Origin of the sequence: Paenibacillus sp. FSL H7-0735, from assembly GCF_038008505.1 — a bacterium.
Lineage (GTDB): Bacteria > Bacillota > Bacilli > Paenibacillales > Paenibacillaceae > Paenibacillus_AQ > Paenibacillus_AQ odorifer.
In genome coordinates, this window is record NZ_JBBOZH010000001.1 from 57672 (window position 1) to 173014 (window position 115343).

General features: G+C 45.9%; 100 protein-coding genes, 1 tRNA gene, 9 rRNA genes and 3 riboswitches (2 of these 113 cut by a window edge). Of the genes, 96 read left to right on the forward strand and 14 right to left on the reverse strand.

Translation table 11 applies throughout. The features are described 5' to 3' along the window. The 4 genes in view from yaaA to gyrB are tightly spaced (at most 47 nt apart) and all read left to right on the forward strand, a layout consistent with a single transcriptional unit that may run on beyond the window. Positions 1-124, forward strand: partial view of a S4 domain-containing protein YaaA gene (gene yaaA, locus NSS82_RS00285; RefSeq protein WP_036677736.1) — the 3' portion only. The gene continues 104 nt to the left of window position 1, outside the view; only the last 124 of its 228 coding nucleotides appear in the window; the start codon falls outside the window, past its left edge; the stop codon is at positions 122-124. Positions 125-147: 23 nt separating this feature from the next. Beyond that, positions 148-1266 carry a DNA replication/repair protein RecF gene (recF, locus tag NSS82_RS00290; RefSeq protein WP_036677733.1) on the forward strand — a complete coding sequence of 373 codons (1119 nt, stop codon included), beginning with the start codon at positions 148-150 and terminating at the stop codon, positions 1264-1266. A 17-nt stretch (positions 1267-1283) separates the two neighbouring features. Further along, positions 1284-1532, forward strand: coding sequence for an extracellular matrix regulator RemB (gene remB / locus NSS82_RS00295; protein ID WP_036677731.1), 249 nt, complete (start codon positions 1284-1286; stop codon positions 1530-1532). Between the two features lie 47 nt (positions 1533-1579). Next, positions 1580-3490: a DNA topoisomerase (ATP-hydrolyzing) subunit B gene (gyrB, locus tag NSS82_RS00300; protein ID WP_036677726.1), complete on the forward strand. Its 1911-nt coding sequence runs from the start codon at positions 1580-1582 to the stop codon at positions 3488-3490. 80 nt (positions 3491-3570) lie between these two features. Here the strand turns inward: gyrB and NSS82_RS00305 are convergent, their stop codons facing one another. Continuing rightward, a complete protein-coding gene (locus tag NSS82_RS00305) occupies positions 3571-4446 on the reverse strand; it encodes a YheC/YheD family protein (RefSeq protein ID WP_076273001.1) in 876 nt (291 codons plus the stop codon). Between the two features lie 356 nt (positions 4447-4802). Between NSS82_RS00305 and gyrA the strand changes: the two genes are divergently transcribed. The 16 genes from gyrA (at position 4803) to NSS82_RS00385 (ending at position 27579) form a co-directional block, all read left to right on the forward strand. Then, complete coding sequence (gyrA, locus tag NSS82_RS00310; protein ID WP_036677722.1) at positions 4803-7367, forward strand: DNA gyrase subunit A; 2565 nt, start codon at positions 4803-4805, stop codon at positions 7365-7367. Positions 7368-7623: 256 nt separating this feature from the next. Continuing rightward, complete coding sequence (locus NSS82_RS00315; protein WP_038567989.1) at positions 7624-8721, forward strand: HD-GYP domain-containing protein; 1098 nt, start codon at positions 7624-7626, stop codon at positions 8719-8721. A 380-nt stretch (positions 8722-9101) separates the two neighbouring features. Then, positions 9102-10659: ribosomal RNA gene (locus NSS82_RS00320) — 16S ribosomal RNA — on the forward strand. A 263-nt stretch (positions 10660-10922) separates the two neighbouring features. Continuing rightward, positions 10923-13848: ribosomal RNA gene (locus NSS82_RS00325) — 23S ribosomal RNA — on the forward strand. A gap of 128 nt (positions 13849-13976) precedes the next feature. Next, positions 13977-14093, forward strand: a 5S ribosomal RNA gene (gene rrf / locus NSS82_RS00330). The 16S, 23S and 5S rRNA genes sit together here, the layout of an rRNA operon. A gap of 154 nt (positions 14094-14247) precedes the next feature. After that, on the forward strand, positions 14248-15864 hold the full coding sequence (locus NSS82_RS00335) for an ABC transporter substrate-binding protein (RefSeq protein WP_076273892.1): 1617 nt from the start codon (positions 14248-14250) through the stop codon (positions 15862-15864). Beyond that, a complete protein-coding gene (locus tag NSS82_RS00340) occupies positions 15861-16850 on the forward strand; it encodes an ABC transporter permease (RefSeq protein ID WP_076273893.1) in 990 nt (329 codons plus the stop codon). The genes NSS82_RS00335 and NSS82_RS00340 overlap by 4 nt, the downstream gene beginning before the upstream one ends. Further along, positions 16847-17713, forward strand: coding sequence for an ABC transporter permease (locus tag NSS82_RS00345; protein WP_143761395.1), 867 nt, complete (start codon positions 16847-16849; stop codon positions 17711-17713). Before NSS82_RS00340 ends, NSS82_RS00345 begins: the two co-directional genes overlap by 4 nt. After that, positions 17710-18477 (forward strand): ABC transporter ATP-binding protein, encoded by a 768-nt coding sequence (locus NSS82_RS00350; RefSeq protein WP_256717659.1) that lies wholly within the window; start codon positions 17710-17712, stop codon positions 18475-18477. Before NSS82_RS00345 ends, NSS82_RS00350 begins: the two co-directional genes overlap by 4 nt. After that, positions 18468-19217, forward strand: a complete 750-nt coding sequence (locus NSS82_RS00355; protein WP_076101048.1) for an ABC transporter ATP-binding protein — start codon at positions 18468-18470, stop codon at positions 19215-19217. Before NSS82_RS00350 ends, NSS82_RS00355 begins: the two co-directional genes overlap by 10 nt. 21 nt (positions 19218-19238) lie before the next feature. Then, positions 19239-20297, forward strand: a complete 1059-nt coding sequence (locus NSS82_RS00360; protein WP_076273896.1) for a pyridoxal-phosphate-dependent aminotransferase family protein — start codon at positions 19239-19241, stop codon at positions 20295-20297. A gap of 2 nt (positions 20298-20299) precedes the next feature. Beyond that, entirely contained in the window at positions 20300-21451 is a 1152-nt protein-coding gene (locus NSS82_RS00365) for an amidohydrolase family protein (RefSeq protein ID WP_076273897.1), read from the forward strand. Between the two features lie 425 nt (positions 21452-21876). Beyond that, positions 21877-23434: ribosomal RNA gene (locus NSS82_RS00370) — 16S ribosomal RNA — on the forward strand. 263 nt (positions 23435-23697) lie between these two features. Continuing rightward, positions 23698-26623: ribosomal RNA gene (locus NSS82_RS00375) — 23S ribosomal RNA — on the forward strand. 129 nt (positions 26624-26752) lie between these two features. Continuing rightward, positions 26753-26869 (forward strand): 5S ribosomal RNA (rrf, locus tag NSS82_RS00380). Positions 26870-27165: 296 nt separating this feature from the next. Further along, the gene (locus NSS82_RS00385) at positions 27166-27579 is read left to right on the forward strand and encodes a hypothetical protein (protein ID WP_036678856.1); all 414 of its coding nucleotides are present in this window, start codon (positions 27166-27168) and stop codon (positions 27577-27579) included. Positions 27580-27639: 60 nt separating this feature from the next. Here the strand turns inward: NSS82_RS00385 and NSS82_RS00390 are convergent, their stop codons facing one another. Beyond that, a complete protein-coding gene (locus NSS82_RS00390) occupies positions 27640-28164 on the reverse strand; it encodes a hypothetical protein (protein WP_036678854.1) in 525 nt (174 codons plus the stop codon). Between the two features lie 209 nt (positions 28165-28373). Here NSS82_RS00390 and NSS82_RS00395 point away from each other — a divergent pair, with 209 nt between their 5' ends. The 10 genes from NSS82_RS00395 (at position 28374) to rsmI (ending at position 36022) form a co-directional block, all read left to right on the forward strand. Further along, a complete protein-coding gene (locus NSS82_RS00395; RefSeq protein ID WP_036678851.1) occupies positions 28374-28559 on the forward strand; it encodes a sigma factor G inhibitor Gin in 186 nt (61 codons plus the stop codon). 212 nt (positions 28560-28771) lie between these two features. After that, positions 28772-30310 carry an aminotransferase class I/II-fold pyridoxal phosphate-dependent enzyme gene (locus tag NSS82_RS00400; RefSeq protein ID WP_076273193.1) on the forward strand — a complete coding sequence of 513 codons (1539 nt, stop codon included), beginning with the start codon at positions 28772-28774 and terminating at the stop codon, positions 30308-30310. Then, positions 30311-30952, forward strand: a complete 642-nt coding sequence (gene tmk / locus NSS82_RS00405; RefSeq protein WP_076273192.1) for a dTMP kinase — start codon at positions 30311-30313, stop codon at positions 30950-30952. Positions 30953-31078: 126 nt separating this feature from the next. Continuing rightward, on the forward strand, positions 31079-31408 hold the full coding sequence (locus NSS82_RS00410; protein WP_036678844.1) for a cyclic-di-AMP receptor: 330 nt from the start codon (positions 31079-31081) through the stop codon (positions 31406-31408). Between the two features lie 51 nt (positions 31409-31459). Beyond that, positions 31460-31903 (forward strand): YaaR family protein, encoded by a 444-nt coding sequence (locus tag NSS82_RS00415; protein WP_036678842.1) that lies wholly within the window; start codon positions 31460-31462, stop codon positions 31901-31903. Between the two features lie 17 nt (positions 31904-31920). Beyond that, positions 31921-32895: a DNA polymerase III subunit delta' gene (gene holB, locus NSS82_RS00420; protein ID WP_076099912.1), complete on the forward strand. Its 975-nt coding sequence runs from the start codon at positions 31921-31923 to the stop codon at positions 32893-32895. 139 nt (positions 32896-33034) lie between these two features. Continuing rightward, complete coding sequence (locus tag NSS82_RS00425; protein ID WP_036678838.1) at positions 33035-33835, forward strand: PSP1 domain-containing protein; 801 nt, start codon at positions 33035-33037, stop codon at positions 33833-33835. A gap of 30 nt (positions 33836-33865) precedes the next feature. Next, positions 33866-34231, forward strand: coding sequence for a DNA replication initiation control protein YabA (yabA, locus tag NSS82_RS00430; RefSeq protein WP_036678835.1), 366 nt, complete (start codon positions 33866-33868; stop codon positions 34229-34231). A gap of 109 nt (positions 34232-34340) precedes the next feature. Then, complete coding sequence (locus tag NSS82_RS00435; protein ID WP_036678833.1) at positions 34341-35114, forward strand: tRNA1(Val) (adenine(37)-N6)-methyltransferase; 774 nt, start codon at positions 34341-34343, stop codon at positions 35112-35114. Next, complete coding sequence (gene rsmI / locus NSS82_RS00440) at positions 35111-36022, forward strand: 16S rRNA (cytidine(1402)-2'-O)-methyltransferase (protein ID WP_038568004.1); 912 nt, start codon at positions 35111-35113, stop codon at positions 36020-36022. The genes NSS82_RS00435 and rsmI overlap by 4 nt, the downstream gene beginning before the upstream one ends. A gap of 405 nt (positions 36023-36427) precedes the next feature. On the opposite strand, the gene NSS82_RS00445 is transcribed toward rsmI, so the two are convergent. Then, positions 36428-36682: an AbrB/MazE/SpoVT family DNA-binding domain-containing protein gene (locus NSS82_RS00445; protein WP_036678829.1), complete on the reverse strand. Its 255-nt coding sequence runs from the start codon at positions 36680-36682 to the stop codon at positions 36428-36430. A 295-nt stretch (positions 36683-36977) separates the two neighbouring features. On the opposite strand from NSS82_RS00445, the gene NSS82_RS00450 reads away from it, so the two are divergent. From NSS82_RS00450 to NSS82_RS00510, 13 genes are all read left to right on the forward strand, one after another. Next, positions 36978-38261, forward strand: a complete 1284-nt coding sequence (locus NSS82_RS00450; RefSeq protein ID WP_038568006.1) for an HD domain-containing protein — start codon at positions 36978-36980, stop codon at positions 38259-38261. A gap of 51 nt (positions 38262-38312) precedes the next feature. Further along, positions 38313-39083 carry a TatD family hydrolase gene (locus NSS82_RS00455; RefSeq protein WP_036678823.1) on the forward strand — a complete coding sequence of 257 codons (771 nt, stop codon included), beginning with the start codon at positions 38313-38315 and terminating at the stop codon, positions 39081-39083. Positions 39084-39281: 198 nt separating this feature from the next. Then, positions 39282-39511: riboswitch (cyclic di-AMP (ydaO/yuaA leader) on the forward strand. 285 nt (positions 39512-39796) lie between these two features. Then, positions 39797-40963 (forward strand): 3D domain-containing protein, encoded by a 1167-nt coding sequence (locus NSS82_RS00460; protein ID WP_036678820.1) that lies wholly within the window; start codon positions 39797-39799, stop codon positions 40961-40963. A gap of 175 nt (positions 40964-41138) precedes the next feature. Next, the gene (gene rnmV, locus NSS82_RS00465; protein ID WP_036678817.1) at positions 41139-41690 is read left to right on the forward strand and encodes a ribonuclease M5; all 552 of its coding nucleotides are present in this window, start codon (positions 41139-41141) and stop codon (positions 41688-41690) included. Next, the gene (gene rsmA, locus NSS82_RS00470) at positions 41687-42571 is read left to right on the forward strand and encodes a 16S rRNA (adenine(1518)-N(6)/adenine(1519)-N(6))-dimethyltransferase RsmA (protein WP_036678815.1); all 885 of its coding nucleotides are present in this window, start codon (positions 41687-41689) and stop codon (positions 42569-42571) included. The genes rnmV and rsmA overlap by 4 nt, the downstream gene beginning before the upstream one ends. 165 nt (positions 42572-42736) lie before the next feature. Then, a complete protein-coding gene (gene yabG / locus NSS82_RS00475; RefSeq protein WP_036678813.1) occupies positions 42737-43639 on the forward strand; it encodes a sporulation peptidase YabG in 903 nt (300 codons plus the stop codon). A 276-nt stretch (positions 43640-43915) separates the two neighbouring features. After that, positions 43916-44191, forward strand: a complete 276-nt coding sequence (veg, locus tag NSS82_RS00480; protein ID WP_019914493.1) for a biofilm formation stimulator Veg — start codon at positions 43916-43918, stop codon at positions 44189-44191. 143 nt (positions 44192-44334) lie between these two features. After that, positions 44335-44511: a small, acid-soluble spore protein, alpha/beta type gene (locus NSS82_RS00485; RefSeq protein ID WP_036678812.1), complete on the forward strand. Its 177-nt coding sequence runs from the start codon at positions 44335-44337 to the stop codon at positions 44509-44511. 140 nt (positions 44512-44651) lie between these two features. Next, the gene (gene ispE / locus NSS82_RS00490; RefSeq protein WP_036678809.1) at positions 44652-45506 is read left to right on the forward strand and encodes a 4-(cytidine 5'-diphospho)-2-C-methyl-D-erythritol kinase; all 855 of its coding nucleotides are present in this window, start codon (positions 44652-44654) and stop codon (positions 45504-45506) included. Between the two features lie 75 nt (positions 45507-45581). Beyond that, entirely contained in the window at positions 45582-46409 is an 828-nt protein-coding gene (gene purR / locus NSS82_RS00495; RefSeq protein ID WP_036678807.1) for a pur operon repressor, read from the forward strand. A 209-nt stretch (positions 46410-46618) separates the two neighbouring features. Beyond that, a complete protein-coding gene (spoVG, locus tag NSS82_RS00500; protein ID WP_020425826.1) occupies positions 46619-46906 on the forward strand; it encodes a septation regulator SpoVG in 288 nt (95 codons plus the stop codon). A 272-nt stretch (positions 46907-47178) separates the two neighbouring features. Continuing rightward, positions 47179-48579 (forward strand): bifunctional UDP-N-acetylglucosamine diphosphorylase/glucosamine-1-phosphate N-acetyltransferase GlmU, encoded by a 1401-nt coding sequence (gene glmU, locus NSS82_RS00505; protein WP_076273191.1) that lies wholly within the window; start codon positions 47179-47181, stop codon positions 48577-48579. Positions 48580-48666: 87 nt separating this feature from the next. Further along, positions 48667-49620, forward strand: a complete 954-nt coding sequence (locus NSS82_RS00510) for a ribose-phosphate diphosphokinase (RefSeq protein WP_036678796.1) — start codon at positions 48667-48669, stop codon at positions 49618-49620. 88 nt (positions 49621-49708) lie between these two features. Here the strand turns inward: NSS82_RS00510 and NSS82_RS00515 are convergent, their stop codons facing one another. Next, positions 49709-49909: a hypothetical protein gene (locus NSS82_RS00515; protein ID WP_036678792.1), complete on the reverse strand. Its 201-nt coding sequence runs from the start codon at positions 49907-49909 to the stop codon at positions 49709-49711. A gap of 125 nt (positions 49910-50034) precedes the next feature. Between NSS82_RS00515 and pth the strand changes: the two genes are divergently transcribed. The 48 genes from pth (at position 50035) to NSS82_RS00755 (ending at position 101908) form a co-directional block, all read left to right on the forward strand. Beyond that, the gene (gene pth, locus NSS82_RS00520; RefSeq protein WP_036678864.1) at positions 50035-50595 is read left to right on the forward strand and encodes an aminoacyl-tRNA hydrolase; all 561 of its coding nucleotides are present in this window, start codon (positions 50035-50037) and stop codon (positions 50593-50595) included. Between the two features lie 84 nt (positions 50596-50679). Beyond that, entirely contained in the window at positions 50680-50910 is a 231-nt protein-coding gene (locus NSS82_RS00525; RefSeq protein WP_036678789.1) for an anti-sigma-F factor Fin family protein, read from the forward strand. Between the two features lie 131 nt (positions 50911-51041). Then, positions 51042-54566 carry a transcription-repair coupling factor gene (gene mfd, locus NSS82_RS00530; protein WP_038568019.1) on the forward strand — a complete coding sequence of 1175 codons (3525 nt, stop codon included), beginning with the start codon at positions 51042-51044 and terminating at the stop codon, positions 54564-54566. Next, complete coding sequence (locus NSS82_RS00535; RefSeq protein WP_036678785.1) at positions 54553-55593, forward strand: peptidylprolyl isomerase; 1041 nt, start codon at positions 54553-54555, stop codon at positions 55591-55593. The genes mfd and NSS82_RS00535 overlap by 14 nt, the downstream gene beginning before the upstream one ends. Positions 55594-55848: 255 nt before the next feature. Beyond that, a complete protein-coding gene (gene spoVT, locus NSS82_RS00540; RefSeq protein ID WP_036678783.1) occupies positions 55849-56391 on the forward strand; it encodes a stage V sporulation protein T in 543 nt (180 codons plus the stop codon). 148 nt (positions 56392-56539) lie between these two features. After that, positions 56540-58222, forward strand: a complete 1683-nt coding sequence (locus NSS82_RS00545; RefSeq protein WP_076186809.1) for a putative polysaccharide biosynthesis protein — start codon at positions 56540-56542, stop codon at positions 58220-58222. Between the two features lie 27 nt (positions 58223-58249). Continuing rightward, positions 58250-59749 (forward strand): nucleoside triphosphate pyrophosphohydrolase, encoded by a 1500-nt coding sequence (gene mazG / locus NSS82_RS00550; protein ID WP_076099916.1) that lies wholly within the window; start codon positions 58250-58252, stop codon positions 59747-59749. A 289-nt stretch (positions 59750-60038) separates the two neighbouring features. After that, positions 60039-60311, forward strand: a complete 273-nt coding sequence (locus NSS82_RS00555) for an HU family DNA-binding protein (RefSeq protein ID WP_036678778.1) — start codon at positions 60039-60041, stop codon at positions 60309-60311. Further along, positions 60311-60589: an RNA-binding S4 domain-containing protein gene (locus NSS82_RS00560; RefSeq protein WP_036678775.1), complete on the forward strand. Its 279-nt coding sequence runs from the start codon at positions 60311-60313 to the stop codon at positions 60587-60589. The genes NSS82_RS00555 and NSS82_RS00560 overlap by 1 nt, the downstream gene beginning before the upstream one ends. 158 nt (positions 60590-60747) lie before the next feature. Further along, positions 60748-61032: a sporulation protein YabP gene (yabP, locus tag NSS82_RS00565; protein ID WP_036678773.1), complete on the forward strand. Its 285-nt coding sequence runs from the start codon at positions 60748-60750 to the stop codon at positions 61030-61032. After that, on the forward strand, positions 61029-61592 hold the full coding sequence (yabQ, locus tag NSS82_RS00570) for a spore cortex biosynthesis protein YabQ (protein ID WP_036678771.1): 564 nt from the start codon (positions 61029-61031) through the stop codon (positions 61590-61592). Before yabP ends, yabQ begins: the two co-directional genes overlap by 4 nt. Positions 61593-61616: 24 nt before the next feature. Then, on the forward strand, positions 61617-61952 hold the full coding sequence (locus NSS82_RS00575) for an FtsB family cell division protein (RefSeq protein WP_036678769.1): 336 nt from the start codon (positions 61617-61619) through the stop codon (positions 61950-61952). Positions 61953-62076: 124 nt separating this feature from the next. Continuing rightward, a complete protein-coding gene (locus NSS82_RS00580; protein ID WP_036678766.1) occupies positions 62077-62577 on the forward strand; it encodes a S1 domain-containing RNA-binding protein in 501 nt (166 codons plus the stop codon). Positions 62578-62920: 343 nt separating this feature from the next. Next, positions 62921-65428 carry a stage II sporulation protein E gene (gene spoIIE / locus NSS82_RS00585; RefSeq protein ID WP_036678764.1) on the forward strand — a complete coding sequence of 836 codons (2508 nt, stop codon included), beginning with the start codon at positions 62921-62923 and terminating at the stop codon, positions 65426-65428. Positions 65429-65896: 468 nt separating this feature from the next. Further along, the gene (locus tag NSS82_RS00590; RefSeq protein ID WP_038568031.1) at positions 65897-66643 is read left to right on the forward strand and encodes a VWA domain-containing protein; all 747 of its coding nucleotides are present in this window, start codon (positions 65897-65899) and stop codon (positions 66641-66643) included. Beyond that, positions 66633-67571, forward strand: coding sequence for a serine/threonine protein kinase (locus tag NSS82_RS00595; RefSeq protein ID WP_036678862.1), 939 nt, complete (start codon positions 66633-66635; stop codon positions 67569-67571). The genes NSS82_RS00590 and NSS82_RS00595 overlap by 11 nt, the downstream gene beginning before the upstream one ends. A gap of 36 nt (positions 67572-67607) precedes the next feature. Beyond that, positions 67608-69050 (forward strand): tRNA lysidine(34) synthetase TilS, encoded by a 1443-nt coding sequence (gene tilS / locus NSS82_RS00600; RefSeq protein ID WP_038568032.1) that lies wholly within the window; start codon positions 67608-67610, stop codon positions 69048-69050. Between the two features lie 46 nt (positions 69051-69096). After that, positions 69097-69636 carry a hypoxanthine phosphoribosyltransferase gene (gene hpt, locus NSS82_RS00605; protein WP_036678757.1) on the forward strand — a complete coding sequence of 180 codons (540 nt, stop codon included), beginning with the start codon at positions 69097-69099 and terminating at the stop codon, positions 69634-69636. 109 nt (positions 69637-69745) lie between these two features. After that, entirely contained in the window at positions 69746-71800 is a 2055-nt protein-coding gene (gene ftsH / locus NSS82_RS00610) for an ATP-dependent zinc metalloprotease FtsH (protein WP_036678755.1), read from the forward strand. A 259-nt stretch (positions 71801-72059) separates the two neighbouring features. Then, positions 72060-72998 (forward strand): quinolinate synthase NadA, encoded by a 939-nt coding sequence (gene nadA, locus NSS82_RS00615; protein WP_036678753.1) that lies wholly within the window; start codon positions 72060-72062, stop codon positions 72996-72998. Positions 72999-73037: 39 nt separating this feature from the next. Beyond that, complete coding sequence (nadB, locus tag NSS82_RS00620) at positions 73038-74654, forward strand: L-aspartate oxidase (protein WP_076105842.1); 1617 nt, start codon at positions 73038-73040, stop codon at positions 74652-74654. Further along, complete coding sequence (gene nadC, locus NSS82_RS00625) at positions 74644-75519, forward strand: carboxylating nicotinate-nucleotide diphosphorylase (protein WP_076105844.1); 876 nt, start codon at positions 74644-74646, stop codon at positions 75517-75519. The genes nadB and nadC overlap by 11 nt, the downstream gene beginning before the upstream one ends. After that, the gene (locus NSS82_RS00630; RefSeq protein ID WP_036678745.1) at positions 75516-76283 is read left to right on the forward strand and encodes a type III pantothenate kinase; all 768 of its coding nucleotides are present in this window, start codon (positions 75516-75518) and stop codon (positions 76281-76283) included. Before nadC ends, NSS82_RS00630 begins: the two co-directional genes overlap by 4 nt. A gap of 48 nt (positions 76284-76331) precedes the next feature. After that, a complete protein-coding gene (hslO, locus tag NSS82_RS00635; protein WP_036678742.1) occupies positions 76332-77216 on the forward strand; it encodes an Hsp33 family molecular chaperone HslO in 885 nt (294 codons plus the stop codon). Positions 77217-77225: 9 nt separating this feature from the next. After that, positions 77226-78170 carry a peptidylprolyl isomerase gene (locus NSS82_RS00640; RefSeq protein WP_081383712.1) on the forward strand — a complete coding sequence of 315 codons (945 nt, stop codon included), beginning with the start codon at positions 77226-77228 and terminating at the stop codon, positions 78168-78170. Between the two features lie 141 nt (positions 78171-78311). Then, on the forward strand, positions 78312-79250 hold the full coding sequence (cysK, locus tag NSS82_RS00645) for a cysteine synthase A (RefSeq protein WP_036678737.1): 939 nt from the start codon (positions 78312-78314) through the stop codon (positions 79248-79250). 338 nt (positions 79251-79588) lie between these two features. After that, on the forward strand, positions 79589-81202 hold the full coding sequence (locus tag NSS82_RS00650; protein WP_076099924.1) for an anthranilate synthase component I family protein: 1614 nt from the start codon (positions 79589-79591) through the stop codon (positions 81200-81202). Continuing rightward, positions 81199-81780, forward strand: coding sequence for an aminodeoxychorismate/anthranilate synthase component II (gene pabA, locus NSS82_RS00655; RefSeq protein ID WP_036678733.1), 582 nt, complete (start codon positions 81199-81201; stop codon positions 81778-81780). The genes NSS82_RS00650 and pabA overlap by 4 nt, the downstream gene beginning before the upstream one ends. Further along, positions 81777-82658, forward strand: a complete 882-nt coding sequence (locus tag NSS82_RS00660; RefSeq protein WP_076273190.1) for an aminotransferase class IV — start codon at positions 81777-81779, stop codon at positions 82656-82658. The genes pabA and NSS82_RS00660 overlap by 4 nt, the downstream gene beginning before the upstream one ends. Next, positions 82655-83512, forward strand: a complete 858-nt coding sequence (gene folP / locus NSS82_RS00665) for a dihydropteroate synthase (protein WP_076099927.1) — start codon at positions 82655-82657, stop codon at positions 83510-83512. Before NSS82_RS00660 ends, folP begins: the two co-directional genes overlap by 4 nt. Positions 83513-83542: 30 nt before the next feature. Continuing rightward, complete coding sequence (gene folB, locus NSS82_RS00670; protein WP_036678726.1) at positions 83543-83905, forward strand: dihydroneopterin aldolase; 363 nt, start codon at positions 83543-83545, stop codon at positions 83903-83905. A gap of 11 nt (positions 83906-83916) precedes the next feature. Beyond that, positions 83917-84468 (forward strand): 2-amino-4-hydroxy-6-hydroxymethyldihydropteridine diphosphokinase, encoded by a 552-nt coding sequence (gene folK, locus NSS82_RS00675; protein WP_036678725.1) that lies wholly within the window; start codon positions 83917-83919, stop codon positions 84466-84468. Further along, positions 84420-84629 (forward strand): helix-turn-helix domain-containing protein, encoded by a 210-nt coding sequence (locus NSS82_RS00680; RefSeq protein WP_076099929.1) that lies wholly within the window; start codon positions 84420-84422, stop codon positions 84627-84629. Before folK ends, NSS82_RS00680 begins: the two co-directional genes overlap by 49 nt. Positions 84630-84662: 33 nt before the next feature. Further along, positions 84663-85679: a tRNA dihydrouridine synthase DusB gene (gene dusB, locus NSS82_RS00685; protein WP_036678722.1), complete on the forward strand. Its 1017-nt coding sequence runs from the start codon at positions 84663-84665 to the stop codon at positions 85677-85679. Between the two features lie 201 nt (positions 85680-85880). Beyond that, complete coding sequence (gene greA / locus NSS82_RS00690) at positions 85881-86360, forward strand: transcription elongation factor GreA (protein WP_036678719.1); 480 nt, start codon at positions 85881-85883, stop codon at positions 86358-86360. A 248-nt stretch (positions 86361-86608) separates the two neighbouring features. Further along, a complete protein-coding gene (gene lysS, locus NSS82_RS00695) occupies positions 86609-88126 on the forward strand; it encodes a lysine--tRNA ligase (RefSeq protein WP_038573979.1) in 1518 nt (505 codons plus the stop codon). 406 nt (positions 88127-88532) lie between these two features. After that, positions 88533-90090, forward strand: a 16S ribosomal RNA gene (locus NSS82_RS00700). A 262-nt stretch (positions 90091-90352) separates the two neighbouring features. Further along, positions 90353-93278: ribosomal RNA gene (locus NSS82_RS00705) — 23S ribosomal RNA — on the forward strand. Positions 93279-93407: 129 nt separating this feature from the next. Continuing rightward, positions 93408-93524 (forward strand): 5S ribosomal RNA (gene rrf / locus NSS82_RS00710). 431 nt (positions 93525-93955) lie between these two features. Further along, positions 93956-95413 (forward strand): IMP dehydrogenase, encoded by a 1458-nt coding sequence (gene guaB, locus NSS82_RS00715; protein ID WP_036679982.1) that lies wholly within the window; start codon positions 93956-93958, stop codon positions 95411-95413. A 125-nt stretch (positions 95414-95538) separates the two neighbouring features. After that, the gene (locus tag NSS82_RS00720; protein ID WP_036679981.1) at positions 95539-96933 is read left to right on the forward strand and encodes a D-alanyl-D-alanine carboxypeptidase family protein; all 1395 of its coding nucleotides are present in this window, start codon (positions 95539-95541) and stop codon (positions 96931-96933) included. Positions 96934-97045: 112 nt separating this feature from the next. After that, complete coding sequence (pdxS, locus tag NSS82_RS00725) at positions 97046-97927, forward strand: pyridoxal 5'-phosphate synthase lyase subunit PdxS (protein WP_076148021.1); 882 nt, start codon at positions 97046-97048, stop codon at positions 97925-97927. Positions 97928-97945: 18 nt separating this feature from the next. Continuing rightward, positions 97946-98542 (forward strand): pyridoxal 5'-phosphate synthase glutaminase subunit PdxT, encoded by a 597-nt coding sequence (gene pdxT / locus NSS82_RS00730; RefSeq protein ID WP_076273390.1) that lies wholly within the window; start codon positions 97946-97948, stop codon positions 98540-98542. A 74-nt stretch (positions 98543-98616) separates the two neighbouring features. Beyond that, positions 98617-99903, forward strand: a complete 1287-nt coding sequence (gene serS, locus NSS82_RS00735; protein ID WP_076100088.1) for a serine--tRNA ligase — start codon at positions 98617-98619, stop codon at positions 99901-99903. A gap of 67 nt (positions 99904-99970) precedes the next feature. Next, positions 99971-100059: transfer RNA gene (locus NSS82_RS00740), tRNA-Ser, on the forward strand. Between the two features lie 146 nt (positions 100060-100205). After that, a complete protein-coding gene (locus NSS82_RS00745) occupies positions 100206-100547 on the forward strand; it encodes a hypothetical protein (RefSeq protein ID WP_036679977.1) in 342 nt (113 codons plus the stop codon). Positions 100548-100558: 11 nt separating this feature from the next. Next, positions 100559-100711 carry a small acid-soluble spore protein P gene (locus tag NSS82_RS00750; RefSeq protein ID WP_036679976.1) on the forward strand — a complete coding sequence of 51 codons (153 nt, stop codon included), beginning with the start codon at positions 100559-100561 and terminating at the stop codon, positions 100709-100711. A gap of 105 nt (positions 100712-100816) precedes the next feature. After that, positions 100817-101908, forward strand: a complete 1092-nt coding sequence (locus tag NSS82_RS00755) for a hypothetical protein (protein ID WP_038568046.1) — start codon at positions 100817-100819, stop codon at positions 101906-101908. 105 nt (positions 101909-102013) lie between these two features. On the opposite strand, the gene NSS82_RS00760 is transcribed toward NSS82_RS00755, so the two are convergent. Next, positions 102014-102583, reverse strand: a complete 570-nt coding sequence (locus NSS82_RS00760; protein ID WP_036679973.1) for a GNAT family N-acetyltransferase — start codon at positions 102581-102583, stop codon at positions 102014-102016. Beyond that, complete coding sequence (tadA, locus tag NSS82_RS00765; protein ID WP_051491099.1) at positions 102584-103105, reverse strand: tRNA adenosine(34) deaminase TadA; 522 nt, start codon at positions 103103-103105, stop codon at positions 102584-102586. A 304-nt stretch (positions 103106-103409) separates the two neighbouring features. On the opposite strand from tadA, the gene NSS82_RS00770 reads away from it, so the two are divergent. Both NSS82_RS00770 and rluF read left to right on the forward strand, forming a co-directional pair. Next, positions 103410-105737: a sensor histidine kinase gene (locus NSS82_RS00770; RefSeq protein ID WP_076106040.1), complete on the forward strand. Its 2328-nt coding sequence runs from the start codon at positions 103410-103412 to the stop codon at positions 105735-105737. Further along, positions 105727-106428 carry a 23S rRNA pseudouridine(2604) synthase RluF gene (rluF, locus tag NSS82_RS00775; RefSeq protein ID WP_036679985.1) on the forward strand — a complete coding sequence of 234 codons (702 nt, stop codon included), beginning with the start codon at positions 105727-105729 and terminating at the stop codon, positions 106426-106428. The genes NSS82_RS00770 and rluF overlap by 11 nt, the downstream gene beginning before the upstream one ends. Before the next feature lie 112 nt (positions 106429-106540). Here rluF and motB read toward each other — a convergent pair whose 3' ends face one another. Further along, the gene (motB, locus tag NSS82_RS00780) at positions 106541-107356 is read right to left on the reverse strand and encodes a flagellar motor protein MotB (protein WP_036679969.1); all 816 of its coding nucleotides are present in this window, start codon (positions 107354-107356) and stop codon (positions 106541-106543) included. Continuing rightward, entirely contained in the window at positions 107340-108140 is an 801-nt protein-coding gene (gene motA, locus NSS82_RS00785; protein WP_036679967.1) for a flagellar motor stator protein MotA, read from the reverse strand. The genes motB and motA overlap by 17 nt, the downstream gene beginning before the upstream one ends. A gap of 206 nt (positions 108141-108346) precedes the next feature. On the opposite strand from motA, the gene NSS82_RS00790 reads away from it, so the two are divergent. Together NSS82_RS00790 and NSS82_RS00795 are read left to right on the forward strand one after the other, a co-directional pair. Then, positions 108347-108640 (forward strand): hypothetical protein, encoded by a 294-nt coding sequence (locus NSS82_RS00790; RefSeq protein ID WP_036679966.1) that lies wholly within the window; start codon positions 108347-108349, stop codon positions 108638-108640. Between the two features lie 228 nt (positions 108641-108868). Next, positions 108869-109156 carry a 4a-hydroxytetrahydrobiopterin dehydratase gene (locus tag NSS82_RS00795; RefSeq protein ID WP_036679964.1) on the forward strand — a complete coding sequence of 96 codons (288 nt, stop codon included), beginning with the start codon at positions 108869-108871 and terminating at the stop codon, positions 109154-109156. 81 nt (positions 109157-109237) lie between these two features. Here NSS82_RS00795 and NSS82_RS00800 read toward each other — a convergent pair whose 3' ends face one another. The 6 genes from NSS82_RS00800 to NSS82_RS00825 all read right to left on the reverse strand — a co-directional run bounded on the left by NSS82_RS00800 (position 109238) and on the right by NSS82_RS00825 (position 115089). Next, the gene (locus NSS82_RS00800) at positions 109238-109594 is read right to left on the reverse strand and encodes a c-type cytochrome (protein WP_036679962.1); all 357 of its coding nucleotides are present in this window, start codon (positions 109592-109594) and stop codon (positions 109238-109240) included. A gap of 127 nt (positions 109595-109721) precedes the next feature. After that, entirely contained in the window at positions 109722-110207 is a 486-nt protein-coding gene (locus NSS82_RS00805; RefSeq protein WP_036679960.1) for a GNAT family N-acetyltransferase, read from the reverse strand. 189 nt (positions 110208-110396) lie between these two features. Further along, positions 110397-110888 carry a C40 family peptidase gene (locus NSS82_RS00810; RefSeq protein ID WP_036679958.1) on the reverse strand — a complete coding sequence of 164 codons (492 nt, stop codon included), beginning with the start codon at positions 110886-110888 and terminating at the stop codon, positions 110397-110399. A 5-nt stretch (positions 110889-110893) separates the two neighbouring features. After that, a riboswitch (cyclic di-AMP (ydaO/yuaA leader) is annotated at positions 110894-111036 on the reverse strand. A gap of 362 nt (positions 111037-111398) precedes the next feature. Beyond that, a complete protein-coding gene (locus NSS82_RS00815) occupies positions 111399-111827 on the reverse strand; it encodes a C40 family peptidase (protein ID WP_052097401.1) in 429 nt (142 codons plus the stop codon). Between the two features lie 57 nt (positions 111828-111884). Further along, positions 111885-112023, reverse strand: a riboswitch (cyclic di-AMP (ydaO/yuaA leader). Between the two features lie 217 nt (positions 112024-112240). After that, positions 112241-113071 (reverse strand): hypothetical protein, encoded by an 831-nt coding sequence (locus NSS82_RS00820; RefSeq protein ID WP_036679984.1) that lies wholly within the window; start codon positions 113069-113071, stop codon positions 112241-112243. An 11-nt stretch (positions 113072-113082) separates the two neighbouring features. After that, positions 113083-115089, reverse strand: coding sequence for a M1 family metallopeptidase (locus NSS82_RS00825; protein ID WP_076273391.1), 2007 nt, complete (start codon positions 115087-115089; stop codon positions 113083-113085). 103 nt (positions 115090-115192) lie between these two features. Between NSS82_RS00825 and NSS82_RS00830 the strand changes: the two genes are divergently transcribed. Further along, positions 115193-115343 carry the 5' portion of a YwhD family protein gene (locus NSS82_RS00830; protein WP_036679953.1) on the forward strand. Its footprint extends 356 nt past the window's final position, so only the first 151 of its 507 coding nucleotides appear in the window; the start codon lies at positions 115193-115195; its stop codon lies off the right edge, out of view.

Genomic DNA, 115343 nt, shown 5'->3' on the forward strand with positions numbered 1-115343 from the left:
AGGTCACGTACTGGTCAACGGAGAGGTAGAGGAACGGCGCGGAAGAAAACTTTATCCGGGTGACAAAATCGAAGTGCAGGATAACGGGACCTTTGAGGTTGAAGGCGGAGGAGTAAAAGAGTAGTACGCTAGGGGAGGAACCATTTCGTGTTTGTTAAAAATATCGGTCTGCAGCATTATCGGAATTACGGGCTGCTGCGTCTGGAGAGCCTGGGCGATGTGAATCTGATTCTGGGTCAGAACGCCCAAGGCAAAACAAACCTCATGGAGGCATTGTTCGTCCTGGCGATGACCAAAAGCCACCGTACCTCTAAGGACCGCGAACTTATCTCCTTCGATGCCCCCGGAGATGCAGCTCAGATCGTTGCCGAGGTAGAACGAAAGTATGGCGATCTCAAGCTGGAGCTCACCCTGTCTGCCAAAGGTAAAAAAGCCAAGATCAATGGCTTGGAGCAGCGGCGCCTTAGTGAGTTTGTTGGATCTCTGAATGTGGTCATGTTTGCACCGGAAGATTTAGAGATTGTAAAAGGGACCCCTGGTATCAGACGACGTTTTCTTGATATGGAGATCGGCCAAGTCCAGCCTAGTTATCTATTTCACCTACAGCAGTATCAAAAAATTCTCTTGCAAAGAGGTAATCTCTTAAAGCAATTATGGGGAAAAGAGGCTGCAGGGAAAGAGCTTCTGGAAATCTGGGATGCTCAACTTGTAGAGCATGGTGTTAAAATCGTCAAAAAAAGGAAACAATTCATAAAGAAGCTGCAAATATGGGCTGAAAGCATTCACCGGGGGATTACGAACGGCGGAGAAGAACTGAAATTGCTCTATGTCCCCTCTTTCGGCGATCGGGATGAGGAAGATGAAGCTGTCTTATTAGACAATTTTATGTTAAAGTTATCACAAACGAGAGAACAAGAAATCAGGCGCGGCATGACGCTGACGGGTCCCCATCGGGATGACCTGTCCTTTTTTATCAACGGAAGGGAAGCTCAGGTCTACGGTTCTCAAGGACAGCAGCGTACCACGGCTTTATCGCTTAAGCTGGCGGAAATCGAGCTGATCCATGAAGAAATCGGAGAATATCCTGTGCTGCTTCTTGATGATGTTTTATCCGAGCTTGATCCTTACCGCCAGACCCAGCTTATTGAAACCTTTCAAAGCAAGGTACAGACATTCATTACCGCTACCGGAATTGAGGGTCTGAATGCCGATAAATTAAAGGGCGCCAGCCTATTTCATGTTCATGATGGAAAAGTTGAGTTATAAAAGAGCGGAGGACGATCATGTATATTCATTTGGGCGGGGAGAAGATCATTAGGTCTTCGGAGTTAATTGCTATATTTGATATTTCGATTGAGAAATCTTCCAAGGTATCTAAGCAATTCGTTATTCACTCTGAGCAGGATAAGAAGCTTGAGCGGATTGGCGAAGAGGAAGCAAAATCTATTGTCGTAACTAAAAATATCGTGTATTACTCCCCCATTTCCTCCTCCACTCTTAAAAAAAGAGCCAAAATTTTGCTCGAAATATAACTTGCATTTGGTAACAAAGAGATAATCAGAAAGAAGTAGGTGAAGGCATGTCAATGAATCAACCGACATATGATGAGAGCCAGATTCAGGTACTGGAAGGGCTGGAAGCGGTTCGGAAACGTCCGGGCATGTATATTGGTTCGACTAGTTCTAAAGGTCTCCATCACTTGGTATGGGAGGTCGTCGATAATAGTATCGATGAGGCACTCGCAGGTTATTGTGACCGGATTCAAGTGATTATACATGAGGATAACGCGATCACTGTTATCGATAATGGACGTGGCATACCTGTAGGTGAGAATGTAAAGCTTAAGAAGTCGACGCTTGAAGTCGTAATGACCGTGCTGCATGCAGGCGGTAAATTCGGCGGTGGCGGATATAAAGTTTCCGGTGGTTTGCATGGTGTGGGTATCTCTGTAGTAAATGCCTTGTCTGAAAAGGTCCTTGTTAAGGTCAAACGTGACGGTCATATCTACCAACAGGAATATAGACGCGGTGCACCGCAGTATGATATCAAAATTGTTGGCGATTCAGATGAGACAGGAACGACTACAACCTTTCATCCGGATCCTGAAATATTTACGGAAACCACAGTTTTTGAATATTCGACACTGCTTACTCGTATTCGGGAGCTAGCTTTTCTTAACAAAGGAATCGAGCTTTCGCTTCATGATGAGCGGACGGATGTCACCAACGTGTTCAAATACGAGGGTGGTATCGTTGAATATGTGAAATATTTGAATGAGAAAAAAGAAGCACTACATGAGGATCCGATCTACGTGGAAGGCTCACGCGATATGATCCAAGTTGAAGTGGCTCTCCAATATAACGATTCGTATACTGAGAACATCTACTCTTTTGCGAATAATATTAATACGCATGAGGGCGGAACGCATGAATCCGGCTTTAAAAGTGCGCTGACCCGTATCATCAACGATTATGCTCGTAAAGCGGGAGTACTGAAGGATAGCAATTCGAATCTGACTGGTGATGACGTGCGTGAAGGATTGACAGCCATTATTTCTGTCAAAATTCCAGATCCACAATTCGAAGGTCAAACGAAAACTAAGCTCGGAAATAGTGAAGTGCGGGGTATCGTAGAATCACTGTTCGGAGAAAAATTACAAGAGTTCCTGGAAGAAAACCCAGCAGTATCACGTCGCGTTCTTGAGAAATCACTTTCCGCTTCACGCGCACGAGAAGCTGCCCGTAAGGCACGTGAGTTAACCCGTCGGAAGAGTGCGCTTGAAGTCAGTGCTCTGCCTGGTAAACTCGCCGACTGTTCATCCAAGGATGCCTCGATCAGCGAACTATACATCGTCGAAGGTGACTCAGCGGGTGGATCGGCTAAGCAAGGCCGGGATCGCCATTTCCAAGCGATTCTACCGTTGCGTGGTAAGATCCTAAACGTTGAAAAAGCTCGGCTTGACCGTATTTTATCTAACGCCGAGATTCGCGCCATCATTACGGCTTTGGGCACAGGGATCAGCGATGACTTTGACTTATCGAAGGCTCGCTACCATAAAGTCGTTATTATGACCGATGCCGACGTCGATGGAGCCCATATTAGAACGCTATTACTAACGTTCTTCTATCGTTACATGCGGAAGCTAGTAGACGCGGGTTATATCTATATTGCACAGCCTCCTCTCTTTAAGATTGAGCGCAATAAGGTTATCCGCTACGCAGGCAGCGAGAAGGAACGCGATGATATTATCGCTTCTTTTGGAGAAAATGCTAAGGTTAACGTCCAACGTTACAAAGGTTTGGGAGAGATGAATGCAACCCAACTTTGGGACACAACGATGGACCCTGAGACCCGTATGATGCTCCAGGTTACGATTGAAGATGCGATGCTGGCAGATAGTATTTTTGATACACTTATGGGTGACAATGTTGAACCAAGACGTGACTTTATCCATGAGCATGCCAAGAACGTTAGATACCTTGATGTGTAAGAACAATATTTAATACAACCTCCGGCTTCTATTCCTAACGGAATGAGAACGCTGGAGGTTCTTTGATTTCAAGCTTCTTTTTAGGCTCTTGTAGATTGTTTATTGCGGGTCGAATAAGGGGATTTTCTTGCTTTTACACGTCCATAGGCTACGGCATAGCGATGTATTTTACGATAGATTGATTTATCAGGAAATAATTTGAATACAGCAATGGACGGAAGAGTGTTGACTTCCAGCAGCCACATATCCAGATGTTGATCCATGGCAATATCCAGACCAATCTCTTTGATTCCTGGATAGGCAGATTGAAGCTGTGTCGCGATTTGTATACCCAAAGCTTTTAGGTGATTGATCGTAACTAGGACTTCAGAGGGCGGCATATAATTTTTTAGTAGAGTACTTACGGAAAGGATACTGCCTCCACTGTGATAATTGGTGACGATTTTTTGAGGGGCAGCTACTCTTCCAAGCATTCCTGTTGTTTCCCATACTCCTGATGGAGTCTTTTGGGTAAGAACCCGAAGATCAAAAGGGCGGTCTTGATGACGCAGAAGGTCAATCCCTTTTTGAATCAAATAGGTTCGATTCTGAATTCGTTTCTGTAAGTTCTCATACAGCTCTTCTGGTGAGAAAAACACTTCCGCAGTCTTCCCATATCTTAAAATATACAAGATCTGTTCTTCGGGCTCTTCTTTATTAACGTTATCGATGTCGGTACCGTGTTCAGCTTTCTGTTTGCTAGTGCTAAGAGTTACAGTACGCTGCTCAGCTCTCATTACACCGATACCATAACTTCCCCGATCAGGCTTAATATAGACCATTGTATATAACGCAAGCATTTCCTTAAGAGCATTGACATCGAATTTACGGGTATCAGGCACATATTGCAATAGAGAGTGATTTTGAAGGATGACTTTCGTTTTAGCCCATTTGCTTGGGACGCGTTGAATCTTCATTATCTTCCTCCTTATGAGTTTTGTGCAGGAATAGGTCCTTTGGGTTCCTTGTTGTAAAAAATGCAGTGGCAGCATAATCTTTGACAGCTGAAAATCAGGACAAGCTACCTAAACAATGGTATAATATAAGGATATGGGGTTATGCCTTATCGAACGATATTAGGATAATAAAACCGTGTTTCTTGTCTTTACAGTCTATGTAGTAAAGATATTTGCGGAAAGGGCAAATACCCTGATAAGCGCAAAAAGAAATCAATATTAGAAGATAAAAGGCTATCATGTTTAATTGTGCTACTTTTGTGAAAGTAATATAATTAAGGGTAGCGGTTTTTTAACTGAAGGAGGTCCAGCAACTCATGGCTGAACAAAATAACCCACAAGTCAAAGATCGGGACATTGGCGTGGAAATGCGTGAATCCTTTATGGATTACGCAATGAGCATCATTGTTAGCCGGGCTTTGCCAGATGTGCGGGACGGACTCAAGCCGGTTCACCGACGCATTTTGTTTGCGATGTCGGAGCTTGGAATGTCTGCGGATAAGCCTCATAAGAAATCTGCAAGAATCGTTGGTGAGGTTATCGGTAAGTACCACCCTCACGGTGACTCAGCTGTCTATGAAACAATGGTACGGATGGCTCAGGATTTCTCGATGCGCTATATGCTTGTAGACGGTCACGGGAACTTTGGTTCGATTGATGGTGATATGGCCGCGGCGATGCGGTACACAGAAGCCCGTCTTTCCAAGATTGCAGGCGAAATGCTTCGTGATTTGAACAAAGAGACAGTTGACTTCGCACCCAACTATGATGGTGAAGAGAATGAGCCGGTTGTATTGCCAGCCCGTTATCCGAATCTGCTCGTAAATGGGGTATCTGGTATTGCTGTAGGTATGGCTACTAATATTCCACCGCATAACCTTGGTGAAGTTATCGATGGTGTGCAGGCGATGATTAAGAATCCTGATATCACGCCAATGGAATTGATGGAGTTTATCCAAGGTCCGGATTTCCCTACGGCTGGATATATTTTGGGTCGTGAGGGCATTCGTCAGGCTTATCGTACGGGGCGTGGTTCAGTAACCATGCGTGCGAAGGCAACGATCGAAGAGAACAACGGCAAGGCTCGCATCATTGTGCATGAGCTTCCATATCAGGTTAACAAAGCAAGATTGGTTGAGAAAATCGCAGAATTAGTACGTGAGAAACGGATCGAAGGTATAACGGATCTTCGAGATGAGTCTGACCGTAACGGTATGCGTGTAGTTGTTGAGATGAGACGCGATGTTAATCCAAATGTAGTATTAAACAATCTATATAAACATACTTCTATGCAATCCACATTTGGGATCAACATGCTTGCCATCGTAAATAACGAGCCGAAAATTCTTAATCTGCGTGATGTGCTTTATCATTATTTGCAGCACCAGATTGAAGTTATTCGTCGTCGTACTATATTTGATCTTAAAAAAGCTGAAGCACGCGCTCATATCTTAGAAGGTTTGCGCATTGCGCTTGATCATCTGGATGAAGTGATTGCGTTAATCCGTGCTTCGCGGACAACTGATATAGCCCGCGAAGGATTAATGAGCACCTTTAGCCTCAGTTTAGAGCAGGCTCAGGCTATCCTCGATATGCGGATGCAACGTCTGACCGGTCTGGAACGGGAAAAGATCGAGAATGAATATAACGAATTGATCGTTAAAATTGCAGAGTACCGTGAAATTCTGGCTAACGAGCATCTTGTACTGGAAATCATCAGCAACGAGCTGCAGGATATCCGTGATAGATATTCTGATGAACGCCGGACAGAGATTACGGTTGGTGAAGAAAGTATCCTGGATGAAGACCTTATTCCACGTGAAGAGGTTGTTATCACTATTACACATACAGGATATATCAAACGTCTACCTGTCAGCACCTACCGCAGTCAGAAGCGCGGAGGTCGCGGAGTCATGGGGATGGACACCAAGGACCAGGATTTTGTGGAGCATCTCTTCGTGAGTAACTCTCATAACTATCTGATGTTCTTTACCGATAAGGGTAAAGTTTACCGGATTAAAGCTTATGAGATCCCAGAATTGGGCCGTACAGCCCGGGGGACACCAATCATCAACCTGATTCAAATCGAACAAGGTGAGAAGATTAGTGCGGTAATCCAAGTGGAAGATGGCGATAGCGACAAATATTTATTCTTTGCTACCCGCGAGGGTATCGTGAAGAAGACGCCTCTTGGGGATTATAACAACATCCGTAAAGGCGGTCTTATTGCTATTAATCTTCGTGAAGAAGATTCCCTGATCGAGGTTAAGCTGACTGATGGACAGCAAAATCTCATTATCGGTACAGCTCGCGGAATGTCGATTACGTTCTCAGAGAATGATGTGCGTTCTATGGGACGTAGCGCGACTGGCGTTAAGGGCATTACGCTTGACGGTAATGACCATGTCATTGGTATGGACTGTGTCGATAAAGAGCTTGAGGTTCTGATTGTTACTACCAAGGGTTATGGTAAACGGACACCAGCCGGTGATTATCGTTCCCAGACTCGTGGTGGTAAAGGGATCAAGACCATTAATCTCACAGATAAGAATGGTCCTGTAGTGGGTCTTAAGGTCGTTAAGAAGGATGAAGACTTAATGATCATTACGACTAGCGGTACCCTGATTCGTACCAGCATGGATGGAATCTCTACTATGGGCCGTTATGCTCAAGGGGTTAAGCTGATTAACATCCGCGAGGATGACGCAGTAGCTACCCTGTGTAGAGCTGACAAGAACGAAGAGGATGAATCTGAGGAAGTGGAAGGTCTGGAAGGCTTGGAAGGGCAAGAAGGCCTGGATGGGCAAGATACAGTCGAGGAATCTGGCGATATTGATCAGCCTGAGATTCTGACTGAGGACGAAGACACTGACTTAGAATAGGTTGAATTCAAAAAAGAGCAAGGGCTTCTATTCCAGAAGTTCTTGCTCTTTTTGCTGCTTTTTGAATGACCGATGCTTCATAAAATAAAATAAATATTTTGAAAGAATAGTTTTCACTGCACTAGTGTCTTCCATTTTTCCGTACTATAATTAGCCAATAGAATCCTATAAAGTACTAATTTCTCAGAAATTATCTGTCTTATCAATGTGAGGTAATGCTGGGTGTACGGCTTATAGAAATTAAGGGGCTGAGTATATGCCAAATATATTGGTTGGAGAAGTTAAAGCAGGCTCAAAGATAATAAAGGATGTAATTACACCTTTAGGGGGGACTTTATTCACTAAGGGAAAAATATTGCTCCCTCGTGATCTAGATATTTTACAGGCTTTTTTGATTGGGCAAGTGGAAATCGAAGGTGACCAAGGTGAGGCGAGTTCGGATGGAGCCAAAACAACAGCTAAGCAAGCTTCCCCTAAAGCTGGAGCCATTATCAACGAATCGATGTTGGCCAAGACTAATTCTCCTCTACATGATGAATACGATAAACTGCTCACTCTTATTAAGAACAGCTATCGATCGGTAACGGCAGCTTCACTTCCTATTTTTGAGCTGCGCAGTCAGTTAGAGACACTAATAGGTTATTTAAAGGATTATCATGTCTTGAAGTTTACACCGCGTACTTTAAAATATGAGGATTACAACTATCACAATGCTGTGTTGTCCGCGTTGACCTCCTATAAAATCGCTCAGTGGTGTGGGTACCCACAAAAGGATTGGATGCAGATTGCTTTTGCGGGATTATTACATGATATCGGCAATGCTAAAGTAGACAGCTCACTTTTACAGAAACCGGAGTCGCTTAACAATAGTGAAATAGAAGAGGTTCGCCGACACACTACATATGGTTATCAATTATTACGCAATGTTACAGCGATTAATGAAGGGGTAAGACTTGCCGCCTTGCAGCATCATGAGAAGGTTGATGGCTCTGGTTATCCATTGAAGCTGGATGGCAGTCAGATTCATTTCTACGCTAAAGTAGTCGCAGTAGCAGATATATTCCATGCTATGACCTTAGAAAGAGCCTACAGAAGAGCACAGTCTCCTTATTTGGTACTAGAGCAGATTCTGACAGAAAGCTTCGGTAAGCTTGACCCAGTGATTGTGCAGACGTTTATACAGAAGAGCACTGATCTCTTTAATGGCACTAGAATCAAATTAAGTGATGGCCGTCATGGGGAGATTATCTTCACTGATCGCGCAAACCCTACACGTCCGATGGTTAAAATTGAAGATACGATAGTTAACTTGATGTTGGAACGTGAATTGTATATTCAAGAGATCATTGCTTAGGGGGTAGTTACAAGGGAATAAGGCTGTGCTAGCCATTATATATCGCAGTATTGAGGCTTATGGCAGCACAGTCTCTCATTTATCTATTATATTTCAAAAAAAGACTTGCAATGCTTCTCTATACATGATATATTCTAAGTCCGGCCAAGAAATACACATGCCGAGCTCGAAAAAGAAGTTGAAAAAAGAGCTTGACATTAAATAGCCGAACATGATATAGTATAAGAGTTGCTGCTGAGACATTAAACGGCGCCAACGAGAACTTGATCTTTGAAAACTGAACAACGAGTGAGTAGGAAATCACGCAAGTGATATCCAAAATTAGAGAATTAATTTTCTCGTCAGATGTTTCAAAATGAGCATATCGCTCTTTTCAATACTAATTGGAGAGTTTGATCCTGGCTCAGGACGAACGCTGGCGGCGTGCCTAATACATGCAAGTCGAGCGGAGTCATTTTGAAAGCTTGCTTTCAAAATGACTTAGCGGCGGACGGGTGAGTAACACGTAGGCAACCTGCCCTTCAGACTGGGATAACTACCGGAAACGGTAGCTAATACCGGATAATTTCTTTTTTCTCCTGAGAGAAGAATGAAAGACGGAGCAATCTGTCACTGAGGGATGGGCCTGCGGCGCATTAGCTAGTTGGTGGGGTAACGGCCCACCAAGGCGACGATGCGTAGCCGACCTGAGAGGGTGAACGGCCACACTGGGACTGAGACACGGCCCAGACTCCTACGGGAGGCAGCAGTAGGGAATCTTCCGCAATGGGCGAAAGCCTGACGGAGCAACGCCGCGTGAGTGATGAAGGTTTTCGGATCGTAAAGCTCTGTTGCCAGGGAAGAACGTCCGGTAGAGTAACTGTTACCGGAGTGACGGTACCTGAGAAGAAAGCCCCGGCTAACTACGTGCCAGCAGCCGCGGTAATACGTAGGGGGCAAGCGTTGTCCGGAATTATTGGGCGTAAAGCGCGCGCAGGCGGCTATTTAAGTCTGGTGTTTAAACCTTGGGCTCAACCTGAGGTCGCACTGGAAACTGGGTGGCTTGAGTACAGAAGAGGAAAGTGGAATTCCACGTGTAGCGGTGAAATGCGTAGATATGTGGAGGAACACCAGTGGCGAAGGCGACTTTCTGGGCTGTAACTGACGCTGAGGCGCGAAAGCGTGGGGAGCAAACAGGATTAGATACCCTGGTAGTCCACGCCGTAAACGATGAGTGCTAGGTGTTAGGGGTTTCGATACCCTTGGTGCCGAAGTTAACACAGTAAGCACTCCGCCTGGGGAGTACGGTCGCAAGACTGAAACTCAAAGGAATTGACGGGGACCCGCACAAGCAGTGGAGTATGTGGTTTAATTCGAAGCAACGCGAAGAACCTTACCAGGTCTTGACATCCCTCTGAATCTGCTAGAGATAGCAGCGGCCTTCGGGACAGAGGAGACAGGTGGTGCATGGTTGTCGTCAGCTCGTGTCGTGAGATGTTGGGTTAAGTCCCGCAACGAGCGCAACCCTTAACTTTAGTTGCCAGCAGGTAATGCTGGGCACTCTAGAGTGACTGCCGGTGACAAACCGGAGGAAGGTGGGGATGACGTCAAATCATCATGCCCCTTATGACCTGGGCTACACACGTACTACAATGGCCGGTACAACGGGAAGCGAAGCCGCGAGGTGGAGCCAATCCCATCAAAGCCGGTCTCAGTTCGGATTGCAGGCTGCAACTCGCCTGCATGAAGTCGGAATTGCTAGTAATCGCGGATCAGCATGCCGCGGTGAATACGTTCCCGGGTCTTGTACACACCGCCCGTCACACCACGAGAGTTTACAACACCCGAAGTCGGTGGGGTAACCCGCAAGGGAGCCAGCCGCCGAAGGTGGGGTAGATGATTGGGGTGAAGTCGTAACAAGGTAGCCGTATCGGAAGGTGCGGCTGGATCACCTCCTTTCTATGGAGAATCGTCTTCTGCAATGAAGACATTCAAATCGGAAGCTCAGCTTCCAAAACTCAGGTTTAGGCCTGTTACTCACTCGTTGCTCAGTTTTGAGAGTTTAAGCTCTCAAGTAAGACTTGATCCTTGAAAACTGGATACCGAAATGAATTTGCGTTTTAGAACATCTTTTAGCAACTTGTGCAAACAAGTAAATGTTATTAGTGAGATGATTCCAAAAGAGAATGTCATCGTATGATATTTTCCTGCGGAAAAATCAAGGTTAAGCTAATAAGAGCACACGGAGGATGCCTAGGCGCCAGGAGCCGACGAAGGACGTGGCGAACAACGAAACTGCCTCGGGGAGCTGTAAGCAAGCTTTGATCCGGGGGTGTCCGAATGGGGAAACCCAGCTGTGGTAATTCGCAGTTACTCATACCTGAATACATAGGGTGTGTAGAGGCAGACCAGGGGAACTGAAACATCTAAGTACCCTGAGGAAGAGAAAACAATAGTGATTCCGTCAGTAGCGGCGAGCGAACGCGGAACAGCCTAAACCTAAGAGCTTGCTCTTAGGGGTTGTGGGACGTCTCACATGGAGTTACAAAGGAATATGGTAGGTGAAGAGGTCTGGAAAGGCCCGCGATAGAGGTAAAAGCCCTGTAACCTAAACTGTGTTCTCTCCGAGACGGATCCCGAGTAGTGCGGGGCACGTGAAACCCCGTATGAATCCAGCAGGACCATCTGCTAAGGCTAAATACTACCTGGCGACCGATAGTGAAACAGTACCGTGAGGGAAAGGTGAAAAGCACCCCGGAAGGGGAGTGAAATAGAACCTGAAACCGTGTGCTTACAAAAAGTCAGAGCCCGATCTATGGGTGATGGCGTGCCTTTTGTAGAATGAACCGGCGAGTTACGTTTAACATGCAAGGTTAAGCCGAGAAGGTGGAGCCGCAGCGAAAGCGAGTCTGAATAGGGCGATTGAGTATGTGGACGTAGACCCGAAACCGTGTGATCTACCCCTGTCCAGGGTGAAGGTGCGGTAACACGCACTGGAGGCCCGAACCCACGTACGTTGAAAAGTGCGGGGATGAGGTGGGGGTAGCGGAGAAATTCCAATCGAACTCGGAGATAGCTGGTTCTCCCCGAAATAGCTTTAGGGCTAGCCTCGGTATAAGAGTAGTGGAGGTAGAGCACTGATTGGGTGCGGGGTCCGCAAGGATTACCAAGCTCAGTCAAACTCCGAATGCCATATACTTATTGCCGGGAGTCAGACAGTGAGTGCTAAGATCCATTGTCAAAAGGGAAACAGCCCAGACCATCAGCTAAGGTCCCCAAGTGTGTGTTAAGTGGGAAAGGATGTGGAGTTGCACAGACAACCAGGATGTTGGCTTAGAAGCAGCCACCATTGAAAGAGTGCGTAATAGCTCACTGGTCGAGTGACTCTGCGCCGAAAATGTAACGGGGCTAAACACACCACCGAAGCTATGGCTAGATACTATGTATCTGGGGTAGGGGAGCGTTGTGTAGGGGTTGAAGGTGTACTGAAAAGAGCGCTGGACACTACACAAGTGAGAATGCCGGTATGAGTAACGAAAAGATCAGTGAGAATCTGATCCGCCGAAAGCCCAAGGTTTCCTGAGGAAGGCTCGTCCGCTCAGGGTAAGTCGGGACCTAAGGCGAGGCCGAAAGGCGTAGTCGAAGGACAACAGTTTGAAATTACTGTACCACCGTAATCCGCTATGAGCGATGGGGTGACGCAGGAGGGTAGTGACGCGGACTGATGGATGTCCGTCTAAGCAGTGAGGCTGATGTGTAGGCAAATCCGCACATCATTAAGGCTAGGCTGTGATGGGGAGCGAAAATTATAGTAGCGAAGGTCATGATCTCACACTGCCAAGAAAAGCCTCTAGCCAGGAGAAGGTGCCCGTACCGCAAACCGACACAGGTAGGCGAGAAGAGAATTCTAAGGCGCGCGGAAGAACTCTCGTTAAGGAACTCGGCAAAATGACCCCGTAACTTCGGGAGAAGGGGTGCCCCGGTAGTGTGAATAGCACGAGGGGGCCGCAGTGAAAAGGCCCAAGCGACTGTTTAGCAAAAACACAGGTCTGTGCGAAGCCGCAAGGCGAAGTATACGGGCTGACGCCTGCCCGGTGCTGGAAGGTTAAGGGGAGTGGTTAGGGGTAACCCGAAGCTATGAACCGAAGCCCCAGTAAACGGCGGCCGTAACTATAACGGTCCTAAGGTAGCGAAATTCCTTGTCAGGTAAATTCTGACCCGCACGAATGGCGTAACGACTTGGGCGCTGTCTCAACGAGAGATCCGGTGAAATTTTAATACCTGTGAAGATGCAGGTTACCCGCGACAAGACGGAAAGACCCCATGGAGCTTTACTGCAGCTTGATATTGAATTTGGGTACGATCTGTACAGGATAGGTGGGAGCCGTAGAAATCGGAGCGCAAGCTTCGGTGGAGGCGCCGTTGGGATACCACCCTGATCGTATCTAGGTTCTAACCTAGTGCCCTAATCGGGTACGGGGACCGTGTCAGGCGGGCAGTTTGACTGGGGCGGTCGCCTCCTAAAGAGTAACGGAGGCGTTCCAAGGTTCCCTCAGAATGGTTGGAAATCATTCGCAGAGTGCAAAGGCATAAGGGAGCTTGACTGCGAGACCTACAAGTCGAGCAGGGACGAAAGTCGGACTTAGTGATCCGGTGGTACCGCATGGAAGGGCCATCGCTCAACGGATAAAAGCTACCCTGGGGATAACAGGCTTATCTCCCCCAAGAGTCCACATCGACGGGGAGGTTTGGCACCTCGATGTCGGCTCATCGCATCCTGGGGCTGAAGTAGGTCCCAAGGGTTGGGCTGTTCGCCCATTAAAGCGGTACGCGAGCTGGGTTCAGAACGTCGTGAGACAGTTCGGTCCCTATCTGTCGTGGGCGCAGGAAATTTGAGAGGAGCTGTCCTTAGTACGAGAGGACCGGGATGGACGTACCGCTGGTGCACCAGTTGTTCCGCCAGGAGCATGGCTGGGTAGCTACGTACGGACGGGATAAGCGCTGAAAGCATCTAAGCGTGAAGCCCCCCTCAAGATGAGATTTCCCAATTAGTAAGACCCCTTGAAGACGACGAGGTAGATAGGTTGGAGGTGGAAGTGCAGTAATGCATGGAGCTGACCAATACTAATCGGTCGAGGGCTTATCCTATACTTAGAATGCAGATTCGTTTCGGATTCAGTTTTCAGGCATCAAGCCTGAAATACGCTTAGAAATTCATTGTCACTGCTGGTGATGAACCGAATTTCACGCGGCAGCGTCTGTTTCACAGACGCATGTTTGGTAGCGATAGCGGAGGGGTTCCACGCGTACCCATCCCGAACACGACCGTTAAGCCCTCCAGCGCCGATGGTACTTGGACCGAAGGGTCCTGGGAGAGTAGGACGTTGCCAAGCACACAAGACCACTGTTGAGTAATCGACAGTGGTCTTTTTGTTATGTATATTTACTTTAGGATTGTTGCAAATTAAATTATGTTTGACAGACTACAGTGTTTAACCCATAATACAATTCATACTAAACATATAAGAATTATAGGGGGAGCAAATTATGTCATACTTTAGTGTATCTATTAAGAAACCGATTCTGTTGGGGGCAATAGCAGTTTTGCTATTGATGTTAATTGCAGGGTGCTCGGGGTCTAATAATAAGGCTGATTCAAATAAAGAGGCACAGGAAAGTGCGAGTCCGGCAACTCAAAGTCCTCAAACTGCAGAACCTGCAACGGGAGGGACTTTCGTCTATGGACGACCTGCTTCTGTAACTTCGCTGGATTTGCATAATCAGATTACGTCCAACAATGCTTTTGCAATCGACAAAGTCTTTGAATCATTAGTCGCTTTTGACAGCGAAGGTGAAATTGTAGATTGGCTTGCTAAGTCACATACTATCAGTGAAGATGGTCTGACGTATACATTCAAGCTTCGTGATGGTTTGAAGTTTTCCAATGGTACGGATGTGACTGCAGAAGATGCTGTATTCTCTCTTGAGCGGCACTTGAAGGTAGGCGGCCCGCTGGCAATATCTGCAAAGGTCGACACAATCAAAGCGCAAGATAACAAAACGCTTGTTATTACACTTAGAGAGCCTTATACACCATTTATCTCGGAGCTATCTAATTTCTCAAATGGTATCCTTCCTAACAATTTCGGTGGAGTATCCGAAGAAGAATTCTTCAAGAAACCAATCGGTACGGGACCTTTTGTTGTTGAAACATGGGACACTGCAGGTGATCTGACCTTCACTAAGAATACATTCTACTGGCAAGAAGGTAAACCCTATATTGATAAGCTTGTTTATAAGCTGATTGAAGATGACAGCCAAGCGATTAACCAGCTGAAGGCTGGAGAAGTTAATGCTATTGAATCTTTGGCTCTGCAAAATGCCAATGAGATTAAAGCTGGGGCTGACACTAAAGTAGTTACTAACGGTAGTTGGGTGACAGAGCAATTGTTCTTTAATACGTTGGATGAACATTTTTCTGATGTGCATGTCCGTCGCGCTCTGGCGCTGGCGCTTGATCGTGAGGGCTTGACCAAGGCGCTAACCTTTGGTTATGCACAAACAGCAAACTCATTGCTGCCAACAACGATTCCTTATAACGCAAATGATACAATCAAAGCACTGAACTTTAATATCGAAGAAGCCAAGGAGGAGCTTGCAAAATCTGCCTTCCCTAATGGCTTCACTACCAAATTACTTGTAGCATCCGGTAATAGCACAAGAGCTCAAGAGGCACAAATTATTCAGGCAGCGGGTCAAACGATCGGGATTAAGATTGAGATTGAATCGATTGAACTTGCCACTTTCCGTGAACGTTTCTTCGCATATGATTTTGCGGCAATGCTGAACAGCGGTCAGGCGGATTCCCCTGAAGCGAACTCAATTATTGCTTTCCAAACTGATCCGGAAGGCTTCAGCAAATCATATTGGACGCATTATACAAATAATGAAGTTACGAAGCTTCTATATGAGGGACAAAAAACTGCGGATGGCGATGAACGTGCACAAATCTATACTAAGCTGCTGCAGACCCTTGCTGATGAAGTTCCGTATATTCCGCTTTACTATCCAGATGTTTTAAAAGGTATTCGTTCTTCAGTTGACGGTCTCGTTGTTCTACCGAACGGCAGTGCCCGTTTCGAAGATGTCCGCATCAGCCAATGATGAATCTTAAGCAGGCGTTAAATCAACCGAAAGAAAGCAAGGGTTCTTATAACTGGCTTGTGATATCTCTTATAAAAGCATTGGCAGTGATCTTCTGTGTAATGATAGCAGTCTTTTTCATCATTAGAATCGTGCCGGGAGATCCAGCAAAAATGATTTTGGGAGAATACAGCACCCCTGAGGCGCTCAAGAGTATGCATCATACTCTTGGGCTGGACCTCCCTTTATGGGAGCAATTCATCCGATTTGTGAAGACGCTGTTTACTCGAGGAGATACTGGAAACTCCATTATTATGGGGACATCAACAAGAGAGTTGATTACACAACGGGCCCCTGTTACTTTGCTGCTCATCGTGATGGCTTGTGTGTTGGCGATTTTTGTATCTCTTCTGCTCGCTACGGTAGCCGCTACGCATAAGGATAAACTGCTGGACCATTTGATACGTATTTTTCCTACAATTACTCTAGGTATGCCAATCTTCTGGGTTGGCTTACTTTTAATTTTGCTCTTTAGTGTCCGGCTTGGCTGGTTCCCTGTTGGGGGAGTAAGTGAAGGGTGGGTCGGAACCTTGCATAGTCTTGCACTTCCAGCAATCACTGTTGCTTTTTCACAGGTTCCTACGCTTGTTCGTTCATTAAGAGCGCAGATGCTTGAAGTGTTAGAATCGGATTTTGTAGTCACCCTTAAGGCTGCGGGCATACCAAACAGGGTTATTTTATTTAAACATGTGCTGCGCAACTCTGCTCTTCCTACGCTAATGCTGCTGGGTGTGAATATTTCTTATTTAATCGGAGGCACCTTGGTCGTTGAGCAGGTATTTGGAATTAAGGGAATTGGCAGCTTATTGTTCACTTCAATTTCGAAACGGGACTTTCCGGTTATTCAAGGAATAGCACTTTACTGTGCGCTATCTGTTGTGATCATCAGTCTCTTGATTGAAATCATTTCCTGGTGGCTCGATCCCAGAACGAAAGGAAAACAATGAAAACTATAAGACTAGACTCGCGATTGTATGAAGACGGTAAGATAACAAGCGGCTTAAAGCGAATATGGAATACCCCTTCACTTCTAGTGGGAATTATTATGTTTGCAGCTCTTATTCTCTTGACTGTGTTTATACCTTATATAAGTCCTTATGGCCCCTCTGAGCAAAATTTGAGTGCCTTTTTACAGCCTCCGTCAGCCGAACATTGGTTGGGAACTGATCAGTTAGGGCGTGATTTGTTTACTAGACTGATCTACGCAGCGAGGACTGATTTGAAAATCATGGTCTTGGCAGAAATCATTCCCTTTTGCACAGGTGTATTTCTAGGAATGCTGGCAGGATATTACGGCAAATGGATCGATACAGTTATTACGCTGTTGTCAGATACATTCATCGCCTTTCCTTTTTATCTGATCGTTATTATCGTTGCTTTTGCTAGTGGAGCAGGAGAACGAGGCATTTATATTACTTTTATCTTTGTAGGATGGATTGTCTTTGCCCGTGTCGTCAGAGGTCTTAGTGCTTCTTTTCGCAATCAGGAATGGGTGGCATCCGCTCAAACCTTAGGGCTACCTGGAGTGAAAATTATTTTACGTCATCTCCTGCCTAATGTACTTCCGCAAGCCGTGGTCGTCCTTATGACAGATATGATTGGATTGCTTGTTGCCATTGTTACGCTCGGGTATCTTGGTATCGGCATTACACCGCCAACTCCTGACTGGGGGACAATGATTTCAGATGGACAGCCCTTCATCACTACAGCTTGGTGGCTCTCGGCCGTGCCGGGATTTGCAGTGGTGTATACGGGGATAGCTTTGTCGCTCCTAGGTGATGGTTTGGCAGACATATGGAGGAAAAAATGATGTCTATACAACCCATTTTAGAAATAGAGGCGCTATCGCTGGCAGCTAAGTCAAATGAGAGATTGGTCAATAATGTTAGTTTTTCGCTGGGTAAAGGGGAGAGTCTGGGATTAGTAGGTGAATCGGGATCAGGAAAATCACTTACACTGCGTGCAATTTTAGGCTTGCTTCCAAATGGTGTTGAACAGACTGGTGGCACCATTAAAAGTGCCGTAAGCAGTGCAATGGTATTTCAAGATCCAAGAGGTGCGCTTGATCCGCTCTGTACGGTTGTCAAACAACTGGCTGAAGTTGTGTATTACAGACAGAGAGTAAGCCGTAAGACCTCGCGGGTAATTGCACTGGAACTGCTTGAAAGGCTTGGTCTCCCCGATTCATTGAAGAAAAAGGACCGGTATCCGAGTCAGCTGTCAGGCGGTCAGTGTCAACGGGTAGTCATCGCTCTGGCACTGGCGTGCAAGCCAGGCATACTTCTCTGTGATGAACCGACAACGGCGCTGGACGTCACGGTTCAACGGCAAATTATTGAGACGATCACGAGCCTCCAGCATGAGCTCAGTTTTGCCATGGTATTTGTTACGCATAACCTAGCGATTGCAGCAAACTTGTGTTCACGGCTATGTGTAATGAAACAGGGACAGATTGTTGAGCAGGGCAATACCCTTGATATTTTGCAAAATCCGAAAGACCCTTACACACAGATGCTGATTGATTCGGTGCTTCCTTTGCCAGAGCTTGAAGGGAGTAGAGACTCATGGAATTAGCCTTGCAAATAAAAGATTTAACTGTTCATTATGGCGGCTTTACTGCACTGGATCGCATCAATCTGAATCTTGAGCAGCACACCACCCTTGGGCTTGTTGGAGAATCCGGATCAGGGAAATCTACGCTGGCGCGAGTAATTGCTGGACTGATTGCCCCAAATGAGGGGCAGATTCTGTTGGGTACCCAAGAATTAAAAAAGAAAAGAAGCCGTGAGCAGCACAAAACAATCCAGATGATATTCCAAAATCCAGATGCTTCGCTAAATCCTAAACATTCGATTAGGCAAATTCTTTCCGAGCCCTTATTGTTTCATAAAATAGTGGGGCGTACAGGTGTTGAACAAAGATGCAAAGAGCTTTTGAATCAAGTTCATTTAGAACAGAAGGTCTTAGACAAATTCCCACATGAATTTTCCGGCGGCCAGCGTCAACGGATAGCGATCGCTCGTGCATTAAGTGTTGAGCCAAACATCCTGATCGCGGATGAACCTACAAGTGCGTTGGATGTATCTGTGCAGCTTAGTGTGCTCGAACTGTTTAATACGCTGAAGGCTGAGCTTAATCTCACCATGCTTTTTATTTCTCATGATCTAGGTGTAATCAATGCAATTAGTGATACGGTAGCAGTTATGCGGCAAGGAAAGCTCGTGGAGCAGAGTCCGCGGGACCAATTCTTCATCCGTCCTAAACATGAATACAGTTATGAGCTGTTGTCAGCGGTTCCGAAAATGCCAAAATAAAGTACATCAGGAGGTTTTCTTATGAACCGAGAACATAAAGGATACGTGCCACTTTCACTGGCTGAGTACAATAAGCTAACACATTTAATTTCCAAAGTTTTGTTTACTGAGCACCCTCCAGTTATCATCCCGGCTGAGGCAATCCTTGGAATCGAGGCGGTAGCCACCGGAATAGCTGCACCTGGTCGAACCATTGTAAATATAGTAACAGGTCCCTATGGAAGTTTATTTGGAAAATGGCTTGAGCGGGGTGGAGCAACGGTTGTTGAAGTAAAGGTTCCTTTTGATGAAGTGGTCACTAGCGACCAAGTTGCTTCCGCGATTAAGGAGTTTAAACCCTGTGCCCTTTCTTTTGTTCAAGCTGAAGTGGTTACTGGAGGCTCTAATCCTGCTAAAGAAATATTTAAAATTGCAAAAGAGTTCAATCTTATTACTGTGTCGGACTCCGTATCTGCGGTTGGGGGAGAGGCCCTGCTGGTGGATGAATGGTCCGTTGATTTTGCAGTTATAGGTGCGCAAAAAGCCTTAGCTGGACCCAACGGTGTTAGTGCCGTAAGTATTTCTCCACGTGGCTGGGAATTTCTTGAGTCGAATGAAAATGCTCCACGCAATTCTATTTTATCCTTGCTGGATCTGAAACCATCACTGGGAGACGCCGCGCCACTGCGGGTTGCCCCAAACATTCCTACGCTGGAGGCTAGAGCCTTGATTCAAGCTTTGACACGAATTGAAGAAGAAGGATTGGATCAAGTAATCAAACGCCATGAGCGAGCCGCAGCAGCTGCTGTAGCTGGTATTAAATCCTTGGGGCTTGAGCCTTGGCAAAAGGACAGCAGACATTATTCTACGCTGACTACAACGGTGCGGATTTCTGAAAAGCAAGAGTTGCGGATTGAGCAGCCTATAGGCATTGTGGCTCCCGGAGACGGAGAATTATTTGGCCATCTTCTGCGGATCAACCATTTTGGAACGAATGCTGAGCGGCAAAGTGTGGAGAAGGCTATATCCACGCTTGCCGAACTGTTGAAACAAGACCCTGTTCAGGCATTAGCAGCTGTTCGGCTGGCATGGGGGGAATGAAGATGATCCTTAAGCATCCAGAGCTGCAAACGTTCAATGATATTTTTATAGCAGGTATCGAAGGCAGACGTTTTGATGTCGTGATAAAGGATGGTCGTTTTTCATCCATTACTGAAGCGGAGCCGCATCAAGTGGAGTCAAATCTTGCAGGAACAGATCTGTGGCTAAGTCCGGGTATTATTGATCTTCATACGCATTTAGCTTGGACAGATTTTGACCACTCTGATCAATTGAAGCGCGATGCCAACCAGATCGAAATTATGCAGGAACAAGCTTTTGAAGCTACTCTTAGGACGGGTGTAACGACTGCCCGTGATGCAGGTGGGATTCTGCCGAGCACAGTGCAGCATCTTGTTCAGCAATATCAGCATCCATTAAGAGTGCAGACCAGTAGCGATATGATTGGAGCAGCAGATGCCCGTGGTCTCAAGCATTTAGAACAACGAATGGCGGAAATCTTTGCTACAGGAGCGGGTTGGATAAAAATCATGGCCACAGGCGGGCTTGGAGCACCTACCGAGAAAGTCGTTGACCCGATCTTTTCCGAAGAAGAGTTCGCGTTCATTGTTCGTAATGCACATGCCCATGATAAGAAGGTACTGGTTCATACCTGGGGTGGAGTGACGATAGACTGGTCCATCCAGGCCGGCGTGGAATCAATAGAGCATGGGATGTTTTTAACTGAGGATCAGGCAGGAAGACTTGCTAACTCGGGGGTAGCGTTTGTGCCCACCACATCAATTTATCGTATTGCTGCAGACCCAAAAGGCGTTCTAGCGTTAAACCCGATCATTTGCGACCGAGCTGCCCGCGCTGCCGAATGTCATTCCAAGGCCATTCATTATGCAAAAAGAGAAGGCGTTCGTATTGGATTCGGTACAGATTATGCCACACCTGCACTACATGGCTATAACCTTCAAGAACTGGATACATTGATTGATTATGGCTTAACTCGGAGAGAAGCGTGGCAGGCTGCGACTAAAAGTGCTGCTGATATTCTGGGGAGTGGTAACGAGCTGGGGCAAATTGCAGAAGGCTTTATTGCAGATGCTGTTGTTTTCAAAGTGGATCCATACGAAGCGCACGATGCAGATGCCCTTCGAAACAATATCGTTGACGTAATTACTGGAGCGAAGGAAGCGGAATTAATCTAGAATCGTCTAAGCTTCTTCTAAAAAAACAACTGTTGTCTTCTGCAGTTGTTTTTTACTTTCTAGATAATTAGATGATAAGTGGAGGTAGTTATTATAATACGATAATACATAGATGATGTTTTATGCTTTTGATTTTATATAAAAAAACTCTTGCAATGAATCTCTATACATGATATATTCTAAGTCCGGCCAAGAAATACACATGCCGAGCTCGAAAATGAAGTTAAAAAAAGAGCTTGACATTAAATAGCCGAACATGATATAGTATAAGAGTTGCTGCTGAGACATTAAACGGCGCCAACGAGAACTTGATCTTTGAAAACTGAACAACGAGTGAGTAGGAAATCACGCAAGTGATATCCAAAATTAGAGAATTAATTTTCTCGTCAGATGTTTCAAAATGAGCATATCGCTCTTTTCAATACTAATTGGAGAGTTTGATCCTGGCTCAGGACGAACGCTGGCGGCGTGCCTAATACATGCAAGTCGAGCGGAGTTACTTTGAAAGCTTGCTTTCAAAGTAACTTAGCGGCGGACGGGTGAGTAACACGTAGGCAACCTGCCCTTCAGACTGGGATAACTACCGGAAACGGTAGCTAATACCGGATAATTTCTTTTTTCTCCTGAGAGAAGAATGAAAGACGGAGCAATCTGTCACTGAGGGATGGGCCTGCGGCGCATTAGCTAGTTGGTGGGGTAACGGCCCACCAAGGCGACGATGCGTAGCCGACCTGAGAGGGTGAACGGCCACACTGGGACTGAGACACGGCCCAGACTCCTACGGGAGGCAGCAGTAGGGAATCTTCCGCAATGGGCGAAAGCCTGACGGAGCAACGCCGCGTGAGTGATGAAGGTTTTCGGATCGTAAAGCTCTGTTGCCAGGGAAGAACGTCCGGTAGAGTAACTGCTATCGGAGTGACGGTACCTGAGAAGAAAGCCCCGGCTAACTACGTGCCAGCAGCCGCGGTAATACGTAGGGGGCAAGCGTTGTCCGGAATTATTGGGCGTAAAGCGCGCGCAGGCGGCTATTTAAGTCTGGTGTTTAAACCTTGGGCTCAACCTGAGGTCGCACTGGAAACTGGGTGGCTTGAGTACAGAAGAGGAAAGTGGAATTCCACGTGTAGCGGTGAAATGCGTAGATATGTGGAGGAACACCAGTGGCGAAGGCGACTTTCTGGGCTGTAACTGACGCTGAGGCGCGAAAGCGTGGGGAGCAAACAGGATTAGATACCCTGGTAGTCCACGCCGTAAACGATGAGTGCTAGGTGTTAGGGGTTTCGATACCCTTGGTGCCGAAGTTAACACAGTAAGCACTCCGCCTGGGGAGTACGGTCGCAAGACTGAAACTCAAAGGAATTGACGGGGACCCGCACAAGCAGTGGAGTATGTGGTTTAATTCGAAGCAACGCGAAGAACCTTACCAGGTCTTGACATCCCTCTGAATCTGCTAGAGATAGCAGCGGCCTTCGGGACAGAGGAGACAGGTGGTGCATGGTTGTCGTCAGCTCGTGTCGTGAGATGTTGGGTTAAGTCCCGCAACGAGCGCAACCCTTAACTTTAGTTGCCAGCAGGTAATGCTGGGCACTCTAGAGTGACTGCCGGTGACAAACCGGAGGAAGGTGGGGATGACGTCAAATCATCATGCCCCTTATGACCTGGGCTACACACGTACTACAATGGCCGGTACAACGGGAAGCGAAGCCGCGAGGTGGAGCCAATCCCATCAAAGCCGGTCTCAGTTCGGATTGCAGGCTGCAACTCGCCTGCATGAAGTCGGAATTGCTAGTAATCGCGGATCAGCATGCCGCGGTGAATACGTTCCCGGGTCTTGTACACACCGCCCGTCACACCACGAGAGTTTACAACACCCGAAGTCGGTGGGGTAACCCGCAAGGGAGCCAGCCGCCGAAGGTGGGGTAGATGATTGGGGTGAAGTCGTAACAAGGTAGCCGTATCGGAAGGTGCGGCTGGATCACCTCCTTTCTATGGAGAATCGTCTTCTGCAATGAAGACATTCAAATCGGAAGCTCAGCTTCCAAAACTCAGGTTTAGGCCTGTTACTCACTCGTTGCTCAGTTTTGAGAGTTTAAGCTCTCAAGTAAGACTTGATCCTTGAAAACTGGATACCGAAATGAATTTGCGTTTTAGAACATCTTTTAGCAACTTGTGCAAACAAGTAAATGTTATTAGTGAGATGATTCCAAAAGAGAATGTCATCGTATGATATTTTCCTGCGGAAAAATCAAGGTTAAGCTAATAAGAGCACACGGAGGATGCCTAGGCGCCAGGAGCCGACGAAGGACGTGGCGAACAACGAAACTGCCTCGGGGAGCTGTAAGCAAGCTTTGATCCGGGGGTGTCCGAATGGGGAAACCCAGCTGTGGTAATTCGCAGTTACTCATACCTGAATACATAGGGTGTGTAGAGGCAGACCAGGGGAACTGAAACATCTAAGTACCCTGAGGAAGAGAAAACAATAGTGATTCCGTCAGTAGCGGCGAGCGAACGCGGAACAGCCTAAACCTAAGAGCTTGCTCTTAGGGGTTGTGGGACGTCTCACATGGAGTTACAAAGGAATATGGTAGGTGAAGAGGTCTGGAAAGGCCCGCGATAGAGGTAAAAGCCCTGTAACCTAAACTGTATTCTCTCCGAGACGGATCCCGAGTAGTGCGGGGCACGTGAAACCCCGTATGAATCCAGCAGGACCATCTGCTAAGGCTAAATACTACCTGGCGACCGATAGTGAAACAGTACCGTGAGGGAAAGGTGAAAAGCACCCCGGAAGGGGAGTGAAATAGAACCTGAAACCGTGTGCTTACAAAAAGTCAGAGCCCGATCTATGGGTGATGGCGTGCCTTTTGTAGAATGAACCGGCGAGTTACGTTTAACATGCAAGGTTAAGCCGAGAAGGTGGAGCCGCAGCGAAAGCGAGTCTGAATAGGGCGAATGAGTATGTGGACGTAGACCCGAAACCGTGTGATCTACCCCTGTCCAGGGTGAAGGTGCGGTAACACGCACTGGAGGCCCGAACCCACGTACGTTGAAAAGTGCGGGGATGAGGTGGGGGTAGCGGAGAAATTCCAATCGAACTCGGAGATAGCTGGTTCTCCCCGAAATAGCTTTAGGGCTAGCCTCGGTATAAGAGTAGTGGAGGTAGAGCACTGATTGGGTGCGGGGTCCGCAAGGATTACCAAGCTCAGTCAAACTCCGAATGCCATATACTTATTGCCGGGAGTCAGACAGTGAGTGCTAAGATCCATTGTCAAAAGGGAAACAGCCCAGACCATCAGCTAAGGTCCCCAAGTGTGTGTTAAGTGGGAAAGGATGTGGAGTTGCACAGACAACCAGGATGTTGGCTTAGAAGCAGCCACCATTGAAAGAGTGCGTAATAGCTCACTGGTCGAGTGACTCTGCGCCGAAAATGTAACGGGGCTAAACACACCACCGAAGCTATGGCTAGATACTATGTATCTGGGGTAGGGGAGCGTTGTGTAGGGGTTGAAGGTGTACTGAAAAGAGCGCTGGACACTACACAAGTGAGAATGCCGGTATGAGTAACGAAAAGATCAGTGAGAATCTGATCCGCCGAAAGCCCAAGGTTTCCTGAGGAAGGCTCGTCCGCTCAGGGTAAGTCGGGACCTAAGGCGAGGCCGAAAGGCGTAGTCGAAGGACAACAGTTTGAAATTACTGTACCACCGTAATCCGCTATGAGCGATGGGGTGACGCAGGAGGGTAGTGACGCGGACTGATGGATGTCCGTCTAAGCAGTGAGGCTGATGTGTAGGCAAATCCGCACATCATTAAGGCTGGGCTGTGATGGGGAGCGAAAATTATAGTAGCGAAGGTCATGATCTCACACTGCCAAGAAAAGCCTCTAGCCAGGAGAAGGTGCCCGTACCGCAAACCGACACAGGTAGGCGAGAAGAGAATTCTAAGGCGCGCGGAAGAACTCTCGTTAAGGAACTCGGCAAAATGACCCCGTAACTTCGGGAGAAGGGGTGCCCCGGTAGTGTGAATAGCACGAGGGGGCCGCAGTGAAAAGGCCCAAGCGACTGTTTAGCAAAAACACAGGTCTGTGCGAAGCCGCAAGGCGAAGTATACGGGCTGACGCCTGCCCGGTGCTGGAAGGTTAAGGGGAGTGGTTAGGGGTAACCCGAAGCTATGAACCGAAGCCCCAGTAAACGGCGGCCGTAACTATAACGGTCCTAAGGTAGCGAAATTCCTTGTCAGGTAAATTCTGACCCGCACGAATGGCGTAACGACTTGGGCGCTGTCTCAACGAGAGATCCGGTGAAATTTTAATACCTGTGAAGATGCAGGTTACCCGCGACAAGACGGAAAGACCCCATGGAGCTTTACTGCAGCTTGATATTGAATTTGGGTACGATCTGTACAGGATAGGTGGGAGCCGTAGAAATCGGAGCGCAAGCTTCGGTGGAGGCGCCGTTGGGATACCACCCTGATCGTATCTAGGTTCTAACCTAGTACCCTTACCGGGTACGGGGACCGTGTCAGGCGGGCAGTTTGACTGGGGCGGTCGCCTCCTAAAGAGTAACGGAGGCGTTCCAAGGTTCCCTCAGAATGGTTGGAAATCATTCGCAGAGTGCAAAGGCATAAGGGAGCTTGACTGCGAGACCTACAAGTCGAGCAGGGACGAAAGTCGGACTTAGTGATCCGGTGGTACCGCATGGAAGGGCCATCGCTCAACGGATAAAAGCTACCCTGGGGATAACAGGCTTATCTCCCCCAAGAGTCCACATCGACGGGGAGGTTTGGCACCTCGATGTCGGCTCATCGCATCCTGGGGCTGAAGTAGGTCCCAAGGGTTGGGCTGTTCGCCCATTAAAGCGGTACGCGAGCTGGGTTCAGAACGTCGTGAGACAGTTCGGTCCCTATCTGTCGTGGGCGCAGGAAATTTGAGAGGAGCTGTCCTTAGTACGAGAGGACCGGGATGGACGTACCGCTGGTGCACCAGTTGTTCCGCCAGGAGCATGGCTGGGTAGCTACGTACGGACGGGATAAGCGCTGAAAGCATCTAAGCGTGAAGCCCCCCTCAAGATGAGATTTCCCAATTAGTAAGACCCCTTGAAGACGACGAGGTAGATAGGTTGGAGGTGGAAGTGCAGCAATGCATGGAGCTGACCAATACTAATCGGTCGAGGGCTTATCCTATACTTAGAATGCAGATTCGTTTCGGATTCAGTTTTCAGGCGATTAAGCCTGTAACACGCTTAGAAATTCATTGTCACTTCTGGTGATGAACCGAATTTCACGCGGCAGCGTCTGTTTCACAGACGCATGTTTGGTGGCGATAGCGGAGGGGTTCCACGCGTACCCATCCCGAACACGACCGTTAAGCCCTCCAGCGCCGATGGTACTTGGACCGAAGGGTCCTGGGAGAGTAGGACGTTGCCAAGCACATTAAGCCATTGTTGATTTATCAGCAGTGGCTTTTTTGTTTTTTTTGGACAAGAGTGATATTTGAAGGGGAGTACAACATCTGAAGGGGAGTACAACATCTGAAGGGGAGTACAACATCTGAAGGGGCTGTAATTGAGTGACATTTTTGTTACCGACGCTGAGGTCGATACAAGTATAATAGATAAGTGCAAATAATAAGCAACATCTCTAATACGAAGGAACTACTCATAAATTCTAACTTTGAATTTTCTTGTGTCTTTAGATGCATTGTGGAGGTAAGGAGGATTTAAGGCATGAAACAAACAAGAATTATTAAGATATTAATTTTTTCGTGTATAGTAGCTTTAATACTGGCAGGCTGCGGTACGAAAGCGCCCAGCTGGGATGCTTTTGAGGGTGCGCTAAACGAGAAGAATTTCCCTGTACCCCAAGAGGCGTACTCACCAGACCAGACTACGACAAACGTTGCTATGGATTATGTACGTTATTCTTTACCTGGATTAAAGGAGAAGAATGGTATCCCAGAGGAGTATATGGATACTATTAAGGCCTGGGGATGGGTTGAACAGGAAGAGGAGAATACCGATTCATCTGGTGTTTTTCAGAAGGATGGAGTAACGGTTCATTTAACAGTACATGATGATTATTTTATAGTTATGATTCCTAAAGAAAAGAAGGCCTTAATTAAAGGTCTTAAGACAAAATAAATAATCGCCGTCCTTTATGGATGGCGATTTATTTATATGCGAATACAGGTTAACCGTACTCTATTGAGAGTAATAGGAGGCATCGGTTGGATTAAACTTCAGCATGCCTTCCTTGTTGCGTTGATTTATTTTGAACAGTGTATAGAGACGGGGTAGTAAAAGCCACAAGTGGCAAATAATCAGGGATACTGTAAATGCCGGTGGTGACCAAAAAATAAAGAGAGCTGCAATACAAAGACCAATATAAAAATTATGTAACTGTACTTTACGGAAAATGCGGTAACTAATGTGTTGATCTGGCATGAAGCCAAGCCACGGGATTTTAAATGAGATGGACCATCTTTTTGAAATAGGATGCCCGGAGATTAGAAGTACTGAGCGTGAAATAACATATTGAACCCAGAACATAACCGGAGCAGCTATAATTAAGTAGAGAATACTCCACCAAGAAAGAAAGACTGTCTCGAGCACAAGGACCAAAAAAGGGAGCAAAATATAAACACGCAGCAGAGGTGCCGTTAGATTAATTTTTTTGATTAATTTATATTGATAGAATGTAGCAGCGCCTTTGGTGTTGGATTCCATATAAAATAGACTAACCTCCTCACAGATTCATATGTTCTTAATATCGGCGAATGAAAGCATTTTATTAAACTATGGGCGAATATTCACCGATATGGGGGCAGCGGAATATATATAATACACGAAACGAAGGATATGAAAAAACTATGAAAAGGTTTAAAATGATAGAAGGTGTATCATACTGTTCTTAAAAGAGTCAAGGTGGGATGGTTATGGAACAGCAAACCGGGCAAGCTTGTATCATTTGTGGACAGGAAAAAGAAGAAGGTATTGTGATTGTCTCGCATTTTATTTGTGAGGATTGTGAGGCAGAAATGATCCGTACCGAGGCAGAAGATGCTAAGTACCGTTTTTTTATTGGCCAGATGAAGAAGATCGGATTGCAAAAGAACGCTTAAGTAAGTAGAGTAACTCTGTTAATTGATGCGGATAAGAGAGCGGTCTGGATGAAAGATATAAGGGCTGCATTAGAGATATTCATATACGGCTTCCTCGTTGTTTAAGCGGGGGGAGCCGTTTTGCTGTTCAGTCAGATGCTTTTATGAGGAAACATAGGAGTTTTTGAATATTTACGTTAAAATAGAAGGAACCCTATGGGAAGGAATTTAATATGAATAAATTACAACGATGTAGGGCGCCTGTATACGAAATGCTGGAGCAATATAGAATTGTGGGTAATATATCTTATCATGTGCCGGGACATAAAAATGGAGCGGCATATGACGGCGTAGAAGGCGCTGGGTATCTAGATGAGGTTATGAAGTACGATGTTACGGAGATTACCGGCACGGATGATCTTCATCATCCTGAGGGAGTCATTAAGGAAGCACAGGAGTTGGCTGCTGATTGCTTTGGAGCAGAGGAGAGCTTTTTTCTAGTTGGCGGAAGTACGGCGGGCAACTTGGCGCTGATTCTAACGGCTTGCCCCGAGCCTGGAATGATTCTGATCCTTCAACGAAATGTGCATAAATCAGTGATTCATGGTCTTATGTTAGCTGGAGTGCGGGCTGTTTTCGTCGAGCCGCTGATTGATCCACTCAGCGGCTTGGCAGTAGCGCCGGCGGCAGAAGCTGTTGAGGCTGCACTTGCAGCCTATCCTGAAGCCGCCGCTGTATTTGTCACCATGCCCAATTACTACGGCATGGGCAGTGACCTCGCGCCCCTCGCGCGTATCTGCCACGACAGCGGAGTACCGCTGCTTGTCGATGAAGCGCATGGGGCGCATTACGGGCAGCATCCGGCACTGCCTGTCGGGGCGCTTGCTTGTGGCGCGGATGGCGTAGTGCAGTCCACGCACAAGATGCTCACAGCAATGACCATGGGCGCTATGCTGCATGTTCAAGGGCAGCGGCTCGACCGCGCCCTGCTCTCGCAGCGGCTCGCCATGGTGCAGAGCTCCAGCCCATCATATCCTATGATGGCGTCGCTTGATCTTGCCCGGCGGCTGCTGCACAGCCGGGGCAGCGATGCTTTCACGGCGGGGCTGGCCGCCGTGGATGTCCTGCGGCGCGGCCTTGCCGAGCTGCCGCGCTATGGATTGGTGCAGCCGGCAGAGCAGCTGCACGACGGTACGCCGCTGCATAAGGCGGCGTACGAGATGCAGGACCCCTTCAAAGTCGTCATTTATGACGCCACCGGGGTCCTAGGCGGTTTCGAGCTGCAGCGCAGGCTCGAAGCTAAGGGCTGTGTGCCGGAGATGAGTGACGACCGGCACGTAGTGCTGCTGTTCAGCCTCGGTTCGAAGGCTGAAGATGCAGCAAGGTTATTGCAGGCGCTGCGGGAAATAGAGTCGGAGGATACATCCGAATCACCGCACACCGCTGCCATTTCAGAATCTCGAAATATTTCCACGTGGAACAATTTGAATGTTTTACAAATCTCAGCACCTGTTCCCTTCTCTTTGAAGCCGGTATCAGTCAATGAGGTAGAAAGTATTAATCTTGAACACAGCGTGGGGAGAGTAGCTGCAGAAATGGTAATTCCCTATCCACCAGGCATTCCATTATTATATCCGGGTGAGGTCATCACAGATCAGATACAGCAAAGACTGACTGGTTTAGCTTATGGAGGCGCGAAGTTCCAGGCTTGTGCTGATCCGGTCTTGCAGCGTATTAAGGTATACAACATTCAGAAGGGCGGAGAAGTATAAGTGGGCAAAGAAGGTTTCTTCATAACATTAGAAGGGGGCGAAGGCTCCGGAAAAACAACGGTACTGGGCAGAGTAGCAGCATATTTGCAGAATCGGTCCATGCCCTATCGAATTACACGTGAACCTGGAGGCATAGAAATCGCCGAAAAAATTCGCTCTATTATTCTGGATCCTACCCATACTGCAATGGATGCACGTACAGAGGCATTGCTGTACGCTGCATCAAGAAGCCAACATCTCGCTGAAGTAGTAGAGCCGGCTCTTAGAGAAGGGCTTACAGTCCTCTGTGACCGCTTTGTAGACAGTAGTCTCGTTTATCAAGGACATGCAAGAGGATTAGGTATGGAAGAGGTGTGGAGTATTAACCGCTTTGCTATTGGAAATCGCATGCCCGATCTAACCTTTTATCTGGATGTAGAACCTGAGATTGGATTATCACGGATTGCGGCCAATCAAGATCGCGAAGTCAATCGTCTGGATATGGAGAGTCTTGCCTTTCATCAGAAGGTTCGTGAAGGATATCATTTATTAATTAAGGCGAATCCGGAGAGAATAGTAGTTCTTGATGCAAACCGCCCTATTCATCTGGTAGAACAAGATATCGTGAGAACTCTTGAAGAGAGAGTATTAAAGGGTTTTTAGGGTGTTTTGTCTAATATAATAAGAGAAGTGGCATATAACTAAGCGTTTGCTTATGAAGTGAGGTTACTACTAAGAACACATTAAGTAGTAATACTCCATAAAACTTTTTTGGGAGGGAATGCGAAGATGAAGTTGATCATTGCAATTATCCAGGATAAAGACAGTAACCGGTTATCCAGTGAGCTAGTAAAAGCCAATTTCCGTGCTACCAAACTCGCAAGTACAGGTGGATTTCTGCGGGCGGGAAATACGACATTTATGATTGGGGTAGAAGACAGTCAGATCGAAGCTGTACTAAACGTTATCCGTAACAGCTGTAAAGTGCGTGAACAACTAGTCACTCCAGTAACTCCGATGAGTGGCACGACGGATTCCTATTTACCGCTCCCTGTTGAAGTACAGGTCGGTGGCGCTACTGTATTCGTGCTTCCTGTAGATCGTTTCGAACATTATTAAGTATAATATAAATGAGCAAGTCATTTACAAAAAAGGGGCGGTAGATAACCTTTGAAGATCAATCCGGGATATAGGCCCTTAAAGAGTGAGCTTCCAAATGCAGAAGGGGCTAATAAGCCTGTTCAGCAGAAATCGTTCTCTGACGTTTTTCAGCAGCAAGGTGAACAGAAAACCAAAGATGAACTAAACCGCCAGATCAAAGAAATACAGTCACAAGGCGACCGTTTATCTAAGTCTATGACCATTCGTGAACTCACCATTTACCGGATGATGATCAAAAGGTTTCTGGAAGAAACCGCTCGTAGAGGCGTTATACTGAAAGAGACACGTGGATGGGATAGACGTGGGCGGGGCAAGCGTTACAAGCTGCTTGAGGAAATTGATGCGGCTTTGCTATCTATGGCAGACGATCTGCTGAATAGTGAGCAGGGCCGAATAGATCTGTTGGGACGTGTTGGAGAAATTCGCGGGTTGTTAATCAACCTTTCTTTTTAAAGTTTTGGGAGGAAATTATGCCTTTTCATGATATAGTAGGCCAGGAGCATGCTAAACGGCTACTCCAAAATGCCTTGCGCAAGGACGCTGTGAGCCATGCTTATTTATTTACAGGACCAGCAGGCAGTGGACAAATGAAGACGGCGCTGATGTTTGCCCAAGCAATTTTTTGCACTGAAAGCAAGGATGACGCCTGTGGCGAATGTCTAGAGTGCCGAAAGGTTGAGCATGGAAACCATCCTGATTTGTCATTGCTGCAGCCCGACGGTGCAAGCATAAAAATAGATCAGATCCGTGAGCTGCAGCGTGTCTTTTCCTATCGATCTGAGGGTGTGAATCCAAAGGTTTATATTATAGATGGGGCAGACAAAATGACGGTACAAGCTGCCAATAGTTTGTTGAAGTTTCTGGAAGAACCGCCAGCTCCGGCAGTAGGAATCCTAATATCTGATAATAGTCGTTCTTTATTGCCGACGATTCAGTCACGGACTCAGCGGATTCCATTTAGTCCGTTAAATCCGGATATTATGCTTCAAGCGCTAGCAAGTGAGGGTGTGCCGATCCCCTTAGCTCGATGTGCAGTATCACTCAGTTCGGGACTTGATGGTTGCAGGGAACTTTTGGAACAGAATTGGTTTGCAGAAATGAGAAATCTAGTGTTACAATTAGCTAAGGAGTCCTTAAGCAAGGGCAGCTCCACGGTAGCAACTGCCGGGCAGAAGCTGTTCAAGACTGGGCTCGCTGAACATTTGGATATCCTTTTCAGCATGTTCCATCTATGGTTTAAAGATATGCTCTACTTCCTGTACCGCAAGCATGAAAGTATCGTTTTTATAGATCAGTTAGACTTTATTTCCAGGCATGCCCGTGGGCGCAGTGCGGAACAATGGGTGGCTTATATGGGATATGCAGCAGAAAGTACTAAGAAGCTGCGTTCCAATGCCAATGCCCAGTTGTGTCTGGAGCAGTTCTTAATCCGACTGGAAAGTTAAAGGATTAGCAATGATATATCCTCCGGATGTCGCTTTACCTGGAAGTATCGTTTTAACAGACGAGGAAGGACAAGCATGGATCATCAGGGAGCGGACATGCCCATAGGTTCCTTTTACCGGCAAACAAGGGGGTTAATTTTTGTACAGCGTAGTAGGTGTCCGTTTTAAAAAAGCGGGTAAAATATATTATTTTGATCCACTTGATTTTCCGATTGAACGAGATCAATGTGTTATTGTTGAGACAGCACGTGGGGTGGAATACGGTAAGGTTGTCGTAGGCAAAAAAGAGGTGGAGGAGTCCGATGTTGTACTACCCCTCAAAAAAGTGATGCGTATTGCCGGAGAAACCGACGCACGCGTAGTTGAGGAGAACAAAAGCGCCGCTAAGGAGGCTTTTACCACCTGTTTAAATAAAATACGCGACCACGGTCTCAAAATGAAGCTCGTAGATGTAGAGTTTACTTTTGACCGTAATAAGATTATATTTTACTTTACGGCCGAAGGACGCGTTGATTTTAGAGAATTGGTTAAGGATCTGGCAAGTATTTTTCGGACCCGCATTGAGCTTCGGCAAATTGGGGTACGTGATGAAGCAAAGATGCTAGGTGGACTTGGACCTTGTGGACGAGTGCTTTGTTGCTCCTCTTGGTTAGGGGATTTTGAACCCGTATCCATAAAAATGGCCAAGGATCAGAACCTTTCACTTAATCCGACCAAGATTTCCGGACTTTGTGGACGTCTGATGTGTTGTTTGAAATTTGAGCATGACAATTATGAGAGTGTAAAGGAAGAAATGCCAGCGGTCGGCAAGATTGTCGTGACCTCATTGGGGGATGGCAAAGTAGTAGGAATCAATGCCGGAAACCGTACGGTTCATGTACAGTTGTTTGAAGTGGGCAAAGTTAAGGAACTTCCAATGGATGATGTTGTCGTCAAGTAAACCATATAAGGTTACTTTCGGGGTGGAAACTTGGAGAAGAAAAATATATTTGCACACATGCAGGATATGGAAGCGCAGATGGAAACGATGCGCGCCAATCTTGGAGAATGGAAACAGACGGTAAAAGAACTGATGGAAGCTAACCAGAGGTTAACTCTGGAGAATGAACAGCTTCGCAAAATTTTAAAGCGGGATGCACCTTTGGATCCTACCGTAGATTCTGCGGAGGCGGAAGCTCTTTTAGCTACCGGAGAGGGAACAGAAGAGGTTGTCGGGGAAGGTTATGACAACTTGGCTCGACTTTACCACGAAGGCTTTCACATCTGTAATGTTTATTTTGGACATTTACGCACGGAAGGTGACTGTCTGTTCTGTCTTTCTTTTCTTAATAAATGAGGATATCCAGCCGTAGGAGATTAATCCTACGGTTTTTTTTGAATTTTGGCCAATAGACATATGCATTTGAAGCAAGTTTTTTTCAACAAAACCTTTAGGAGATTATTACATGACGAATTCTTTTAATGATATATCTGTCCCCTTGTTACCGACGGAGCGGGTGGATGATTTACTAACGCATGACCTGCGCATTATTCAAAGTGATGAAGTATTTAGCTTTTCTATGGATGCTGTATTGCTTGCTCGTTTCGCCAGTGTTCCGCCACGTGGAAGAGTTCTAGATCTTTGTACGGGAAATGGTGTAATACCGATTTTAATGACTACCCGGACAAAAGCTTCTATAGAAGGTATTGAAATACAACCTCGTTTAGCTGATATGGCTCGTCGTAGTGTGGCTCTCAATGGCCTTCAGGATCAGGTTGTAATTCATGAAGGTGATTTACGCGAGTTATATACTACCGCAGGACATGGTGTGTATGATGCAATAACGGTGAACCCTCCTTATATGCCGCTTAATGGCAGTGATCTGAAGCTGAACAACCATCAGGCTATGGCTCGTCATGAGATAGGCTGTACTCTGGAGGAGGTTATTCAGGCTTGTGTGCGATTGGTTCGGACGGGCGGAAAGGTAAGTATGGTTCATAAACCACAACGGTTGGTTGATATTATCAGTCTTATGAGACAATATAGACTCGAGCCAAAGATTATTCGGTTTGTACATCCACGTGCCCATCTAGAGGCTAATATGGTATTAATCGAAGCTGCACGTGATGGAAAGCCTGAGGTTCGTTTACAACCACCGCTCATCGTATATAATGAGGACAATCAATACTGTCCAGAGATTATGGACATCTACTATGGTGCTAAAGAGGGTAAATCATGACGATATCATGCCAAAGCAGTTTTCAAAATAAGACTAATACCAGTACTCAGGAGACAACAGGGTCGCTTTTTCTGGTGGCTACACCTATCGGTAATCTGGAGGATATGACCTATCGTGCAGTCCGCACTTTACAGGAATGTGATATTATTGCCGCGGAAGATACGAGACAGACCCGGAAATTACTCAGCCACTTTGAGATTTCACCTTCGATGTTGTTTAGTTATCATGAGCATAATAAGGCCGCCAGTGGACCTGAGCTTGTACGCTATATAATAGAAGGAAAAAATTTGGCACTCGTCAGCGATGCCGGTTTACCAGCGATTTCTGACCCTGGAGCGGATCTTGTAGCCCTTGCTATAAGTCATGGAATTCCGGTGATTCCTATCCCTGGAGCTAACGCAGCGTTGTCAGCTTTGATCGCTTCTGGTCTATCTACGAATACGTTCACTTTTATCGGCTTTCTTCCCCGAGAGCGTAAGGACATCCGAGCAGTATTAAGTCCACTTCGTTCGGCTCAAGGAACTTTGTTGTTCTACGAATCTCCCCATCGCGTAGTTAAGACACTTGCTCATCTTCAAGAAGCATTCGGCAATCGCCAGATTGTGTTGGCACGTGAATTAACGAAAAGATATGAGGAGTTTCTACGCGGTTCGATTGAGGAATGTACACTTTGGCTTGCTGAACATCCTCCGCTAGGCGAATATGTTATTGTCGTAGAAGGGGAGAGCAAGGAAGATGCAGAAATCGCAGAATCGGCGTGGTGGCGTCAGTTAAGCATTGAAGAACATGTAGCTCATTACGAAGCACAGGATGTGCCACGTAAAGAGGCTATGAAAAAAGCGGCATCAGACCGGGGTGTAGCCAAACGGGATATTTATAATGCGTTGCTTGATAGAGCAGAAGAGTAAGTGTTGTAGACGAACTCTTAGAATAACTAAGGATTCTTGGAAACGGCCCGAGCTTGAATGATTTATCTGTGGGTTAAATGTACTTTGTACAGTTATTTTTGAATTTTTTTATGTATTTGTTCGTTTAGTTGTACTTCATACAGTTATAAAGGTGGAAATGATTGATTTCACGGAGATATAGGGAATATAAGTGTACAAAATACAATTAATTCGTTTAATGGTAAAAATCATTTAAAATAACTGTAAGAAATACAACTAAGTATTACTGGTTCCGTCTTGAAGTACATTGCCCTTAGGGAGGGCAAACCCAGACATAAAAAATACCTCCCGCGGTCACGGGAGGTCAAGGAGATATGAAAAGGTTAGAATTAACAATTTGATTAGTTCTATTATATACTATTTAATTTAGTTTGTCACAGGGGTAGGGATGGAAGAAATGCATTCATGACAAACTATTTTTCCTTTAAAGTAAGTTACGTTCTCAGCGTTGCCACAGAAAATGCAGGCAGGCTCATACTTTTTAAGCATAATCCGTTCGCCATCAACGTAAATTTCCAGTGCGTCCTTTTCGCCAATGCCAAGTGTACGGCGTAATTCAATAGGAATAACAACCCGTCCAAGTTCGTCTACTTTTCTTACAATTCCTGTTGATTTCATCATAACAATCGTTACTCCTCTCAATGTTCCAAAAACGTCATTATTCGACATTGTTCACTGTTTTATGATACTTATAATACCAACGATTCCCAAATCAGTCAACCTTTTTTCATAGGCTGAATAAGAAAATTTCCATAAGAACTTTGAATGTCCCTATAAAAATTAAGAATTGCCCTGAAAGCATTTTGTCGATTTACCAAGACCAAAAATGATACTTTTCGACAAAGTACGACATAATTACTTATTATATACTGATATTAGTTAAAATCATATTAAATTATTAGAAGGAGTTGATCTCATGAAGCAGCCGCTCACGGAAGAAAAGGTTTTCAAGGATCCCGTTCATAATTATATTCATGTACAGGATACGATTATTTGGCGACTAATTAATACAAAAGAATTTCAGCGTTTACGCCGGATTCGCCAGTTAGGTACCTCATATCTCACTTTTCATGGTGCAGAGCATAGTCGATTTTCTCATTCTTTAGGAGTATATGAAATTACACGAAGAATCATTTCGCAATTTGAGCGCAGCGGGTATAAGGATTGGATTCCGGAAGAAAGTTTGCTTACTTTGTGTGCGGCTTTGCTGCATGATTTAGGGCATGGCCCATTTTCCCATTCTATAGAAGAAGCTTTTGAAATGAACCATGAGGATTGGACCTGCCGGATTATTTTGGAGGACACGGAGATTACCGAAATATTGCGTGATGTGGAGGAAGATTTTCCTCGTAAAGTAGCTTCAGTTATCTCTAAGACTTATGAGCATGAAATTGTTGTCAATTTGGTTTCCAGTCCGCTGGATGCTGATCGTATGGATTATTTGCTGCGTGATGCGTACTATACAGGTGTAAACTATGGAACCATCGACATTGATCGGATTTTGAGAATGCTTCGTCCTTATAATGGGCGGATTGTAGTAAAAGAATCAGGTATGCATGCCATTGAAGATTATTTAATGTCACGTTATCAAATGTACTGGCAGGTATATTTTCATCCGGTGACGCGCAGCTCTGAAATTATTTTGCGTCAAATCTTCCGTAGAGCTAAAGAATTGTTCCAAGAGGGGTACAAATTTCGCTTTATGATCGCTCCGCTGGAAGATCTCTTTCGAGGAGAAGTAACAGTGAAGCAATATTTAATGCTTGATGAGGCACTGGTACAGACTGCTTTTATGCAATGGACACTTGAAGAAGATGAGTTATTAAGCGACTTGTGTACCCGTTTTATTCATCGTAAACTGTATAAATATGTAGAGATCGAGAATTTGGATACAGATATGATTACGGAAATCCGCAGCAGTTTTGCGGGAGTGGGACTTAACCCAGAATATGACCTAGAGATTGATTATCCGACAGATTTGCCTTATGATGTGTTCCGTCCAGGAGCAGCCTTCGACAATAATCAAATTTTACTGCTTGATCGGAATGAGCAATTGCGGGAAATTTCAGAGGTATCGGATATTGTGCGCTCAATAAGCGGAATTCATCGTGGCAGATATCATCTATATTTCCCACAGGATAAGCTGAAAAAAGCCCTTACACGCTTGCCCTCTTCTGTAGCAGAGATTTTTGCAAAATAATACAAATATTTATGGAACTATTGATAAAAACAACAAGGAGTGAGCTTTAAAATGTATCTGTTCGACACACATACACATCTAGATGCGCCTCAATTCGACGAGGATCGCGAGGAAGTTATTGCTCGTGCAGTAGAGGCCGGAGTTAGCAAGATGATCAATATTGGATTTAATCGGGAAACGATCCCTTCAACGATGAAGCTGGCTGAATCTTATGATTATATTTATGCAGCGGTGGGCTGGCATCCACAGGATGCGATTGATATGAAAGAGGGGGACCTCGATTGGATCGCCTCTCTTTGCAGCCATGAAAAAGTGGTGGCCATCGGAGAGATTGGATTGGATTATTATTGGGATACCTCTCCCAAGGATGTGCAGCAGGAGGTCTTCCGCAAACAAATCGGACTAGCCCGTGAACTAAAAATGCCAATCTGTATACATGACCGTGATGCTCATGAAGATGTTGTACGGATTTTACGGGAGGAAAAAGCAAATGAAATTGGTGGCGTGATGCATTCGTTCTCAGGCAGCTGGGAAACAGCAAAAATGTGTCTAGACCTTGGATTTCATTTGTCATTTGGAGGACCGATAACGTTCAAAAATGCCAGAGTGCCTAAAGAGGTGCTTGCACAGACGCCATTGGACCGATTATTGATCGAAACAGACGCTCCATATTTGACTCCACACCCCTTCCGTGGCAAGCGAAATGAGAGTGCTCATGTGAAGTTAGTAGCAGAGGCTGCGGCTGAAATTAAAGGGTTAACATGGGAAGAATTGGCTAAAATTACGTATGCGAACGCACTGGAACGATTTGGGATTGTCTGAAAACAGGAGTAAAACGGGTGAAAAATAGAGAATAGCCGATATATTAAACTTTTTTAATATAAAAACGGCTGATTATTACAATATTTTAACCATATATTTGCTTAAACGTGGTTGAATCGTCCTTTACAACATGCATCAAAACAGGATATCATCTTTTCAGTGATGTGAGCTGTTGTTATTGTGACAGCCATTGATTCATGGATCGTCTCGCTGAGTCTCCGTATGGAGAACGGGGGAACCAATATTGAACTGCCGCATGCCTGTATCTTGAATACGACTAGGAATTGCCGCAGAACAATATTTGATTTCTTCACGTGGTCTTTGGGGTGAATTTAAGGGCAACCGCCGTGAGCGGGTGACCTGAAATAGGGCGTCTCTCTTTCGTCCGAACCCGACAGCTAACCCCGTAAGCGCAAGTAAGAGAGGCAACCTCGTGCACAAACATTCCCGCGTATTCTGACATCGGAGAAGCCACGAAAGAGTCCTCAAGAGAACTCTTTTTAGGCTTCTTTATTTTTGAATAAACTGAATGTTGCCCGCATACTGTTATATAACAGGTGTGGGAGTAGCTGTGCCGAGCAGGCGATCCATGAGCAGGAGACGCTAAGTTAATACGTGCGTATCCTGTGACAATCTCAAATAGTTTCGTCAAAGAAATTCAGTCCTCATGATATACAAATTGACGACGAGGCTATGTAAGGAGGATGGAGAGAATGGGCTTATTCCAACCAGAGGTATCCCATGATTCGCAGTCATCCAGCAGGTCTTTCGCATTACGGTGGGAGCAAGTAAATACTCGCGTACTTTTACTTGCAGGTGTGATTTCAATCGCAATCGCGCTGTTAATTCTGCTGTACGTACACGGTCAAAGTAACAAACAATTTGTTTTAGTAATAGACGGGCAAACACAGACACTTGAAACGCGAGAAGCACTTCTTGGTGATGTGTTGGAGAAAGAGCAAATTTCGCTGCAGCCGCATGATGAATTATCTTTAGGTCTGAGTGATGAAATAAAAGACGGTGACCGTGTCGTTATCAATCGTGCGCAGAAATTTAGCCTTACTGCGGACGGAGCAACAAAAACGTTATATACGACCGAAGACACTATCGGTCAGGCGATTGACAAACTGGGTATCAACCTAGAAGGCTATGATAAGATTTTTCCTTCGTTAGACACCACCATCTCTGCTGACATGGAGATTAAGATCGTTCGTATCAACAAGCAAACGGTACAGCGAACAACTAACTTACCTTTCCGTGTTATTAAGACAGCAGATCCCTCCCTTACTGTGGGAACAGTTAGAGTGGCACAGGCAGGCAAACCAGGCGTCATGGTTCAGCATATTGAAAAGATCTATCAAGACGGAGAACTGGCCTCTATGCGCATGATCGGCAAGGAAGTACAAACGGTAACAAAAGATAAGATCATTGCCGTTGGTACTAAAGCACTTCCTAAGCCTACTGTAGTTGCTAAAGCTACAACAACTTCCAAATCAAGCACTACCTCCAAAACGACTAAAGTTAGCGCTAAGACTAAGAACGTCACAAGCAAGGCTGGCGTAGACTTTGAGTACAAGAAGATGATTAAGAACGTCTCCATGACAGCTTATTCGTCAGAAGAGCCAGGAATAGGTACTAAAACTGCCTCCGGAACACGCGTAACGGAAGGTCGTACAATTGCAGTAGATCCGAATGTAATTCCTATTGGCTGGTGGGTTTATATCGATGGGCTTGGATTCCGCCGTGCAGAGGATACTGGCGGTGCCATTAAAGGCAATAAAGTGGATGTCTATTATGATTCCCTGAGCCATGCTCGTAATTTCGGCCGTAAATCACGTACCGTATATGTGATTGGACCTGTGAAACCAGAGCTTAACTAGAACTGAAGCTTTTGCAAAAAATCCTTTGATAAGCTATAGTGATGATAACCGTAAGGAACGCTGGATGATCATTTCGTTGATCGCAGAGCAACCGCTCATCACTTATACATTCTTTAACCAAAAGAAGAGGAGCGAATCCTCTTCTTTTTGCTTTTTTTGGAAGGAGTCAAGAAATATGATTAAGGAATTAATCGTCGTTGAAGGCAAAAGCGATACCGTAGCCATTAAGCGTGCTGTGGAAGCAGATACGATTGAGACAGGCGGCTCTGCTGTAAACCGGACTGTAATTGCGAAGATTGCGCTAGCTATGGAACGCAGAGGGGTTATTATTCTTACGGACCCGGACCATGCCGGGGAGCGAATTCGTAAAATCGTTTCAGCGAAGGTGCCGGGCTGCAAGCATGCTTTTATTCCGGAGAAGGACGCAACTCGAAAAGGGGATATCGGTGTAGAGAATGCATCGCCAGAGGCGATTCGTCATGCGCTGCGTAATGTACATACCTCTTTTGAAGGAGCACCTGCTTTGATTGGTATTGATGACCTTATGGCCGCTGGAATGCTTGTACACCCTCGGGCTGCTGAAAGACGTATGGCGCTTGGTAATTTGCTTGGAATCGGATATTGTAACGGCAAACAGCTGTACAAGCGGCTGGCGATGTTTGGGATTACGCGGGAGGAATTTGCCGGGGCTCTCGCCCAAATTGATCAGGGAGGCATTACTTCATGAGTGGTAGAGAGGAAATTTCGACTCCAAAACGGACCAAAGAGATTATTCAACGTTATGGATTCAAGTTTAAGAAAAGCCTGGGACAGAATTTTTTGATTGATCAAAATATTTTGGACAAGATTGTAGACGCTGCTGGACTAGATAGCGATTCTGGGGCGCTGGAGATCGGGCCGGGAATTGGAGCGCTGACGGAACGTCTGGCACTAACAGCCGGTGCTGTAACTGCCGTAGAGATTGACCGTAGACTGATTCCAATATTAAAAGACGTACTTTCCCCTTATCCCCATGTTAAGGTTCGTAACGATGATGTCCTCAATGTGAACTTGCAGGAAATGTTCAAGGAAGATTTCACCACTGTGAACAAGGTCAGTGTGGTTGCTAACCTGCCTTATTATGTGACTACTCCGATTCTGATGAAGCTGCTTGAAGAGAAGCTTCCCCTTGATAACATCGTTGTAATGATTCAGAAGGAGGTTGCGGAGCGTATGGCTGCATCTCCAGGTGGAAAGGAATACGGAAGTCTTAGCATTGCCGTGCAGTACTACAGCGAGCCTGAGCTCGTCTGTATCGTGCCGCGTACGGTATTCATCCCTCAACCTAATGTGGAGTCTGCTGTTATCCGTCTGAAGGTTAGAGAGCATCCTCCGGTAAAGGTGGAGAGTGAGAAGCATTTCTTTGAAGTGGTTCACGCTTCTTTCACACAGCGCCGCAAGACGATTGCTAACAATCTGAAGGCTCGTTACTTCCCTGAACAAGGACGTGAGCAGCTGGAGGCTTTACTCGCAGAAGCGGGTATTGAACCGACCCGTCGCGGAGAAACACTCAGTCTTGAAGAATACGCCCGCTTAAGCGGTGTTTTGCTAGCCGCTGGAATTGAATAAGCAATAAGAAACGGTTGTTGTCTTAAAGGACGACAACCGTTTCTCGTAGAAATATAAGGATGTTATTCTGGTGGAGCATTATACATTCTTATATTTTAAAAATATGGCGAGTTATGAACCAACTGAGGCCTTTGCCCATACGATGGGGTAGAGGTGGTGGTTGTAATGAATTTAGGAGACTTGGTCGTTCGCAAATCTTATGGCGGTGATTTAACATTTCGTGTAGATAATATTGTGCAGGATAGAGCCGTCATTAAAGGCACAGATTTCCGCCTGTTGGCGGATTCTCCTCTGGATGACCTGGTTCAAGTGCCTCCTACCCGAATAACGGAACGGGGACAGCAAGCACAGATCAAAGCGAAGGAATCACTGACACAGCTGCGGAAGGACCGTCAGGAGCAAAGTCAGCGGAGCGGGGGAACCCTAACAGAGGGGACATGGGCTCCACCGTCCAAGGAAGCTCCTTATTTTGAAGTGCCGGGTAAAGTACTGCATCTGGATGGCGATCCGGCATATTTGAATAAGAGCCTTAGCTTATACGAGCAGCTGCGGATTCCCGCTGAAGGGCATCATGTTCATGAATCTGCAATGGCTGATACGTTATACCGGCTGTTGCCCCGTGTACGCCCAGACATTGTAGTGATCACTGGTCATGATGGGGTACTGAAGCAACAGCATACTTACGATCTGTATAGTCTGAATAGCTATAAAAATTCGCAAAACTTTATAGCTGCTATTAGGGTAGCTAGGGAGTACGAGCGGAATTTTGATGCGTTGACTATTGTTGCCGGTGCTTGCCAATCTCATTTCGAGGCATTACTTGGAGCTGGGGCTAATTTTGCCAGTTCACCTGGTCGAATTTTGATCCATGCTCTGGATCCCGTTTATGTAGCAGCAAAATCATCCTTTACTTCCATCAGGGATACTGTAAATCTTAGTGATGTTCTGAATAATACCATCAGCGGTAATCAGGGTATTGGTGGTGTTGAGACCCGTGGCAGCTTCCGTATCGGAATGCCGCGGCTGCAGAATCTGTCGGCGCTAAAAGTGACACCATCAGCCATTTAAGCGGCAGAGATAGGTCTATGGTTTCAGGAATATAGGTAATTTGAATGGGCTGAATAGAATATCCAAAAGAAAGGGTGAGCGCTGAGCTTAACCCTTTCTTTTTTTCTTTGTGATGCCTATATTACAGATAACAAGGATATTAGTCCGGCGCTGATTTCCCGCAAAAAAATTCCGTTGACAACGAAATATGCATCAACTATAATTAATTATTTATTTGCTTTGACATTGTCCTGAAAAAGTTGTATAATGGACAAGAAAAGAGGTGGTCGTCAGGTAATGGCTAATAACGCGCTGTTGGAAATCAAACGCAGTCTTGAAGCTCACGTCGGTCATAAGATCACATTGCGTGCAAACGGAGGTCGTCGTAAAACCGTTGAACGCACAGGTGTCCTGGAAGAAACGTACCCTTCTGTATTTATTGTCAAACTGGATCAGGAGCAGCAAACTTTTAAGCGAGTCTCCTATAGCTATGCCGATATACTTACTGAATCTGTGGAAATCACAGTTTGTGAAGACGATGGGCAGATGCGGATTATGTATATTAAAGCTTAATGTTTCACGAACAGTCTCCTTTGGAGGCTGTTTTTTGTTTGCGTTTTTTGGGACAAATATTTGGTGCATGATCCGTGTTCTAAGCAAGCATACTAATTGGGCAACGGGTTAATCATTTATTTTCATAAGGGAGGAATTCCGTAATGAGCCGCAGAAAACGAGGCATGATGTCGGAGGAACTGAAGACAGAGTTAGCCAAGGAGCTGGGTTTTTATGAAACCGTAGAACGTGAGGGCTGGGGTGGAATTACAACTCAAGACGCTGGCAACATGGTGAAAAAAGCGATACAGCTTGCTGAACAGGCCGCGCGGAAATCTTAAATTTTAGGCTATAAAGTGAATATTACTGAAAAAGGGTGCGTCTAAAAGGCGACACCCTTTTAATATTGGACTTCATTAGAAGTTTCTCATATAATATGTTAAGTTGTTTTTACGGGAAAAGCTGAAGGTGGGTGAACGCCTTGAAAATGTATGAAAAGGCACCAGCTAAAATTAATTTGATGCTGGATGTGCTGCACAAACGTGCTGACGGTTTTCATGAGGTGGAAATGATTATGACCATGGTAGATTTAGCAGACCGCTTAGAGCTGTCTGAGCTGCCAAGGGATACTATTATAATATCAAGTCAGGCTGGTTATATTCCCCTGGACGAGAAAAATTTAGCTTTCCAGGCGGCAAGGCTTATTAAAGACCGTTATAACGTGAAGAGTGGGGTACATATCCATCTGGATAAAAGAATTCCGGTTGCGGCTGGCCTGGCTGGCGGCAGCAGTGATGCCGCAGCTACGCTACGCGGTCTAAACCGTCTGTGGCGTCTCGGTATTCCTGCGCAGGAGCTACAGGAGCTTGGCGCTGAGCTGGGTTCAGATGTGCCTTTCTGCGTCACAGGCGGCACAGCCTTAGCTACAGGACGAGGCGAAAAGCTTACGCCAATCAACAACCCGCCACAATGTTGGGTTGTGTTGGCGAAACCACCGATCAATGTATCGACTGCAGAAGTGTATGGACGCGTTCGGAGCAATAATATAGCTGTGCATCCTTCTGCTCGAAAGATGCAGCAAGCGATTGAAGCAGGAGACTTTGGGGGCGTATGCAACCATCTAGGCAACGTGCTTGAAGATGTTACCCTAAGGCTGCATCCAGAGGTTCAGCAGCTCAAGGAAGCGATGATAAAGCTCGGAGCAGATGGGGTGTTGATGTCAGGCAGCGGACCTACCGTATTCGGTTTAGTGTCCAAGCAGTCTAAAGTAGCAAGGATTTACAACGGACTGCGAGGGTTCTGCAAGGAAGTCTACGCAGTGAGATCACTGAATTAGTCTGCTTCTCTTGTATAAACCCGTACAAAAGTGATATATTTTTCTAAAATATTCGGTTTTGGCGAGGAGCATTCCGTGAAGAAATTAAAAAGAAGCCAACGTTTGGTAGACATGACTCAGTTTTTACTTGAGCGGCCGCATGAACTACTGCCGCTGTCTATATTTGCCGATCGCTATGGAGCGGCTAAGTCCTCCATCAGTGAAGATTTGGCAATCATAAAAGAAGTATTTGAAGGTGAAGGCATCGGAGAGCTGCAGACTTTAGCTGGTGCAGCGGGTGGAGTTCGTTATATCCCAGTTATGCCTAAAGATATGGCGCTAACCTTTGTGCAGCGCTTATGTGTGCAGCTAGAGCAGACTGACCGGATATTGCCTGGCGGTTATTTGTATATGTCGGATCTACTTGGGTTGCCGTCTTTGATGGAACAGGCGGGTAAGATCATCGCAACGGCCTTTTACGGATCGGAAATCGATGTGGTGATGACCGTTGAAACGAAAGGCATTCCACTAGCCTATGCAACAGCAGCACAGCTAGGCTTGCCGGTAGTGCTTGTGCGACGTGACCATCAGGTTACAGAGGGATCAGCAGTAAGTATTAACTACGTATCAGGATCTCATAAAAGCATACACACAATGTCTCTCTCAAGACGGGCACTCAAGGAGAAATCGCGAGTACTTATCGTAGATGACTTCATGAAGGCGGGAGGGACTGTACGTGGTATGGTCGATCTGCTCGGTGAATTTAATGCCGAGGTTGCTGGGGTAGGCGTTTTAGTGGAATCAGGCGCTGTAGAGACCGAAGAGCGTCTGTTGCACGATTACGTGTCCTTGGTAAAACTAAGTGAAGTAGACTCAAAAGAGCGGAGAATTTCGGCGCATCCGGGCAACTACTTTTCCTCTTGATTAGCCATTCTCTTACATTTTCAAAAAGCGTGGAAATTGTCGAAAACGTAAGGAATATTAAGAAAACTACTCGATGTATGTCGAAAACAACATATCCCAAAAAATATATTTCTTTTTTAGGTATTTTATGGAATGAAAAAGAAGGAATTCGCTTTGCTGTGTGGAATTATACACCAAGTCTCTGATGGAAAAAGGTGGTGAACACACACATGCAAATTACGGATGTCAGACTCCGCCGCGTTAACTCTGAGGGGAGAATGAAAGCAATCGCATCCATTACCATCGATAACGAGTTTGTTGTTCATGACATTCGCGTCATCGATGGCAATAATGGGATGTTTGTTGCAATGCCCAGCAAGCGTACACCGGACGGCGAATTCCGCGATATCGCGCACCCGATCTCTTCGGGAACACGCGAGAAGATTCAATCCGCGGTTCTGGCCGAGTACGATCGCGCCGCTACGGAAGAAGAAGAAGTTATTGAAGAGGGAGCTTAGGCTTCCTCGGAAGACTGCTACCTTTTGGGTGGCGTAGGATCCGCCGTTTTTGATAAGATCACACCGACATACACTTCATGAATTAGCAGCCTGATCTTGCAAGAAAAGCTATTGCTGGTGAAGGATTTGACGACATCTTCGAAAGGCAGCGATAAATGCTTTTCTAACTTGGGGTTTATAGAAAAGAGAACCATGACTTCATGGTTCTCTTTTCTTTTTGCCCGGAATGAGATATATTCAGTAGTGAGTTCAAGAGTAGGAGGTTGGCATTCTTGAAAAGAATGGCTGTAGTACTTGCCGCAGGTCAAGGCAAGCGAATGAAATCTAAATTATATAAGGTGCTGCACCCCGTTTGCGGTAAGCCGATGGTAGGGCACGTGCTTGATACAGTAAAAGCGACCGGATGCCAGCGCACCGTTGTTGTTGTTGGGCATGGCGCAGAGAAAGTTAAGGCCTATGTAGGTGATGGAGCGGAATACGTTCTGCAGGAAACTCAGCTCGGCACTGGCCATGCTGTCAAACAAGCAAAGGATTTACTTGCTGGCGAAGAAGGAACAACTATAGTTATTTGTGGAGACACACCACTCGTAACCACGGAGACCCTGGAAGGACTCATGGCGCTTCATGAACAGCGTAATGCGGCTGCAACCGTATTGACAGCAGTTATGGAAAAGCCTACGGGCTACGGAAGAATTATTCGTGGTGAAGATGGCGGCGTTCTGAAGATTGTAGAGCAGAAGGATTGCACTACGGAAGAAGATGCGGTTCAGGAAATCAATACAGGCACTTATTGTTTTGATAATGTTAAATTATTTGCTGCACTCGAAAAGGTAACGAACAGTAATAACCAGCAGGAGTATTATTTGACTGATGTGATTGGGATTCTTCGTTCACAAGGGGATACCGTACTAGGATATCAGACCCATGACGCAGCTGAGTCTATCGGCGTTAATGATCGTTTAGCTTTGTCTGAAGCGGAAGCCTTTATGCGTCAACGTATTAATCGTAAACACATGCTCGGTGGTGTAACCATCATTGATCCAGCCTCCACTTATATCGGAGCAGATGTAGTTATCGGATCAGATACAACGCTTTATCCAGGAACCATCCTGAAAGGGAAGACTGTAATCGGCGACAATTGTGTGATCGGACCGGCTAGTGAAATCGAAGACTGTCAGATCATGGATGAAGCAACGATTAAGCAGTCCGTATTGAATCAAGCTCAAGTCGGCGCACGGACAACCGTTGGGCCTTTTGCCTATTTGCGTCCAGGCTCTGTGCTTGGAGAAGAAGTTAAGGTTGGAGATTTCGTCGAGATCAAGAATGCTACTATTGGTGACGGTTCAAAGGTGTCACATCTTAGTTATATCGGCGACGCATCTGTAGGTAAGAATGTAAACGTCGGGTGCGGTGCGATTACCGTTAACTACGACGGGTATAATAAATTCAAGACAACAATCGCAGACGATGCCTTTATTGGCAGTAATGTTAACCTTGTTGCTCCAGTCACTGTGGGCAAAGGGGCTTTTGTTGTAGCAGGTTCGACAATTACACGTTCCGTTTCCGAGAACGATCTGGCTGTAGCTAGAGTAAGACAAGAGAACAAACCGGGATATGCAGAGAAGATCCGTTCCCGTGCTAAAGCGAAGAAAGACCACTCGAGTCCATCGTAAAGCGTTGCTAAGAAGCGCCGGACGGACTTATATTTCCGCGCCGGCGCCTTTGGAAAGCTAAATTCCGTCACGGAGGGTTTATATTTTATGACTTATTGTGATTCCAAGTTAAAGATTTTCACCTGTAACTCCAATCCTAAGCTAGCTAGTCAAATTGCTGATTACATCGGGATTCCGATGGGTGAATCACACACCACAAGTTTCAGCGATGGAGAAATTCAGGTCAAGCTGTCAGAAAGCGTTCGGGGATGCCATGTTTATATTGTTCAATCCACTTGTGGCCCTGTAAATGATAACCTGATGGAGCTTTTGGTTATGGTAGATGCGCTTAAACGTGCCTCCGCAAAAAGCATCAACGTGGTTATCCCTTACTACGGATATGCCCGTCAAGATCGTAAAGCCCGTTCGCGTGACCCCATTACTGCTAAGCTGGTAGCGAATCTAATTGAAAAGGCTGGCGCTCACCGTGTAATCACGATGGATCTTCACGCCATGCAGATTCAAGGATTCTTCGATATTCCAGTGGATCACTTGCTTGGTGTACCGATTCTGGCTCAGTATTTCCGTTCCAAGCAAATCGAGAACCCAGTTGTCGTATCGCCGGATCATGGCGGTGTAGTACGTGCAAGAAAGCTTGCTGATTTCCTGAACGCTCCACTGGCTATTATAGACAAGCGTCGTCCAGAACCTAATGTCAGCGAAGTTATGAACATCATCGGTAATATCGAAGGCAAAACAGCCATCCTGATTGATGATATCATCGATACCGCTGGAACTATCGTACTTGGTGCTAATGCTTTGATGGAAGGCGGCGTGAAGGAAGTATACGCATGCTGTACACACCCAGTATTGTCTGGTCCTGCACACGAGCGTCTGGAGAATTCTCCAATCAAAGAAATTATCGTGACGGATACCATTCCAATTCGCAGCGCGAATCCAACCTCTAAGCTCAAGGTGTTGTCCGTGGCTCCACTTATGGGTGAGGCAATTATCCGCGTTCATGAAGAGTTGTCGATTAGTAAATTGTTCGAGATTGAATAAATATAACGAATGAATAGTACAAAAGGGTTACACCTCCGTTCTCGGAGATGTAACCCTTATCGGCGTGCTACAGGTAGAACTACTGGATTCAATATCCGGGGCGGGAGACAAAGGTGAATAAACTGCGGTTATAGAGTGTCCCTTGTAGCTCCACGAAAGCTTCGTCTACCGCTGTTAATACACCGATATCAATATGCACGTCGCCCTTATATATTTCCACGGGCACAGCATATTGGATGTGGTACTGAAAATGGCGTTGATGTGTCAATAATTCGCCTTTGTGCGGCATGGGTTATCACCTGTCTTCGGAGTATAATTTCGCTCTGGTTGCACAGAGATATGTAGATTAGATCTATTGTACCAAAAACGGACTCCTCTTGCCGGAGAGCCGGAATGGAAAGGAAAGGTTCGATAATGAAATGGATTGTCGGATTGGGAAATCCCGGAACACAGTACGCGAAAACAAGGCATAATGTTGGCTTTATGGCTTTGGATGAGCTTGCCGCCCAGAACGGAATTGCCTTCAACCAGAGCAAATGTAAATCCGTCATCGGTGAAGGGGTCATTGGTGGCGTCAAAACCGTATTGATTAAGCCCATGACCTTTATGAACTTGTCCGGTGAGGCCGTTCGCGCTTATATGGATTATTACAAAGTTCAACTTGAAGATATGATCGTCGTTTATGATGATTTGGATACAGAAATCGGAAAAATCCGTTTGCGTTATCAAGGAAGCGCTGGTGGACATAATGGAATTAAATCCATCATCCAGCATGTAGGAACACAGAATTTCAATCGGGTACGAATGGGTATTTCTCGTCCTGAGCCAGGTTTTGCTATTGTCGATTATGTACTTTCTACTTTTCCTAAGAAGGAAAGCGATCCGCTTAAGCAAATGATCCTTAATACTTGTGATGCACTGGAATACAGCTTACAGCATTCATTCGAGCAGACGATGGCTAAGTTCAATGGTTAATCTGTAAACCCTGTTGTTTTTAAGGCTAAAGATGAAGCTGCCCGGACATACTGAAGGTATATAGTACCTTCAGGAGGCATATAGATGGCAATAAACTATGTTTGTAGGCACTGTAAGACATCTCTAGGCAGTATTAATAGAAGTGATGTTACAGAAATGCAGTTGGGCCTTCATTCCTTGACCCCTGCGGAGCGCAGAGATATAATAGCGTATAATTCAGAAGGTGAAATCACGGTAAAGGTTACTTGCGACTATTGCAAGGAGGCTTTAGAGAACAATCCGGAGCTTAGCCTGCTGACAAGTCCGCTTCAGTAAGGTGGAAGCGCCTGTCTCTATCGTCATCCGCAAGCCTTGGCGTTACAGCTGAGGCTTCTTTTCGATTCCAATCATAATAGGTGACGGTGGCTACGCCACCGTTAGCCTGTTTAGTAAGAGAGGTGCGCCTGTTGTTACAAGGTCTTATAGAAGCTTTTTCCAAGGATCCCGATTTCCAGTCTATCACCCATGGTGTTGCTGCAGGTATGAAAGAGCAGCTCATTTCGGGGCTTACAGGTTCTGCTAGACAGATTATGCTTGCAGCATTACATGAAGAGACAACTCGTCCCTTACTTGTAGTGACTCATAATATGTTTTCGGCCCAGAAGATGGCCGATGATTTGCAGGAAGCGCTTTCTCCTGACCGGGTTCTGCTCTATCCCGCCAATGAACTAGTGGCTGCAGAAGCGGCTGTATCAAGCCCAGAGACACTGGCTCAGCGTATAGATGTGCTGACCAAATGTGCTCAGGGCTTCCGTGGTATTGTTGTAGTTCCTTACTCAGGAGTGCGTAGATTGCTGCCAGCCCCAGAGGTTATGGCAGAGGCACAAGTCACCGTTTCCCAAGATGGAACGCTTGCTCTGGATGAATTTTTGATGTCCATGATTGAAATGGGCTATGAAAGAGTAGAGCGGGTTGAAAATCGTGGTGAACTGAGCGTACGGGGTGGAATAATTGATTTTTATCCAATGACATCTCCTTTGGCTTATCGGGTTGAGTTATTTGACGATGAGGTTGATTCCATAAGAACTTTTGATCCAGTGGATCAGCGTTCTATTGATAAGGTACGTAGTGTGAAGATTACACCGGCTAAAGAGATTATAGCTAGTAGATTGCGCCAGGAATCTGCTTCTGCTGAAGCCTCAGCTATGATGGAGCGACAGTTGGAGAAGATGGCGGATCGCCAGGCGAAGCTCAGGCTGCGGGAAGAAATTGGCCGTGAGCTGGAAATGCTGCGGGAAGGTACTTATTTCCCGGAGATCTATAAATATATCAGTCTTTTATATCCTGAACGCTCTCATTTATTTGATTACATGGCCCAGGATACCATTCTTATTCTAGATGAGCCGACAAGACTGCTCGAAACGGCGAGACAGCTTGAACGGGATGAATCGGAATGGAACCTGCATTTGCTGCAAAACGGCAAATCTTTACCGGATCTAGATCTCTCTGTCGATACGGATGTTGTTATGTATCAGCGCCCGTTCCAAAGTCTGTTTATGTCAATCTTTTTACGTCAGGTTCCGCATATTCAGCCTCAGAACATTCTTGGATTTATCAGTCGTGGAATGCAGGATTTCCATGGCCAGATGAATGTGCTGAAATCGGAGATGGAGCGTTGGCAGAAGTCCGGTGTTAAGGTAATGATGCTTGCGAGCAGTGAGGAACGGATTGAACGAGTGCGCAGAGTTCTTTATGATTACGGCATTAACGAGCCGATGATTGTACAAGGAAATCTGGGTTCTGGTTTTGAGCTGCCCTCTATTCATCTAGCAGTTATAACTGAGGGGGAAATGTTCTCTCAGAAGCAGCGGAAGGCACGGAAGATTTCCAAAGGAATAGATAATGCTGAACGGATCAAGAGTTACACAGAGCTGAAAATCGGTGATTATGTCGTCCACCAGAACCATGGTATCGGAAAATATATGGGAATCGGCACGCTTGAGGTCAGCGGTATTCACCGTGATTACATGCATATTCTGTATGCTGGCGGCGATAAGCTCTCAGTTCCGATTGAGCAGATTGACCTGATTCAGAAATATGTCGGTTCCGAAGATAAAGAGCCGAAAGTATATAAGCTAGGCGGCAATGAATGGACACGAGTCACCAATAAGGTTCGTTCCTCCGTTCAGAATATTGCTGATGATTTGATAAAACTATATGCTGAGCGCCAAAGTGCCGCAGGATATGGTTTTGAAAAGGATACACAGGAACAGCATGAATTTGAAGAAATGTTCCCTTACGAAGAGACCCGAGATCAGCTTCGGGCTATCGAAGAGATTAAGAAGGATATGGAACAAAACCGGCCAATGGACCGATTGCTTTGCGGTGATGTTGGATATGGTAAGACTGAAGTGGCTATTCGGGCGGCTTTTAAATCAGCGATTGAAGGTAAACAGGTGGCGGTGCTAGTCCCGACAACGATTTTGGCTCAACAGCATTATGAGACCTTCCGGGAACGTTTCGCTAATTACCCGCTTAATATTCAGGTCTTAAGTCGTTTCCGCAGCCGTAAAGAGCAGAACGAGACGATTAAAGGCGTTAGGGCAGGAACTGTCGACGTAGTTATCGGTACACATCGTCTGTTATCTCAGGACCTTGTATTCAAGGATCTGGGGCTATTAATTGTGGATGAAGAACAGCGTTTCGGCGTAACTCATAAAGAAAAGCTGAAAAAGCTGAAAACGAATGTAGACGTTCTTACGCTGACTGCAACTCCAATTCCTCGTACGCTACATATGTCGATGCTCGGAGTGCGGGATCTGTCTGTCATTGAGACCCCGCCAGAGAACAGATTCCCTGTACAGACGTATGTAGTGGAGCATAGCCAGACCCTTACGCGGGAAGCTGTAGAGCGGGAATTAGCCCGCGGTGGTCAAGTCTATTATCTCTATAATCGTGTGCAGGGCATTCAAGAAATGGCTGCTCAAATCTCTATGCTTGTTCCTGAGGCTAGAGTTGGCATCGGACATGGTCAAATGTCGGAATCTGAGCTGGAGAAGACCATTCTCGATTTCCTTGACGGAGAATACGATGTGCTCGTCAGCACAAGTATTATTGAGACGGGCGTAGATATTCCGAACGTTAATACACTTATTGTGCATGATGCGGATAAAATGGGCTTGTCTCAGCTCTATCAGCTGCGTGGACGTGTAGGCCGGTCCAATCGGATCGCTTACGCTTATTTCACGTATCAACGGGACAAGGTTCTGACAGAGGTTGCAGAGAAACGTCTGCAGTCTATTAAGGAATTTACGGAGCTGGGCTCTGGTTTCAAAATAGCGATGCGAGATCTGTCTATTCGCGGTGCAGGCAACTTGCTGGGTGCAGAGCAGCATGGCTTTATCGCATCCGTGGGGTTTGATCTGTACTCACAAATGCTGGCGGAGGAAATTCGTAAGCGTAAGGTTACTGTGCTTGGGGAGGAAGATACATCCCTGAAAGAAGGCAATACAGTCATTGATTTGTCGATTGACGCGTATCTGCCGTCAGAGTATATTTACGACAGTATCCAAAAAATTGAAATTTATAAAAAAGTGGCGGCAGTAACCTCCTTCGATGATGCTTCCGAGCTTGAAGATGAGCTCTTGGATCGGTTCGGTGAGTTACCTGAAGCCGTGGTGAATCTACTATCGGTTGCTCGTTTGAAAGTGTATGGAAAAATGTATGGCATTGATTCCATGATTAGACGCGGAGATGATGTTACCTTGAATTTCTATGAGGGAAGTCTCGGCGCTTTAGACACAGCGAAACTCGCCAAAGTTGGAAATAGCTTCGAAAGACGTGTACAATTTGATAGGGATGCGAAAGCCAGTATCCGGGTCAAATCGAAAGATTTAAGTGATAAACAGCTGCTTGACTTGCTTGAACAGTTTCTTAAGGAAGCTAAACAGTCTTTTAAATCGAAGGGAGAACTACACAATGTCGTTAAATAAAACAAAATCATGGAAAGTGCTGCTCGTTTCATTGGCAGCGGCAGTTTCCTTTTCTATGCTAGCAGCATGTGGAAATAGTGCTGATGATAATCAAGCTGTAGCCACTTATAAAGGTGGAACGATTACACAAAAGGAATTTGCAATGGATCAAAAAATCATGAAATTCCTATCTCCACAACAAGCGCAATATTTAGAGATTGATGCGTTTAAGGAGTCCATTCTGAAGCAAGAAGTGGGCTTTGAATATTTGGCTTCCCAAGCAACGGATGAAGCGAAAAAGCAAGCGGAGAAAGAAGCCGATACTCAAATTGCAAGCATTAAGGAACAATTGGGCGATACCTATAAGAAGACACTGAAAGATGCTGACGTTACAGAGAAAGATATTCGTACTTATATGGAGCGTGTGCTGTCAGTTTATCAGGATATGCTGCTTAAAGTGACTGATGATCAAGTTGTCAAAGAATTCGAAGCGACTAAAGGCGACTTTACGGTTGCCACACTGCGTCATGTGCTAATTGGTCTGACAGATGCAGACAACAAAGAGCGTACCAGCGAAGAAGCGCTTAAAATAGCGAAAGAAGTTAAGGCGAAGCTGGATGGCGGTGCTGATTTCGCAGCCATCGCTAAGGAATATTCTGACGATACTGGCTCTAAAGAGGCAGGCGGAGAATATAAAGATAAAGCTGTAGGCACTTATGTGGATGAATTTAAGAAGGCTGCACAGACCTTGCCTCTAAATACCATCAGTGATCCTGTAGAAACTTCTTACGGTTACCACATCATCAAGGTGGAGTCCCGTACAGACAAGACTTTCGACCAGTTAACGGATGAGCAAAAAGAAGGCATTAAGAGCTCAATTGTATCCAAGAACCTAGAAACGTTCATGGAAAAGGATCTGGAAGGCATTATTGAGAACATCAATCTGCCAAAAAGCTCTGCTTCCGCAGATGAAACCGGAACAAATAGTGGAACAGAAGCCACTACAGCTCCAAGCGCATCCCCAAGTGCTACAGATGCCGCTGAATAAACATCGGTAAATATGGACAAGCTTACCTTAGAAAAGCCATCTTCACTTAAAGTGAAGATGGCTTTTTATTTCGCAGAAACGGTTGTAGAACTACCTTTATCTTGATGCAGATATTAATACATGTCAGCTTATGTATAAGGATCTGGGAAGAGATGAATACTATGGTCAGATATTACGATAAATCACTGGGATTATCCTTTCCCATAATGGACAGTAGTAAGACCATACTTCTTAAGAAAGCGGGGCACATGTGAAATGAAAGCTACTGGAATTGTTCGCCGTATTGATGACCTCGGACGCGTGGTTATTCCCAAAGAAATTAGACGTACTCTTCGTATTAGAGAAGGAGACCCACTGGAAATATTCGTCGATCGGGACGGTGAAGTCATTCTCAAGAAATATTCTCCGATTGGTGAGTTGGGTGACTTTGCAAAAGAGTACGCGGAGTCATTGTTCGAAGGTACTGGGCACATTACGATGATTGCTGATCGTGACACCTTCATTGCCCTTGCAGGCGGCTCCAAAAAAGATTATTTGGAGAAACAGGTGGGAGTGCTGTTGGAGAAAGTCATGGACAGCCGTAAGACTGTGTTAGAAACCAATGAAGGCAGTTATGAAATCGCTAAAGATCATCCGGATTTGGTGTCCTCATATGTAGCCTCACCGATCATTTCCGGTGGAGATCCTATTGGTTGTGTAGTGATGGTGAGCAAGGATGATTCGGCGAAGATGGCGCAAATGGAAATAAAAATGGCCGAAACGGCTGCCGCTTTCCTGGGCAAACAAATGGAGCAGTAATCTTAATTTAGACCCCGGTTTCCTTTTGGTAAGATATACAAAGGGCAAACGGGGTTTTGTCGTTTACACAAAACCGTTTCTACTTGTGGGCATACATAAGTTATAATATAGAAATTCATCCCATCAAAGTTGTAGAAGCAGGTATTATATGAAATCCAATACACAAACATCACGATTGCTGCAAGGCGCATTTATCCTTAGTGCCGCGGCCATTATCTCAAAGCTTATTGGCACACTCCAAAAAATTCCGCTGCAAAATCTAGGCGGAGATGCTGTATTTGGTATATACAACACAGTGTATCCCTTGTATACGATGCTGTTAACAGTAGCTATGCTAGGTCTGCCTGCGGCGATCTCCAAATTTGTCGCCGAAGCTTCGGCTGGGAGACGCGATGAAGAAGGCCGGCGGATTCTACTATTATCCGCGCTAATTACAGGCATCAGCGGCTTGATTATCGGCGCCATCACCTATGCAGGTGCACCCATCATTGCCGAATGGGTAGGTAACTCACATGTAATGCCTGCCTTGCGGACAAGCGCCTGGGGTTTGGCAGTTGTCCCTGTCATGTCGGCCATACGCGGGTATTTTCAGGGGCTGCATAATATGGTTCCTACTGCCGTGTCACAGATTGTAGAGCAGTCTGTACGGGTTACAGTGATGATTGTTCTTCTTTTATATCTCACTTCGCAGGGAGCAGGAGCTGAGAGCATCGCTGCTGGCGCGCTGCTTGGTTCTGCCGGAGGGGGAGCCGCAGGGCTTGTAATTATGCTGCTGTACTTGAGACGTCACCGCCGGAGGGTAAAACAGGAAGCTGCTGCTGAAGTAGCTGCTGCTGTCGAAAGTCAGCGTGTAAGAGCGCTGGATGCAGGACATGGACTAGGTTCCAAGCAAGGGTTCATGGGCATTAAAGCAGGTACACTGCTGGCTTATGGAATTCCCGTAATGCTAGGTGCACTGGCTATGCCTCTTATCGGTCTTGTAGATGTATTCACTGTGCCTCGACTGCTGTCGTCTGACGGAAGTGAAGTAGCTGCGATGGCCCAGTTTGGTGTGTACAATCGGGGTTTGCCACTTGTGCAGATTATAACGATGATTGCCACCTCACTGTCTGTTGTGTTCATTCCCGCTTTGGCGGAAGCGAAGTACAAGGGAGATATGAAGCTGATTGAGACCCGCTGCAGCTTGTCGCTGCGTTGGTTCTGGCTGTTAGGTCTAGCGGCCTCAGCGGGCCTTGCAGTGCTTGCTGAGCCGATTAATATGGCTCTTTACGGCGATACCGCTGGCAGCAGCACAATGACTTGGCTGGCTTTTACCGCTGTTGGCGGTACAGTCAGCATCATCTCTGCTGCGCTCCTGCAGGGCCTCGGCTACGTGCGCGCCCCGGCCCTGCACCTTTTGGCCGCCGCGCTGCTCAAGGCGGCCCTGAACCTGCTGCTGGTTCCGCAGCAGGGCATTACCGGCGCGGCCATCGCTGGCGTGGCCGCGCATTCGTTCGCAGCAGCGCTTAACGTGCTGCTGCTGTACCGCCAGGGCCATCTGCGGCTTCGCCTCGCAGATGCCCTGGCACGGCCCGCGCTGCTCACAGCGGGCCTGGCTCTTGCCGCCGCAGCTGCCAGCTGGGGCACTGGCGCCGCGGCTACGGCCGCTGGCATCGGCGGCGGACGCACCGCCAGCTTGGCGCAGAGCCTGCTTGGGGTGCTCGCAGGCTGCGTTGTCTTTGCCGTAGGCGCGGTGGTGCTGCGGCTGCTCAGCGAAAGCGAACTTCGCCAGCTTCCGGGCATCGGCCCGTCTCTGGCGGACAAGTTCAAGAAGCTGCGTTTATTTCCATAATTAACTCGCTTAAAAGGAGGAACAGATATGAGTGCAACATTAACAGTTGTTGGTCTCGGGTCAGGTAATCCCGATCGCCTGACACTAGGAATTATAAAAAAACTGAAGGCAGCATCCGTTGTATACGTTCGTACCCAAGAGCATCCAGTCATGGCTGCTCTCACCGAGCTTGAAATCGCCACGCAATCCTTTGATGGACTGTATGAAACATTATCTTCGTTTCCTGAGGTCTATGCGGCAATTACTTCAAAATTGATTGAAGAGGCTCGCTCTGCCGCAGACGGTACAGATATTGTCTATGCGGTTCCGGGGCATCCCATGGTTGCAGAGTCAGCTGTTTCACAGCTGCGTCAGCGTTGCCCGGAAGAAGGAATAGAACTGCAAATATTAGGCGGGGAGAGTTTTCTGGACGAGGCGTTTGTACGACTGGGGTTTGACCCTATTGAAGGGTTCCAGTTATTAGATGCTTCAGGCATTCGCAGCGCTCAGCTTCAACCTGAATTGCATACTCTGATTGGCCAGGTTTATGACAGCTTTACAGCTTCGGAGACAAAGTTATGTCTGATGGAGCTGTATCCGCCGGAATATGAAGTGGTGGTGGGTCATGCCCTTGGCGTGGAGAACGAAGAAAGCATTGTGACTGTTCCTCTATACGAATTGGACCGGCTTGAGGGTTATGGCAATTTGTCTCTGGTCTATGTACCTGCGAATCGTGATGAGAAGCTAAGAAGTCGTACTTTCGCTCGCTTGCATGAGATTGTCGATATTTTGCGCAGTCCGGACGGTTGTCCGTGGGATCGGGAGCAGACTCATGAATCTTTGCGTAAAAATCTAATCGAAGAAACCTATGAAGTGCTTGAGACGATTGATGAGGATGACCCAGACCATATGAAAGAGGAGCTGGGCGATCTTTTGCTGCAGATCATGCTGCACTCCCAAATGGAAGAGGAGCTTGGCACGTTTAACGTATTTGACGTCATAGAAGGACTGAATGATAAGCTTATCTTCCGCCATCCTCATGTATTTGGTGACAAGAATGCGAATGACGCTGAAGAAGCTCTGATCAATTGGGAGGGCATGAAGGCAGAGGAGAAGCGGCGGAAAGGCGTAAAGCCCGAGGAACTATCCGTACTCAGTGGAGTTCCGCGTGATTTGCCTGCTCTTATGAAGGCGTACAAGCTTCAGAAAAAAGCATCCAAGGTGGGCTTTGATTGGGACAACGCTACGGATTGCTTAGCTAAGGTTCGTGAAGAAATAGAAGAGCTGCAAGAAGCCATCGATACTGACGCAGCCGCGGAGGATCAAATCCTGGAGCTGGGCGATCTATTATTTGCTGTTACCAATGTTGCCCGATTTATTGGTGCAGATCCGGAAGAAGCTTTAACCCGGACCAACCGCAAATTTGTGCGTCGGTTTCAGTATATCGAGCAAAGTCTGCGAGCCAAGGGTGTGAGTGTAGAGGATAGCAGCTTGGAAGAGATGGAAGAGTTGTGGCAGGAGGCAAAGACTGAGGAACGAAAAGTATAGTGATTTTCTCAGACTATGTACGGTATACGGACCTTAAGATGAGGCAATGCTGTGAAAGTAGCATTCATCTCTGATTTAGATTATGGCGAGTAGTTTAATAGTGCTATAGAATAGATTCTGCGACGATTTCTGAGAAATAACTGTTTCTTTTTTTAAAAAACGACGATTCGTGGCAGGATTTTAAGATGACATCAAGAATATCATAAAGACGAAATGACGACTTGCCCCATAATATGGCGGTGAATCTCGTTTCATTTATTTTTTCGTATCCTAGGAGGAACTTTAAATTATGAACAAGACAGATTTGGTAAACAACATTTCCGAGAAAAACGGATTGGCAAAAAAAGATGTAGAAGCAGTATTGAACGGATTCTTGGGTGAGATCACAGAAGCTTTGGCAAAAGGCGATAAAGTCCAACTGATCGGTTTCGGTACATTCGAAACTCGTAAACGTGCAGGACGTACTGGTCGCAACCCGCAAACGGGCACAACGATTGAAATTCCAGAATCAACTGTACCGGCATTCAAAGCTGGTAACAAGCTTAAAGAAGCCGTTAACTAATGCGTCTTGACAAATTCCTGAAAGTGTCCCGATTAATCAAGCGCCGGACAGTGGCCAAGGATGTGTCCGAACAAGGCCGGGTGCTGATTAACGGGCGGGAATCTAAACCAAGTAGTGCAGTTAAGATCGGCGACGAGATTACTGTGCAATTTGGACAAAAGCTTGTAACGGTCAAAGTCGAAAAGCTAGTCGAAACGACGCGCAAGGACGAAGCCGCTGGTATGTATACTCTACTTCGGGAAGAGCCTGTTGCCAAAAGCAGCGGATTGGACTGGTAGGAGTAACATAATGAATAGTAAATAAGAAGGTGCAACTTTACATATTGTAGAGTTGCACCTTCTTTTTTTCTTTTTGTCTCTCTTATTTTAGTGGATTGGAATGTTCTATAACTTCTTCTACTGCCATAGATTAGAGGTAAGAAGGAGGGGTACATGCTATGATCGAGCCAGGAAAGGTAAATAAACAGCATGATCTGCACATGCGCAGTCGTAAACAGCTAGAGTTGACGGGCGTGCAAAATGTGGAGAGCTTTGATAGCGAGGAATTTTTGCTTCGTACAGAACTCGGCCATCTCACCATTCGCGGGAATCATTTACATATCAAAAATTTAAGTCTGGAGAATGGACTGTTGTCCTTGGAGGGCAATGTACATTCTCTGATTTATCTAGATCCCGGATCGCAGGGCAAAAATAAAGGTCTACTCGGTAAGCTATTTAAATGAATCCTGCAGTTCAGTGGCTGACGCTGTTCTACATGATATTGGCCGGGGTGACAATGGGACTGGCCTATGACAGCTACCGGGTGCTGTCGCTCAAGTTCAATTTTCCCAAATGGTTGAATGCCATGCTTGACCTGCTGTATTGGCTTTGTGCTGCTTTGTTTGTTTTTAGAATGCTCTATGCCGGAAATCAGGGGCAATTGCGATTTTATGTCTTTTTAGGTTTATTTCTAGGAATATGGATCTATTTTTTGATCTTCAGTGTTACGGTGCGGCGTTTTGTGTTAATGTTAATTCAATCGGTTCAGTATATGTGCAGATTGCTATGGAGACTTATGGAGATTATGATAGGTAAACCTCTTCGCTGGCTTTGGCGCCTTATTATAGGGTTGCTAGTGCTGCTAGGTCGTATTCTATTATTCATCCTTAAGCTTCTGCTGCGTCTAACGAAGCCAATTTGGGTATTACCTGTAAGGTGGATTTCTCCATGGTTATCACGGCTTAAGCATAGCGCCTGGATCGTGAAGATCACTGGATGGATTACCAAATGGCGGAAACGCTGACCTTTGAATTAGGGGGTACGCTGCATGAACAGATTCACTGCGGAAGAGAAAAGTAATCCTAGCAAAAATTCGGCCGCAGGCGCGAAGAGAAGAAGATTCATGTGGATTCTCTTTGTGGCAGTATTTTTTGGCTGGGCGGGTTATACTTACTTCAATCAAAGTGCAGTTATTGCGGACAAGGGCGAGCAACTCGCCAAGAAACAAAAGACTAGCGAGAGTGTCACGTCATCTTTGAATCAACTGAAATATGAAGTGTCCAGACTTAATGATGATGAGTATATTGGCCAATTAGCGCGTAAATGGTACAATATCTATCCTCAAGGGGAAACTCCTATTCGAACAGAGCAATCAGAGCAATAATACTGGCTAAAAGAGGCTTTTACTCTGTTGCCTTGCTTTGCTCTTTACTGTATAATCAAATCACCGCAGACAGGATGACCTTAATATTCGTCTGTATATTTTTAAGGGAGGATCATTTTATTCTATGGCAATTGAAGTGGGCACCAAGTTAGAAGGCAAAGTGACAGGCATCACGCATTTCGGAGCATTTGTGGATCTGTCAGGAGGTGTCACAGGTCTCGTTCACATCTCGGAAATCGCCGATAATTACGTCAAGGATGTTAACGATCATCTGAAGATTAGTGATGTAGTAACCGTCAAGGTGATCAACGTCGATAAGGACGGCAAGATCGGACTTTCCATTAAGCAGGCTGTTGACAAGCCAGCATCGGAAGTACGTCCGCCTAGAGCTCCAAGACCAGAACGTCCTAGCGGCGGAGACCGTTTCGGCGGCGGTGGCGGCAGTGGTGGAGGCGGCGGTGGATTCAATCGTGAACGGGGTGGGCGTCCATTTAAGCCTGCAGCCGGTAAACCTTCATTCGAGGATAAAATGTCGCGATTCCTGAAAGACAGCGAAGAACGGATATCTTCGATTAAGAAGAACACAGAAGGAAAGCGCGGAGGCCGTGGAGCCAAACGCGTATAATCCAATACCTGTACATCATAAATAACCGCAAGGGCATTTCGCCCTTGCGGTTTTTTTGTCGTGTCATATAAACTTGCCGACAGCATCCATGTCATTTTCACATAACTCTAGGGCAATCGCTGGCGAATGACCGCCAGGCTTGCGCCTAAAACTGCACTGGAATCAAGCTTGAGGAGAAGCAAACTACTGCGCCGCAAGGGATCGCTCTATTTTTTTAGGAATAATGAACAAAGGCTTTTTTGTCGGAAATTTCTTATGACTGTCCCTCCATTTCTGACAAACTTTCTCAAATGACCCGCTATATAATGAGAACCATAAATTCTTAAACGGGTGGTGTAGGGTAATGAGTAAAAGCAATGTGGTGAATTTGCCAGAGTGGACAAGAGTGGGAAGCGAAGATAAGAAGCAGAGACAAGCCTTAGGCACGCGTATTATAGCTTGGGGTCAGAAGCAGCGTTATATTCAGCTTATAACAGCGAAGAAGTGGATGCTTCTGTTAAGTTTTATGGGGTTTCTGCTAGGTAGAGCTATGATCCTGGACGAGCTGTCCCCTTTTGCTGTCGCATATTTTGCCGTCATTGTGTTTATGCGTCGAGACTCTATTTTACCTGTAGCGGGTGCTATTATAGCTGGAAGTCTCTTCACTCCGTTTCCGGGTGCCTTGGTTACTACGGCTGAACTGATTATCTTCTTTCTTGTTTATAGAGGGCTTGAAAGTTTCGAACGAATAGATTTGTCCTATGCACCCCTTATGGTATTCGTATCCTCGTTTATGGTTGGCCTGTTCAAGATTGTTCTCGGACCTTCTCTTTCCTGGTACCCCTTTATGATGACAACTCTGGATGCTTTACTTGGGTTTGTACTTACTCTTGTGTTCATTCAGGCACTTCCTCTACTAACTTACAAACAAAAGAGCAGATCGCTGAGGAATGAGGAGGTTTTATGCCTTATTATTCTGTTAGCCTCCGTAATGACAGGCCTTGTGGGATGGACCCTTAATGGTTTGTCATTAGAGCATATATTGTCTCGTTATTTAATTCTGCTCTTTGCCATGGCAGGGGGCGCTCCCCTCGGTGCAGCTGTTGGGGTGGTGACGGGGTTGATCCTTAGTCTGGCCGATATCAGTGCTATCTATCAGATGAGTCTGCTTGCTTTTTCCGGAATGCTAGCGGGAATGATGCAAGGTGGGCGAAAGGGTGCGGTATCTATTGGCATGCTGCTAGGATCAACGATCCTTTCCGTCTATTTTACGGGTCCGGGTGATATGATGGCCTCAACATGGGAGACCTGCGCAGCAGTAGTGTTGTTTCTAATAACACCTAAGGCGATGATATCAGCGATTGCAAAATATGTACCGGGCACGTCAGATCATAGCCGATCTCAACATGAATATGCCCGCAGGGTCAGGGATCTGACTGCAGAACGGGTCACTCAATTCTCACAGGTATTCCAACAGCTCTCCAGTAGCTTTGGTCAGATTCCACGTGCCGGAGAAGTGGGCAAATCGGATCGTGAAATGGAAGATTTTATGAATACGGTCACAGAAGGAGCCTGCGCTGGCTGCATTCGCCGTACTCACTGCTGGGATGCAAAATTCTATCAGACATATAGATACATGACAGATATGATGACAACTGTTGAGGAATGCCCTGATATTACGGCTGCTCAGCTGCCACCGGAATGGAGCCGTATTTGTGGCAAAACCGGTGAAGTGCTTGAGGTCATGAAGGGACAATATGATCTCTACCAACATGATATGCGGTGGAAAAGACAAATATACGATAGTCGGCAATTTGTTGCCGAGCAGCTGTCCGGCGTGTCACAGGTTATGGAAGACTTGGCCAAGGAAATTAAGCGTGAGGGACAGGCCATGTATCGGCAGGAAGCGCAAATCCGCGAGGCTCTTGAGAAATTGGGACTGTCTATTCATGGCATTGAAATTTTAAGTCTGGACCCCGGACGCGTAGAAATAGAAGTAGTGCACGCTTATAATCGCGGTTTTGATGAATGCCGTAAAATGATTGCCCCACTCCTCTCCGACATTCTGGATGAGAATATTGCTGTCATGAGTGAGACGGCGGTTCATCCCCGGGAAGGACTCTCGATGGTTACCTTTGGTTCAGCCAAAGCCTTTGAGGTAAATACGGGTGTGGCAGTTGTTTCTAAAGGTGGAGATATGCTATCTGGCGATAGCTTCAGCACCGTAGAGCTTGGCAATGGCACCTTTGCAGTTTCCATCAGTGATGGAATGGGGAATGGTGAACGGGCAAGGATGGAGAGCAGTGCCGCACTCGGCATGTTAGAAAAGCTGCTGCAATCCGGAATGGATGAGAAGCTGGCTGTAAAGTCGGTCAACTCAATTCTTTTATTACGCTCCCCTGATGAATTCTATGCTACTGTCGACATGGCTTTAATCGATCAATATTCTGCGCAGACAACGTTTATGAAGATTGCTTCTGCACCAAGCTTTATCCGGAGGGGGAGTGAGGTCATTCCAATAACCTCTAGCAATCTGCCGATAGGAATCATTAAAGATATTGATGTGGATTTAATCAGTATGCAGCTTCGCCCCGGCGATATTTTAATTATGATGACCGATGGTATTTATGATGCGCCTGGATATGCCGTTAATAAGGAGATATGGATGAAACGGATGATCCAAGAGCTTGAGGGTGATGATCCTCAAGATTTAGCGGACAGCCTGTTGGAGAAAGTGATCCGTTACCAGGGCAATGAGATCCTTGATGACATGACTATTGTCGTCAGCCGTCTTGATCATTTCCATCCGGAATGGTCCAGCCTGCATATGCCGGGCATCGGCCGTATGGAGCGCCCGCGTACGGTAAGTTAGTTATTTTAGGTTTAGGTTTAGTAGGTTTTAATGTTGGGTACGCGCGAAGCGTCGTGTTGCTTGTATAGTTTAAGGCACGCGTAAGGCGTCGTGCTAATGGAGGCAGTCAAGGCGAGTCCGTGATGTGTAACTCGCCGGCCTCTACTATTCTCGTTTCAATGGTCGGCTGACTTGGGACGGAATCTGTAGATCTAAACTGTTTACTAGTGAAGGTATGGAACGGAGAGAAAGTTTGGAGCTGTAGAAGCGGAGCGTTCGCCTTTGTCCTCGGATTCCAACCGCGAGAAGCGGTTCTAATCAAGGAATCTGAGGACAACAGCGATCGAAAGCCCAAACATTTCTCGCAGCTCCCCTATTCACTAACCCCTCTGTTTTGATCTAGACTCCCACTTAACATCGACCGTTTGAAATCTCTCATTTCTGGATATGCTAGAAACAGAGGTTCAAACAAAGGGGGAGTTGAGGGTTATGAAGCAAATTATGCTCATTACTGACGGTTGTTCGAATGTAGGAGAAAGTCCGGTGTTGGCAGCGGCGCATGCCCTGCAGGAGGGAATCACCGTAAATGTGGTCGGTGTAGTTGATTATGGTACGATCGGTGAAATCGGCAGCCGGGAGATTGCCGACATTGCCAAGGCCGGGGGAGGCCTTAGCCGAATAGTCGGAACACCACAACTGGCGCAGACGATTCAGATGATGACACGCAAGACCGTGGTTCAGACGATCCAGCAGGCGGTTAATAAAGAGGTAAAAAAGATACTAGGCGACGGCTCACTGGATCAGCTGCCTCCTGTTCAACGTTCACAGGTTGTTACAGTTGTAGATGAACTGACAGAAACAACGCCGTTGCGCATTGCACTTCTTATCGATGCCAGTGCCAGTATGAAACCTAAACTGGGTGCTGTGGAGGATGCAATTCGCGATTTGGCTCTCAGTTTAGAAGCACGGGAAGGCAAGAGTGAGATCGCTGTGTTTCATTTTCCCGGAAATAACAGCAGTGAAGATGCCAAGCTTGATCTAGATTGGACGCATGACATGTCAGGTATTCGTACGCTATTCTCTAAATTACACATGAGAGGCGCAACACCGACTGGCCCAGCTATTTTCAAGGTGCTTGAACATTATCGTTATGATACACTGGATGAACATCGTGGACGCCGACTAAGCGATGACCACGACGAAAGAGAAGGGATGATTGGTGGGTATGTCGTCTAATCCGTCCTATCCTACTGGTACCTTAATTAACGGCAAATGGCGGGGTAACCGTTATGTCGTTGAGCGGATGCTGGGAAGGGGCGCGAACGGAACCGTATATCTTGTGCAAAGAGAAGGCAGACGGGAAAGGTACGCGCTAAAAATCGGATACGATACACTTGAACTTCAATCGGAGATCAATGTGCTGACCTCGCTGCAATCGCGACGAAAGCGGAATGAACATCGGGCTCGTCGTGAGAATCCATTGTCTTCTTATTTTTTGGAAGCGGATGATTTTGCGAATGGGGATAATATCCCCTTCTATGTGATGAGGTATGTTGAAGGCAAACCGCTGCATCATTTTTTATCGAAAAACGGTCCCGATTGGTTAGGCCTGGTAGGTCTTGGTCTGCTTGAAAAGCTGCGCACACTGCATGAATGTGGATTTGTGTTCGGTGATTTGAAGCCCGAGAACGTCATGGTATCGAAATACGGTGAAGTGGAACTGATCGACTTTGGGGGCACAAGCCCTATTGGTCGTAGTGTGAAGCAGTTTACCGAATGGCATGATCGTGGTTTCTGGAATGCGGGCAGTCGAATCAGCGATGAGGGTTACGATCTTTTCGCATTTGCTGTGCTGTGTCTTCGTTTGCTCAATGAAGAAGGGCTCAAAAAGGCAGCCTTACAGCTGCCGCAGACGAGAAGTGTGGACGAATTATTTAAGCTGGCTAGAAATTTACCCAATAAGAAACTATCCTCCTGGATTTGTATGGCGTTAAAAGGGGGGTTCTCAGGCTCTGCGGATGCTACTGAGGTCTGGCGAAACCATATTTATAACTCGCGCAGAAAGCGCCCGGATAGTATGGACACCCCCCGGTGGTTAAAAAATGCATTCGCATTGTCTTTGTTTTTGCTCGCCTTTACGATTTATTGGGTATTCCGTTTTTGAACTCATACATATAGTTGGAGAGAGAGGGGGGCGCATATGGAGCAAATGAATGGACTGGTGGAGTCTGTATTGGAGTCAGCAGCCGAGCATGAGCTGTGGGCGCCCCATGACACCATTGTAGTCGCAGTTTCCGGCGGCCCGGATTCTGTGGCTCTTTTGCATGTTTTACATGAAATATCTTTAAAATTTATACCGCTTACCTTAATATGTGCTCATGTGAATCATGGATTTAGGCCGGAGTCGAAGGAAGAGGCAGAGCTCGTACGTGGTATGGCTGAAGAACTGGGACTGCCCTTTGAGTTTGCGGAATTCGATATTCCCTCCTTGGCTAAAGAGAGTGGACTTGGTCCTGAGGGTACTGCACGTGAGAAACGGTACGAATTTCTGATTGATACGGCACACCGGTATGGGGCGCGTTCTGTTGCTCTGGCTCATCATGCTGATGATCAGGCAGAAACTGTAATTATGCGTCTATTACGCGGAAGTGGCTTATCTGGACTGTCGGGTATCAAGTGGAAAAGAACAGAAAAAAAGGTGGAACTCATTCGCCCATTCCTACGTATTAACAAAACAGCACTTTTAGGGTTATGCCAAAATGAAGGTTTCACTTATGCTGAGGATGCCACCAATCTGCTGACGAAATACAAGCGGAATGCCATTCGTTTGGAAGTTCTTCCTTTTCTGGAAAAGTATAATGGCAGAGTGAAGCAATCCCTCGTACAGCTTGCGGAAATTGCGGGAGCTGAAGATGAGTATATGGAGACGTCTGCGGCAAAATGCTTTGAAGAGCTAGTTTCGGAAGGGGATGGGAAATACACCTTTAACAGAGCTTCATTTGCTGCCATACCCTCCGCTTTACAACGGCGTTTGATTAAACTAATATTAAATTATCTGTCGGCGGATTTATCTGCCCTTGATTTCCCCAAGATCGAAACTGTACGTCGGGGAACGCTGCAGAGCTATCCCACCACCTGGAGCTTGGATTTGGGTGGAGGCCTGACTTGTGTGCGGCAATATGATAGTATCTTGTTCTCGTCCAAGCCCACGACGCCACAGGCAAGCTATACATATCGTCTGTTTTTACCGGACTCTAAGCTTAAATTGGAGGAAATAGGTAAGGTGATGTCGATGGCGGTACTGGAGAGAGAAAACTTTTTTGTACAGGGGGAGGATTATGGGAAGATGTCGGCTTGGTTTGACCGTGATGAACTGGTCTTTCCACTGACGATACGATCCCGATTGCCTGGAGATACCATAAGGATCATGGGATTAAACGGAAGCAAAAAGGTAAAAGATATTTATATTGATGATAAAATACCTGCTTCCGAACGGTCATTGATTCCCCTCGTTTGTGATGGTTTGGGCAATATCGTCTGGATTCCGGGCGTAAGACGCTCGATGCATGCCGCAGTAGGGCGGCACACGACCTCCGTACTTCTATTGTCTCTGGCAGAGCTGGATGACCGCGAAGAAACGTAATGGTCGAAGTAAGTCTTTCATAGTATAACTTAGGAGGTTTCGCAAGTTGCAAAACGATATTCAAGAAGTATTGATCACCGAAGAGGAACTTCAGCAGAAAATTAAGGAGCTCGGTCGAACACTGAGCGAAGAATACGCAGGTCGTACCCCTTTAGTCATTTGTGTACTAAAAGGTGCGTTTATATTTATGGCAGATTTGGTTAAAGCCATTACAGTACCTGTTGAGATGGATTTCATGGCAGTGTCCAGCTATGGAGCATCCACCAAGTCCTCTGGAGTAGTCAAAATTATTAAGGATTTGGATGTATCGGTAGAAGGCCGCGATATCTTGATCGTTGAAGATATTATTGACAGTGGTCTTACACTCAGCTATTTAATTGAGTTGCTCCGCAACCGGAATGCTGCTACTATCTCTGTGGTTACCTTGTTTGATAAACCATCAGGCCGCACTGTTAATCTTGAAGCCAGCTACACAGGCTTCGTGTTACCTGACGAATTTGTAGTAGGCTACGGATTGGATTATGCCGAGCGGTATCGGAACCTCCCATATGTTGGAGTACTGAAACCTGAGATTTATTCCAATTGAACTAAGGACTGCCTCGATCATACGGATCGGATACCCACAACTTCCTTTATTTGAGGTGTCCCAAGAGGCTATGGTACAATAACTTGAGTGTTGTGAGAGGAGGTAGGGGATGAATCGGTTCATCCGGAATTCTGGTTTTTATTTGATTTTATTTTTAGTCGTGGTGGGTATTGTCCAGTTTGTGAGCAATGGAAATGAAGCCGCCGATTTCCCTAGATACGACGAGTTACGGCAGGAGATCAAGAACAACAATGTGAAGGATTTGACGGTTCAGTTTGAGGGTAATGCCTTTCTGGTCACAGGCGAGTATAGAGAGCTGCCTGCCGATACTAAATCGAAAAGCTTCTCCACATATATTCCTCCTACAGATGCCGCTATCAATGAACTGATTCAAGCCAGTGATGTTAATGGGATTGAATTAACTCAGAAGAAAATGGAAGGTACCAGCATTTGGCTGACATTCCTTTCTTCAATTATCCCACTGGTAATTATGTTCATCTTGTTCTTCTTCCTGTTTAATCAGGCGCAAGGTGGCGGCGGTAAAGTCATGAATTTCGGCAAGAGCAAGGCTCGGTTATATAATGAAGAGAAGAAGAAAATCAGCTTTGAGGATGTTGCAGGGGCGGACGAAGAGAAGCAAGAGCTTGTCGAAGTCGTTGAGTTCCTGAAAGATCCACGCAAATTTGCAGCTGTCGGCGCACGTATTCCTAAGGGCGTATTGCTTGTAGGTCCTCCGGGAACAGGTAAAACATTGCTTGCCCGTGCGGTAGCAGGTGAAGCTGGCGTTCCTTTCTTTAGTATTTCCGGTTCTGACTTTGTGGAAATGTTCGTGGGTGTCGGTGCTTCTCGGGTACGTGATTTGTTCGAGAATGCTAAGAAGAATGCTCCATGTATTATCTTCATTGATGAAATTGATGCTGTGGGTCGTCAGCGTGGTGCCGGTCTTGGTGGCGGACATGACGAGCGTGAGCAGACGCTTAACCAATTGCTGGTTGAGATGGATGGATTCGGTGGTAACGAAGGCATTATTATTGTAGCGGCGACTAACCGCGCTGATATACTTGATCCGGCATTGCTTCGTCCAGGACGTTTTGACCGTCAAATTACGGTTGACCGTCCTGATGTGAAAGGCCGTGAAGCTGTACTTAAGGTGCACGCTCGTAACAAACCGCTTACGAAAGATGTAAGACTGGATGTTGTTGCTAAACGCACAACCGGATTCACAGGTGCTGATTTGGAGAATCTGCTGAATGAGGCAGCATTGCTAGCTGCACGCCGTAACCGTAAAGATATTTCCATGATTGAAGTGGATGAAGCTATTGACCGTGTTATCGTAGGTACTGAGAAACGCAGCCGTGTGATCAGTGACCGCGAGAAACGTATTGTAGCTTATCATGAAGCAGGCCATACTATTGCTGGTTACTTCCTTGAGCACGCCGATATGGTGCATAAAGTTACTATTATCCCACGCGGACGTGCAGGCGGATACGTTATTATGCTTCCGAAGGAAGATCGGATGATCGTTACCAAGCAGGAGCTTTTAGATAAGGTTACTGGATTACTTGGTGGACGTGTTGCCGAAGAATTGTTTATTGGTGAGATCGGTACGGGTGCATACAGTGACTTCCAACAGGCTACGCGCATCGTGCGTGCCATGATTATGGAGTACGGTATGAGCGATAAGCTTGGACCTATGCAGTTCGGATCTTCTCAAGGTCAAGTATTCTTAGGTCGTGATATTGGGCATGAACAGAATTACAGTGACTCCATTGCTTATGAGATTGATCAGGAAATGCAGAACTTTATTACTTCGAGTTACGAACGTTGTAAAGATCTGTTGATCAAACACTCCAAAGAAATGCACTTGATTGCCAATACATTACTTGAGAAAGAAACACTTGAGCTTGATCAGATCACACAACTGATTGAACAAGGATTCCTTTCCGAGGATGGTAAACCAGAGGGTGGCGAAGGTGTTGCCCATGAAGTTGGCGAGCCTGTCATCGACAATATCGGTGATGTGCGAGTTCGCATTCAAGGCAAGCCTGAGGATGAACAGTCCACACTTCCTGACTTATCAAAGGATATCCCGAATAACCCTGATTCTGAGGGTAATGACGGTTCCGGTGATGACAACAAAGGTGGGGGCACTAGCCTTACCTAATTGGGTCCACCATTCATATGATGTAAATTTATCCGGAGAACGTAACTGTTCTCCGGATTTTTTATTTTAATTTTTAAGGGATTCTATGCCTTAAAGCCTGTCCAGTTACATTGACAGGGGCTGGAACGTTGTGTACATTAGTGATTAATATTACTTACTATTTATATCAGCATGTTCATTTTTTCACCATGATGGCGCATGCCATTTGATAACATCATGTCGGCGAAAAGCCGCGAGGATTTAAGGGGGAGAACAATCGGTGGAAGCTCTGGCGCTTGAGCGCAAGCAGGAACAGAATCGAGAACTTCGTATACGTCTTGAACAGCTTAAAAAGGAACGAAACGCAATCATTTTAGCTCATTATTATCAGCGTGATGAAATTCAGGAGGTTGCCGATTTCCGGGGCGACTCTTTTTTACTCGCTCAGAAGGCTGCAGAGACAGATGCGGAAGTTATTGTATTCTGCGGTGTTCATTTCATGGGGGAAAGTGCAAAAATTTTAGCCCCGAACAAAACCGTCCTAATTCCTGATGAACGTGCAGGCTGTCCAATGGCAGATATGGTCAATGTAGACGGTTTACGTAAGCTAAAAGCTCAACATCCAAATGCTAAAGTAGTCACTTATATCAACTCGTCCGCCGAGATTAAAGCAGAAACCGATATTTGTTGTACCTCTGCTAATGCTGTGAAAGTAATCGAATCCCTTGACGCCGAAGAGATTATTTGGGTCCCAGATAAGAATCTTGGTCAATATGTACAAGATCAGACGGGCAAGAAGCTGATTATCTGGGAAGGCTATTGCAACACTCACGACATGTTGACCGTCAAAGATGTAGTAGAGATGAGAGCAAAATATCCAGATGCGGAATTTGTAGTTCATCCAGAGTGCCGTCCTGAAGTAGTGGCCATGGGTGACTATGTAGGCAGCACTACATCAATTCTGGAGTATTGCCGGAAATCGGATCGTAAGCAATTTATCGTTGGAACGGAAGATGGTACCGGATATCAGCTTCGTAAGGATAGTCCAGATAAAGAATTCCATTTTGCTACCAAATTTCTTGTTTGTCCTAATATGAAAGTTAATAATCTAAAAAAACTGGTGAAATGCCTGGAGACGATGAAGCCACAAATCTATGTACCGCCTGCTGTCGCCGACAAAGCCAGAACATCCCTAGAGCGCATGCTACAAGTCCGGTAGCATGCGCTACTCTTTCGTTGAAACAGGTGAAAAGCGGTCATGATTCCACAATATTTGGTTGATTTTGATCTTCGGGATATTCCTACGGTAAAGACAGATTGTATTGTTATTGGTTCAGGGATTGCCGGATTATTCACGGCTATTAAAGCCAGTGAAGATCGGCGTGTCATAATGATCACAAAGAAATCAGTAATGGAAAGTAATACTCGCTATGCACAGGGGGGGATCGCAGCTGTTATAGCTGAGGATGATTCCCCTGCTTACCACCGGCAGGATACCTTAATGGCCGGAGCAGGTCTTTGCTCCTCAACAGCTGTCGATGCACTTGTTAATGAAGGGCCGGAAGGCGTTCATGAGTTAATTCGCTTAGGAACTCTGTTTGATAAGGAAGATGGGGTACTGGCTTTGACTCAGGAAGGAGCGCACAGCCACCGCCGTATTTTGCATGCTAATGGGGATGCTACCGGTTATGAGATTGTTCGTGCATTGGCGGAACAGGTAGCGGAACATGAGAATATTGAGGTCTGGGATGATCATTATGTTATCGATCTCATCACTGAAGGTGGCGAATGTGTAGGCGCATTATTGCAGCGGCCCGGTGGTGGACGGTTGTTCCTGCAAGGGGATGCGACCATTTTGTGCTCTGGTGGAGCAGGACAATTATATCGATACACTACCAACCCTGAGGTAGCTACAGGAGATGGTGTAGCGATCGCCTATCGCGCTGGTGCTCATATACGAGATATGGAATTTATTCAATTTCATCCTACAGCACTTAGTTACCCAGGAGCTCCTAGATTTTTAATCTCCGAAGCTGTGCGTGGGGAAGGAGCAGTCTTGCGCAATATTAATGGAGAGCGGTTCATGGAGCGTTATCATAACCTGCTTGAACTAGCCCCGCGGGATATTGTAGCGCGAGCTATTGTAAGTGAAATGGAACTTACTAAATCAACGTTCGTTTATTTGGATATTACACATGAATCTCCAGAGATGGTGAAGCATCGGTTTCCCACAATATATGAGACATGTATGGGCTATGGACTGGATATTACAAGTGATTGGATTCCAGTGGCTCCTGCTGCGCATTATATGATGGGGGGGATTAAGACCGATCTGAATGGAGAGAGTACCGTCCCGCGTCTGTTTGCTTGCGGAGAGGTTTCCTCCACAGGCCTGCATGGCGCTAACCGTTTAGCTAGTAATTCTTTATCTGAGGCCATTGTATTTGGACAGCGTATTATTGATCGGATTCATGAGCTTTCCCCGCTGGACCGTGATGTTTTATCGGTTATCAGTAACGAGGGCCGTGTAGATTCGCCAACTCAAGCTATTGTGGAACGTCGTTTGAAGCTACAGAAGGTAATGGTTCGATATGCCGGACTACGTCGTAACGAAGAGATGTTACTTAAAGGATTAGATGAATTAAAACGACAGCTGCCAATCTTTGGATCAGCTTTGTCCAAACGTGAGGAATATGAATTTGCTAATATGCTGACCTGCTGTTTGCTTGTGACAGAGTCTGCTCTGGCACGGGAAGAGAGCCGTGGGGCGCATTACCGTGAGGATTATCCGCAGCGGGATGATGATCAGTGGCGTAAGCACCTGCTTCAAATTCGCGAACTGGGAATAGTGGAGGAATTAAGCGATGATGTTTAATGGTTACAATGAAGAACTAGTACAATCTATCAAGGCTTGGTTGCGGGAAGATGTTGGTTCCGGAGATGTAACCACGCAGATGACGATTCCAGTGGGCCATGAGTCCAAAGGGATTATTCATGCCAAGGAAGACGGGATAATTTGTGGCATCCCAATTGCAGAGCTGGTCTTTGAAATTGTGGATCCGGCGCTTAGTTTTACAGCCCTTGTCGAGGAAGGTCAAGCTGTAACCAAAGGGACTGTAATTATTGAGGTTGAGGGCAGCACACATGCGATTCTAACAGGTGAGCGGCTTGCGCTTAACTTGATGCAGCGTCTTTCGGGTGTGGCATCACGTACAGCTTCTTTCGTGCAGGTGCTGGAGGGATTACCGACTCGCTTAGTGGATACACGTAAGACAACACCAGGTCACCGGATGCTGGAGAAATATGCTGTTCGTATTGGTGGAGGCTTTAATCACCGTTTTGGCTTATATGATGCAGTTATGATCAAGGATAATCATATCAAAGGCGCGGGTGGTATTCGGCAGGCTGTAGGTCGTGCTCGGAAGAACATCCCGCATACGATGAGCATCGAAGTGGAGACCGAAAATTTAGAGCAAGTCGAAGAGGCGCTGGCAGCAGGTGCCGACATTATAATGCTCGATAACATGTCTAACGATATGATGAAGCAAGCCGTGGTTAGGATTAAATCCCAAGCTCCGCATGTTAAGACAGAGGCTTCTGGAAATGTATCGTTAGAAACCGTACGCGGGATTGCTGAAACGGGTGTGGATGTGATTTCTGTCGGGCGCCTTACGTACTCCTTCTCCAGTCTGGATATCAGTCTAGACCTTAATGCTAAGAAGGAAGGGCCTTTGTCATGATGCTTGCTGTCGATATCGGTAATACCAATATTGTTCTCGGTGTATATAGAAAACGCGAATTGCTGCATCATTTTCGGCTAAGCACTGCGCGCCAATCGACCGTGGATGAATATGGAGTAATGATACACAATCTTTTTCACATGTCAGGTATATCTGTCAAAGACGTTGAAGGTGTAATTATATCTTCTGTTGTTCCACCACTGGTTAAGACTATTGAGGATATGTGTATTAAATATATAGGGAAAGACCCATTGATTGTTGGACCAGGGATTAAGACGGGGCTTAACTTACGTTATGAGAATCCGCGTGAAATTGGCGCAGACCGGATTGTTAATGCAGTTGCTGCGATTGAACAATACAAATGTCCACTTGTGGTTGTTGATTTTGGTACGGCTACGACTTTTGATTGCATTGATGCAGGTGCTAATTATCTTGGTGGCGCGATAGTTCCTGGTCTAGGCATTTCAACAGAGGCATTATACCAGCGGGCATCTAAGCTGCCGCGAATTGAATTGGAGAAGCCTAAAAAGGTCATCGGGCGTAATACGGTGCATGCGATGCAGGCCGGAATTATTTTTGGCTATGCGGGTCAGGTTGAGGGCATCGTTAAACGAATTAAAGTCGAGATGAACGCTCCCGAACTGAAGGTTATTTCGACCGGAGGCCTCGCCTCGCTAATTGCGGGTGAAACGGACTGTATTGATGAAGTAAATCCTATGTTAACGCTAGAAGGATTAAGAATTATTTACGATCGTAACCAATAAAGATAAAGAAGCCTAAAAAGGCGAAGAGATAGGAGGGCTATGCACCCAATGGAAAAAAAGAAGGATCGACTAATCCGCGGCACGGCTCTTAATGGTAAAGTGAGAGCGTTTGCTGTCCGCACAACTGAATTGGTTGAAGAACTGAGACGCAGACACGATACGTATCCAACGGCTACAGCCGCAATGGGACGTACAGTTACCGCTGCAGCCATGATGGGCGCTATGCTCAAGGGTAGTGAGAAGCTGAGTATTATGGTTAAAGGGAATGGACCGATCGGACAAATCGTTGCAGAATCCAATGCATTGGGAGAAGTGCGTGGTTATGTGCATAATCCACACATTCATTTACCGAGCAATAGTATGGGGAAACTGGATGTAGCTGGAGCGGTGGGAACTGAAGGGTTCATTGATGTTATAAAAGATTTAGGCATGAAAGAGCCGTACCGAGGTAGTATTCCTATTATCTCCGGGGAGCTTGGCGATGATTTTACTTATTATTTTGCGGTTTCTGAGCAAACTCCAGCTGCGGTTGGCCTAGGTGTATTGGTAGATACCGATGAGTCGGTAATTGTGGCTGGAGGGTTTATTGTTCAACTTCTTCCTGGTCTGACAGATGCGGAGATTACTGAGATTGAAAAAGCTGTAGGGGCGATGCCTTCTGTAACAGCACTTCTCGATCAGGGGCTGGAGCCAGAAGAAATGCTGCGCTACCTTTTGCCGGATGCAGTGGTTATGGATGAACTGGATATTAACTTTGCTTGTCAGTGTTCGCGTGAGCGGGTAGAGCAGACATTGGTTAGCTTAGGGCGGGATGAACTGGAGAGATTAATTGCAGAAGATGAACAGGCTGAAGTCGTATGCCATTTTTGCAATGAGGCTTATGTTTTCAATAAGGACGATTTACAGGTCATTTTAGAACAAGCGAATTCGTAGGGCATTGGGATGATGACGAGACAGGAACGTGCACTTCGCAATACGGTTATTATTCTAGCTGTTGCAACTTTAATGCTCGGGGGTCTATTATTCTGGAGTTTGCGCGCCATGGCCCTACTTAAAGGAGATACAACAGACAATGAATCACCGGATGTAGCGACTGCAGGCGGACAACCGATAACGGATCAGCAGTGGATGGATGAGCTCAAAAAAAAGCATGGAGAAGAAGTGTTAATCAGTATGCTTAACCATATTGTCGTGGACATGGAAGCTAAGGCCTTAGGAATTACCGTGACAGACGATGAGGTTAAGCAGGAACTGGCACGCACTATAGTTGGATACGAATCAGAAGCGCAATATTATGCTCAAATGCAATCTCAGCTGGGATTATCTCGTCAGGAAGTGTTCGCAGAGACAGCTTATCGTCTGTCCTTACAAGCGATAGCCACGGTGGGCATTACAATCAGTGATGCCGATATAGATGCTTATTTAGAGCAAAATGCCGAGCGCTTCGTTCCAAAAAAGGAAATGCAGCTTTCTATGATCAAGGTTTCATCCTATGAGGAAGGTCAGCAGGTAATGGATCGCTTGGAACAGGGTGAGGATTTCGCTGATTTGGCTAGGGAAGTGTCTATTGATGAAGAGAGTCGGCAGCATGGAGGCAGTTTAGGCAAAGTAGAGGAAGACGACCCTTTTTGGCCAGAGGGAATGTTAAAGACTGCGGCTGGATTGGATGTGGGTGATATAGCCGGTCCGATCGAGACAGGGGAAGACTTCGCCATTATTCGCTTGGAGAGTATTCACTCTCCAGAAATGCCAGATCAGAAAGAAATTCGGGCGCTTGTACGTCAAGAGCTGGCTTTGGAGCAAGCCCCTCCCTTGCAGCAGGTGGAAAGCAATTTACGCAATAAATATGAGGTGTCAATAAATATTGACAACAGCCTGCAAGATTGATAATATGATATTAACGTAAACCCTACCGTTTTAGTCGGAAATAACTGACGGTGGTCAACAATTTAAACTCCACACACAGAAGCATAAAGTCACAATTTACGTTCTTATATCGCATTTATCATTCTAAGGAGGTTTTTGCTCATGGCTAAAGTCGTTAACAACGTAACAGAATTGATCGGAGGTACTCCGCTCGTTCGTTTGAATCGTCTGGCACAGGAAGGCTCCGCAGATATTTATTTGAAATTGGAATATCAGAACCCGGGATCAAGCGTAAAAGACCGGATTGCAATCAGCATCGTGGAAGAAGCTGAGCGTGAAGGTCTACTGAAACCAGGAGGTACGATTGTAGAAGCTACTAGTGGTAACACTGGTATCGGCCTGGCACTTGTAGCTGCTGCTAAAGGTTATAAGGCAGTTATCGTAATGCCGGAAACAATGAGCTTGGAGCGCCGTAATCTCCTTCGCGCATATGGAGCGGAATTGGTGCTGACCCCAGGATCGGAAGGTATGAATGGTGCGGTTAAGAAAGCAGACGAAATTCTGAAAGAGAACCCAAGCTATTTCCCATCCGAGCAATTCAAGAATAAAGCGAACGTGAAGATTCACCGTGAGACTACTGGACCTGAAATTATTGACGCTATTGAATCCATCGGCGGTCCTTTGGATGCTTTTATTGCAGGTATCGGAACAGGCGGAACGATCACTGGTGCGGGTGAAGTGCTGAAAAGCCAATATCCTGATATTAAGATCTATGCTGTGGAGCCTGCTGCTTCCCCAATCTTGGCTGGAGGCAAACCAGGCCCTCACAAAATCCAAGGTATCGGAGCTAACTTTATCCCTGAGATTCTGAACCAAGATATCTATGATGAAATCATCCACGTTGAGAATGATGAAGCTTTCGAAACTGCACGTCGTGTAGCTAAAGAAGAAGGCGTCTTGTCTGGTATTTCTTCAGGTGCTGCTGTATTTGCCGCACTTAAAGTAGCCAAAGATTTAGGCCCTGGCAAAAAAGTAGTAGTCATTATCCCAAGTAACGGCGAACGTTACCTGAGCACACCACTTTACAATTTCGAAGCGTAATTGTTTGCAATAACGTAAATCTATAAGAGTCTTCATACCACTTTTTTGGTGGTGATGGAGACTCTTTTCGTTGATTTAAAAGGCATTAGGTACTGTGCATATATGGCAGGCTAGACGTGGTAATTTTATTATTGTTGAAAAAAGCTCTGGTTTTTGCAGAAAACGAAAAAATCATAATAATTTCCTATCGCTGAGGGCTTTTCAATAATGCCTTAAGTACAGTATACTGACAGGCAATATACTACTGATGATTGGACAAAACTAAGCAAATGCTTACGAAGCGAGTTTTGTCTCGAAGATTAAACTGTAAGATGATGCTAGACAAAACTTTTAGGAGGATGGCTTTGGAAATCATAACAACCTGGAACGAGTGGGAACAATGGGCTGCTGAAGACTGGAGCATGTTTCCCTTGATTATAAAATCCCCCCGGTGCACAAACGAATTACCCGCGTCCTGGGAGAAAGCCTGGGAGTTAGCTTCCCAGTATTCTGTAGTTTTAGAAAGTGGTAAGGGTGGCCGTTATACGTACTTGGGCTTGAACCCTGTTTCGATATTGAAGGGCAAGGAGGATAATGCGGAAGTATTTAGCTTCCCTACTGAATCTTTGGAATCAGCATCAGTGGACGAGGAGAGGATACCTGAGGCAACAACACTACATGGACAACCGCTGGAGCTACTGCAGCAATGGATGTCGGATTTTACGTCACCTAAGTTAAAGGATGAAGATGTTCCTCCTTTTTCTGGTGGATGTATTGGTTTCCTTGGTTATGATGTGGTTCGTTCTTTGGAACGATTGCCGTCTCTTGCCCAAGATGATCCTGGTTTTCCTGATTATCTTTTTATGAGGTTTGACGAGATATGGATTTATGATCACGAAGAGCATGTGTTGTATTGTGCTGTTCACGTTCCAGTTCCAGCAGACTGTGGGATGGAAGAGCTGCAAAATCTTTATCTTGGCAGTATAGAACAGGCTGGACAAATGGTAGAGCAGTGGCAGCTGATATCTTCAGCTGCAGGATTGGATGATGAGGCTGTGGGCAGCATTGAGGCCCTTACAGTTTCATCAGGAGAGTGGCCGGGCATGGCTTCCGCTTTTTCGCCTGAGAAGTTTCAGCAGGCAGTGCTGGACGTTCAGGAATACATCCGCCAAGGCGATGTCTTCCAAGTGAACCTCTCGCTGCGCCAGGAGGCGCAGCTGAAGTCCCCGCCGGAGGATGTTTACGAGTGGCTGCGCAAGCTCAACCCGTCCCCGTACATGGGGCTCTTGCGGTCGCCCGGCTTCGCGCTGTCCAGCGCTTCACCGGAGCTGCTCGTCAAGCTGCACGGGGACAAAGTGAGCGCCCGGCCAATCGCCGGCACCCGGCGCCGGGGACTCACTCCCGCGGAGGATGCCGCCATGGAGGCGGAGCTTCGCGGGAGCGAAAAAGAGATCGCCGAGCATATCATGCTTGTCGATCTGGAACGCAACGACATCGGGCGTGTCGCTGCATACGGTTCCGTCAGCGTGCCGGAGCTGATGACGGTGGAGCGCTACTCTCATGTGATGCATCTCGTTTCGCAGGTAGAGGGCCAGATTGCGCCGGATAAAGACGCGTATGCGGTTATTGCAGCTTTATTCCCCGGGGGGACTATTACAGGGGCTCCCAAGGTAAGGACAATGGAGATTATTGAAGAATTGGAGCCGGTTCGACGTGGACCCTATACAGGATCGATGGGTTTTATTGACTATAACGGCAATATGGAATTAAATATTATTATAAGAACGCTGGCTGTAAAAGACGGGGTCGGATATATTCAGACAGGTGCCGGCATAGTGATCGATTCCGATCCCTACCGTGAATACCGTGAATGCCATAATAAAGCCAAAGCGGTAGTGAAGGCAGTACTCTGTAGTGAACTGCAGCAGGAATTGCCAGCTACCAGCGGAGCCGAAGGGGGAGTAGCACTGTGATCTTGGTCATCGATAATTATGATTCCTTTACGTATAACCTCGTACAGTATTTAGGTGAGCTTGGGGAAGAGGTTAAAGTGCACCGCAATGATGAAATTACCATCGAAGAGATTGAAAAGCTGGCACCTGACCATATTCTAATTTCACCAGGCCCATGTACGCCAAATGAAGCGGGAATTAGTCTGGAATTGTTGCATCATTTCAAGGGGATCATTCCGATCTTCGGCGTATGCCTTGGACATCAAGCGATTGGACAAGCATTTGGTGGCAATGTCATCCGTGCTGAGCGTTTGATGCATGGGAAGACATCGCCTATTTACCATAACGGGACCTCAGTTTTTGAAGGTCTGGAGTCTCCATTTACAGCTACCCGATATCATTCACTGATTGTAGAGCGGGAGAGTCTCCCAGATTGCTTGGAGATTACGGCTGAGACTGAAGAAGGGGAGATTATGGCATTGCGCCATAAAGAATACCCTATTGAAGGTGTGCAGTTCCACCCGGAATCTATTATTACGGATCATGGTCATACGATGCTGCGTAATTTCTTGAAACGGAGAGCCGGAGAAACGGCATGAAATATATAGGATTTAACAATGGTGTCATTGACGCCCGAGAAACCGTGGTTTCTGCCTTGGATCACGGCTTTTTGTACGGCATTGGCTTGTTCGAAACCTTTAGGACCTATGGGGGAGTTCCCTTTTTGCTGGAGCGTCATTTGAAGCGTATGGCAGAGGGTTGCAAGGCACTGGGCATTCCATTTGAAGCAGAAGCGGCACATCTACTTGACTGGATTAAGCGCGTTATGGACAAAAATGAATTAAAAGAAGCTTATATACGCTATACCGTAACAGCCGGTGAGGATATTCTCGGATTACCTGCTGGTGATTATCAAAAGCCTAATCATTTGTTGTACATCAAAGCGCTGCCGAAAGTACCAGATAAACTCTATAGTGAAGGCAAAGAGCTGCAGCTGTTGTCCTTGCGGCGTAATACTCCTGAGGGAACAGTGCGATTCAAGTCGCTGCATTATATGAATAACATTCTGGCTAAGCGAGAGCTTAGAGGGTATACTTCTGCGGCAAATGGTGCTGAAGGACTAATGCTGACGGCAGAAGAATTTATTGCCGAGGGCATTGTCAGCAACATCTTTTTTGTAAAAAACAACAGGCTCTATACCCCAGATCTTACAACAGGGATACTTCCGGGAATTACCCGGGAAATGGTAATGGAGCTGGCTCTTAGTGCAGGCCTTAGTGTTGAAGAAGGAACATATCACTGGGAGCAGTTAAAAGCTGCTGATGAAGTGTTTCTTACCAATTCCGTACAAGAAATCGTTCCTGTTACTGGGGTGTGGCACGGAGATGCAAGATTTACTATAGGTACTGGCCAGTGTGGAACAATTACTGCTGGCTTGATTTCATTATATAGAGATAGGACGGCGATTTCGAAATGAGACCAGTCCTCTTTAAGCGGACATACCGTTGTGGAAATACAGACTTGGAGTTAGGAAATCGAACATTGATTATGGGCATCCTTAATGTGACCCCGGATTCTTTTTCGGATGGAGGACTTTGGGATCATCCGGACAAAGCAGTTGAGCATGCGCTGCGTATGGCTGCAGAGGGTGCTGATATTATTGATATCGGCGGTGAATCTACTCGTCCTGGTCATCAACCGGTGGGACTTGAAGAGGAGTTAGCCCGTGTATTGCCTGTGATCGAGAGTATTCATAAGGCGGCACCTCACCTTCCGTTATCTATCGATACCTATAAAGCTGAAGTAGCCCGCCAAGCTATAGCTGCGGGTGCCCATATCATTAATGACATATGGGGTTGTAAGGCCGATCCGGAAATGGCGGCAGTGGCCGCTGCTGCTGACTGTCCTATTATTTTGATGCATAACCGGCAGGACCGTAATTATACGAATCTGAGTGCGGATATGTCGGCTGACCTTAAGGAAAGTATTGATCTTGCGGTAGCCGCAGGCGTTAAGCCGGCCAATATCATATTGGATCCAGGTATCGGCTTTGCTAAGGATTATAATGAAAACCTGCAGGCAATGACGCTTTTAGACGGGTTGACTGAGTTAGGTTATCCGTTGTTACTGGCGACTTCCCGCAAAAAATTCATCCGCACGGTACTTGATTTGCCGTCTGATGATGTTGTGGAAGGCACCGCAGCTACAGTAGCTTTTGGGATAGCTCAGGGTTGCCAGATCGTACGTGTACATGATGTATCTCTGATTAAACGAACGGTTAAGATGTGTGATGCGATGTTGTATGCTGCACCTCCAGTGGTGCGTGAATAGCTATATTTTACGAAAAAGGGCGGATTAATCATGGATAAAATGACAATGCATCGCATGGAATATTACGGATACCACGGTGTATTTGAGGAAGAACGTAAGCTGGGACAACGTTTTTACATTGATTTAGAGCTGGAGCTTGATTTGCAGGGTGCGGGCTTGAATGATGATTTGAGTCAAACCGTGAATTATGCTGAAGTTCATGAATTAGTCAAAAACATTGTCGAAATAAAGTCTTTTAAGTTGATCGAAGCTTTGGCAGAATATATTGCATCCTCCGTACTGGACACTTATACTGTTATCAATGCAGTAACGGTTAAGGTAACTAAACCCCATCCGCCTTTCGACATTCATTTTCAGGGAGTGACTGTAGAGCTGCGCAGAACTAGAAAGTGAGAACAAGGTCCATGAATATACATTCCACCTCTGAAGAATCAGAGGCTTATATTGCTTTAGGGGCTAATTTAGGTGACCGCGAGGGCACACTGTCAGAGGCTTTGAACAGACTGGACGCTCATGATGAAATATCGGTGGTCCGCTGCTCCAAAGTTTACGAGACAGAGCCAGTAGGTTATTTAGATCAGCCGCAGTTTCTCAATATGGCAGCAGCTTTGCGAACGACACTTGCGCCCGAGTCCTTGCTGGAAGTGATGTTGGGGATTGAAACGCAGTTGGGTCGTATCCGGGATATCCGCTATGGACCGAGAACGGTAGATTTGGATTTGTTGTGGGTTGAGGGTCAGGTGCTCGATACACCACATTTAACGTTACCGCATCCACGCATGTTAGAGCGTGCTTTTGTATTGTTTCCGCTCAGTGACATCGTTCCACAGAATGAACAATCTTCCGGACTTCGCAAGCTGATTACAGCAGCGCTTCAAGACATAGACGGGAAGGAAGGAATTCGGTTGTGGACAACAAGCGTTTGGGACGGAGGGTCAGGGCATTCCGTAAGCTAAAAGGGTATACTCAACAGGATCTTGCGGATCTTGCCGGAATTTCCTTGGCTGTGCTTGGTGCAGTCGAGAGGGGTAACAGACGATTAGAAGATCAAATTTTAGATAAAATTGCGAATGTCCTAGGGGTTACAACAGAAGAGCTTGTGGATCCCAACTCATAATTTCCAAGAATTAAAAGGCAGGAAGTGATACGAATGCTGAAGATTGGCGATATCGAGATGAAAAATCAGGTTGTTCTGGCACCTATGGCTGGCGTGTGCAATCCGGCTTTTCGTCTGATCGCTAAGGAATTTGGTACAGGTCTGGTCTGTGCGGAAATGGTAAGCGATAAGGCCATTATTCACGGAAATACACGTACTCGCGAAATGTTGTTTGTAGATGAACGGGAGAAACCGCTTAGTTTGCAGATTTTTGGCGGGGATAGAGAATCACTGGTGCAAGCAGCAAAAGTGGTTGATAAAGAAACCAATGCTGATATTATCGATATCAATATGGGATGCCCAGTGCCTAAAGTAACTAAATGTGATGCGGGAGCCCGCTGGCTTTTGAATCCCGACAAAATCTATGAAATGGTCTCTGCGGTTGTCGATGTTGTCGATAAACCCGTAACCGTGAAAATGCGGATTGGCTGGGATAGCGAGCATATTTTTGTCGAAGATAATGCGCGTGCGGTTGAACGTGCCGGGGGTAAGGCTGTCAGCGTACACGGTCGTACCCGGGAGCAGCTTTACACAGGCCATGCGGACTGGAACTATATCAAGATGGCAAAAGAAGCAGTTTCTATTCCTGTTATTGGCAACGGGGATGTTAATACACCTGAAGATGCTCGGGCTATGTTGGATCAGACTGGCTGCGATGGCGTAATGATCGGGCGTGGAGCACTCGGCAATCCTTGGATGTTGTATCGTACGATTCAATATTTGAGCACCGGCGAGCTTATGCCTGAACCTGGCTTGGATGAGAAGATTAAGGTTGCTATTCTTCATATGGATCGACTGGTAGCTCTTAAGGGAGAAGCTGTCGCTGTCCGTGAGATGCGTAAGCATATGGCCTGGTACTTAAAAGGCTTGAAGGCTGCCGCTAGAGTGAAGGATGTTCTCATGACAGAAACAAAACGCGATGGAATGGTGAGGATATTGAATGATTTTGTCGTTCAATTAAAGCATGAAGAAGAGAGCAAGGGCATTGAAATGTCTTCTTCTGCTGTATAATCACCTTTTTTCTGCTGATATTTGAACACATCTGACTTTATATGTGGTGTCATTGACATTTTGTAGCGGTTCCAATATAATTTCACAGTATAAAATCGCCGTTACAGTAAGAGCAATGCAGCAGGGAGGGTTCTTATCCTTCTAGATTAGCATATAGTATGGTGTTTTCAATAATTGTATACGACAGGAGAATCGGTTGAGATGAGCGATAAAGAAGTCATCCTTACGCCGGACGGGCTAAAACGTCTGGAAGATGAGCTGGAGACCCTCAAATCCGTAAAACGCCGTGAGGTTGCTGAACGGATTAAGGTAGCGATTGGCTACGGAGATATCAGTGAGAACTCGGAGTATGAAGACGCGAAGAATGAGCAAGCTTTTATCGAAGGACGCGTTCTAACTTTGGAGAAGATGCTTCGCAACGCGCGTATCATCAATAGCGACGAGATCGTTACTGACGTAGTAAGTATTGGTGTTACTGTAAGTGTCGAGGATTTGGAATATGGGGACACTATGGAGTATACGATCGTAGGTACAGCAGAGTCTGATCCACTGAATAACAAGATTTCCAATGAAAGTCCGGTAGGCAAAGCTATTATCGGGAAAAAAATAGGTACGGTTGTTGATGTTTCTACACCTGCAGGAGTTATTCAATATAAAATTCTCGATATCAGAATGAAGTAATATACAGACCTTAATGTCTGTCAATAGATGTGCTGCCGTATGTATTAGTCATTTCACTGTACATAGGTAGATAAGGGAACATGTTTGGGAAAGCTTCCTTAGGGAAGCTTTTTTCAAATCATCCAGAAACGATAGGTAAAACAAACTGCTTATATTTTGAGCTGGAACGGGACTGTCCTCTAACTATGGAGACGGAGCCGTTTCTTCTTGTGTATATGATATTACTGAGTTATAAGGGGATGAATCGCATGACCGAGGAAATGAACAATGTGGACAATGCAGAGAACGAACTTAGTGAGCTTTTGCAGATCCGCCGTGCCAAACTGGACGAGCTAAGAGGACTTGGTATTGATCCTTTCGGCAAAAAATACGAACGCACAGCTAACGCTGGCGACATCGTAGCTAAGTATGATGGACTTTCCAAAGAGGAATTGGACGAGCTTTCTGTTGAAGTAAGCATTGCTGGACGTATTATGGCAAAACGCGTTATGGGTAAAGCCAGCTTTGCACATATCCAGGACCTTAGTGGAAGAATTCAGCTTTATGTTCGTCAAGACAGCATTCCTGAAACTCAATACGCGGCGTTTAATGTTCTCGATCTGGGAGATATTATTGGCGTTCGTGGAACAGTATTCAAAACCAAAACAGGCGAGACCTCCATCAAAGTGCATAATCTCGAAGTCTTGTCCAAATCCCTGCTGCCACTTCCTGAGAAATATCATGGTCTTAAAGATGTAGAACTGCGTTATCGCCAGCGCTATGTTGATTTGATTATTAATCCGGAAGTTCAACAGACCTTTATTGCCCGTTCAAGAATTATTCAATCGATGCGTCGCTATTTGGATTCACTTGGTTATCTTGAAGTTGAAACACCTACACTTCATACGATCGCCGGCGGAGCAGCTGCGCGTCCGTTTATTACTTACCACAACACACTTGAAATGCAGCTGTATATGCGGATTGCTATCGAGCTTCACTTGAAACGCCTTATTGTTGGCGGTTTGGAAAAAGTGTACGAAATCGGCCGTGTATACCGTAACGAGGGAATGTCGACTCGTCATAATCCAGAGTTTACTATGATTGAGTTGTACGAAGCATATGCTGACTACAAGGACATCATGAATCTCACGGAGAATATGATTGCACATATTGCCCAAGAGGTATTAGGTACACAACTGCTGGATTACCAAGGCAAAGAGGTAAATCTGTCTCCAGGATGGCGTCGTGTAACTATGGTTGATGCTGTTAAAGAAGTAACCGGTGTTGATTTCAGTGTTCACATGACAGATGACGAAGCACAAGCTTTGGCAAAAGAACATCGTGTGCCTGTTGAGAAACATATGACGTTCGGTCATATCCTTAACGCTTTCTTCGAGCAATTTGTAGAGGAAACGCTAATTCAGCCAACCTTTGTAATGGGACACCCTGTTGAAATTTCACCACTTGCGAAGAAAAACGATGAGGATCCACGCTTTACCGATCGTTTTGAGCTGTTTATTGTGGGTCGTGAGCACGCTAATGCATTTAGTGAATTGAATGATCCGATTGACCAGCGTCAACGCTTTGAGGCACAGATCCAGGAGAAAGAGCAAGGTAATGACGAAGCTCATGAGATGGATGATGATTTCATCCGCGCCCTGGAATATGGTATGCCACCTACTGGCGGACTGGGAATCGGTGTAGACCGTTTGATCATGCTGCTTACCAATTCTGCATCGATTCGCGATGTATTGCTGTTTCCACATATGCGTAACCGTACTGAATAGTATCTATACAACACAGGGCTTAAGGGAGCTGTCTAAGGACAGTTCTCTTGGCTACTGTTGATTAGAAGCGGTGCTTTCACTTCATTGCTCCTATAGAATGTAGAGATTTAATATTAGTTTCAAAAAAACTCTTGCAATGCTTCTCCATACATGATATATTCTAAGTCCGGCCAAGAAATACACATGCCGAGCTCGAAAAAGAAATTGAAAAAAGAGCTTGACATTAAATAGCCGAACATGATATAGTATAAGAGTTGCTGCTGAGACATTAAACGGCGCCAACGAGAACTTGATCTTTGAAAACTGAACAACGAGTGAGTAGGAAATCACGTAAGTGATATCCAAAATTAGAGAATTAATTTTCTCGTCAGATGTTTCAAAATGAGCATATCGCTCTTTTCAATACTAATTGGAGAGTTTGATCCTGGCTCAGGACGAACGCTGGCGGCGTGCCTAATACATGCAAGTCGAGCGGAGTCATTTTGAAAGCTTGCTTTCAAAATGACTTAGCGGCGGACGGGTGAGTAACACGTAGGCAACCTGCCCTTCAGACTGGGATAACTACCGGAAACGGTAGCTAATACCGGATAATTTCTTTTTTCTCCTGAGAGAAGAATGAAAGACGGAGCAATCTGTCACTGAGGGATGGGCCTGCGGCGCATTAGCTAGTTGGTGGGGTAACGGCCCACCAAGGCGACGATGCGTAGCCGACCTGAGAGGGTGAACGGCCACACTGGGACTGAGACACGGCCCAGACTCCTACGGGAGGCAGCAGTAGGGAATCTTCCGCAATGGGCGAAAGCCTGACGGAGCAACGCCGCGTGAGTGATGAAGGTTTTCGGATCGTAAAGCTCTGTTGCCAGGGAAGAACGTCCGGTAGAGTAACTGCTATCGGAGTGACGGTACCTGAGAAGAAAGCCCCGGCTAACTACGTGCCAGCAGCCGCGGTAATACGTAGGGGGCAAGCGTTGTCCGGAATTATTGGGCGTAAAGCGCGCGCAGGCGGCTATTTAAGTCTGGTGTTTAAACCTTGGGCTCAACCTGAGGTCGCACTGGAAACTGGGTGGCTTGAGTACAGAAGAGGAAAGTGGAATTCCACGTGTAGCGGTGAAATGCGTAGATATGTGGAGGAACACCAGTGGCGAAGGCGACTTTCTGGGCTGTAACTGACGCTGAGGCGCGAAAGCGTGGGGAGCAAACAGGATTAGATACCCTGGTAGTCCACGCCGTAAACGATGAGTGCTAGGTGTTAGGGGTTTCGATACCCTTGGTGCCGAAGTTAACACAGTAAGCACTCCGCCTGGGGAGTACGGTCGCAAGACTGAAACTCAAAGGAATTGACGGGGACCCGCACAAGCAGTGGAGTATGTGGTTTAATTCGAAGCAACGCGAAGAACCTTACCAGGTCTTGACATCCCTCTGAATCTGCTAGAGATAGCAGCGGCCTTCGGGACAGAGGAGACAGGTGGTGCATGGTTGTCGTCAGCTCGTGTCGTGAGATGTTGGGTTAAGTCCCGCAACGAGCGCAACCCTTAACTTTAGTTGCCAGCAGGTAATGCTGGGCACTCTAGAGTGACTGCCGGTGACAAACCGGAGGAAGGTGGGGATGACGTCAAATCATCATGCCCCTTATGACCTGGGCTACACACGTACTACAATGGCCGGTACAACGGGAAGCGAAGCCGCGAGGTGGAGCCAATCCCATCAAAGCCGGTCTCAGTTCGGATTGCAGGCTGCAACTCGCCTGCATGAAGTCGGAATTGCTAGTAATCGCGGATCAGCATGCCGCGGTGAATACGTTCCCGGGTCTTGTACACACCGCCCGTCACACCACGAGAGTTTACAACACCCGAAGTCGGTGGGGTAACCCGCAAGGGAGCCAGCCGCCGAAGGTGGGGTAGATGATTGGGGTGAAGTCGTAACAAGGTAGCCGTATCGGAAGGTGCGGCTGGATCACCTCCTTTCTATGGAGAATCGTTCTCTGCAATGAGAACATTCAAATCGGAAGCTCAGCTTCCAAAACTCAGGTTTAGGCCTGTTACTCACTCGTTGCTCAGTTTTGAGAGTTTAAGCTCTCAGTAAGACTTGATCCTTGAAAACTGGATACCGAAACGAATTTGCGTTTTAGAACATCTTTTAGCAACTTGTGTAAACAAGTAAATGTTATTAGTGAGATGATTCCAAAAGAGAATGTCATCGTATGATATTTTCCTGCGGAAAAATCAAGGTTAAGCTAATAAGAGCACACGGAGGATGCCTAGGCGCCAGGAGCCGACGAAGGACGTGGCGAACAACGAAACTGCCTCGGGGAGCTGTAAGCAAGCTTTGATCCGGGGGTGTCCGAATGGGGAAACCCAGCTGTGGTAATTCGCAGTTACTCATACCTGAATACATAGGGTGTGTAGAGGCAGACCAGGGGAACTGAAACATCTAAGTACCCTGAGGAAGAGAAAACAATAGTGATTCCGTCAGTAGCGGCGAGCGAACGCGGAACAGCCTAAACCAAGGGGCTTGCCTCTTGGGGTTGTGGGACGTCTCACATGGAGTTACAAAGGAATATGGTAGGTGAAGAGGTCTGGAAAGGCCCGCGATAGAGGTAAAAGCCCTGTAACCTAAACTGTATTCTCTCCGAGACGGATCCCGAGTAGTGCGGGGCACGTGAAACCCCGTATGAATCCAGCAGGACCATCTGCTAAGGCTAAATACTACCTGGCGACCGATAGTGAAACAGTACCGTGAGGGAAAGGTGAAAAGCACCCCGGAAGGGGAGTGAAATAGAACCTGAAACCGTGTGCTTACAAAAAGTCAGAGCCCGATCTATGGGTGATGGCGTGCCTTTTGTAGAATGAACCGGCGAGTTACGTTTAACATGCAAGGTTAAGCCGAGAAGGTGGAGCCGCAGCGAAAGCGAGTCTGAATAGGGCGATTTAGTATGTGGACGTAGACCCGAAACCGTGTGATCTACCCCTGTCCAGGGTGAAGGTGCGGTAACACGCACTGGAGGCCCGAACCCACGTACGTTGAAAAGTGCGGGGATGAGGTGGGGGTAGCGGAGAAATTCCAATCGAACTCGGAGATAGCTGGTTCTCCCCGAAATAGCTTTAGGGCTAGCCTCGGTATAAGAGTAGTGGAGGTAGAGCACTGATTGGGTGCGGGGTCCGCAAGGATTACCAAGCTCAGTCAAACTCCGAATGCCATATACTTATTGCCGGGAGTCAGACAGTGAGTGCTAAGATCCATTGTCAAAAGGGAAACAGCCCAGACCATCAGCTAAGGTCCCCAAGTGTGTGTTAAGTGGGAAAGGATGTGGAGTTGCACAGACAACCAGGATGTTGGCTTAGAAGCAGCCACCATTGAAAGAGTGCGTAATAGCTCACTGGTCGAGTGACTCTGCGCCGAAAATGTAACGGGGCTAAACACACCACCGAAGCTATGGCTAGATGCTTTGCATCTGGGGTAGGGGAGCGTTGTGTAGGGGTTGAAGGTGTACTGAAAAGAGCGCTGGACACTACACAAGTGAGAATGCCGGTATGAGTAACGAAAAGATCAGTGAGAATCTGATCCGCCGAAAGCCCAAGGTTTCCTGAGGAAGGCTCGTCCGCTCAGGGTAAGTCGGGACCTAAGGCGAGGCCGAAAGGCGTAGTCGAAGGACAACAGTTTGAAATTACTGTACCACCGTAATCCGCTATGAGCGATGGGGTGACGCAGGAGGGTAGTGACGCGGACTGATGGATGTCCGTCTAAGCAGTGAGGCTGATGTGTAGGCAAATCCGCACATCATTAAGGCTGGGCTGTGATGGGGAGCGAAAATTGTAGTAGCGAAGGTCATGATCTCACACTGCCAAGAAAAGCCTCTAGCCAGGAGAAGGTGCCCGTACCGCAAACCGACACAGGTAGGCGAGAAGAGAATTCTAAGGCGCGCGGAAGAACTCTCGTTAAGGAACTCGGCAAAATGACCCCGTAACTTCGGGAGAAGGGGTGCCCCGGTAGTGTGAATAGCACGAGGGGGCCGCAGTGAAAAGGCCCAAGCGACTGTTTAGCAAAAACACAGGTCTGTGCGAAGCCGCAAGGCGAAGTATACGGGCTGACGCCTGCCCGGTGCTGGAAGGTTAAGGGGAGTGGTTAGGGGTAACCCGAAGCTATGAACCGAAGCCCCAGTAAACGGCGGCCGTAACTATAACGGTCCTAAGGTAGCGAAATTCCTTGTCAGGTAAATTCTGACCCGCACGAATGGCGTAACGACTTGGGCGCTGTCTCAACGAGAGATCCGGTGAAATTTTAATACCTGTGAAGATGCAGGTTACCCGCGACAAGACGGAAAGACCCCATGGAGCTTTACTGCAGCTTGATATTGAATTTGGGTACGATCTGTACAGGATAGGTGGGAGCCGTAGAAATCGGAGCGCAAGCTTCGGTGGAGGCGCCGTTGGGATACCACCCTGATCGTATCTAGGTTCTAACCTAGTACCCTAATCGGGTACGGGGACCGTGTCAGGCGGGCAGTTTGACTGGGGCGGTCGCCTCCTAAAGAGTAACGGAGGCGTTCCAAGGTTCCCTCAGAATGGTTGGAAATCATTCGCAGAGTGCAAAGGCATAAGGGAGCTTGACTGCGAGACCTACAAGTCGAGCAGGGACGAAAGTCGGACTTAGTGATCCGGTGGTACCGCATGGAAGGGCCATCGCTCAACGGATAAAAGCTACCCTGGGGATAACAGGCTTATCTCCCCCAAGAGTCCACATCGACGGGGAGGTTTGGCACCTCGATGTCGGCTCATCGCATCCTGGGGCTGAAGTAGGTCCCAAGGGTTGGGCTGTTCGCCCATTAAAGCGGTACGCGAGCTGGGTTCAGAACGTCGTGAGACAGTTCGGTCCCTATCTGTCGTGGGCGCAGGAAATTTGAGAGGAGCTGTCCTTAGTACGAGAGGACCGGGATGGACGTACCGCTGGTGCACCAGTTGTTCCGCCAGGAGCATGGCTGGGTAGCTACGTACGGACGGGATAAGCGCTGAAAGCATCTAAGCGTGAAGCCCCCCTCAAGATGAGATTTCCCAATTAGTAAGACCCCTTGAAGACGACGAGGTAGATAGGTTGGAGGTGGAAGTGCAGCAATGCATGGAGCTGACCAATACTAATCGGTCGAGGGCTTATCCTATACTTAGAATGCAGATTCGTTTCGGATTCAGTTTTCAGGCGATTAAGCCTGTAACACGCTTAGAAATTCATTGTCACTTCTGGTGATGAACCGAATTTCACGCGGCAGCGTCTGTTTCACAGACGCATGTTTGGTGGCGATAGCGGAGGGGTTCCACGCGTACCCATCCCGAACACGACCGTTAAGCCCTCCAGCGCCGATGGTACTTGGACCGAAGGGTCCTGGGAGAGTAGGACGTTGCCAAGCACACAAGACCACTGTTGAGTAATCGACAGTGGTCTTTTTGTTATATAAATAGAGAATTCATTAGGCTATATTTTGAAATACTATGATGGAGATAAGCGTGGGTAATAAGATGAGCAGAAATGCATTGTGGATTTTTTATACACTATATGTCCACTGAGCACGGACTAACGTCCAATAATTCGCTTACCCGGGGGCCGTTTTTTGAATACCTACTCTGATGATGTAATGTTCTTGACAGTCCAAATGCCCTTTGCTAAGATGGCAATAATATATTTTTGGATAAGCATCTCAAACCTTAATTGAAGATCTACACTTGTTCAGCCCCCAGATGTACAGAATTGTCTGTCGTGAATGGACTGGAGTCAAAGGTTCTTCTTTCATAAAGTTTGTAGGCGGGTATAATTTAAAACAACCGAGGAGGAATGACCCAGGTGTGGAAAGATAAGTTTGGTAAAGAAGGTCTAACTTTTGATGATGTGCTGCTGGTTCCGCGTAAATCTGAGGTACTGCCTAAAGAAGTGGATTTGACCACAGTTCTAAGTAAGAATGTGAAGTTGAATATTCCACTTATGAGTGCAGGGATGGACACAGTCACAGAAGCAGCCATGGCCATTGCAATTGCTCGTGAGGGTGGCATCGGGATTATACACAAGAATATGCCTGTAGAGCAGCAAGCGGAAGAAGTAGATCGTGTGAAGCGTTCCGAGAGCGGAGTTATTACGAATCCATTCTCACTTACGGCAGAACACATGGTATCTGATGCAGAGCTTTTAATGGGTAAATATCGCATTTCCGGAGTGCCGATTGTAGACAGTGACAATAAACTTGTCGGTATTCTAACTAATAGAGACTTACGCTTTATTCATGATTTCAATATTCAGATTAAAGAAGTTATGACACATGAGAATCTTGTAACAGCTGCTGTTGGTACAACCCTTCAGGAAGCAGAAGGTATCCTGCAACGTCATAAGATTGAGAAGCTTCCCCTTGTGGACGAGAATAATATTCTTAAGGGTCTCATCACCATTAAGGATATTGAAAAAGCTATTCAATTCCCTAACGGAGCCAAAGATGCACATGGCCGTCTACTTGTTGGAGCAGCTGTTGGTATCTCTAAAGACACGTTCGAACGTACTGCAGCATTAGTAAAAGCTGGTGTAGATCTGATCGTCGTCGATTCTGCACATGGTCACCACATTAATATTATTGAAGCGGTTCGCCAAATTCGTGAGTTGTATCCTGATCTTACGATTGTTGCTGGTAACGTAGCTACAGGCGAAGCAACCCGTGAACTTATTGAAGCTGGTGCATCTGTAGTTAAAGTAGGTATTGGACCAGGATCGATCTGTACAACACGCGTTATCGCTGGTATCGGCGTACCTCAGGTTACAGCCATTTATGATTGTGCGACAGTTGCTCGTGAGTATGGAATTCCTATTATCGCTGATGGCGGTATTAAGTATTCTGGGGAGATCACAAAGGCTATCGCAGCTGGTGCTCATGCTGTAATGATGGGAAGTATGTTTGCGGGTACAGAAGAAAGCCCAGGGGAATCTGAGCTCTATCAAGGCCGTAAATTTAAAGTATATCGTGGTATGGGCAGCATGAGTGCCATGAAACAAGGCAGTAAAGACCGTTATTTCCAAGATGATGATAAAAAGCTCGTTCCTGAAGGAATTGAGGGACGTATTGCTTTTAAAGGGCCTCTTTCTGACACTGTTCATCAATTGATCGGCGGATTGCGCTCAGGTATGGGCTATTGCGGTACGAAGTCATTGGAAGAACTGCGTAACGATACTTCTTTCATTCGCATCACAAGTGCTGGACTTCGTGAGAGCCACCCGCATGATGTGCAAATTACAAAAGAAGCACCAAACTATTCCGTATAATGGACTAACCGTATTATTTTTTGGACAGACAGGACTATTTCGTCCTGTCTGTCTTTTTTTGCGGGTACCCCTGTGTTAGAATAGAACAAGCTATTGATATGAGGTTTAAAGGAGAGTCGTAATCATTGAAGCACAAACGAAAATTTAATGGTAAGCAAATTGTAATTAAGACAGCGACTGTAGGTCTGCTTTTAAATATGTTAATGAACCCAGTAATTCCAGCATTGGCTGAAGCGGGCAAAACTCCGGTTACAACCGAAGGTGCCGCAACTACTACTGAAACTGCACCCAAGACCAACGCAGTTAAGATCCCTTCTGTGGAATCTCTTAACTTGGAATTGAGTTCTGCTATTCTAATAGAACCAACTACAGGCCAAGTACTTATGGCTCTAAATCCAGATACACCACTCCCACCTGCGAGTATGACCAAGATGATGACTGAATATCTTGTATCTGATGCCGTGAAAAAAGGAGACATCTCTTGGGATCAGAAAGTTATCATTCAAGAGAATGCTTCCAAACAGGTCGGATCACGAATTTTTCTGGCAGCTGGAGATGAACATACGGTTAAAGAGCTATACATAGCGATGGCCGTAGGATCGGCGAATGATGCCACAGTTGCTTTGGCAGAATTGGTATCGGGTTCAGAAGAACAATTCGTAGAACTAATGAATCAGACTGCACAGAAGATGGGCATGAAAAATACCTATTTTATTAACTCAACTGGACTTGATCGGGCAGACATGCCGAAGAAATTCCGTCCTGATCTTGATAAAGAGACTGTAATGTCAGCTAGAGATGCAGCTACTCTTGCTAAATTTATAGTTACTGACCACCCGGACTTCACTGAATTTACAACGATTCAGTCTTATAAATTCCGTGATCGGGATACAGCGCCGATCATTAACTACAACTGGATGCTGGAAGCTAACAAAAGTATTCCCAACTTTAAGGCATATGCTTATCCAGGTCTAGATGGACTGAAGACTGGCCATACCACAAATGCAGGTAACTGCTTTACCGGTACTGCTGTGCGTGATGGAATGCGTCTAATCAGTGTTGTTATGGGTGCTAACTCGGAGGCACATCGATTCACAGAAACAAAAAAAGTGCTCGACTACGGATTTAACAACTTTGAAATTAAACAGGTTGTAGCTCCGAAGGCTGTTATTGCTGGCACGGAAACAGTTCCGGTACTGAAAGGCAAGAATAAAGATGTTTCTATAGTTACTGATGAAGGAGTTTCTTTCATTGTTCCTAAGGGAACTGTTTCTCCTGAAGTTACTACAACTGTTGTAACAAATGACCCTGCAACTTTGGTTGCTCCTATTGCTCAGTCCTCTAAAGTAGGTAAAGTTACTTATTCCTACAAGGCTGAAGGCATGCAAGCGGCACAGGAGAAAACAGTTAATCTGATCACTGTAGAGGAAGCTGAGAAAGCTGGCTGGTTCAAGTTGTTCCTTAGAGCGATTGGCGATTTCTTCGGTGATTTATTTTCAGGGATCAAGAACTTGTTTTAATGCAGTTTGGTGTCGAAATCAGCAGTAAATCCGAGTAAATGGGTTGTAGATTTCCCTTCATTGGGGTAAAATTACAAGTTAGATTAAGATAGATCATTCGGGGGGTTAGGACATGGAAACAGGTACATCGCGAGTTAAAAGAGGCATGGCAGAAATGCAAAAAGGCGGCGTCATTATGGACGTCATGAATGCAGAGCAAGCAAAAATTGCTGAGGCTGCTGGTGCAGTTGCTGTTATGGCTCTGGAACGCGTACCTTCTGACATTCGCGCAGCTGGCGGTGTAGCACGGATGGCCGATCCTACAATTGTAGAAGAGGTTCTCAAAGTGGTAAGTATCCCTGTTATGGCTAAGGCTCGTATCGGCCATTATGTAGAAGCGAAAGTTCTAGAATCTTTGGGTGTTGATTACTTGGATGAGAGTGAAGTTCTTACTCCTGCTGATGAAGTATTCCATATTGATAAACGTGAGTTCACCGTTCCTTTTGTATGTGGAGCGAAGGATCTGGGAGAAGCATTGAGACGTATTAACGAAGGTGCCTCCATGATCCGTACAAAAGGTGAACCAGGAACAGGCAACATTGTTGAGGCCGTGCGTCATATGCGCTTTATCAACAGTCAAATCCGTAAAGTAACGAATTTGTCCAAGGACGAGCTATATAATGAAGCAAAGAACCTGGGAGTTTCCTATGAGCTGTTGCTCGAAGTTCATGAGCTTGGCAAACTGCCGGTTGTTAACTTTGCCGCTGGGGGTGTAGCTACTCCTGCCGATGCTGCTCTTATGATGCATTTGGGTGCTGATGGTGTATTCGTAGGCTCGGGTATTTTCAAATCGGACAATCCTGAGAAATTTGCGCGTGCGATTGTTGAAGCCACTACACACTATACTGATTACAAACTGATTGCTGAAGTATCCAAGAACCTTGGTGCACCAATGAAGGGGATTGATATTGCAACTCTCACCCCGGCTGAACGTATGTCGGAGCGTGGCCGTTAATAGAGAGAAGGTTGTAGGATGAAGATAGGAGTATTGGCGCTTCAAGGCGCTGTTACGGAGCATATTGTTAGTATAGAGAAGACCGGTGCAGAAGGCGTGCCTATCAAGCGTGTGGAGCAGCTAGAAGAAGTTGAAGGCCTGATTATCCCCGGCGGAGAAAGTACAACGATTGGAAAGCTAATGCGGAAATATGGTTTCATAGAAGCCATCCGTGATTTTTCTGATCAGGGCAAGCCTATTTTTGGCACATGTGCGGGTATGATCGTGCTGGCCAAAAAAATTGCCGGTGGTGAACCGGGGCATTTGGAGCTGATGGATATTACCGTAGCCCGGAATGCATTCGGCCGCCAACGGGAAAGCTTTGAATGTGATCTGGAGGTTAAGGGCATTGATGAGCCGGTTCGTGCTGTATTTATACGTGCACCGCTTATCAACGAGGTAGGACCGGGAGTTGATGTGCTTACAGTCTATAATGATGAGATTGTAACCGCGCGCGAAGGGAACTTGCTGGTGTCTTCTTTTCATCCAGAACTGACCGATGATTTCAGACTGCACCAATATTTTGCCGATATGGTAGAGGCGAATATGGAAGTCCAACAACAAAATTGCATATAAAGAACATCCTGACTCTTTCAAAGCTGTAATCAGCATTTTGAAAGAGTTTAGGCTGTTTTCAGGAGGGAAACATTGTGTTAGATGTAAAAATACTACGTAGTGATTACGCAAGAGTGGAAGAGGCTTTAGAAAAACGGGGCAAATCGCTGGACTTAATTGCTGATTTTCCACAACTTGATTTGCGTCGACGTGAATTACTGCAAGAAACCGAAGGTCTTAAGAACCGTCGTAATACAGTTTCGGGTGAAGTAGCGAAAAAGAAAAAGAACGGCGAGCCAGCAGATGATCTAATTACAGAAATGCGTACAGTATCTGACCGAATTAAAGAGCTTGATGACGAAGTACGTGAACTGGAAGCTCAGATTGCTGATCTTACTATGAATATCCCTAATATTCCTCATGATTCAGTTCCAGTAGGGAAGTCTGAGGATGATAACGTTGAATTACGCCGCTGGTCGGAGCCCAAAGAGTTCGGATTCACTCCGAAATCACATTGGGAGCTTGCGCAGCAGCTTGATATTATTGATTTCGAAGCTGCAGCAAAGGTTACAGGATCCCGGTTTGTTTTCTATAAAGGACTTGGAGCACGTCTAGAACGGGCGCTGATTAACTTTATGATGGATCTTCACAGTGGTGAGCATAACTATGAGGAAATGCTGCCGCCTTACATTGTGAACAAAGACAGCCTGTATGGTACAGGACAACTGCCTAAATTCGAAGAGGATCTGTTCAAGCTGCGGGATACCGAATACTATTTGATTCCTACAGCTGAAGTACCTGTAACGAACTACTATCGCGAAGAGATTTTGACGGCAGCTGACCTGCCTAAATACCATGTAGCTTACAGCTCTTGTTTCCGTTCTGAGGCGGGCTCGGCGGGCCGTGATACTCGCGGTTTGATTCGCCAGCATCAATTCAACAAGGTAGAGTTGGTGAAGCTCACCACCCCTGAATCCTCCTATGAGGAATTAGAAAAAATGACAGCAGACGCTGAACGTGTGCTGCAGCTGTTAGGACTGCCTTATCGTGTACTTGGGTTATGTACGGCTGATATGGGCTTTACATCGGCTAAGACGTACGATTTGGAAGTGTGGTTGCCTGAGAGTGGGATGTACCGTGAGATCTCCTCTTGCTCAAATACAGAAGACTTCCAAGCACGCCGGGCAAATATTCGTTTCCGTAAGGATCCAAAATCGAAGCCTGAATTTGTTCATACGCTGAACGGCTCTGCTTTGGCTGTTGGACGTACGGTTGCTGCAATTCTTGAGAATTATCAGCAAGAGGATGGCAGTGTTCTGATTCCAGAATGCCTACAACCTTATATGCGCAATGTAAAATCGATACAACCAAAAACTATTTAAAGATATAGTTGCTTTTTCTTTGCATTGTATGGTACAATCCTAATGCATGTGAAATTTAAATGCATTTGGAGAGGTACCGAAGCGGTCATAACGGGGCGGTCTTGAAAACCGTTAGGGTGCAAGCCCACATGGGTTCGAATCCCATCCTCTCCGCCATTCCTTTATGAACTTAAAGAATAATTAGATAGAAACCGTTCCCTCTGGGGGACGGTTTTTTTGTTTTGTTTGGTAGACCTAGTTCTATTGAGAATAAAAAGCTTCATTTCTCCGCAATGTATTAGAGAAGGAGGATGATCATAATCATGGATAGATCATTAGAAGTTGATCAGCATAAGCTTGTCTCAGCCTGGCAGGAGCGTTTGCCGGCGTTGATGGATGATGGGGATAGTTTCAGTGTGCTGGCAGATAATGGGGATCCGAATAGCTTGCTGATTCATTTTAATGCGGCAGGTCATCAAGGCTATTCACTGGATTTTCGCTGCAAGTATGTAGATAGCAGAGAAGTGGCAGTGGATCTGCTGGATGTGGAACAGAGCGGTCTCCATATTGATGAGCGTAGTGATGCCGTACAGCAGTTGGCACAGCAATACTCACGGCAAATTCATGAATGTGCTCAGGCTCTTCAGAACTTGACCAATCCTTAGGAGGAATGAAAATGTCGAAACCAAAAAGTATCCCTGTTCCTGGGGCAGAGCCAACAAGTGGTGAGCGGAGAAAAGACCATGCTCCTTCAGGTCCAGAACCGCTTTCAGGTTCTAAAAAGGTGAAACAAGCGAACCATGTTGACCACCATAATCCACAAGGTTAACAAATAAAAACGTTAAGAATTTTAAAGAAGTGTTTCTTGATTTTTACAAATGGTTTATCATAGGAGGGGGAGAGATTTCTTTTACAATGGGAGAGGAGAACAATAATGAACAAAAAGTGGGGTTTGTCGGCCGCTGCATTGCTGCTTACAGCAGCAGTAATTCTGCCGGGATGTGCAAGTAAACAGGAGGCGCCAAAAGAGGCCTTAAAATCAGCCGCTACTAAAGCGACTACAATGTCATCTTATGAGATGAAGAGTAAATTCACGATCAACGATCTTACGATCGAGACTTCTGACGCTGAATCTGCTGCAATGACTACACAGGTACTTAGTATGCTTAAGAATGCTGATATTACCATTGATGGGGTATATCAAGCTGAGCCAATGCAGACAGAACTAACTATGGTTCTGAATCTGAAAGGCGATATGAGCATGAGCTTTAATGTTCCTATGGTAATGACTGCCGAGAAGTTGTATGTTAAGATTCCATCTATTCCTTTCGTACCGATTCCTGAGACGATCCTCAATAAGTTTGTAGAGGTTGATCTGAAGGCGTTGGCAGAGCAGGAGGGTGCAGAATTTAACCCAAGTACGATGGATACTCAAAAAATGCAGAAGCTGTCTAATGAAGTGGTGGACACTGTCCTAGCTGAATATGACGAAGAAAAATATTTTAACGAGATTGATCCCAAAGATGCTAATTTACCAGAAGGTGTGGAAGCTAAACAAGTCGTTCAGTTCCAAGTGACTAACGATAATGTTAAAGAAGCAATCACTATCTTGGTGAATAACGCCCTGCCTAAAATCATTGATATCGTAAGCAAGGAAGAATACAAGGATATGCTGCAGATTAAAGATGCAGATCTAGCTAAGGCTAAAGAAGAACTGACATCAGGTGAAGCTAGAACTGAATTGGATAAGGGCTTAGCTGATCTTGATAAGTACCTTACCATCAACCAGTTCCACTATAATACTGCGATCGATAAAGATGGATACGCTGTGTATCAGGATTTATTGATGGATGTTAAAGTAAATGATCCGGAAGATGGCACAAAAGTGGCCTTCTCAGTAAATGGAACGGGCCAATACAGTAAAATCAACGAGAAGCCGGTATTCAAGATTGGTATCCCTCAAGGTGATGATGTAATTACAATGGATCAACTTGGAGAAGAATTCGGTGGTATGGGAACTTATTAATCCCAGTTAGCAAGATTAAGACCCGCATGATGCGTATATTATACGCCCATGCGGGTCTTTTTTTAGGAAAAAAAGTAGCACTCATTCCTGCGACAATGCAGAATCTTATTTCCGTTCCTCAGTCAGCACATCTTCGGTTAAGATTGCGTAGGTTTGGTGATCCTGCCACTGTCCATTTATTTTAAGATACTGACGGGCGATCCCTTCAGGTTTGAACCCACTCTTCTCCAGGACTCTTCGGGAAGCTTCATTATGCAATAAAATAGCTGCTTGAACTCTATGTAGACCTAAGGCCCGGAACGCATAGCCGAGGACTAATCCGACTGCTGCTGTCATATAACCTTGTCCTTGCATCCGATGATCCATTAAATATCCTAAATCAGCATATTGTGCTATACCTCGTGAGACGTTGGACAATGTGATCTGTCCGATTAGCTGTCCATCCAGCAGATAAATGCCGAACATATAAGCTCTGTCCTGTAGGGCGTCCTCAATACGCTGATTGATGATCTGTTGTTGACTCTCCAGGGTAAAGAAGTGCTCATCACGTTTTGGCTCAAACGGTTCATGGGTTACCCGGTTATTTAAACGAAGCTCCAGCAGGCTCTGTGCATCCTTAAGCTCAAGTGGAGAAATATAGATGCCTTGAGAGGTATGATATAGAGTAAGGGTCATTTAGGAGTCCTCCTTTTGTTTTATTGGCTTTTTACGTAAACGGCGAAAGAAGGAGGTGAGTAGATCTGCACATTCTTCTTGTAAAACACCCTGTATTACCTCAGTTCTATGATTAAATCGCGGCTCTTCAAGCAAGTTCATGAGGGTGCCGGCACATCCAGCTTTAGGGTCAGGCGTTCCATATACCGTGAGAGGCACTCTGGACTGCACTATTGCTCCTGCACACATCGGACAAGGTTCTAGGGTGACGTACAGCTGGCAATCCAGCAGACGCCAAGAATTTATGACATTGCTGGCCTCACGAATGGCTACCATCTCAGCATGGGCTGTCGAATCCATTGTCGTTTCTCGTAAATTGTATCCACGTCCTATAATTTCACCATGTCGAACAATGACAGCGCCAATAGGAACCTCACCTAATGCCTCAGCTTTACGTGCTTCTGCGATCGCCTGCCTCATCCAATATTCATGAACCGCTTGTATATCTTCTGGCGATTCACTGGCTTTAATATTCAAGATCATCTTCCCTTCTTCTATAACCATTGTACAACGAACAAATATTCGTTCTTAACAAAATGTGCATAACTCTGTGGATAACAGCCTACTTATACACATTTTTGTACACACCGGACTTTAATAATTTGTTTATATGTGCATAAGATGTGGATGGTTTCTTATATATTGTAGAGAAACACCTTTTGAATTTCAATATTTGGTGAATTAATAGGCTTGTTTTAAATGTCCTTTTCAAATGAGGGGGCAAAAGGTATGATGTTTATTATAGGCTCCGCAAGGATTTACCAGTGGATAAGAGGTGAATAACAGTTTGTCCATAAAGACAAAACTATCTGCTATTATTTTTGGAGCGGTACTGCTAATTTTAGCATTGAATCTGACATTTAACCTTTATGCCGCTCAGAATAATCTAAGAAATGAAAACGTAAATAATATGCAGATCACCGCTATGCAAATGGCTGTTTCTGTAGAACAAAGTAACTATAGCTCTAACTATGTAGAATATCAAATCGCGCATAACTTAAGAATGGCTGCCATCTTTGCCTCTAAGGAATTGGGTCCGGATTATAAGAATATAACCAACGTTCAACTAAAGGCCCTAACTTCCAAGTTGGGCGTGTCTAATATTTCAATTCTGGTAAAGACTGATAATGATATCGTGGTGACAAGGGCATCAAATCCGATTGATATTGGAATGTCCACTCAAGGTTGGGGTTACTGGTACCTTGCCCTTTTGGAGTTATTTGATAATCAGGAAGTCACTGTGGGACAAGGTCAGGCATTGGATCATTTTTGGTCAGGCCCATTTGAATATTCAACCTACAATCCCGATTTCATTGAGAAGTGGGGTTATTATCATGATGAAGCAAGTAACTACATCATTAATCCTGTTATTCTCAATACTGCGGCTAGTGAATATGTCAAAATCACCAATCCCGATCAAATTGTAGAGCGAACCAAAGAAGTTAATCCAGGGATTTTAGAGCTTACAGGATTTAATCCAACAACATTTGGTTTAGCGAGTATGGCGGGCGATGGAAGCGATGCATTTAAAAAGAAACTTGGCAACCGCCCAATTAAGTTCGGTACCTATACTTATGGTAATGTGGAGCAAGATAAAGCGGCCATTCTATTAGCTCAGCAGAAGCAGAAGCCAGTTACACTGGAGACGAGGGTACATGGGAAAAGAGTGCTCAAAAGCTTCATTCCTATTCAGAATCCTAAAATGGAGCCTTACGTAATCGGTGTAGTTTTGGATTATTCTGTGATTTCATCCGTAGTTCATGAACAATTAGCCAATTATTTGACTACGTCTCTGTTGTTGCTGGCATTATTTTTGCTATGTAGTTACATACTTTCAGGTTTTATTACTCGTCCAATTCAGGCTATACTTGCCAAAGTCAATGATGTAGCGCGAGGTAAGTTCGAACCTCCATTAAAGGTAACCTCTCGTGATGAGTTAGGTCAATTAGCCTTGCGGATTAACGCTATGACTTCTCATCTTATGCAACGCACCAATCGTCTCAAGCAGACGCTAGAAGAGAACCGGGCGGTTAAGGAACATTTGGAATCCGTAATTAACGGTACGTCTGATGCGATTCATACGTTGGATATGGAGGGACGAATCACTAGCACTAACAGGGCCTTTGAGGAGCTGTATGGATGGAGTGCAACAGAAGTGATAGGCAATATGCCATATCTTGTACCCGCGACAGCGCTTAAGCAAGAGGAAGAGCGGCTTGACGCGTTAAGAAATGGTGCAGTTCTGCCGCCGATCGAGACAGTGAGACTTAAACGGGACGGATCATTAGTTGAGGTTAGCGTTAGTACCTCGATAATTCGAGATGAAGAGGGTTACCCCCATTCCTTTATTCACGTTTCTCGTGATATGACGGAACGCAATCGAATGGAGGAGCTGCTTAGACGCTCTGAGAAACTAACTACAGTCGGCCAATTGGCCGCAGGAGTAGCTCATGAGATTCGTAACCCTCTTACCACATTAAAAGGATTTCTACAGCTTCAACAGGAGAAGGAGCTCTTGGTTCCGCTTCATGTAGAGCTGATGTTATCCGAGCTGGAGCGGATTAATCTTATTGTCAGTGAATTTTTAATCCTGGCTAAGCCGCAAGCCGTTCATTTTCAGGAAAAAGATCTTCGCTACATATTAGGTGATGTAGTTTCTCTATTGGATAGTCTGGCTCATCTACATGATATTCAATTTAGTACGAAATTCTCTGAACAACCTGCTACTGTACATTGTGAAGAGAACCAGCTGAAGCAGGTATTCATTAATATTGTTAAAAATGCAATTGAGGCTATGCCTGAGGGTGGCGTCATTTCAATGGAACTGTGGAACTCTGTGGATTGCGTCTTTATAGTAATCAAAGATCAGGGTGAAGGGATTCCAGAGGACGTGCTGCCTAAGCTGGGTGAACCGTTCTTCACGAATAAGGAATCGGGGACTGGTCTTGGGTTAATGATTAGCCAGCGTATTATTCAGGCTCATAAGGGTCATTTGGAAATACAAAGTGAAGTTGGCCGGGGGACAACCGTTATGATTAAGCTGCCTGCAGCTGGAGGGGGTACACCTTGGCTTAACATTAAGGATGAACGGAGTGAAGAACAACGTGAGAATTAATAAATTCATCAGTGAGACAGGGTACTGTTCACGCCGAGAAGCAGACAAGCTTGTGGATGCCGGCAGAGTTACGATCAACGGAGAGCCTGCTGTGCTGGGCAGTCAGGCTGTTCCGGGCGATGATGTGCGAATAGATGGTATAGCGCTTGAAACCTCAAGCCAGACGGTCTACATTGCTCTAAACAAGCCGGTAGGGATTACATCAACCACAGAACAGCATATCAAGGGGAATATTGTCGATTTTGTAGGTCATCATGAGCGTATATTCCCGATTGGTCGTCTCGATAAGGATTCGGAAGGATTAATCCTGCTTACCAATGATGGCGACATCGTTAATAAAATTTTGCGGGCGGAAGGCCGGCATGAAAAAGAATACGTGGTTACCGTGGACAGACCCATTACGCCTTCTTTTATTACCGGCATGTCCAGCGGTGTGAAAATATTAGGCGAGAAGACGCTGCCCTGTGAGGTAACGCGTATTACGGAGCGTGTCTTCCGTATTATTTTGACAGAGGGCAAAAATCGCCAGATTCGTCGTATGTGCAGCGCTTTTGGGTATGAGGTTCGAAAGCTGCAACGCATTCGGATTATGAATATTCGCCTGGGGGCATTGCAAACGGGAGAATGGCGTGAGCTGTCTGCTGATGAGAAGAAAGAGCTTGGAGCTACGCTGAACTACGAGTTACTGTAGGAGTGTCATTACAATAATACAGTTCCATATAGAATGTAGTACTGCAACAAAAAAAGAGCTGTCCGGGGTCTAAGACCTTTGGACAGCTCTTTTTATTACCTTACGAAATCACTTATTCAGCAGAGGGAACAATCCCTGTAAACTCTTTGGTTTCTTGATATTTTCGAATAATGGAAACCTCTACCCGGCGATTCTTGCTTCGACCGGTAGCTGTGTCATTATCGGAAATAGGATGATACTCGCCGTATCCAATCGCACTAAATTTGCGTGGATTTAAATTCGTGTTCTGCAGCAAAATCTTCATGAACTGAAGTGCCCGATCCGCACTCAGATCCCAGTTGGATGAATAGTTGCTATTAGAAATCGGAATATCGTCGGTGTGCCCCTGCACTACTACATCATAATCCGGGAATTGCTGCAGCATCGTTGAGATGGATTTAGCTAATTGCCGCGAATCATCCTTAACAATGGCTTGGCCAGAAGCGAACAATGCGTTATCACTGATCGTAATCATTAGCTGAGATTGATTAAGCTTCGTACTGAGCAGATCAGTTAGGCCGTTGCTCTTAATATATTGATCGAATTGTTTCTTAAGCTTCTCTAAATCCTCTTGTTCCTTTTGTCGTAGCTTTGCCATTTCTGCTTCTTCAGCTTTCTTGGAAGTAGAGCTACCCATCTTATCATTTTTCCCTAGATCTTCTTGAGTCTTACTAGGCATTGCTGCCCGCTCTTCAAGAATACCTGTACCGCCATTAAGTGCGGAACTGAAGGCCTGACTCATCTCTTCAAATTTCTTGGCATCCGTTGCACTCATAGAATACATAACGATGAACAGAGCCACCAGAAGAGTCATGAGGTCGGAGTATGGTAACAGCCACGATTCATCGGCATGTTCTTCATGCTCTTCGTGTCTAGTCTTTTTGCTCACCTGATCCACCGTCCTTCTCATTTAACTTAACGCGTTGCGAAGGTGTTAGGAATACAGCAAGCTTCTGATTGATGGCAATAGTAGATACACCGGACTGTATGGACAAAAGACCTTCGACCATCATCATTCGAACTTCGATTTCTTGTTTGGAGAGACGTTTCAGCTTATTAGCAATAGGATGCCATAATACGTAACCTGTAAAGATACCAAGCAATGTGGCGATGAAGGCAGCCCCGATTGCCGCAGCCAGTTTGTTCATATCACTCATATCAGCCAGAGCGGCGATGAGACCGATAACCGCCCCGAGCACCCCGAGGGTAGGAGCATACATACCTGCCTGTGAGAAAATGAGGGCTCCTGCTTTATGTCTATCCTCTGTGGCGTGGATATCCTCCATGAGGACATCGCGGACAAAATCCTGATCATTTCCATCAATAATCATCCGCATGCCGTTTCTGAGGAAGTTATCTTCTATTTCATCGACCTTTGATTCTAGAGCCAACAGACCTTCACGCCGTGTGATAGAAGCCCATTCCATGAACATAGTGATTAATTCGGGTTTACTGATTAATTTCTTTTTGATAAAAATCATTTTGAACAGACTTGGAATCTTTTTGACCTCGTTGAAAGGAAAGGCCATGAAAATAGAAGCTGCCGTACCCACCAAGATAATAACGTAAGCAGCGGGTGTGGCCAAAGCATGAAGTGGAGCGTGCTTGAGGATCATGCCCCAGATTACAGCAACCAAACCAAAAATTAAACCAATTATTGTTGAAATTTCCATTTTGCACCTCGTCCGTGAGATTTAAGATGTGTTCCGACAATGCCGCGTATATCATCCTTGAAACAGCGGCAGGGCACTCTGTGCGAAACCGAATTAACGTATATTCTTATTTATCGACATCATTCGGTTTTTTGTGAAGTCATTTTTTCGGCTATAATGGATAAGGTAAGTAATTATTCATCTGTGAAGAAAACGGAGTGATATACGTGGGTGTAAAGCATGGTAGAGATTACGGTGAAATTCTAACCGATTTGACCGAAGCCGTCGGACGAATTTCCGATGGATATTTATTTTTTGAGATGGATCCGGACGAGTGGCAGGAACTACCCCAAGAATCAAAGCTGGAGGTATGGGAAGCATTGGCTGAGGATCTTTTCTTCGCGCTGGGTAATGAACCTATGATTGAAGTGGGGAGCGGCGTAATTATTTACGATAAGGACACTCACCGCATTAATATTTTAGTTGGCGAAGAGGATTTGGCTTCAGTAGTTTTGATTTAGGCAGAGGAGACGTCTGGACTTAATTTGCCCGTAGTTAGTAGCCCGTGTTAAAATTGATAAAGCCGAGTTATAATCGCTGGGATTTGTGAATACATTTAATCGAAAATATCGCCTTTATCCTGGCACATCCCTTGGACCTCAGAAGCTAAGGGATGTTTTGTTTAACGCCTAAGACAAGTAAAGGGAACTACGCACTTTACTGCAATTTTTTGTAAGGGAGGAAACGAATTGTTATTTACGGAAGAGGAACTGCGTGAGGAGATCACCAAGCTGGAGGGCTGGAAACTGGAAGATAATGTTATGGTGCGAAAATATATGTTCAGCCAATATATGAAGGGCATTGCGTTCGTTGATGAAGTAGCCACGATTTCAGAAGCCTTCGATCACCATCCACATATTACGATTGATTATAAAACAGTTACCCTGCGCCTGAAATCTAATGAAGAAGATGGGATTACAGCTCTAGATCTTCGAGAGGCGCATGAATTTAATGAAGCCTTTGAAAAAAATCATTAGTTTAGCCAAAATCATAAAATAAACGCCCGTGCACAGATAGTCACCTATCTCATACACGGGCGTTTTTGGTTGCTTGGCTGGTTACTTTTTCTCTGAGAGCCAGAGTGCGACGTTGGCGATCTCTTCAGGAGCTAGCTTCTCCTTAAAGGAAGGCATTTGGCCACGTCCTTTGGTGACGATGCTGTAGATTTCCTCAGCGTCATGCTGACCGCCTTCATTCTGAAGACTTGGTCCAACTCCACCTTGAAGCTGATCGCCGTGACAGGTGATACAGCTGGCTTTCACGGTTGCTTCTGCCTTTGCCGCGTCCAGTTGAACTACCGGCATCGTGGGCTTATTTTCTTCTGCTACCTCTTCTTTACCCGGAAGTGTAAACATGAGTACTACCGCAAAGGCACAGGCGGCAAAAAACAAACCGCTCATGATCCATTTCTGCATCCCAATTCGTCCCTTCTATGTAAGCTGCTCCCTACATTATAGCTTATGGTGAAGCGTTATCATAGGGTTTGTGACAAAAAAATGAACGAGAATACAATCATTCTTATGAAATATCTGGTATTTAATATCATTTGTCATAGACCATGCAATAAAAAGGTTTGTCTCCTGTAGGTGTGCGGCGTTCATACGTATCTGTAATCGTAAATCCACATTTTTGATAAGTTCGAATGGCGCGTTGGTTCCAGGTCAGGACTTCCAGATCTATCTCACGATCAGGATAACGATTCAAGGCTGTCTGGACGATGGCATCTACGAATAGTTTGCCTAAACCATGGCCGCATAGATCGGGGCGCATCCCAACTCCTAAACGGACGACTCCTTCCATCGGGAACAACTGTGCGAATCCGCACAAAACCTCATTTTCATTTAATATGGAGATATATTGTTCCTCCCGGAGCTGCGGATCACCAAACTCGATGCCAAGAGCCTGCATCTGCTCCCACGGCATCCAGCCATAAATATTATATGGGGGCGTATAGCTCCACTTACAAATAGCTTCTCCGTGAATTGCCTCCATAGGAACAACATGAAAAGTTACCGAGGGATTTATCATAAGGTCAACGATCTCCTTTCACGAGGACATTGCTATATTACTAATTATATACAAAATGGGGGAGGTTCGACTCAGAAACTTTATATGAGGGGGAATGTTTTACAAATTATGAGAGGGGTAAATAAGTAATAAGACAAAAAAACAAGCTCTCCTCCAAGAGTACCTTGGAAAAGAGCCTATGTACGTTATTTATTGCACATCATCATTGTCTTCCGATTCAGCAGCAACCGATTGGTAAGCGTCTGTGCTCATAATGCGCTTGGCACCAACGTAGCGTTTCACGTAGTAGCTATCACTCAGAGAGCTAATCGTAACACCGCGTGAGGTAGAAGCGTGTGCGAACTTACCTTCACCGACATAAATGCCGACATGGGAGACACCTTTGCCACTTGTATTGAAGAATACAAGATCTCCGGCTCTTATATCATCACGGGAGATTGCTGTGCCCATTTGATATTGGGAACCTGATTGGTGTGGAAGGTTAATGCCAATCTTATCAAACACATACATTGTAAATCCGGAGCAATCAAATCCGTTAGTGGATATACCGCCGGATACGTATTTAGTACCGATGGCCTTGTCAATCACTTTATCCATTTTGGAATCTGCGAAAGCGCTTCCTGCTCCGATGGTGAGGATGATGGAAAAGCTTAGTACTGCTGCTGCTAACTTCTTCTTCAAAAGTGTATACCCCTTCCAAATGCCTACGAGGTTAGCTTAAGGGTTCGGTTGAAGGTCCCCTATGACCCCTCTATATAATGGAGGTCAATTCACCCAAAGTTGGTTCCCCCGTTTTCCTAATAGTTAGGAAACTCGGCTCATACTGTTGATTAGGATTAGCTTGTAATCAATACATGACAAAACCTTTGTAAATAACAACTTAATGATTACAAAAATGTTACTAAAATCTCACTGCGCTAATTGTAACAAACAGAAAGCCGCTTGGCAATCGTTTTTAACATATTAATGCAGAAAAATTGGCATTTTTACGGTAGAAAGGCATATGTAAGCGTTAATAATGACCTAATTTTTAATATAATTGCAATTTTTATCAAATAAACGTGTTTCAATTGGGCTCTAATAGTGTAAAAATATATTATGGAATAAAGAAAAACCCGAATTTGATTACGGGCATAATCAGATTCAGGTTCATATAGTTGTAATTGTGAGGTTATAGTTGTGAGGAAGGTTTCAATCGAAGGCTACAGCTTGATAAGCTGAAGTACTCATTACTCTTTTAGCGCCAACATAACGATTGGCCCAGTAGGCCTGACTGAGTGAAGTGATGGTCACTCCACGCGAAGAGGACGATTGTGCGAATTTTCCGTTTCCAACATAAATGCCGACATGGGATACTCCATTGCCAAGTGTGTTAAAGAACACTAGATCACCAGAACGCAGATTGCTTTTGGATACAGCAGTTCCAACGCTATATTGAGCTTTTGATGTACGAGGTAAAGTAAGACCCACATTCTTGAATACATACTTTGTAAATCCAGAGCAATCAAATCCGGCAGTGCTTGTACCTCCGGTTTTATAGGCAACTCCAATAGTCTTTGAGATTACAGAGTCCATTTTAGAGTCGGCAAAGGCGCTTCCTCCACCAATAGATAATGCCATTACAAGTCCTAGCGCCGCAGCGACGCATTTTTTTCTTAAATTATGTCTTTTCAAAAGATGTACTCCTTCCAAGGCCTGCGAGGTTAGCTTAAGGGTTCGGTAGAAGATTCCCTATGATCCCTGTAAAGCGAGATCAATTCACCCAAAATATGGTTCCCCCACTTCCCGGTGCAAAGGAATTAGGCGTGTTAAGCACCAGAGAATGACGTTTCGACAGTTACACTTACGATAAATACATTTAGTTATGTAGGAATCGTTTCAATTGATTACAAAATTGTTACTAATAGCACAGGACTTATTGTAACAGAGCTTTTACGATTTTGCAAATACTCTTAAGTTATCCGTAATGAGAAAAAGTCCCAGCTCCTGAATACAGGAATTGGGACCTTTTTATTATGTCAAATAAGGTTGATTTATTGTGGAAATGCTTTGCTACGCCATAGATGATATTGTGCAGAGATTCCCCACATTTTTAAGAGCGTAGAAGGTAGTGGTGAGATTTGCCGTATTATAAGTGCCGGTAGGCCGGGACAGAACAGACCCGTCAGTCCGCACACTAGCAGTAAGAGCAGGCCTCCCGCCCCAAGTACAATGGAAACACCTATAGCAGGAATCAGTGACCGCAAGCAGATGATCAGTGAGGAGAACATTCCTGTACCGCCGGTGTAACCAAACTGCATATATAGAAGAAACAGGCGCACGATAAAAATATATATAAGCCATGCCAATACGTATGGTACTAAATGAAGTAACAAAGCGTAGTTAAACAAAGAGGATAAGAACAGCCCGTACATTTTTGGAGCAAGCCAGTAAAGCGGCAGCAGGGTCAGCACCCATTCGATTAGGCTAAAGACTAAGACAGGTAGTCCATAGATCTTCATGCCAGGGAAAAAGAACAGTCCACGCTCGCCCTTTCGCTCCTGGTGGAGCTCATGCAGCAATCCTGCCCTTATGAAAGGGGAAAGCAGAAGTCGCAAGACAACAAGCGCCAGAAGCATCCATAACCAAGTGCGTATCGCAGGGTCCGTATTCAAGCTGAACTGTCCCTCGATATAATACAACAGTCTGCCCATACCGCTGCCTCCGGCGTCTTTATCCGGATAGCGCAGTAGAATTGGAATAATAGCAGATCGGATGAAACCATACATAAAGTAGCCCCAGAGCAGTCGGTAGATGAAGAGCAGAATTAAAATATAAAATTGCTCCTTCATGCTTTGCCAGCCGCGGGTTATCGATGTTCTCACAATCATTCACCTCACCAGACAAGAGTTCCGAGCACGGTTTCAAGTAGTTTAGTTACACTTAATGTCCAGCGAGAGAGCGTCTTGGGCTCTATTTCCGCCAGCCTAAAGTTGTTTAGATGTTTGCTCTCCAATAAGATGGAATGTTCAGGGTCAATCTCAGCAGAGAGAAGAGGCTTATCGCTTAACAATTGAAACGTAGTCTCTACTCCTTCACCGTTCCAGACCCGCTGCACCGAAGAGCTGTCGGCGAATGTGAATTTCACGGGAACATCAACGTAATGGCTCCCTTTGTTTGAAATCTTCACTAATGATTCGTAGCTTGGAGCATCGCCGCTGTTATTTTTTTTAAAAGTAATCGTATCTACTGAGAAGTCAGGCGCTCCATCACCATAAATGTAATCATCGAAATAGGCCTGCCATGATTTTTTGGTTACCTTCTCAACGACTTTCTGAAAATCTGACGTAGCAGGATGCTGGAAACGGAACTTACGAGCGTAGGAGGACATGATGTTGTTCATTGCTTTGGTACCTACCTGGCGTTCGATATCTTTAAGTACAAGCTTGCCGCGGATATAAACATTTCGGCTATAGGAATCCGCCCCTGCATATTTCCACGTTTCCAGATTTAACGGCTCAGGTATAGTCACCAGGCTGGCCTGTAAAGGCAAATTAGACTTGATACCGTATTCTTGCTCCATAAGTCTGTCTTCGGCATAGGAAGTGAAGCTTTCATCCAGCCAGGCTTCCTCGAATTCATTACTGGCTACCATACCGTAGAAGTATTGATGGCCGATTTCATGAATGACGGTTCTTTCAAGTGAGGTATCTGGAGAAGAATCCGCGGCCCCAAAGGCTGTAATAAGGGTAGGGTATTCCATTCCTCCAGCACCGTTGCCCTCCTTAGGTGGGACGACAATAGACAGCGTAGAGTAGGGATAAGGACCATACCATTTGCTGAAGTAGGTCAGGGCAGCCTTGGCAGCCTGAAGGTAACGCTCTTTTAAATCTTTGTGTAGTGGGTCGAGATACACCTTAATTCGTACTCCAGGCACCTCCGGCGTAGAGAAGGCTTCCTCAGCTACTGTAAAATCAGGGGAAGCGGCCCAAGCGAAATCGTGGACATCATCGGCGTAGAACTGATATATTTTCTGATCTTGTTTGAGCTTGGCATTTTTTACAGGAAATCCGGTCGCTGCCACCGTATAGTTGGAAGGAACGGCAATCGTTACATTAAAGATGCCAAAATCACTGTAAAACTCAGAAGTCCCGTGATACTGATGCAGGTCCCAGCCTTCTTCTTTAACTCCGCGTGTGCCCTTAGGCTCGTATACACTAAGCTTAGGAAACCATTGCCCAGCCATAACGAAGTTACCTGAAGCACCCATGCGAGCAAAGATTTTGGGCAGCTGGACTTCATACTGAAGCTTAAGTGTTACACTTTCCCCACCATTAACAGGCTGAGGAAGATGTACCTTTAGGAGCGTCTTATCGTTGATATTGCCGTCATCAGGTTGGACATATTGCACTCTTTGCATTAGCGAAGTTCCTTCTGTCGTGCGCAGATCGGTCAGCGTCATATTTCCGAAGCCATTCTCAGGCATACTGTCGCCTCTGAGCGTCCCCCCGGATTCCTTCATAAAGGTGGTATCTGATGAGGCAAATGCATTTGGATACATGTGAAAATATAAATCACTTACTGGCTTTACTCCGGGGTGTGTCCAGGTTACTGTCTCAGAAGCTTTTAAGGTTTCTGTGTCAGGAACAAGCTGGACATCAATGTGATACTCGACTACCCGCTGGCTTAAAGCCTCCTCTGCCGGGACGGGCGCGCTCTCAGGCAATACCTGCTGTGGTACGGCTGCAGGCGCTGTGCCGCTGGAGGACTTGGCCTCTTTTGAAGCAAAGCTAGTAACAGAAGCTGTAGAGCTATCCCCTGAAAAGGCCCATATTCCTCCTCCCAGCAGCGCGAGGATGGCCAGGGTCGCAAAGATGATGTACTTTAATGATAGTGACTTCATAGTGTGATTCCTCCCGTGACAAGCATCTACGGGATGTATATGTTTGCAATCGCCGCATTATTAGCTAAAATTAAATTATTCGTAAGAGGAAGGGTGTGCACTCGTGGACAACATACAACCGGAGGGCAAGAAACAGATTGCCTTAAATATTGTGAACGCTAAAAGTAAACATAAAGGCTTTGGAGCAGGCTCTATAGATCTCAACAACGTTTCACCTGTCATTATTGATGGTGATGTGGCGGTTATTGATATCG

Coding starts and splice junctions, on each gene's coding strand:
- remB (WP_036677731.1), top strand. CDS start 1,284: ATGTATATTCATTTGGGCGGGGAGAAGATCATTAGGTCTTCGGAGTTA.
- gyrB (WP_036677726.1), top strand. CDS start 1,580: ATGTCAATGAATCAACCGACATATGATGAGAGCCAGATTCAGGTACTG.
- NSS82_RS00305 (WP_076273001.1), bottom strand. CDS start 4,446: ATGAAGATTCAACGCGTCCCAAGCAAATGGGCTAAAACGAAAGTCATC.
- gyrA (WP_036677722.1), top strand. CDS start 4,803: ATGGCTGAACAAAATAACCCACAAGTCAAAGATCGGGACATTGGCGTG.
- NSS82_RS00315 (WP_038567989.1), top strand. CDS start 7,624: ATGCCAAATATATTGGTTGGAGAAGTTAAAGCAGGCTCAAAGATAATA.
- NSS82_RS00335 (WP_076273892.1), top strand. CDS start 14,248: ATGTCATACTTTAGTGTATCTATTAAGAAACCGATTCTGTTGGGGGCA.
- NSS82_RS00340 (WP_076273893.1), top strand. CDS start 15,861: ATGATGAATCTTAAGCAGGCGTTAAATCAACCGAAAGAAAGCAAGGGT.
- NSS82_RS00345 (WP_143761395.1), top strand. CDS start 16,847: ATGAAAACTATAAGACTAGACTCGCGATTGTATGAAGACGGTAAGATA.
- NSS82_RS00350 (WP_256717659.1), top strand. CDS start 17,710: ATGATGTCTATACAACCCATTTTAGAAATAGAGGCGCTATCGCTGGCA.
- NSS82_RS00355 (WP_076101048.1), top strand. CDS start 18,468: ATGGAATTAGCCTTGCAAATAAAAGATTTAACTGTTCATTATGGCGGC.
- NSS82_RS00360 (WP_076273896.1), top strand. CDS start 19,239: ATGAACCGAGAACATAAAGGATACGTGCCACTTTCACTGGCTGAGTAC.
- NSS82_RS00365 (WP_076273897.1), top strand. CDS start 20,300: ATGATCCTTAAGCATCCAGAGCTGCAAACGTTCAATGATATTTTTATA.
- NSS82_RS00385 (WP_036678856.1), top strand. CDS start 27,166: ATGAAACAAACAAGAATTATTAAGATATTAATTTTTTCGTGTATAGTA.
- NSS82_RS00390 (WP_036678854.1), bottom strand. CDS start 28,164: ATGGAATCCAACACCAAAGGCGCTGCTACATTCTATCAATATAAATTA.
- NSS82_RS00395 (WP_036678851.1), top strand. CDS start 28,374: ATGGAACAGCAAACCGGGCAAGCTTGTATCATTTGTGGACAGGAAAAA.
- NSS82_RS00400 (WP_076273193.1), top strand. CDS start 28,772: ATGAATAAATTACAACGATGTAGGGCGCCTGTATACGAAATGCTGGAG.
- NSS82_RS00410 (WP_036678844.1), top strand. CDS start 31,079: ATGAAGTTGATCATTGCAATTATCCAGGATAAAGACAGTAACCGGTTA.
- holB (WP_076099912.1), top strand. CDS start 31,921: ATGCCTTTTCATGATATAGTAGGCCAGGAGCATGCTAAACGGCTACTC.
- NSS82_RS00435 (WP_036678833.1), top strand. CDS start 34,341: ATGACGAATTCTTTTAATGATATATCTGTCCCCTTGTTACCGACGGAG.
- rsmI (WP_038568004.1), top strand. CDS start 35,111: ATGACGATATCATGCCAAAGCAGTTTTCAAAATAAGACTAATACCAGT.
- NSS82_RS00445 (WP_036678829.1), bottom strand. CDS start 36,682: ATGATGAAATCAACAGGAATTGTAAGAAAAGTAGACGAACTTGGACGG.
- NSS82_RS00450 (WP_038568006.1), top strand. CDS start 36,978: ATGAAGCAGCCGCTCACGGAAGAAAAGGTTTTCAAGGATCCCGTTCAT.
- NSS82_RS00455 (WP_036678823.1), top strand. CDS start 38,313: ATGTATCTGTTCGACACACATACACATCTAGATGCGCCTCAATTCGAC.
- NSS82_RS00460 (WP_036678820.1), top strand. CDS start 39,797: ATGGGCTTATTCCAACCAGAGGTATCCCATGATTCGCAGTCATCCAGC.
- rnmV (WP_036678817.1), top strand. CDS start 41,139: ATGATTAAGGAATTAATCGTCGTTGAAGGCAAAAGCGATACCGTAGCC.
- rsmA (WP_036678815.1), top strand. CDS start 41,687: ATGAGTGGTAGAGAGGAAATTTCGACTCCAAAACGGACCAAAGAGATT.
- yabG (WP_036678813.1), top strand. CDS start 42,737: ATGAATTTAGGAGACTTGGTCGTTCGCAAATCTTATGGCGGTGATTTA.
- veg (WP_019914493.1), top strand. CDS start 43,916: ATGGCTAATAACGCGCTGTTGGAAATCAAACGCAGTCTTGAAGCTCAC.
- NSS82_RS00485 (WP_036678812.1), top strand. CDS start 44,335: ATGAGCCGCAGAAAACGAGGCATGATGTCGGAGGAACTGAAGACAGAG.
- spoVG (WP_020425826.1), top strand. CDS start 46,619: ATGCAAATTACGGATGTCAGACTCCGCCGCGTTAACTCTGAGGGGAGA.
- NSS82_RS00510 (WP_036678796.1), top strand. CDS start 48,667: ATGACTTATTGTGATTCCAAGTTAAAGATTTTCACCTGTAACTCCAAT.
- NSS82_RS00515 (WP_036678792.1), bottom strand. CDS start 49,909: ATGCCGCACAAAGGCGAATTATTGACACATCAACGCCATTTTCAGTAC.
- pth (WP_036678864.1), top strand. CDS start 50,035: ATGAAATGGATTGTCGGATTGGGAAATCCCGGAACACAGTACGCGAAA.
- NSS82_RS00525 (WP_036678789.1), top strand. CDS start 50,680: ATGGCAATAAACTATGTTTGTAGGCACTGTAAGACATCTCTAGGCAGT.
- NSS82_RS00535 (WP_036678785.1), top strand. CDS start 54,553: ATGTCGTTAAATAAAACAAAATCATGGAAAGTGCTGCTCGTTTCATTG.
- spoVT (WP_036678783.1), top strand. CDS start 55,849: ATGAAAGCTACTGGAATTGTTCGCCGTATTGATGACCTCGGACGCGTG.
- NSS82_RS00545 (WP_076186809.1), top strand. CDS start 56,540: ATGAAATCCAATACACAAACATCACGATTGCTGCAAGGCGCATTTATC.
- mazG (WP_076099916.1), top strand. CDS start 58,250: ATGAGTGCAACATTAACAGTTGTTGGTCTCGGGTCAGGTAATCCCGAT.
- NSS82_RS00555 (WP_036678778.1), top strand. CDS start 60,039: ATGAACAAGACAGATTTGGTAAACAACATTTCCGAGAAAAACGGATTG.
- NSS82_RS00560 (WP_036678775.1), top strand. CDS start 60,311: ATGCGTCTTGACAAATTCCTGAAAGTGTCCCGATTAATCAAGCGCCGG.
- yabP (WP_036678773.1), top strand. CDS start 60,748: ATGATCGAGCCAGGAAAGGTAAATAAACAGCATGATCTGCACATGCGC.
- yabQ (WP_036678771.1), top strand. CDS start 61,029: ATGAATCCTGCAGTTCAGTGGCTGACGCTGTTCTACATGATATTGGCC.
- NSS82_RS00575 (WP_036678769.1), top strand. CDS start 61,617: ATGAACAGATTCACTGCGGAAGAGAAAAGTAATCCTAGCAAAAATTCG.
- NSS82_RS00580 (WP_036678766.1), top strand. CDS start 62,077: ATGGCAATTGAAGTGGGCACCAAGTTAGAAGGCAAAGTGACAGGCATC.
- spoIIE (WP_036678764.1), top strand. CDS start 62,921: ATGAGTAAAAGCAATGTGGTGAATTTGCCAGAGTGGACAAGAGTGGGA.
- NSS82_RS00590 (WP_038568031.1), top strand. CDS start 65,897: ATGAAGCAAATTATGCTCATTACTGACGGTTGTTCGAATGTAGGAGAA.
- NSS82_RS00595 (WP_036678862.1), top strand. CDS start 66,633: ATGTCGTCTAATCCGTCCTATCCTACTGGTACCTTAATTAACGGCAAA.
- tilS (WP_038568032.1), top strand. CDS start 67,608: ATGGAGCAAATGAATGGACTGGTGGAGTCTGTATTGGAGTCAGCAGCC.
- ftsH (WP_036678755.1), top strand. CDS start 69,746: ATGAATCGGTTCATCCGGAATTCTGGTTTTTATTTGATTTTATTTTTA.
- nadB (WP_076105842.1), top strand. CDS start 73,038: ATGATTCCACAATATTTGGTTGATTTTGATCTTCGGGATATTCCTACG.
- nadC (WP_076105844.1), top strand. CDS start 74,644: ATGATGTTTAATGGTTACAATGAAGAACTAGTACAATCTATCAAGGCT.
- NSS82_RS00630 (WP_036678745.1), top strand. CDS start 75,516: ATGATGCTTGCTGTCGATATCGGTAATACCAATATTGTTCTCGGTGTA.
- hslO (WP_036678742.1), top strand. CDS start 76,332: ATGGAAAAAAAGAAGGATCGACTAATCCGCGGCACGGCTCTTAATGGT.
- NSS82_RS00640 (WP_081383712.1), top strand. CDS start 77,226: ATGATGACGAGACAGGAACGTGCACTTCGCAATACGGTTATTATTCTA.
- cysK (WP_036678737.1), top strand. CDS start 78,312: ATGGCTAAAGTCGTTAACAACGTAACAGAATTGATCGGAGGTACTCCG.
- NSS82_RS00650 (WP_076099924.1), top strand. CDS start 79,589: ATGGCTTTGGAAATCATAACAACCTGGAACGAGTGGGAACAATGGGCT.
- NSS82_RS00660 (WP_076273190.1), top strand. CDS start 81,777: ATGAAATATATAGGATTTAACAATGGTGTCATTGACGCCCGAGAAACC.
- folP (WP_076099927.1), top strand. CDS start 82,655: ATGAGACCAGTCCTCTTTAAGCGGACATACCGTTGTGGAAATACAGAC.
- folB (WP_036678726.1), top strand. CDS start 83,543: ATGGATAAAATGACAATGCATCGCATGGAATATTACGGATACCACGGT.
- folK (WP_036678725.1), top strand. CDS start 83,917: ATGAATATACATTCCACCTCTGAAGAATCAGAGGCTTATATTGCTTTA.
- dusB (WP_036678722.1), top strand. CDS start 84,663: ATGCTGAAGATTGGCGATATCGAGATGAAAAATCAGGTTGTTCTGGCA.
- greA (WP_036678719.1), top strand. CDS start 85,881: ATGAGCGATAAAGAAGTCATCCTTACGCCGGACGGGCTAAAACGTCTG.
- lysS (WP_038573979.1), top strand. CDS start 86,609: ATGACCGAGGAAATGAACAATGTGGACAATGCAGAGAACGAACTTAGT.
- pdxS (WP_076148021.1), top strand. CDS start 97,046: ATGGAAACAGGTACATCGCGAGTTAAAAGAGGCATGGCAGAAATGCAA.
- pdxT (WP_076273390.1), top strand. CDS start 97,946: ATGAAGATAGGAGTATTGGCGCTTCAAGGCGCTGTTACGGAGCATATT.
- NSS82_RS00745 (WP_036679977.1), top strand. CDS start 100,206: ATGGATAGATCATTAGAAGTTGATCAGCATAAGCTTGTCTCAGCCTGG.
- NSS82_RS00750 (WP_036679976.1), top strand. CDS start 100,559: ATGTCGAAACCAAAAAGTATCCCTGTTCCTGGGGCAGAGCCAACAAGT.
- NSS82_RS00755 (WP_038568046.1), top strand. CDS start 100,817: ATGAACAAAAAGTGGGGTTTGTCGGCCGCTGCATTGCTGCTTACAGCA.
- NSS82_RS00760 (WP_036679973.1), bottom strand. CDS start 102,583: ATGACCCTTACTCTATATCATACCTCTCAAGGCATCTATATTTCTCCA.
- tadA (WP_051491099.1), bottom strand. CDS start 103,105: ATGATCTTGAATATTAAAGCCAGTGAATCGCCAGAAGATATACAAGCG.
- motA (WP_036679967.1), bottom strand. CDS start 108,140: ATGGAAATTTCAACAATAATTGGTTTAATTTTTGGTTTGGTTGCTGTA.
- NSS82_RS00800 (WP_036679962.1), bottom strand. CDS start 109,594: ATGCAGAAATGGATCATGAGCGGTTTGTTTTTTGCCGCCTGTGCCTTT.
- NSS82_RS00805 (WP_036679960.1), bottom strand. CDS start 110,207: ATGATAAATCCCTCGGTAACTTTTCATGTTGTTCCTATGGAGGCAATT.
- NSS82_RS00815 (WP_052097401.1), bottom strand. CDS start 111,827: ATGGCATTATCTATTGGTGGAGGAAGCGCCTTTGCCGACTCTAAAATG.
- NSS82_RS00825 (WP_076273391.1), bottom strand. CDS start 115,089: ATGAAGTCACTATCATTAAAGTACATCATCTTTGCGACCCTGGCCATC.